Consider the following 115,343-nt stretch of genomic DNA (forward strand, 5'->3'; position numbering starts at 1 on the left):
CCTTCGCCAGCGCCCCCCGCGCCGCCGACGTGACTATTACCGTTAACGGCAAAGTGGTGGCTAAACCCTGCACGGTCTCCACCGCTAACGCCACCGTCGATCTCGGCGATCTTTATACCTTTAGCCTGGTCTCCGCCGGCTCTTCCTCACCCTGGCACAGCGTGGCGCTTAACCTCAGCAACTGTCCGGTCGGCACCTCGCGGGTCACCGCCAGCTTTAGCGGCACGGCGGACGCCACCGGCTACTACAAAAACCAGGGTACCGCCGGCAACATCCAGCTTGAGCTGCAGGACAATGGCGGCACCACGCTGAACACCGGCGCGAGAAAAGAGGTCCAGGTGGATGACGCCACCCAGTCCGCCAGCTTCCCGCTACAGGTCAGAGCGCTAACGGTCAACGGCGGCGCTACCCAGGGAACGATTCAGGCGGTGATTAACGTCACCTATACCTACGCCTGAGCCAGGAGAACAGAGTAATGAAAAAGATAATCCCCCTTCTGATGACGCTGCTGCTGGCGAGCTGGTCGTTTAACGCCTGGTCTTTCGCCTGTAAAACCGCGGCGGGCGTGACCATTCCCATCGGCGGCGGCTCGGCGAACGTGTACGTAAACCTTGCGCCGGCGGTCAGCGTCGGGCAGAACCTGGTCGTGGATCTTTCGACACAGATTTTTTGTCATAACGATTTTCCGGAAACCATGACCGATTACGTGACCCTCCAGCGCGGATCGGCCTATGGCGGCGTGCTGTCGAGCTTTTCCGGTACCGTCAGGTATAACGGCACCAGCTACCCGTTCCCCACCACCAGCGAAACGGCGCGGATGACCTACAACTCGATAGTCGATAGACCCTGGCCTACCGTTCTCTATCTGACGCCCGTCAGCAGCGCAGGTGGGGTCGCCATTTCCGCCGGTTCGCTAATCGCTGTCCTGATCCTGCGCCAGACCAATAACAAGGATAACGACGACTTCCAGTTCGTGTGGAACATATACGCCAACAACGATGTCGTGGTGCCAACCGGCGGCTGCGACGTTTCTGCTCGCGATGTGACGGTGACGCTGCCGGAATATCCCGCTTCGGCCGCCATTCCGCTAACGGTTTACTGCGCGCAAAACCAGAACCTGGGCTACTACCTCTCCGGTACTACGGAGAACGCGGCCAATTCGATATTTACCAATACCGCATCGGCCTCTCCGGCCCTGGGGGTTGGCGTTCAGCTGACTCGCAACGGCAGCGTCGTTCCCGCGAATACCACGGTGTCGTTAGGCAACGTGGGAACCTCGGCGGTCAGCCTTGGCTTAACCGCCAACTATGCGCGCACCAGCGGACAGGTGACCGCGGGTAACGTGCAGTCAATTATCGGGGTGACTTTTGTTTACGAATAACCTCCCGGAGAATGACGGCATCCTGTCGCCCTGTTCGCTGGTCACAGAGGGCCTGGTGCGGTTGATGGAAGACGGGGGCGCCCGGCCCGTGGTGTTAACTTCAGCGTCACCGACGCTGCCCCCTGACGTACGCCGTCTGGTGGTGTTTCTCCCTGAATCTCCTGTTCGGCTACTCTCAACCCTGAAGCGGGCCGCTATGCTGCTGGAACAGTCCGCAACGCCGCTACCGATGCTGTTTCTCAGCCGCAGCCCGGCCAGTTGGCTATGGTCCACCCTGCTACACCAGGTCGCAGAGCGGCGTCAGCTTTCCGCGGTGCGGGCGGCCGCCTCCGACCTCCCGGTCCCCTGTCTGGCGGCGCTACTGCGCGACGTCATACCCGAGGGATATCCTTCCCTTGAACAGCTGGCAGATGAAGAAGCGCGGGCATTGGGTAAGCGCCCTGCCGGGCTAACCCGACCGGAGCTGAACGCCATCCTCGGTTTGCTCTGCGGATACCGCGCCAGCGATCAGGCCAAACGCCGCGGCATCAGCCACAAGACGCTCTACAATCAAAGAACCGCAGGATTGAAAAAAATGGTGGAACACCACCCGCAGATGGCCGCCCGCTTTCCCGGCAGCCAGATAAGAGAACAGAAAAGTGAGCCCATCGCCGCCCTTTGCGCTTTCGAGCGTGAATTTGTCCATGCAATCCATAGCCGACAAATTTTCCCGGTTTTCCAGCCCATAACCGATGAACATCGTCAGCTAAGGGGGATGGAGATCCTTGTCCGCTGGCGCCGGAACGGCAGCGTTTTGTTTCCCGCTGATTTTTTACCGCAGCTACGCTCGGAATATGCGTGGCTGGTGCTCACCGCGTTTGTGCTGCAGGAAGCCGTGCAGAATATCAATCTGTACAGTGGTGAATTTTATTTCGCGGTGAATATTCCCGCGGCTGTCGCCAGCAATGAAAACCTGATCCGCATGATGGAAACCGCGCGCCAGCAGCTGCGTCAGCCGCAAATATCGCCGCGGCTGGTGCTGGAGCTTGCCGAAAATGCCGACCTCAGCCGCCACGGGAAAATAGCCGGAAATATGGCCCGGCTACAGCAGCGCGGCTTCCGAGTTATGCTTGATGACTGCTTCTCGCAAAGCAGCGTGCTGTTCCCGGTGCGGGTGTTGACGTTCAGCGCCTACAAGCTGGATATGGGCATCATCAATGATATGCAGCGCGATGCGCACGCCCTGGCGCTGATTAAAAGCCTCATCTACTACTGCCGGCTGATCGGCAGCCGCTGTATTGCCGAAGGCGTAGATAGCCTGGAGAAATTCAACAAACTGAAAGCGCTGGGAGTCGACCATTTTCAGGGAAACGCCATCTCGGCGCCGGTTGGCAGAGAAAACGTGGCGGAGATCATACAGCAACTCTCCGGCGAAGCGGAGTATCCATCCGGCATCGCAGTGTAGGTAACGCCCGATGAAATACATCGGGCGTTAGCGGCACTTTAGCTCAGCTCCGGCCAGTAACCACGATTGGCCTCGATCAGTTCATCGAGAATAGCTTTCGCAACCGACGCGCTCGGAACCGTTTTGGACAAGGTCAACGCCTGCCAGAGCTTTTGGTAGCTTCCTTCAACCCAGGCGTCGACAACCAGTTTTTCCACCGCGACCTGCTGCTCCATCAGCCCCTTTTGAAACAGCGGTATTTTCCCCATCGCCAGCGGTTCGGGACCGTTAACGCCGACCAGGCAAGGCACTTCAACCATCGCGGTCTCGTCAAAATTCGCGATAGCGCCGTTGTTCTCTACAATCAACAGCATTCTTTCCTGGGTATTAAAGGCGATGGCGCAGGCGAGATCGACAATAAAGGTGGCATGCGCCCCGGCATGGAAATGCGCCGCTTTGGCGCTCCGCCGGGCGACAATGTCTTTCGCCATATCGAATACCTCTTTCTCTCTCCCGGCCATCACCTCATTCGCGCGCGTAAAGTTCGGGTCCGAGTGGGCTACCTCGTAGTCGGCATAAAAATAGTATTTTAGGTAGGTATTGGGCAACGTGTCGGTATCCAGCGCAAAGACGTCCTTCACCTTTTTGAAGGTCTCAATCCAGCTTGGCGCTTTGTGCTGAAAATCCTCTTTCGGACTGCAATACCCCAGCTCAGACACATACTTTTTTAACGTCGGCATTAAATCATTACCGGCCTTATCGGTAATGCTGGTCCACCAGCCGAAATGGTTGAGGCCGAAATAACGCACGTTCATCTCTTTACGTGATTTCAGACCAAGAATATCGGCGAATAATCCTTCAATTGCCACCGGCATATCGCAGATATTAATAATTTTAGCCGCTGGCCGTAATCGACGAGTGGCCTCGGCAACGATCGCCGCCGGATTGGAATAGTTGAGCATCCACGCGCCGGGGGAGTACGTTTCCATATAGTCAACCAGTTCAAGTACCCCGGCAATGGAACGCATACCATAAGCGATACCGCCAGGGCCACAGGTTTCCTGGCCAATCACGCCATGCTTAAGCGGTATTTTCTCGTCCTTTTCGCGCATCTCATAGAGGCCGACGCGAATATGGGCCATCACAAAATCAACGCCGGTAAAAGCTTCCTGCGGATCGGTGGTGTAGCTAAAAGCCACTTGCGGATAACGTTCAGCCACCAGAATCGCGCAGGCTTCACCGATCACGCGCTGGCGATCGTGATGATTATCATAGAGACGAATTTCGCTCAGCGGAAATCTGTCCATATTTTCCAGCAGCATCATAATAATCCCTGGAGTATAAGTACTGCCGCCGCCAGCTATCGTAACAACAAATTTATTTTGCATCTTCCACCTCATTATTCATGTACATCTAAATAGCGATCCACAGCATTACGGATTTTATTCACCCCTAAACCATAAATAACCTGAACGTGATTACCTTTGATAATGACGCTGGTACCGCCGCTGGTTTTCAGAATATGTTCCTGAATTAATGCCGGGTCCCGCACGTCAACCCGAAGTCGGGTAAAACAATTGCCGACAGAACACACATTGTCTTTCCCGCCAAGCCCCAGAATGACCTGTTCACCGGAAGCCTTAGCTGGGACGCTTGCGCTCGCCGCTCGGCTTAGCGCCTCATCCTGTTGTTCCTGGCCTGGCGTGCGCATCCTGAAACGCAGAATCAGGAATTTACCGATAAAATACATCGCCGCTGTTTCCGCTAACCCCAGCGCGACAAAAACAGGCCAGCGCGTCAGATGGGCTCCCGCCGGTATGTTATAAACAATAAAATCGATAATGCCGTTGGTTGCGCAGACCCGAACATCGAGCAGCCACGCCAGCATCTGGAAAAAGCCATCCACTAACGAATAAACCAGCCATAACACCGGTGCGGTGAAGATAAATAAAAACTCAAAAGGTTCGGTTATCCCGACGAGGAAGGAGGTCACAATCAGCGGGATAAGCGTGACTTTCAACTTTTGTTTATTTTCAGGTTTCGCCGTCTTATAAAAGGCCAGGGCCATTCCGGCCGTGCCAAACATTTTGACCATTCCATAAGTCAGGAATCGCGCCGAGTCGCTTAACGCTCCCCCGGTGTTATCGGCAATTTCAGCGAGGAAAATGGGCTTTGCCCCGACTATCGTCTGCCCATCAATTAACAGCTGTCCGCCAATAGAGGTAAAAACGAAGGGTGACCAAATGAGATGATGTAAACCGGTCGGGATAAGAAAACGATTGAGAAAACCATACAGAAAAACGCCGGCGGCGCCGAAAGTTTTCATGACGCCGGTCAGCGCCGATATACCGTGTTCAACAATTGGCCAGAAAAAGACCGTGGCGATGGCAAACACGCCGACCAGCGGGATCATTACGATCAGAACCAGCTTACTGTTGCCATAAATTGAGAATGCGCCGCGAAACTCGATATCGACAAAGCGGTTATGAATGAAAGCCACCGCGCAGCCCAGAATGATGCCAAGAAACACGCCCATATCGATGACCTGGAAACCGAAAATAAAGGTTTGCCCGCTGCCGTAAAGCTGCGCGTTGCTGCTCCCCTCAACAAGCCGCCTGGTCAGAGTAAGCCAGCTATTGTTGGCCGCCAGGTACATAAACCAGGTCATTGCGGCGACAAACGCGGCTTCCGCTTTGCGAGTTTTTGCCAGCCCGCTCGCCAGACCGAGGCAAAAGAAGAAGCCAAGATTGTTCATGATTGCCCAGAGCATACTGGAAGCATATTTCCCCAGCAGGAAAAGCGAGCTGTCTTCTGCCACCCATAATTTATTGGTGGTCATACTGAGCAACGCAATCAACAGACCCACAACCGGCAGATATAAAACCGGCCCAATCATCGCCCTGGAAAAATCTTGTAATTTTTTTACCCCGATCATCCTCTTCCCCTCTCCTGCTTATCGACTGCCAGCGCTCAGAACTTGCGAATCAGCCTATGCGCCAGAGGGGATTAATCAGAGGAGATAAAGTGTCATTTGTGATGAAAGTCATATATCTTCGGAAGTAATAGATATATAAATAAAAACAAATAACTAGATGACCAGTTTATGAACACCTTGCGAATGAAAATATTTAATCTAAAAATCATATAGTTACATTTATTCGCCAACAATTCACTTCGCCATGAGACATCTATAAGTGATATACAAATCCATTGCCGAACGGCTGAAAAATCGCATCAACAGCGATGAGTTTGAAGTCGGAGATGCGTTACCGAGCGAGAAAGCGTTAGCCAGCGAGCTACAGGTATCAGTGATGACCATCCGCAAAGCGCTAACGCTGCTGGAAAGGGAAAAATTGATCGTCAAACGCCACGGCAGCGGTTCATACGTTGCGCGAAAGAGCAATTATCACGGCGGGGGGCTTGATGGGTTCAACTATCAGATGCATATCGTTGGCGAGACTAACTATCGCAACAAGGTCATCGAGTTCACTATGCTCGATGCGCCTCTGGCCATCGCACAACAGTTAAAAATTGAGCCCGGAGAAAAAGTCTATTATGTCAGGCGCATTCGGATGATTGATGACGTGCCCATTCTGATAGAAAACAGCTATATACCTGTAGCGATTTTCCCATGGCTTAGCATCGGAAATCTGGAAAGGTCAAAATTTAACTACTTTAAGAAGGAGTGCAACATCACCATTCTGGAAAGCCACCGTAGCTATTCCCCGGTTCTGGCCACCCGCGAACAAGCGGAACTCCTGCAGGTTGCGCAAAACAGCCTACTGCTACGCGTGCAATCGATCAGCTATGCGCAGAATAATCTCATCGTCGATTTATCCGATATTTACCAAAATACCAATAAATACAATGTAAAACATATCACTCGCCGTTGAAGGATAGTTAAGCCCGGAGTTTCGGCTTCTCCAGCGGCGCGTCTCTCAGCCGTGATGCCCGCCAGCAGGTCTGCGGCAAGGTTGCGAAGCGGCAGCTGGCGGTTCGGCTCCGTTACGCTTACCAGCCGCAGACGTTAGTCTCTTCGTCGGACTCGTAGCCGCGCACGATATTAATCAGATCTTTTACCGCATCGGCAGCCGTCTGCGGATCCTGCAATTCAGCCAAAGTTGCAAATTCACTGTCGACCGACACGCCATTATTATTGTTGGTTACCGTTACGATAAATCCCTTATCCCCGGCGTTATCGACTGAGAGATCGGAAATAAGCTCAGCGATGGCCTGCGCTGCGATATCAGGCACGTACAGAGCCATGGGCTTAAGATACACTTTTTCTTTTTTATCTTTATTATTGCCGTTGATTACCGCTAACGCATAACCTTTATTTTCACTGTTCATATTATCCCTCGATAAGAATTTTAGGATCAACGTAAAAGTCGACGTTAAATACGGTGTCTTCCGTTAACGCCTCAATGCAGTGCCATTTTTCGGGTGGGAAAACGCCAAACTCCCCTTCAGCAATGGTCAGGGTTTCGACCGGATCCGGGCTGGTCTCATCAGCGTAGCCCAGATAGCGTATCGCGCCGCGCATCACCGACAGTCGTGGGTAGACGCCCTGCCGGGTGCCCGCGTCCAGATGCCGCTTCCAGATCGACGCTGGCGCCGTCTCTTTTGTCCACAGCGGGGTGCTACGGGTATGCACATAGTGGGTCGGGATGATGATTCGCTGCATGATTCTGCCTCTCTTTACGCCCGCGGCACGGGGCCGAAAACAGGAAAATATGTTGCATATCATATACCCCTTTTAATCACTGAGGGTATTATTTTTTATCAAAATCGTTTCCCCCCTCTATTTCTACCCATTAGGGATTAGACCACTTACTAAAATAAATACGGGCGAATTCAGCTACGCTAAAGTCGCCCGCAAATAAACACAAATGACTTATTTCCCTGCTGAAGTAAGCGGCCCCGGTTTACCGATCAAATAGCCCTGAACCAGATCACAACCTAATTTTCGTAACGACTTCAGCTGTTCTTCCGTTTCGACGCCTTCTGCCACAATTCGCATATGCAGGCTTTTACCCATGCTGATGATCAGGCGCACGATATCCAGATCGTCTTGCTGATGGGGTATATTAATAACAAATGATCGATCGATTTTTATCTTATCAAACGGGAAATAGCTTAAACGCGAGAGCGACGAATAGCCGGTACCAAAGTCGTCAATAGAGATCTGCACGCCAAGCTCACGCAGCTGACTCAGGATCTCTAACGAGCGGGTATTTTCATTAAATACGTCAGACTCGGTAATTTCCAAATCCAGCCGATACGGATCCAGCCCGGTTGTTCTTAAGATAGTTACCACGGTATCGGTCAGTGAACTGTTCATTAACTGAACCGGCGACACGTTAACCGACACCTTGAGCGGCGACGACCAGCTGGCGGCCGCTTCACAGGCGGTTTTCAATACCCACTCGCCTAACGCATTAATCAGGCCGATTTTCTCCGCCACCGGGATAAATTCCGTCGGCGGAACGCTGCCGCGTAGCGGATGAAACCATCGAACCAGCGCTTCATAGCCGTAGATTTCACCATTCATGGCATCGGCAATCGGCTGATAGTAAACCCTGAACTCCCCTCTCTCGAGCGCCTGCATCAGGTCATCTTCGAAAGATTTATTCTCCTGCTGGCGCTGAAGCATACCGGGGCGGAATATCTGGACGTAACCGGAGCCCTCTTTTTTCGCTTCATACAGCGCCAGGTCGGCGCATTTGTATAAATAGTCGGTGCGACTTTCTCCGTCAGAGATGACAATCCCGATACAGGCGCCGATCTGAATCTGCGAGTCGTAAATCTGATACGGCTGGCTAATCTTTTCCCGGATCACCGTTGCCCGCTCCAGCGCCATCTCTTCGCTAAGATCGTGGGTCACCAGAGCAAATTCGTCTCCCCCCAGTCGGTACAGCGTTTCTGACGTTTTACGAAAAAATGAGAGACGGCTGGCCAAATCCTGCAATAGCTTATCTCCGGCGTCATGACCCTGCGTGTCGTTGACGTCCTTGAAATTATCCAGATCGAACAACATAACCACCGCCGAGCCGTGATAGGGCCGCACCTGGTTAACCACCTCCTGCAGGCGTTGCCAGAAAGAGAGCCGGTTGGGCATCCCGGTCAGCGAATCATGATAGGCATCGTACTGCAGCCGACGGTTTTGCACCTGTAGCTTTTCTTTGGAAGCCTGCAGATCGGTAGCCAGTAATTTCATCCGCACGTGAGCGCGACGCAGGGTGTTATTCTGCTTCAGCATCAACATCCCGAGCGTGATACAGAGAATAATCAGCAGAATAGAAATGGCCGAATAGATGTAATAGAGGTTCTGTATTTTATCGTGGGTGAGATTAACCAGATTAAAATCCTGGGCGAGAGAGGTGGACGCGAGCGAGGTCAACGGCCCGTCCAGGGTGCTCATCTCTTGTAACATCAGCTTCAGCTGTGCTGTCGTCATGGTATCCAGCTGCTTATCCAGCCGGTCCAGAAGAGTAATCAGGCTGTCAACTATCGCCTTACGATGAGGATCTTTGCCGATAAACTTTCCCAAATCACCCTGCTGCAGCAGCGCAATCTGGCTCATCATGATTTCCAGACGCAGGCGCACCTCATCGTGGTCGCTTCCCTTTACCTCCAGTCCCATCGCACTCAGTCGCGCCTCAAGACGCATGTACTCGGAGACTATCTGGGAAACGGACCACGAATCAGTATAACGGGTTAATTTTTGCAGCTCACTTTGCCGCTCATGGACCAGATAAGTAATGTAACCGGTCACAATGAAGAGCGACAAAATAATGGCAGTGAGTATTCGATTCAAGATCAAACCCTTACTCAATTATAATCTTCGAAACCTGCCATGCCGAACGGGAATAATAAATCTGATTCTGCAATTCCGGGCTACTGTCGTAGGGATAAACAATAAATAAAGGCCCTTTATCACGAATGCGCATATATTCGCCGTTCATTTTTAAAGCCAAAATTACGGGAAATTTATGAAAGTCATCGATGGGAACAATGGTGGTGTAATCGTTCAGCGCCAGCACCCGCGCCGACTTGCCTTTGGCACCGACTAAATCCATGAGTTTACTGAGGGAAACGCCGTCAAAGCGAACCTTTCCCGAATACCACGGGGTGGTTGTTACGATCGTTTCCATGCCCAGTTTTTCCAGTGCCGCCACATCAAAAACGGCGGTATCACCCTCATTCGTATTAGTAATCAGGCCGGAAATAGTTAAAACGGGTTTACCCACGGGCGCCGGCAGTTTTTCTGCAAAAGCGGAAGGCAAAACCATGACACAAAATAAAGCTGCAAAAATTAAACGCATTTAACTCACCCTTCCGAAATTGGAGACTTGTTAATTGTAAACCATTTAAGTCATTTCTTAAAAGGTGTCCTCAACGGGTACAAAAATTTAAATTAAACACAATAAGCCAAGTCCTAAGCTCGCATTCCTGTCGGCCCAGCCGGGCTGCACCCGGCCGGTCAGGCAAACGCTTAATGCCTTTAAACACGCAGAGCAGGTAAAAATCTTTTCACTTGCCCTTCTGCGCGGTAGTCTCAGGACAGGCGCGAATTCGGAAAGCGTCTCATTCCAATAATTAGAAACTCAGCAACAGACAGGACAGGTATGGAATCAACGTTAATTTCTCAGGGCCCCGGCAAGGAGGCATGTTCTCTCAACCGCGCCCGCAGAGCGGCCTGGGGCAGCTTCGCCGGGGCCGTGGTCGACTGGTACGACTTTCTTCTCTATGGCATCACCGCCGCGCTGGTATTTAACCGGGAGTTTTTCCCGCAAATCAGCCCGGCAATGGGTACCCTCGCCGCGTTTGCCACCTTCGGCGTCGGTTTCCTCTTTCGCCCGCTGGGCGGCATTATCTTCGGTCATTTCGGCGATCGCCTCGGGCGCAAACGCATGCTGATGATGACGGTGTGGATGATGGGGATCGCTACCGCCTGCATCGGTCTCCTGCCCTCGTTCAACCAGATAGGCTGGTGGGCGCCAGTTCTGCTGGTTCTGCTGCGCGCCGTACAGGGTTTTGCGGTGGGCGGAGAGTGGGGCGGCGCGGCGCTGCTGGCGGTTGAGAGCGCGCCGAAAAATAAGAAAGCGTTCTACAGCAGTGGCGTGCAGGTGGGTTATGGCGTCGGATTGCTGCTCTCAACGGGGCTGGTGTCGCTGATAAGCGCCTGTACCACCGATGCGCAGTTCCTTAGCTGGGGCTGGCGTCTGCCGTTCTTGTTTAGCGTCGTGCTGGTGCTGGCGGCGCTCTGGATCCGCAACGGCATGGCGGAATCTGCCGAATTTGAACAGCAGCAGCGCGAACAGCAGCAACAGCCGCAGAAAAAGCGTCTGCCGGTGGTAGAAGCGCTGTTCCGCCATCCGAGCGCGTTCTTAATGATTATCGGTCTGCGCCTGTGCGAACTGCTGACAATGTATATCGTCACCGCCTTCGCGCTTAACTACTCCACGCAGAATCTCGGCCTGCCGCGCGAGCTGTTTCTTAACATTGGCCTGCTTGTCGGGGCTATCAGCTGTCTGACGATCCCCTGCTTCGCCTGGCTGGCGGACCGCTTTGGCCGACGCCGCGTCTATATCACCGGAGCGCTGATCGGCACCCTCAGCGGTTTCCCGTTCTTTATGGCGCTAGAAAGCCAGTCATACTTCTGGATCCTGTTTTTCGCGCTCATGCTGGCGAATATTGCGCACGACATGGTGGTTTGCGTCCAGCAGCCGATGTTTACCGAAATGTTCGGCGCCAGCTATCGCTACAGCGGGGCCGGAGTGGGATATCAGGTCGCCAGCGTCGTCGGCGGCGGTTTTACGCCGTTTATTGCCGCCGCTCTGGTCACCCTATCCGGAGGCTCCTGGCATAGCGTTGCGATCTATTTGACCGTAGGTTGCCTGCTATCTGCCCTTACGGCGATGCTGATCAAACCTTGTCGCCACGGCGATGAACCGCTTTAAGGAGTTACCATGATTCAGGAGCCCTGCTGGCCGCAGCGCTTTCATCACCAGCAGCTGCCGCTTCACTACTGCGCCGATCCGACGCTTGCCGAGCAGCCGCTGTTTGACCGGGCACGCGACGGGGAAGCGGTGGCCCAGCTCTGGCAGGCCCCGCAGGGATTTGTGGTGCCGGGAAGCTATCGCAAATTTGCCGAACTCCCGGCGGTAAGCGATCAGTTTGCCAGCCGGGGATGGCCGGTCTGGCAGCGCCGCTCCGGCGGCGGCCTGGTCCCGCAGGGGCCGGGAATTGTCAATCTCAGCCTGGCCTGGCCGGTTTATCACTCGCTGGGCGAAGCCGCAGAGCCGATTTATCTTTTCCTCTGCGGCCTGTTGCAGCGTACGCTTTCAACCTTTGGCGTAGCCAGCCACTTTCAGGCAGTCAGCGGTTCATTTTGCGATGGTCGCTATAATCTGGCCTGCGGCGAAGGCGGGCAGGTGCGAAAAATAGCCGGCACGGCCCAGTACTGGCGCCCCATGCCGGCAGGACGGGGCCATGTGGTCCTCGCGCACGCGGTGATCCTGCTGGACGTCGAGCTGCAGGCTGCCCATCGGGCGGCCAATGATTTCGAAGCCCGGCTCGGCAGCGGACGGGTATACCGCGCCGAGAAAACCGTGACGCTTGCCGAACTTGTGACACAACCAGCCGATTTGCTCCCCCGCTTTCGCGAGGCGCTGGTGCAGGAGTTACAGAATATTAGCTGAAGGTCGTCTTCAGATAGCGGCTAAAGGTCTCTACTGCCCGCGATACGCGCGGCGCATAGGGGCGAATAACGTAGAGACTTTCCGCAAACACATCCACCGGCCGCCATTCCGGCAAGAGCTCCTGTACCAGCCCGCGGCCAATCGCCTCCCTGGCGCTAAAATCCGGCAGTAAGGCAATTCCCAGCCCCGCCAGCACCGCATCGCGCAGGGATTCGCTGTTATTGGTGGCGAAGGGTCCCTGCACCTTAACGCTCACCCGCTCATCGTTGCGCTCGAAGGTCCAGTGCGGGCTTTGCGGCCCGCGCGGGTAGGTCAGGCATTGATGCTGACGCAACGCGTCAGGCGAATCGGGGCGACCAAAGCGGCGAATATAGTCCGCCGAGGCGACCACCAGGGTTGCCGTACGGCACAGCGGCCAGGCTACGTGGGTCTCCGGCAGCAGCTCGCGACGACAGTGGCGAATGGCAATATCAAACCCTTCGCTGGCGAGCGACACCAGCCGATCGGTCACCTCCAGCTGCAGATGAAGCTGCGGGTGCTGATGCAGAAAAGGCGTGATGGCCGGAACCAGCTGCTGTCGAGAGAACGCCACCGGCGCGGTAAGGCGCAGCGTTCCGCGCAGCGGGCCGCCCTCATCGTCGCAGGTGCCGGTAAAAATCTCGCGGATCTGCCCAAACGGTTCGTTTAGTTCCGCCACCAGCCGCTGGCCATCTTCGCTTAGGGTCACGCTGCGGGTGGTGCGGTGCACCAGCGTCTTGCCGGTGACTCGCTCCAGTTCGCTTATTTTCTGGCTAATGGCGGACTTGCTGACCGCCAGCTTTTCCGCGGCGCGAGTATAGCTTTTTTGCTCCTCCAGTACCGTCAGCCAGTACAGGTGGGTCCAGTAAATGTCCGGGCGGATTTCGCTCATCATGATTGTTCACAGAGAAAAACAATGAGTTCAAATATAGCGGTTTTTACCGACTTCAGCACGAGGTAGCATCTCTTTCACCGAGGTAAATCCGACAATAAGGACCATCTGCTATGCCATTACTGACGTTTGATATCATTGAAGGACGCAGCGAAAACGAGATCAAAACCCTGCTGGATGCGGCACATCGCGCCGTTGTGCAGGCGTTCAAGGTGCCAGAGCGTGACCGCTACCAGATTGTTCACGAAAACAAAGCTCACCATATGATTATTGAGGATACCGGGCTGGGGCTGACGCGAAGCCGGGACGTAGTGGTGGTGCGGGTTTATACCAGCCCGCGCAGCGAAGCGCAGAAGCAGCTTTTTTATGCCACTCTGCAGGCTGAGCTTGAGGAGCACTGCGGTCTGAGCGGCGAGGATCTCATGATCTCGGTAATCAGCAACCACAAAGGGGACTGGAGTTTTGCTCACGGCGTAGCGCAGTATATTACCGGCGACCTTTAGCCCTGCCGACGATGCGACTGGCGCACGATGGGTTCCCCGGTGCGCCACGTCGCCGTCGGCCCTTCAGCAGCATCAATGAGCCGATTCAACGCCTCTTCCACCAGCCGCTCCCGTCGCTGATCGTAGGTCGTTAGCTGCCATTCCGGCGCCGCCGCCTCATCGATATTATCGAAACCGACAATACCCATCGTTAAATCGCGCTCGCGCAGCGCCTGAAGCGCGCCTATCGCCAGAATATCGTTTTCACAAAACAGGGCATCTACTCTTTCGCCTGCGGGCGTCGCGTCCAGATAGTCACTCATCGCCGCATATCCCCGGGTACGTAAATACTGGCCGGCAACCAGCAGAGTATCAAGCCGGCAGCCTGCCTGCTCCAGCGCCGCTTCGTATCCTTCCATCCTCATTAAATGGTGGGAAGCGGTATCCGGACCCTTCATATAGCCAAAAGTGCGATGCCCCTGCGCCAGTAGCAGTTCAGCAAGCTGCTTTCCGGCAAGCCGACCATCGATATTGACCACCTGGATTTCCGGATGATCGGTATTACGGCCAATCTGCACCAGCGGAACGCGATGAATTTCAGTGGCAATCGCGATAAGTTCCGGTGTCAGCACCGTGGCCATAAACAAGATACCGTCAACCTGGAGCTGGTAAGCCAGCGCCATCGCTGTGCGGGTATTTTCTTCATCGGTGACGTTAATCACCAGCGCCATGTAGCCACGATTCTGCAGCTGGCGAGTCACTTCGTTAAGCAGCAGCACCATGTTGGGATTGCGTAACTCGTCGACCGCCACGCCAATAATATGCGTTTGCTTTTGCGTCAGGCTACGCGCCAGTAAATTTGGTCGATATCCCAGAATATTAGCGGCTTTCATCACCTCTTCCCGGGTTTTGGGCTGGATGGAGGCCCCGGGGGTAAATGCCCGGGAAACCGTCCATTTGGAGACGCCAGCCAGTAACGCAACGTCGCTGGCGGTCGCTTTTTGTCGTTTTGGGGCGCTCATACTCGGTTTTAACGTTCCTGATAAAAAACATCCAATAGAACGTAAAATACAGCAAGATAGAATCCGCTCAACAAAAAACGCGCCGCGTTCTCCCGCCCCCCGGAGGGAAAACGCGGCCCGTTGTCACTGACTTAATGTGGCGTTGAGGGCATCAATCGACGTCCGTAGCCCTGCTTCAACGCTCATCGTCAGGTCCTCCATCTCCAGCGACACATAACCGTTATATCCGGTCATGCGCAGCACCGAGAAGAACTCTTTCCACCACTTCAAATCCTGTCCACAGCCAACCGCCACGTAGTTCCAGGTGCGGGTTTTGGTCTGCGTGACCGGCTGGTATTCCAGTAAGCCGTCGACATCCGCCAGCCCGCGTTCAATACGCGCGTCTTTACCGTGGACGTGATAAATCACCCCTTCAAGCTTACGGGCTGCGGCAATCGGGTCTGCCCCCATGGCGATCAGATGCGACGGATCGAGATTCATGCCGATTATGTCGCCAACCGCCTCACGCAGGCGCAGCAGCGTGCTCGGGTTGTAAACCAGCTGGCTGGGGAATTCCTCGAGAGCAATCTGTTCGATGCCGTGTTCAGCCGCATGGCGGGTAAAAGCCTGCCACCAGGGAATAGCAACCTCGTTCCACTGGTAATCGATCACGCCTGGCATATAGTCCGGCCAGGAAACCGTCGAGGTGATCCAGTTAGGTATTTTATCGTCCGGCCCGCCGCCCGGCAGGCCGCTCATCATGACAATTTTTTTCACCCCCAGCTTTGCCGCCAGCTCGACGGTACGATAGCTGCTGGCGGTATGCTTCTCACCCAGCGCGCCGGGGGCCAGCGGGTTACCCGAACAGTTCAGCGCAACGATCTCCATTCCGCGCTTTTCCAGTTCTCCGCGAAACGCCGCCAGCGCTGCCGAAGAAGCCAGCAATTCTTCAGTTTTAACATGTGGACAAGGCGACCAACCGCCTGCGGTCATCTCCACGCCCGTAATGCCGTACTGCTTGACGCGATCGAGCATTTCCGGGAACGCCAGGCCGGCGAGAACATCGGTACAGAGTGCCAGTTTCATATTCTATCCTTCTTAAATGAGTGTCCTTCGAGGATCTGCATAAACGCGTCTTTGCTGTCGGCGCTGGCCAGCAGCGTGGTTTTCACTTCGTCATCAAGCAGGTCTGCCAGATCCGCTATAACATCAATGTGTTCATTATTTTTTGCCGCCACGGCGACCACAAGGAAAGCCACTTTCCCCTCCCCCCAGCCCACGCCATCCGGGAACTGAAACAGCTGGAAACCGGTTTGCCGCACGAGGTCGATCCCCTCTTTGCTACAGTGGGGCATCGCCACTCCCGCCCCGAGCCAGGTAGAGAGCGCCTTTTCGCGATCCACCATCGATTCAAAAAAACCCTCGCTGACGTAGCCGCTGGCCTGCAGGGAATCCGCGGCAATACGCAGCGCCTTTTTCTTTGAATTCGCCCGACAGCCAATAAAAATATCTTCTGGTTTCAGCGTTAACATGCGCCTCTCCCTTCGTTAATGGGTCAGCGGTAGAGCGCCGGACACTCCGGCAGAGAGACCGCGTGCTTTTCGCCATCCTTCAGCGATGCCAGGCCAGCATCGCATACCATCGCCACGACAAATCCGTCCCACGATGATGGCCCGCTCATCTCCGCCCCCAGGTTTACCCGGTCAACGAAATTCTGCACCTCGCGATCGTAGGCGGTGGCGAAACGTTCCATACAGGTTTTGGGGATAGCGCGGCTATAACCCTGTGCCGAACGGACGGTGGTGAGAGCCTGTTCGGTCAATGCGCTAATGGCATTTTCGCCAATCACTTCACAGCGAATGTCGTAACCATAATCGCAGTTAACAAACAGCTCATCATCAATACGTACGCCGGATTCGGTTTCAAAAATCACAATCAACGGATCCTGCAGATGCGCGCAGGCTCTGCGCGTTTTCTTCTGTGGTTTATCGACGCGTACCGAAACGATATTTTCGTTAAGCAGATAGCGGATAATATCGATCTCGTGGGTCGCCGAATCGTTAATCGCCATCTCCAGGGTGTAGCTTTCTGGCACGGAGGCGTTGCGATGTGCGCAATGGATGAGCAATATTTCCCCCAGTTCACCGCTATCCAGAGTCGCTTTAAGCTGGTTGTACCCTGGGTCGAAACGGCGCATAAAACCCAGCTGCAGCATACGTTTGCCGTAGGCCACTTCAGCATCAATAATCGCTTTGGCTTCATCCGCGGTTGGGGTCAGCGGCTTTTCGCAAAACACCGGTTTACCTGCCTTGATGGCCGCCAGAATTTGTTCTTTATGGACCGGACCAATAGAGCAAATAAAGATCGCATCCACGTCGTCCGATTGAATCATTTCGACCGCATCGTAATAGGGTTGAGCGCCATATTCGCGGGCAATAGTGTCGGTAACATTACGATTGATATCGCAGACGGCGCTGACCCTGGCGTTCTGAATCACCGTCTGAAAACGCTGGAGATGATCGCGCCCAATCATACCTAAACCAATTAAACCGATATTAACTGTCATATATTCCTCCATGTCGCTAAATCAGAATCTGAATTTTTGTTCAATTTGTTCAAGGGTTAAGCCACGGGTTTCCGGCAAGAACTTCACCAGCAGAATCAGCATTATGACGTTGGTTACCGCGAAGAAACCGAAGGTCATTCCGCCGCCGTAGCTGTTGAGTAAAATCGGGAAAACAGACTGAATGATGAAGTCAAATATCCATAAACCGAATACCGCAAAACCCATACCCAGACCGCGCATCCGCAGCGGGTAAATTTCCGCGAGCATCAGCCAGAACACCGGTGCGATCCAACCCTGCATAAAGGTCAGAAACATCAGCATCAGGGCAAGGATGATGTAGCTGGCGCCGGTAAAGTTGGCATGCAAGCCGCTGACGCCATCAACGGTTTCCATATGGAAGAAGAGCTTGAACGAGAGGCCAATCAACACCAGGCTAAGGGTGACGCCGATCTGTCCGGTAAAGAACATTTTCCGTCGGGAATGCCTGCCAATTAACAGCATCCCTAGTAGCGTGGCCAGAATAGACACGACGCCATTAGCCACGGCGCCGGTCACCGCCGCCGCATCGCCAAGTCCGGTGGCTTTCAGCACCGTCGGCGCGTAGTACATAATGGTATTCACGCCGGTTACGCGCGTTGCCAGCACAATCATCAGCCCGATCAAAATCAGCTGCAGCACCCATTTTTTCTTCAGCTCGTCAACAAATCGGCCATGGTTGATGCCAATCTGACTCACCTGCTGGATATCGCGGATCTCCTGCTCCACCTCTTCAGGCCGACGAATCGTTTTCAGCACCGCAACCGCTTTGTCTATTTGCCCCTTACGCACGAAGAAGCGCGGAGACTCCGGCATTACCAGCATTCCAATCCACAGCAGCGCGCCGGGCAGCGCCGGAATAGCCAGCATCAGCCGCCAGTTGTGCGACATGTCGGGATAGAAATTGACGATGGAAGCGTTGACGGAGTAAGCGAGAAACTGCCCGGTGACGATCATCAGTTCGTTGACCGTCACCAGCCGTTCACGCTGCGCGGGCCGCGCCAGCTCTGAAATATAAATCGGCACCGTCACTGACGCACAACCAACCGCCAGGCCGAGGATAAAGCGGGCGATTATCATCGACGACATATCCCACGCGACGGCGGTACCGAGGGCGCCAAAGATAAAAATCACCGCTACCCACAGAATATTTTTCCGCCGCCCCTGGCGGTCGGACAGCCAGCCGCCGCCAACGGAGCCGATTGCCGCGCCGAATAATAAAAACGATGTCACCAGCCCTTCCTGCAGAGGAGTGAGGCCAAGATCGTTCTTCATGAATATCAGCGCGCCGGAAATAACCCCGGTGTCATAGCCAAAGCACAGCCCACCAATGGTTGAGACGAGGGTTATTAATCTGATTTTCTTATCATTATCTGTTTTACGACTTTCAGTTATCACATGATCGGTCATTTTGTTGTCCTGTCAGGGATGAGCGTTCTATCGTTTTGTTTTTATGAATAAAAAGATCACATTGCCGATCCAGATACGGCAGGTTCTGGCATCAGGAATACATTTGCACCTTTTTGCACCCGGGTGCATTATTTAACAACTTGTTATACTCTCACGGATTAAAAAATCCATAACAAGTTATTTTGAAATATTCATTTCGTTAAGGGCGTCAACTTTTTGCTCATTGAATGGCCAATTTTGTCGATCGCAGTCACGATCCGCAGAGCTTGTCGCTTTCGGGGGGAGCAAAATGCGTGGTTCAGGCTAATGGCTGGGGAGGAAGGCTATACGAAGGGGAACCCGTGGATTAATCCGCGTTCCCCAGAGAGCCAGGGACGTCAGGATCGCTGGGCGCTGGCGATACGCTGTCTGGCTTTTTGTTCAATATTTTCCAGCAGCTCCTGCACGTCGTCTTCATCAATGTCGAGAAACTGACCGTCCAGCAGGGCCGCATGAATATCTTCGCGCGTCACGGATATGCCCAGCGGCACCGCCTCCGCTTTCGCCTTCACTTCCTCCGCCGCCAGCGGATGCGGGTAGCGCCGTCCGACCAGGTTATTAAAAACAATGGCCAGCATCGCCAGCATCAGTGAGTTGAGTAACACCGGGGTCAGAACAAAGTGATAGCCTTCGCTCTGTATCCCCGCCCCGCCGAGGATCGCCGTTAACGCCACCGCTCCGCCCGGCGGATGCAGGCAGCGCAGGAAATACATGCCGGCGATCGCCAACCCTGCCGCCACGCCGCAGGCCAGGGCCAGGTTCGGGATGGCGATTCCCACGGTCACGCCAATCAGCGCTGAAAGGACATTACCGCCGACTATCGACCACGGCTGGGCCAGTGGACTGCTCGGCACGCCAAATAGCAGCACCGCCGACGCGCCCATCGGGGCGATAAACCAGATATTGACCTCGCCTAATAGCCAGTGGCTAAACATACTGGTGACCGCCAGCCCCGTCCCGGCGCCTATTGACGCCAGAACGATATGTTTTCTGGCGACCGGTAACGCGTGCGGCTTAAGGCGGCCAAGGAAAATGCGAATCCGTGAAAAGAGCGATCCGGGTAAAACGCTTAACATCGTGCAGCTCGCTTACATCATAATAAGAACTTATGTTTCATTTTCTTTTTTTAACCTTGTTTTAACAACCACGCCTTTATCGTGGCTTTTCGTTATTCATTTTGTGAATGTAAAAAAGGCGCGCGCTACGCTAGAATCGCCCTTACGTCTGGGTATCAGTACTCTATGGATTGAAGGTCAAATACGTTGAATAACAAGATAAAATTAGAGAAAGAAATCGCATGGGCCAGCCAGAATATGCCGCGTACGCTGCGCCAGGTCGCCGCCCTGCCCGACCTCAGCCAGGTTCGTCTGGCCTGCTGTATGCACCTGGATATGAAAATGATCCCACTGGTGCAGGGAATTCTGGAAAAAGGGGCGAAGGTTTTCCTGACCACCTGTAACCCAACCACGGTGCAGGATGATGTGGTCGCCTGGCTGGTGGAGCGCGGCGCTGAGGCTTGCGCATGGCGTGATATGAGCGATGCCGACTGGCAGCAATCGTGGGAAAAAGCGATTGCCTGGCAGCCGACGCATCTGTGCGAAATGGGCGCGGATATAACAACCCTACTGCATCAGCGTGGGGAGTTCGGCAATGTTGTCGCCGGGCTTGAAGCGACAGGCTCTGGCGTTAGCCGCCTCGGCGATATTCGGCCCGGCTATCCGATTTTTAACTGGGATGATTTGCCGGTTAAGGAAGGTCTGCATAACCGTCATATGGTCGGCCTGACCGCGTGGCATACCTTCTTCCAGACGACCCACCTGACCCTGCATGAGAAAAAAGTACTGGTCATCGGCTATGGTCTGGTCGGCCAGGGGGTTGCGGCGGCGGCGAAGGCCTTCGGCGGCCAGGTCATGGTGGCGGAAATCGACCCGGCACGGAGATTACAGGCTGCCTACGACGGCTGGCACGTTGTTGAATTACAGGAGGCGATAGCTTCGGCGGACGTGGTGGCCACGGCTACCGGCGGCAAAAAAGTCGTTAACAGCCAGGCGCTTGATAAATGCAAAGATGGAGTGTTTATCCTCAACGTGGGTCACGTGGCGGAAGAGATTGATTGCGAGTACCTGCGCCAGTTCAGCCAGGAAGAGGTCATGCCCTATATCAACGCTTACCGGATGGGCCAGAAAACGATCTATCTGATGGCGAACGGTTCAATGCTCAACCTGACCGCGGGTTTTGGCGATAGCCTGAACGCCTTTGACGTCACCCTGGCGGTGATGGCCAGCGGCATCCAGCATATTGTGACCGACGGCATGACGGCGCCGGCAGACGTTTATCTGCTGCCGCAAAGCGTATGGCAAAAAGCGCTGTAACCACATGCGCTGAATAATTTTCCCGGAGGCGGCGCGATGCGCCTTGTCCGGGTTACCGGCCCGCAGACAGCGGTGGACTTGTAGCCCGGCTAAGCGCAGCGCCACCGGGAAGAAAGCAAACTTACAGCAGGGCCAGCAAAAATATGACTTCACCGAGCTCAATCGCCGCGCCTAAGGTGTCGCCGGTTTGCCCGCCCAGAGTACGCTTCAGCGCCTGGCCTAGCGCCCAGACCAGCACCAGCGTGATAAGCGCTGCGCGCAGACCGTTAACGCCGAGCAGCAGCGTCGCCAGCGCCAGAGCTATCCCCATGGCGATCAGCGTCTGTTGCAGCGAGATTTTACCGATAAACAGATTGCCCAGCCCCTCTTCGCGCGCATAGCGCTGACGGTACATCAGCAGCACCGCCATACCGCGGGCCACGGCGCAGGCGGCCGCCAGGGCGGCAACCGCAGACGTACCGCGCAGCGTGACCTCGCTGACCACCAGCACTTTTGCAATCAGCACAAAAATCAGCGCCAGCCCGCCGTGAGTGCCCAACCGGCTGTCGCGCATAATCTCCAGCATCCGCTCGCGGCGGCGGGCAGAGAAAATGCCATCACAGGTATCCGCCAGCCCATCCAGATGGAAGCCGCCGGTCAACAGCGCCAGCGCCAGCACGCCGAGCAGCGCGGCAAGCGGGCCGCCGCACCAGGGCTGGAGCAGTATCACGACAACCCCCGCGATCGCCCCCAGCAGCAGGCCAACAAAGGGAAAAGTAACGATACTGCGTTGATATTGTTCAATTTCCAGCCCCTGAGACAAACGCGCCGGGACCGGCAGGCGGCTGATAAACGATAATGCGGCAAAAAATGACTTAATCATGGAAAGATGACTCCTGTCGTTAAACCTTGCGACCAGCGGTTATTCACCGCCGCCGCCGACCGTAACCTGACTTATCTGCGTAGCTGCTGCGTGGACGCTCTTCCAGCCGCCAGTGAGCCAGCCGGGTATCGCGGTGATGTTGAATGCGTGCAGCTATTTGGTTATCGGATATCCGGGAGGTAGCGATATAGATCGCCGAAACGAAAGAGTTGAGTAGAGATTGGGCATCACGGCGTAGGCCGCTAAGCGCGTCGCCGGTCATCAGTACCATCGCGGCGGCACCTGTTGCAGGGACAGCATGAGATAAAACCTTCCGATATCAATATGTTTACGGCGGAAGTATATCAAATTCCTGGGGAAAGGTTCAGCGTTACAGAAGCTGTTTTGCTAAGGAATGCGAGATGACGCAAGAGGAGGAATCACTCCGGCAGCGAGAGCCGCCGGAGCACGCAAACGGGATTACTCGGCAGATTTATCTTCTACTTTCGCTTCGCCCATTGCTTTCAGCTTTTTAGAGATATCGCGACGTTCTTTGGAGATCTCGGCGTTTTTAATGATGTAGTCGTCAACGCGATCTTCGTAATCGCTCTTCATGCTGGCAATGATGCCCTGGATAGCTTCAACGCTCATGCCCGGCTTGATGTAGTCGCTCAGGTTGTCCAGCAGCAGTACGCGCTTCTGGTTATCACGGATCTTTTTCTCAACGTCCTGAATTTCACGCTGCAGTTTATTCTTACGACGATACAGGCGAACAAACTCCAGTACGTCCTGGAAAGAAGGCTTAGTTGTTTCCATTTTTACACCCCTAATATTTGAGATTCGGATTCGCTAAAGCGACTGCTACATAGGGCTAACATAACTGTTAGCAGCCGCTGATGACAATGTTTTTTCCTTTGCCTTTATCATAACCCTAAACGCTGCTGAATCGAAGCAAGCGATGGGCAAACCGCGCGTATCTGGTCTTTATTTACGCAACGCCCGGCAGATTAAATGCGACAGCAGCTCAAGCTGCCGCGCCAGTTCGATGGTTAGCCAGACATAACCATGGATTGGCGTTTCAGAGAAATTGTCGTCCTGCTGCTCTTTGATGAGCTGGCGCAGCTCGGCCACAATTTCGTTGAGCTTTTCATTGTTAGCAAGAATCGGCTGCGGATTGCCCTCATACAATGCATGGGCGATAGTCAGCAACGTCTGCTGGGTCATTTGCTGCGTTTCGCGCAGCGTATGGGCATTCAGCATAACAAAATGGCCGGGACGCGATGCCCAGTAGGCGTTGATTTGCAGCTCCAGCATGCACACCAGATTCCGGCTAACGGTCTGGATCGCTTCAAAGATGGCCTTCTGGATATGCGTCTCTTTGCTGGCGGGCGTAATTAATCCGCGCATTTTGACCACATCGTTAAGCACCTTCTGCATATGCTTTTCCAGACGCGGACGCTCGACGAGGTTCGGCGAGAAACCCGCCTGATACAGACGGTTGAAGGCGGTGACGTAGCTGGCCATCTGGATGCGCCAGTGCAGGAAAGCCCGCTGCGGCCAGATACCGGTAAACAGCATAGCCAGCAGGGAGCCAAAGATAACGTCGCCGCTTCGCCATAGCGCGGTCGTCATATCGCCCGGCGGCGCGCCGACCACCACCGCCAGCGTGATGCCGATCAACAGCGCCTGGTAGGGCTTTTTACCCAACGCCAGCCAGCCGCAGAGGAACATCGCCACCGCGCACCACAGCAGCATAATGGGCAGAGAGATAAGTTCCAGCTTGAGCGCCACCAGCCCGAGCGCCGAGCCGAGGATCGTGCCGCCGATACGCTCAAACGCGCGCGGGACGACGTTTCCCCAGAAGGAGATAGGCCCCATCACCACCACCAGGGTGATGAGAGGCCAGGTACCTTCCGGCACGTTAAGCAGGCGCACCAGCACAAAGGTGAGCACAAAGGCCAATGCTATTCGCACGCCATGGACGATGCGGTAATGGCGATACAGCCGAATTTCAAATGGCTTAAGTGATTTATCCGCGCGCACAACCGACTCCGACACAACGAAAAGGGCAATTGTAACTGCTTTTTCGCCGCAAGCATCACGCGAATGTAAGAAACCTTGTCAATTAAAGGGATAAGTTCACTTCACTACGGGTTCAACCGCGATATACATATCAATGTCCCAGTAGCCGTCCTGGTTACCATCGTTAAGGTAGACTTCAAAACAGGGCTTCATCGCCATCTGATGCTCTGTGCTTTGCATCAGACTTTCGAAAAACTGATACCACGGAGTCGCAAAATCGAAATTCTCGACTCTGGCGCGGGCAACGGCATACTCGCCGCCGGCGATTTCGGTCATCATCACGCCTTCACTTCCTTCAGGGATCTGATAGTCTTCCGCCACCGTGACGGCGGTGTCGCAGCGCAGCTTTTCCGCCGGGACTTCGTCTGGATTGTCGTAGTAAACGGCCACCCACTCCTGCGCCGGAACCTGGCTGTTGTCGACCCACATCATCAGCTGTTCAAACCCCTGTTTAACCGTCTGTTCCCAGGGGCCGACCAGATGAAAACCGGCAATTTTCTTCTTGCCTACGGATTTAACGTTATAGTCCATGTTGCCTCCACTGTTGATAAAACACTGTATGTATATACATACAATCTAACAGTACAATCACCCATAGTATGTGCGGTAATTCACAAATCCGCGCGGCAAGAAGATTAAAAAAACGCCACCTGCGGGTTATAAACTGAACGGCAGTTCAATGCCGATGCTGGCCCCAACATCGTCGCTAGCGCTGTGGTTTGCATCGGTGTACCACATGGAGGTATTCAGGCGAACCGTCGGCATGACATCGCCGCTCCAGCCCAGCTGTACGCCCTTCAGCGTGTCGGCGTGCGGGAAGGCTTTATTGATTCGTTGGTTCTTCGGATTGACTTCCGCGTAGACCAGGCGCGCGCTCCAGCGCTGATTTTCTTCGGTGACCAGCTCCACCTTACCGGCATACAGGCGTCCATCGCCGCCCATCGCATCGCCCAGCGGGTAGCCCTGCTGATAGTAGCCATCTTTATAGATAAAGTGGTTATAGATATAGTTGGTGCGTCCCATATTCGAGCGGGTATCGTGGGCTTCCAGATACCAGTTAACCGCATTGCTGTTCCACTGATGGTGCCCTTCCACGCCGCCAAGGTAGAGGTGCGCCGAGGGCAAGTATCCGGCTTCATCCTCGCCGATCATCTGGCCGTAAATGCTCACCGGCCAGCCCAAGGTTGGCGCCAGCTTCAGCTTGAAATCAAAACCGGCCAGCTGATTGCCGGGATCGTCGGCCGATTCACCGGTGTTATCATTGCCGGTCAGGCCGTCCCAGAAGCTGCTGAATGATGAAGGTCGCCCTTCGCCGCCCCACTGCATAACGCGCGAAGCGCCCAGTTCCAGCGAGGAGATGGGCGAAAACGTCAGGCGACCGCCGAAGATTTTGGTATGCGGTACGGCGGCGTACTGGTTCATCTGGCTGGCGGAAAGTTGATACTGCCACGGGCCAATCCAGCTTAGCCATGAGGTTTCCGGCGCCCGCTGTTCTGCACGCTGCAGCAGAAAACCGGTCATGGGACGCGCGGCATCGGAGCGAATCAAACTCCCTTCATAACCCGGTCCCCACCACTGCGGGATTTGCCCGAACGCCAGCCACTGGTTCCACAGTTTTACCGCGCCGTATGCGCCGTTGGCGTTTACGCTGGAGCCGTTGTCGATGCGTTTGTCGCCTTCAACATTGCCCTGTAGATGCAGATCCCACCATTCACCGCTGTTGTTCAGGGCGAGAGAAAGCGACTGGTCAGCGGGATAAGACTGGGCAAACCCCTGCGGAGTTCCCGGCTTATCAGTGGAACTGTAACCGGTAACGCGCACGTCGGCTTTGAGCGCCCTTAAACGCTGATTTACCCGACTCAGAACCACCCGCTCGGCGGATGTTGTCGGATGGGCATTGGCCAGCGCACGGTTAATCTCTTCTTCGCTCAAAGGCCAGGTGGACAAACTTAAAGAGAGGGTTCCGCGGTCGGATAACCAGGCTAAATCATTGCGGAATTCGTTATCGGCCAGAACAAGGCCAGAGGCAAAACCAAAGGTGCTAAAAACGGCGAAAAGTCCCAGAGAAAGCGCACTACGCGCAAAGTATTTCATCTTCCCAGCTCCATTTTGGGCGCACAAGCGCCAGGGGATTTCCTGAATGGTGACCGGGTAAGGTAAGGGATGGACACTAAACAAAGCGCCAACCGAAGCAGCATAATAATCAAACAGCTACGAGATGCCGCTCCAGGCGGAGCGGCGGAGAAGTTACAGTTTTTGATGCAGATAATCGCTAAAGCGCGACAGCATGCCGCCCTTGCCGACGCTTTCCAGCGTCACCAGCGGCCAGTGGGCGACGACTTTATCGCCATCATAAAGCGAGATTTCACCGACCCGCTGGTGGGCGGCAATCGGCGCTTCCAGCGCTTTTTTATCCAGCACATATTTCGCCTTAATGCGCGAGACTTCCGATTTCGGCAGCGCTAACCAGAAGTCCTGATCGGTCCCCAGCCTAATCTGCTCTTTATCGCCATACCAGATACGCTCAACGCCGACCTGCTTGCCGTCCTGCAGGACCTGGACGGTATCGAAGTTTTGCTGGCCCCAGTGCAGCAGCTTCGCCGCCTGCTGTTCACGCCCTTTCGGGCTGTCGGCCCCCATGACTACCGCAATCAGCCGGCGCTGGCCGTCCACCGCGGAGGCAATCAGATTGAAGCCGGCGCCGGAGGTATGGCCGGTTTTCAGACCATCAACGTTCATAGTTTTATCCCACAGCAGGCCGTTGCGGTTCTGCTGGGTAATGCCGTTCCACGTCAGACTCTTCTGGCTGTACATATGATAAACGTCCGGCTCGCCGTGAATAATCGCCCGCGAGAGTACCGCCAGATCGTAGGCTGAGCTGTGCTGCCCCGGCGCGTCGAGGCCGTGAACGGTTTCAAAATGGGTATCCTGTAAATGCAGTTTGTCCACATAGCTGTTCATCAGCGCGACAAACTGCGGCTGGCCGCCGGCAACATAATCCGCCAGCGCCACGCAGGCATCGTTGCCGGAGTCAACGATGAGCCCGCGGCTCAAGTCGCGTACGCTAACCCGATCGCCGGGCTTAAGAAACATCAGGGAAGATCCCTTAAAGACCGGATTGCCCTGCGCCCAGGCGTCTTTACCGACGGTGACGATGTCGTCAAAGGTGATGCGGTGGCTGTCGATGGCGCGATCGACCACATAGCCGGTCATCAGTTTGGTCAGGCTGGCGGGATTGCGCTGCTGATGCTCGTTACCGGCGGTAAGGACCTGGCCGGTGGTGTAATCCATCAGCACCCAGGAACCGGCCTGAATGGAAGGCGGCGTCACGTTGACGGGAAATTCATTGGCGGCAAATGCGCAGGAAACGCTCGCAGCGAGCAAAGATACAGCAATAAACAAACGGCCTTTCAACGGCATATCCTCTAAATTGACAGATTCGCCGTCCTTTTTACGGAACTTCTCGTTTCATATCAGGGTTTAATTGCAAGAAAATATGACACTGGCGGTGTCAGGTAAGGCCGATACCCTTCTGATGGCCCGGCAAATCGTTTACCATGATGGCTGCTCGCCACCAGGGATAATGAACAGATTATGCAAGATAGCGCCAACCAGCCCGGATTTTTGTTTCACGATTACGAGACCTTCGGCACCAGCCCTTCGCTCGACCGGCCGTCGCAGTTTGCCGCCATCCGTACCGATGAAGACCTGAATGTCGTCGGCGAACCTGAAGTGTTCTACTGCAGGCTCGCCGACGACTATCTGCCGCAGCCGCAGGCGGTAATGGTCACCGGGATAACGCCGCAGGAGGCCAATGCCAAAGGCGACAACGAAGCCGCGTTTGCCCGCCGCGTTCACGATCTGTTCACGGTGCCGAAAACCTGCATCGTCGGCTACAACAACGTGCGCTTCGATGATGAAGTCACGCGCAATATCTTCTATCGCAATTTTTACGATCCTTACGCCTGGAGCTGGCAGCATGACAACTCCCGCTGGGATCTGCTGGACGTGATGCGCGCCTGCTATGCGCTGCGCCCCGAGGGGATCAACTGGCCGGAAAATGATGAGGGCTTACCGAGCTTCCGGCTGGAGCATCTGACCGTCGCTAACGGCATCGAACACAGCAACGCCCACGACGCGATGGCCGACGTTTACGCCACTATCGCGATGGCAAAGCTGGTGAAGACTCAGCAGCCGCGCCTGTTCGACTATCTTTACGCCCACCGCAACAAGCGCAAGCTGGCGACGCTGATTGACGTGCCGCAAATCAAGCCGCTGGTGCATGTTTCCGGTATGTTCGGCGCGGCACGCGGCAACACCAGCCTGGTCGCCCCGCTGGCGTGGCACCCGGATAACCGTAACGCGGTGATTATGGTCGACCTGGCCGGTGATATCGCCCCTCTGCTGGATCTGGATGCCGATGCCCTGCGCGAACGGCTGTATACGCCGAAAAGCGAGTTGGGCGATCTGGCTGCGGTGCCGATCAAGCTGGTCCACCTCAATAAGTGTCCGGTGCTGGCGCAGCAAAATACCCTGCGCCCGCAGGATGCTGACCGATTGGGCATCAATATCCAGCGCTGTCTGGAGAACGCCCAGCGGCTGCGGGCTAATCCACAGGTGCGCGAGAAAGCGGTGGCGATTTTTGCCGAAGCGGAGCCGTTTGTGCCGTCCGATAACGTCGATACGCAGCTGTATAACGGCTTTTTCAGCGATGCCGACCGCGCTGCGATGAAAATCGTACTCGAGACGGAGCCGCGCAATCTGCCGGCGCTGGACATTACCTTTGCTGATAAGCGTATTGAGCGTCTACTATTCAACTATCGCGCGCGCAATTACCCGGGCACGCTGGATGAAGCCGAGCAGCAGCGCTGGTTGGATCACCGTCGCCAGGTGTTTACGCCAGAGTTTTTGCAGGCCTACGCCGATGAGCTACAGATGCTGTATCAGCAATATGCGGATGATAAAGAGAAGCTGGCGCAGCTGAAGGCGCTGTGGCAGTACGCGCAGGATATTGTTTGACTGGAAGAAATTCCCGGGTTGCGGCTAACGCCTTACCCGGGCTAGAAACGGTGGCAGGACTCGTATCCCGGGTAAGACGCCTCGCGTCGCACCCGGGAACGTAGTTTAGCCTTTGGCGCGGCTGGCGATAATCGCCTCTGCCACGTTGCGCGGGGCTTCCGCGTAGTGGTGGAACTCCATGCTGTAGGTCGCCCGGCCCTGGGACATTGAACGCAGCGTAGTGGAATAGCCAAACATCTCGGCCAGCGGCACGTCGGCGCGAATAATCTGGCTGCCGAACCGCTCCTCCATTCCCTGCACCATCCCGCGCCGGGAAGAGAGATCGCCCATAATATTGCCGGCGTACTCTTCCGGGGTCTCCACTTCCACATGCATCACCGGCTCAAGGATGACCGGGTCGGCCCTGCGGGCGCCCTCCTTGAAGCCGAATATCGCCGCCATCCGGAAAGCCATCTCCGAGGAGTCGACGTCGTGATACGAACCAAACGTCAGGGTCGCCTTAATATCCACCACCGGATATCCCGCCAGCACGCCGGTGCCCATCGCTTCGCGCAGCCCTTTTTCGACTGAAGGGATGTACTCGCGCGGCACCACGCCGCCTTTGGTCGCGTCCTCAAACACGAAACCGCTTCCCGGCGCCAGCGGTTCAAGGCTCAGCACCACGTGACCGTACTGCCCTTTACCGCCGGACTGGCGAACAAACTTGCCTTCCACCTCTTTGACCGTTTTGCGGATCGTCTCGCGATAGGTCACCTGCGGACGCCCGATATTCGCCTCGACGCCAAACTCGCGCTTCATGCGGTCAACGATAATCTCCAGATGCAGTTCACCCATCCCGGAAATGATCGTCTGGCCGGACTCCTCGTCAGTATGCAGACGAAACGACGGATCTTCCGCCGCCAATCGCTGCAGGGCGATGCCCATTTTCTCCTGATCGGCTTTGGTTTTCGGTTCAATCGCCAGCGAAATCACCGGCTCCGGGAACTCCATCCGTTCAAGGGTAATCACCGCATCAGGGTCGCACAGCGTGTCGCCGGTGGTGACATCCTTCAGGCCGACGCAGGCGGCAATATCTCCGGCGTGCAGTTCGTCCACTTCATGGCGATCGTTGGCCTGCATCAGCACGATGCGGCCGATGCGCTCTTTCTTGCCTTTCACCGGATTCCACACCGCATCGCCTTTTTTCAGCGTCCCGGAATAGACGCGGATAAAGGTCAATTGGCCGACGTAGGGGTCGGTCATCAGTTTAAATGCCAGCGCCGAGAACGGTTCGTCGTCGCTCGGGTGACGTTCAGCGGGCTGCCCTTTCTCATCCACGCCCTGAATCGCCGGAATATCCAGCGGCGACGGCATCAGCTCAACCACCGCATCAAGCATCCGCTGCACGCCTTTGTTTTTAAACGCGCTGCCGCACAGCACTGCCTGGATTTCCCCCTTCACCGTGCGCTGACGCAGTCCGGCGACGATTTCCGCCTCGCTCAACTCGCCGGTTTCGAGATAGTTATCCATCAGTTCGTCGCTGGCTTCCGCCGCCGCCGAAACCATTTTTTCCCGCCACAACCGGGCGGTTTCCAGCAGTTCGTCGGGCACCGGCGCATAGCTGAAGGTCATTCCCTGGGTGGCGTCATCCCACAAAATGGCGCGCATTTTGATGAGATCCACCACGCCGGTGAAGTGCTCTTCGGCGCCCACCGGGATCACAATCGGTACCGGGTTCGCCTTCAGGCGATCGGTCATCATCTGCACCACGCGGAAAAAATCCGCGCCGGGTCGGTCCATCTTGTTGACGAAGGCCAGGCGCGGGACGTGGTATTTGTTCGCCTGGCGCCAGACGGTTTCCGACTGCGGCTGCACGCCGCCCACGGAGTCGTAAACCATGACCGCACCGTCCAGTACGCGCATAGAGCGCTCGACTTCAATGGTGAAATCCACGTGCCCGGGGGTATCGATGATATTAATCCTGTGTGGCTCAAAGCTGCGGTCCATACCGGGCCAGAAGCAGCTCACCGCCGCGGACGTAATGGTGATCCCACGCTCCTGCTCCTGCGCCATCCAGTCGGTAGTTGCCGCGCCATCGTGTACTTCCCCCAGCTTGTGGCTCATCCCGGTGTAAAACAGGATGCGCTCGGTGGTGGTGGTTTTGCCGGCATCGATATGCGCGGAGATACCGATGTTGCGATAACGTTCGAGGGGGATGGGTCGGGGCATGATGCGTCCTTAGTCATTTTGACTGTCAGTCAGCGGCCGGAATGAGCCGCCGTTCATTTAACGGCTTTCATCATAGTACAACTGTACGAGTATATTCGAACTATTTTTGCTATCGTTACGATTGGTATGGCTGCGACGACGCGCGTGGCTTTAGAAAAAGAGTTTGGGTATATTACCGGCCAGCCGCCGATAACGGCTGCTGCTCGCGGATCTGCGCCGCCGCCGACACAGGAATATTATGATCGCCAATCACCCCGAACGTGAACAAATTCGCCTCGAAAATGTGCTTTTCGCCCTCGGTAATCCGCTGCGGCTGGAGATTATCCGGATCCTTGCCGACGGCAGCGAGCAGAGCTGTAACGCTCTGCGTCATGAAGATGTGGCGAAGTCGACCATGACTCACCACTGGCGCGTCCTGCGCGACAGCGGGGTGATCTGGCAGCGGCCTCAGGGGCGGGAGAATTTGATTTCGCTGCGCCGGGAAGATTTAGACGCGCGCTTTCCCGGCCTGCTGGATACGCTGCTTAAGGTGATGCAGCAGGAGAAGTAAATCGCCCACATTTCTGCCGAATCTACCGGAGGCGATGCTGCGCCTCTATCCGGGCAACCACCCCGCAAAACCACACGAACTCGTGCCCGGGAATCCCGGGTTGCGGCGTACACGCCTTACCCGGGCTACCAGACCGTGGGCAGCGGTGAATCTGTAGCCCGGCTAAGCGTAGCGCGAGCCGGAAAGATCGACATCCGCCAGAAACAAAAAAGCCGGAGGTTTCCCTCCGGCTTTCTCATCACAAACGCGATCAGGCAACGTCTTCGTACTGCGGTACCGGGTTGCGGAAGCTTTTGGTCACGCAGGCCAGGTAGACCAGACCAATACCGCCCCAGATCAGGCCGAGAACCATGGAGCTCTCTTCCAGGTTGATCCACAGCGCGCCGACGGTCAGCGCGCCGCACACCGGCAGAACCAGATAGTTGAAGTGGTCTTTCAGCGTCTTGTTGCGTTTTTCACGGATCCAGAACTGCGAGATCACCGACAGGTTAACGAAGGTGAACGCCACCAGCGCACCGAAGTTAATCAGCGCCGTTGCCGTCACGAGGTCGAATTTAATCGCCAGCAGCGCAATGGCGCCAACCAGCAGTACGTTCCACGCCGGAGTCCGCCATTTCGGATGCACGTAACCAAAGAAACGCGTCGGGAACACGCCGTCGCGGCCCATCACGTACATCAGACGGGAAACGCCCGCGTGCGCGGCCATGCCGGACGCCAGTACGGTGACGCTGGAGAAAATCAGCACGCCCCACTGGAAGGTTTTGCCCGCAACGTACAGCATGATTTCAGGCTGCGATGCGTCCGGATCCTTAAAGCGCGAGATATCCGGGAAGTACAGCTGCAGGAAGTAGGAAGCCCCAATAAAGATCAGGCCGCCAATCAGCGCCGTCAGGAAGATAGCCTTCGGGATCACGCGCTCTGCGTCTTTGGTTTCTTCAGACAGCGAAGAGATACCGTCGAAGCCGAGAAACGAGAAGCAGAGAATGGTCGCACCGGTAATCATCGGCACCACGTGCGCGCCTTCAGACCAGAACGGACGGGTGCTGGTCAGCGTGCCCGCGCCTTCGCCGTGCATAACGCCGTAGATAATCAGGCCAACAATCACCGCTACGATACCCATCTGCAGGATAACGATCAGGGTGTTGAAGTTCGCCACGGTCTTAATGCTGCGCAGGTTGGAGATGGTCATAAAGGCCACCAGCGCAACAACAAAGATCCACGACGGAATGGAAGGCACCAGCGCTTCAAAGTAAATTTTTGCCAGCAGAATGTTGATCATCGGCATGAACAGATAGTCCAGCAGCGATGACCAGCCAACCATAAAGCCAACGGCCGGGCTAATGGATTTCTGTGCGTAGGTATAAGCGGAACCCGCCGACGGAAAACGGCGAACCAGTTTACCGTAGCTCAGCGCCGTGAAGAGAATGGCGATCAGCGCGAAGGCGTAAGCCGTCGCAACGTGACCATCAGTCAATCCAGAGACGATACCAAACGTATCGAACAGCGTCATTGGCTGCATATAGGCAAGGCCCATCATTACAACCGGAATCAACGTAAGCGTTTTACGTAATTCCACGCGAGAGGTTTTTGGAGTAGCGTTATGCGACATAGTTATCCCCTTTTACGGTGAACGCCAGCGCGTAAGCAAAAAATTGCCCCATTTCTTTGTATTCCTCAGCGACAACCACTGTCGGTTTTTAGTAAATATCTATCCGGTACGAAGCCCGGCCTCTTGGTATTGAATGATGTGTCTTTCAACCAAAAAAATAACCGACACTTTAAAAAAGCGTCGGCCAGTTTCTGATTTTCAGGACGCGTATTTTGCAACAACTACTGGCACGATGACAAGATGTTGCAAGGCTTAATAATTACAGCCAATCTCTAACAGATTAATATTCATACGATTTTAGTATTATAGACCTGATGGATAGCACTATTTGCTAATATCTCTGCTCGCCACCACTCGCCCGCCAGACCACCGCCCTCTTCATGCCAGCCAATCCACGCGCGATTTACCGGCGCAACCATCCTGGTTTGAATTATTCGCAGCTCGCCGCGCGCTAATAAAGGCTGCACCTGAAATAGCGGCAAATAGCCCCACCCCAGCCCGGCGCAAAGCAGCGTCAGCTGGCCGGAAAGATCGAATACCGTCAGGCTGTCCTGATTTTCTGCCTGCGGCAACGAACCGCAGTTGGCAATCGCGCGATAACGGCGCAAAGTGCGCCAGCTCAGCGGTTCGGTAATTTGCGCCAGCGGATGCTGGGGCGAAACGACAAATACCTGCGTCAGTTCACCGAGAAGCAGACAACCGTAGCCGCTTAGCGCCGGCGGGTCGCTCTGAACCCCGAGCAGCAGATCCGCCCGCCCTTCCGCCAGGGTCTGCCAGCCTGCTGCGAGGGTATCGCGGCGAAATTCCAGACGGGTGGCGTGATGCTGGCGATAAAACGCCGTTATCAGCGGCGCCAACAGGTGAAACGGGAAACCGCTATCAACGTTCAGCACCAGCCTGTCTTCCCAGCCCTGATGCAGCCTGACGGCCTGCTTTTCCAGCTCGCGGGCGGTATGCAGCACGTCGCGCCCTTTTTCCAGCAGCATCTGACCGGTACGGGTAAAGCGCGCCCGGTGGCCGCTGCGATCGAGTAGTTGAATATTGAGGTCGCTTTCCAGCTTATGAATGGTATAGCTCAGCGCGGAGGGTGTTTTATAGAGCTTTGCCGAGGCGGCGGCAAAACTGCCCTCTTTGTCGAGGGCATCAAGAATGACGAGCACATCCAGCAGTGGTTTCATCGCTACCCCCTTACGGTACGCGATTCACCGCTGGCGGATCACTCCATCGGCATCACCAGCGGGTCGGGGTATTGGTATTCAAACCCCAGTTCGTTGCAAATACGGCTGCCATCCACGATCTTGCCGCTACCGTTTTCCGGGTTATCAGAGAAGACGGGAACGGGAAGCCCAAGCTCCCGGGCCATCAGCGGATAAAAGACGCCGCGCGCGGGATGCTTAGGCGCACATATATTATAGATGCGTCCGCCTTTCGGGGACTGCAATAACAGCTCGATCGCGGCGATCGCATCCTGGAGATGCACCAGGTTCACGCCGTGCTGGCCGTCTGGCGCGGATTTTCCGGCAAAGAAGCGCCCCGGGTGACGAGACGGCCCCACCAGCCCGGAAAGGCGCAGAATGTCCACCGAGGTGCCAGGAAGATTGTGCAGCCAGTCCTCCAGCTCTTTCAGCACTTGTCCGCTGGCGGTTTGCGGATTACGGGGCGAGCTCTCTTTCAGCGTGCCGCTGGCGTTGCCGTAGACGGAAGTCGAGCTGGTAAACAGGATGCGCGGCACGTGATGCGCGAGCGCGGTATCAACGATTTCCTGTACCGCCTGACGATAGAAGTCGTCTCCCGGCCCGGTCCGGCGCGCCGGCAGGGTAATCACCAGCGCGTCGACGTTCATTAATGCATCCAGATCCTCAGCGTCGCAGACCAGCTGCGGCTCCAGACGCAGCGGGTAGCTGTCGATACCGCACATCCGCGCCGCCTCTACGCCATCCTGAGTGGTATTACTGCCGGTGACCTGCCATCCCCGCGACATCAACGACAGCGCAAGCGGCATACCCAGCCATCCTAATCCTACAATTGCGACCTTCTTCATCCCCTTGCTCCTGAATTTTCGCTGTGCTGACTTAAGGCTACGCCAGCCGGCGGCAACTGACAATTTCTTCGGTCAATATGAAATGAATTAATGATAGAAAAAAGCCCTTGCTTTATGCGAGTGAAGTGGTTTAGGTTAAAAGGCATCAAATGCATAGTCATTCACAGAGAATTTTATGAACAGCGTTCAATTTAAAAACCACCATCATCACCATCATCCTGACTAGTCTTTCAGGCGATGTGTGCTGGAAGACATTTGGATCTTCCAGTGGTGCATGAACGCAAAGAGAGCCCCCGGAAGATTCACTTCCGGGGGCTTTTTTTTGGACCGCATTCGGACAGATTCAGACAGGGTTACAGAGGAAAATAACAATGTTAGACAACAGCCGTTTACGCATAGCTATTCAGAAATCAGGGCGTTTAAGCGAAGATTCACGCGAATTACTCAGCCGCTGCGGCATCAAAGTGAATCTGCACACCCAGCGCCTGATCGCGATGGCGGAAAATATGCCGATCGATATTCTGCGCGTGCGTGATGACGATATTCCTGGCCTTATCATGGACGGCGTGGTCGATTTGGGGATTATCGGTGAAAACGTGCTGGAAGAAGAGCTGCTGAGCCGCCGCGCCCAGGGCGAAGATCCGCGCTACTTTACCCTGCGCCGTCTCGACTTCGGCGGCTGCCGCCTGTCGCTGGCGACCCCGGCGGATGAACCCTGGGACGGCCCTGCGGCACTGGACGGCAAACGCATCGCGACCTCTTACCCGCACCTGCTGAAGCGCTACCTTGACCAGAAAGGCATCTCCTTTAAATCCTGCCTGCTGAACGGCTCGGTTGAAGTGGCCCCGCGCGCTGGCCTGGCCGACGCGATTTGCGACCTGGTCTCTACCGGCGCGACTCTCGAAGCGAACGGCCTGCGCGAAGTGGAAGTCATGTTCCGCTCCAAAGCCTGCCTGATCCAGCGCGACGGTGAGATGGTGGATAGCAAACAGCAGCTTATCGACCGCCTGCTGACCCGTATTCAGGGCGTGATTCAGGCTCGCGAATCGAAATACATCATGATGCACGCGCCCACCGAGCGCCTGGAAGAGGTTGTCGCCCTGCTGCCCGGCGCCGAGCGTCCGACCATCCTGCCGCTGGCGGGGGACAAGCAGCGCGTCGCCATGCACATGGTCAGCAGCGAAACCCTGTTCTGGGAAACCATGGAAAAACTGAAAGCGCTGGGCGCCAGCTCCATTCTGGTTCTGCCGATTGAGAAGATGATGGAGTAATCCGGCGGGTCGGTCACGGGACAAACAGGGGAAACAATCATGAGCTTCAACACAATTATCGACTGGAACGGCTGTCGCGCAGAACAACAGCAACAACTTTTAATGCGTCCGGCCATTTCCGCCTCCGAGAGCATCAGCAAAACGGTGGCGGAGATCCTGAATAATGTTAAAGACAACGGCGATGCGGCCCTGCGTGAATACGGCGCAAAGTTCGACAAAACCGAGGTCACAGCGCTGAAAGTTAGCGAAGAAGAGATTGCCGCCGCCGGTGCGCGCCTGAGCGACGAGCTCAAGCAGGCGATGGCCGTAGCGGTTAAAAATATCGAAACCTTTCACAACGCGCAGCGGCTGCAGGCCGTAGATGTGGAAACCCTGCCGGGCGTGCGCTGCCAGCAGGTGACCCGCCCTATCGCCTCCGTTGGCTTATATATTCCCGGCGGCTCGGCGCCGCTGTTCTCAACGGTCCTGATGCTCGCCACGCCGGCGCGCATCGCGGGCTGCCAGCAGGTAGTGCTGTGCTCGCCGCCGCCGATTGCCGATGAAATTCTCTATGCCGCCCAGCTATGCGGCGTGCGCAATATCTTTAACGTCGGCGGCGCGCAGGCAATTGCCGCCCTCGCCTTCGGCACGGAGTCGGTGACGAAAGTCGATAAAATCTTTGGCCCGGGCAACGCCTTCGTTACCGAAGCCAAGCGCCAGGTGAGCCAGCGTCTTGACGGCGCGGCTATCGATATGCCCGCCGGGCCATCGGAAGTGCTGGTGATCGCCGACAGCGGCGCAACCCCTGATTTCGTCGCCTCTGACCTGCTTTCCCAGGCGGAGCACGGCCCGGATTCGCAGGTGATCCTGCTGACGCCGGATAGCGCGATGGCCACCCGCGTCGCCGAAGCCGTTGAGCGCCAGCTGTCCGCGCTGCCGCGTGCGGAAACCGCCCGTGAGGCGCTCTCCGCCAGCCGGATCATCGTGGCCCGCGATATCGCCCAGTGCGTGGAAATATCCAACCAGTACGGCCCTGAACACCTGATTATTCAGACCCGCAACGCCCGCGAACTGGTCGATGGCATCACCAGCGCCGGCTCGGTGTTCCTCGGCGACTGGTCGCCGGAATCCGCCGGGGATTATGCCTCCGGAACCAACCACGTGCTGCCGACCTACGGCTACACCGCGACCTGCTCCAGCCTCGGCCTGGCGGACTTTCAGAAACGCATGACCGTGCAGGAGCTGTCCCGCGACGGGTTCGCCGCCCTCGCTTCCACCATTGAGATACTGGCCGCCGCCGAGCGCCTGGACGCCCACAAAAACGCCGTTACGCTGCGCGTTGCAGCCCTTAAGGAGCAAGCATGAGCATCGAAGATTTAGCCCGCGCCAGCGTCCGCGCGCTGACGCCGTATCAGTCTGCTCGCCGTCTGGGCGGTAAGGGCGACGTCTGGCTGAACGCCAATGAATTCCCCACCGCGGTTGCGTTCCAGCTGACCGAACAGACGCTGAACCGCTATCCGGAACCGCAGCCGAAAGCCGTCATTGAACGTTATGCGCAGTATGCTGGCGTTAAGCCGGAGCAGGTGCTGGTCAGCCGCGGCGCCGACGAAGGCATTGAACTACTGATCCGCGCCTTCTGCGAGCCGGGCCAGGACGCGGTGCTCTACTGCCCGCCGACCTACGGCATGTACAGCGTCAGCGCCGAAACCATCGGCGTGACCTGTCGTACGGTGCCGACGCTCGCCGACTGGCAGCTGGATCTGCCGGGCATCGCAGCCAATCTTGACGGCGTGAAAGTGATTTTCGTCTGCAGCCCGAATAACCCGACCGGACAGATTATCAACCCGAAAGATTTCCGCACCCTGCTGGAGATGGCGCGCGGTAAAGCCATCGTGGTCGCGGATGAAGCCTATATTGAGTTCTGCCCGCAGGCGACGCTGGCAACCTGGCTGAACGAGTATCCGCATCTGGTGGTTCTGCGCACGCTGTCCAAGGCGTTTGCCCTGGCTGGACTGCGCTGCGGCTTTACCCTCGCCAACGTCGAGGTCATTAACGTACTGCTGAAAGTTATCGCGCCCTATCCGCTCTCGACGCCGGTCGCCGATATTGCCGCTCAGGCGCTGAGTGCGGAAGGGATTGCCGCTATGCGCGAGCGCGTGGCGCAGATCCTCAACGAACGCGATTATCTGGTCAGCCAGCTGCGCAGCATTGCCTGCGTGGAAGAGGTGTTCGCTTCCGAGACCAACTACGTACTGGCGCGGATCACCGCGTCCAGCGCGGTGTTTAAATCTTTGTGGGATCAGGGCATTATCTTACGTGACCAGAATAAACAACCTTCATTAAGCGGCTGTTTGCGTATCACTATCGGTACCCGTGCAGAGAGCCAGCGCGTCATTGACGCTTTGACTGCGGAGAATGTATGACCCAGAAGTTTCTCTTTATTGACCGTGACGGTACGCTGATTTCCGAGCCACCGGTTGATTTTCAGGTAGACCGCTTCGATAAGCTGGCGTTTGAGCCGCAGGTGATCCCGGCCCTGCTCAAGCTGCAGCAGGAAGGGTATAAGCTGGTGATGATCACCAATCAGGACGGACTGGGAACCGCCAGCCTGCCGCAGGACGAGTTCGACGGCCCGCACAACCTGATGATGCAGATCTTCTCCTCACAGGGCGTCAACTTTGACGAGGTGCTGATTTGCCCGCATCTCCCGGCGGATAATTGCGACTGCCGCAAGCCGAAAACCAGGCTGGTGCTGCCGTGGCTGGAGCAAGGGGTGATGGACACCGCCAATAGCTACGTGATTGGCGACCGGGCCACCGACATTCAGCTGGCGGATAACATGGGCATTACCGGACTGCGCTACGATCGCGAAACGCTTGACTGGCCGACCATTTGCGAACAGCTGACCCGTCGCGATCGCTACGCCCACGTTGAGCGCATCACTAAAGAGACCCAGGTGGATGTCAAAGTGTGGCTCGATCGCGAAGGCGGCAGCAAAATCTCCACCGGCGTCGGCTTCTTCGATCATATGCTTGACCAAATTGCCACCCACGGCGGCTTCCGTCTGGAGGTCAAGGTCGGCGGCGACCTCTATATTGACGATCACCACACCGTGGAAGACACTGGCCTTGCGCTGGGCGAAGCGCTGAAGCTGGCGCTCGGCGACAAGCGCGGCATCGCCCGTTTCGGCTTTGTGCTGCCGATGGACGAATGCCTGGCCCGCTGCGCGCTGGATATTTCTGGCCGCCCGCACCTTGAATACAAAGCTGATTTTACCTATCAGCGCGTTGGCGATCTGAGCACCGAGATGGTCGAGCACTTCTTCCGCTCGCTCTCCTATACCATGGCGGTCACTCTGCACCTGAAAACCAAGGGCAAAAACGACCACCACCGCGTTGAGAGCCTGTTTAAGGCCTTCGGTCGCACGCTACGCCAGGCCATCCGCGTCCAGGGCGACACGCTGCCATCTTCGAAAGGGGTACTCTGATGAACGTGGTGATCCTCGATACCGGCTGCGCCAACCTCAATTCGGTGAAATCTGCGGTGAGCCGCCACGGCTACGAGCCGCAGGTCAGCCGCGACCCGGACGTGGTGCTGCGCGCCGATAAGCTGTTTCTGCCGGGTGTAGGGACGGCTCAGGCGGCAATGGACCAGCTGCGCGAACGGGATTTAATCGATCTGATTAAAGCCTGCACCCAACCGGTGCTGGGCATTTGTCTCGGTATGCAGCTGCTGGGAAAACGCAGCGAAGAGAATAACGGCGTCGACCTGCTGGGTATTATCGACCAGGACGTGCCAAAAATGACCGACCACGGCCTGCCGCTGCCGCATATGGGCTGGAACCGGGTATATGCTAAAGCGGGCGATCGTCTGTTTCGCGGCATTGAAGACGGGGCGTATTTTTACTTCGTCCACAGCTACGCGATGCCGGTCAACGTTAACACCATCGCTCAGTGCAGCTACGGCGAGGCCTTCACCGCGGCGGTACAGAAAGATAACTTCTTTGGCGTCCAGTTCCACCCTGAACGCTCCGGCAGCGCCGGGGCGCAGCTGCTGAAAAACTTCCTGGAGATGTGATGATCATTCCTGCTTTAGATTTAATTGACGGTACGGTCGTCCGTCTCCATCAGGGCGATTATGGCCAGCAGCGCGACTACGGCAACGATCCGCTGCCGCGCCTGCAATCCTATGCCGCGCAAGGGGCCGAAGTACTGCATCTCGTCGATCTGACCGGGGCGAAAGATCCGGCGAAGCGCCAGATCCCGCTGCTGAAAACGCTGGTGGCTGGCGTGAACGTGCCGGTGCAGGTCGGCGGCGGCGTGCGCACGGAAGAAGACGTGGCCGCCCTGCTTGACGCGGGCGTGGCGCGCGTGGTGGTGGGCTCGACGGCGGTGAAGTCGCCGGAAGTGGTGAAAGGCTGGTTTAAGCGTTTTGGCCCGCAGCATCTGGTGCTGGCGCTGGACGTACGGATCGATGCGCAAGGCAGCAAGCAGGTGGCCGTTAGCGGCTGGCAGGAGAATTCCGGCGTAACCCTGGAGGAGCTGGTGGAGAGCTATCAGTCCGTCGGCCTGCAGCACGTGCTATGTACCGATATTTCCCGCGACGGGACGCTGGCCGGGTCTAACGTCTCGCTGTATGAAGAAGTCTGCGCCCGCTATCCGCAGGTGGCGTTTCAGTCCTCCGGCGGCATTGGCGATCTGCATGATATCGCCGCGCTGCGCGGAACAGGGGTGCGCGGGGTGATTGTCGGCCGGGCGCTGCTGGAAGGTAAATTTAACGTAACGGAGGCCATTCAATGCTGGCAAAACGGATAATCCCCTGTCTTGACGTTCGCGACGGCCAGGTAGTGAAAGGCGTGCAGTTCCGTAATCACGAAATCATCGGCGATATTGTCCCGCTGGCAAAACGCTATGCCGACGAAGGCGCGGATGAGCTGGTGTTCTACGATATCACCGCCTCGAGCGACGGTCGCGTGGTGGATAAAAGCTGGGTATCGCGCGTTGCGGAAGTGATCGACATTCCCTTCTGCGTCGCCGGCGGCATTAAGTCGCTGGAAGAGGCGGCGCAAATCCTCTCCTTTGGCGCGGATAAAATCTCCATCAACTCCCCTGCCCTGGCGGACCCGACGCTGATTACTCGCCTGGCCGATCGGTTCGGGGTGCAGTGTATTGTCGTGGGTATCGATACCTGGTTTGACGCCGAAAGCGGGAAGTATCACGTCAATCAATATACCGGCGATGAGAGCCGTACGCGGGTGACGCAGTGGGAAACGCTGGACTGGGTGCAGGAAGTACAAAAGCGCGGGGCCGGCGAGATCGTCCTCAATATGATGAATCAGGACGGCGTGCGTAACGGCTACGATCTGCAGCAGTTAAGCAAGGTACGCGCCGTGTGCCACGTGCCGCTGATTGCATCCGGCGGTGCCGGGACTATGGAGCACTTCCTGGAAGCCTTCCGCGACGCCAACGTCGACGGCGCGCTGGCCGCATCGGTGTTCCACAAGCAAATTATCAATATTGGTGAACTGAAAACGTACCTGGCAGCACAGGGCGTGGAGATTAGGGTATGTTAAGTGAACAGCTGGATTGGCAAAAAACCGACGGTCTGATGCCGGTCATCGTGCAGCACGCCGTTTCCGGGGAAGTGCTGATGCTGGGCTATATGAATCAGGATGCGCTGGCGAAAACCGAAGAGACCGGTAAAGTGACCTTTTATTCACGGACCAAACAGCGTCTGTGGACCAAGGGGGAAACGTCGGGTAATTTTCTCAACGTGGTGAGCATCACCCCGGATTGCGATAACGACACCCTGCTGGCGCTGGTAAATCCGATTGGCCCAACCTGTCATAAAGGCACATCGAGCTGCTTCGGCGAAACCGGCCACCAGTGGCTGTTTCTCTACCAGCTGGAGCAACTGTTGGCCGAACGCAAGCACGCTGACCCGGAGAGCTCTTACACCGCGAAGCTGTACGCTAGCGGCACCAAGCGCATTGCCCAGAAGGTGGGAGAAGAAGGCGTTGAGACCGCGCTGGCCGCCACGGTGCATGACCAGTTCGAGCTGAAGAATGAAGCGTCGGATTTGATGTATCACCTGCTGGTGCTGCTGCAGGATCAGGGGCTGAATTTAACGGACGTGATTAACAATCTTAAGAGCCGTCACTGATGCCTTGCGCCCCCGCGCTGGCGGGGGCGATTTGCGGCCTATCCGGGTTTCTGCTCCAGCAGCGTGCTGTAGAGATTCACGTAGGCATCAATCATATGTTCGGCGGTAAACATCTCCTCAAAGCGGCGACGTGAATTTGCGCCATAGCGCGCTGCCGTTTCATCACTGTGCCACAGTTCGTTCATCGCTTCGACCAACGCTGCGCTGTTATCCGGCGGGATCACGCAACCATTGACCTTATCCTGGTTGATAAACGAGGTTCCGGTGCCAATTTCACACGAGATCAGCGGCCGGGCGAACCGCGCCCCTTCCAGTAAGGTAATGCCAAACGCCTCTGAGCGCAGGTGCGAGGGAAAGACCACCCCGCGGCACAGATGAAAGAGAATATATTTATCCTCATCGTTCAGCATGCCGGTGAATATCACGTTATTCAGGCCGCGCTGTTCAGCCTCACGGCGAACTTCCGATTCCAGCGGGCCGCCGCCGACAATAACGATCGGCAGTCGACTGCGCTCTGCGGCATCCAGCAGAATATGCAATCCCTTATAGTAACGAAATGCGCCGACAAAAAGGAAAAAGCGCTCGCCGACTTTCTCTCGCCAGTAAGCCAGGCGCTGCGGATTATGCTGCACATCCTTTTGCTCGAGGCCGAAGGGAATGACCACCGTTTTATCGAGGTATTTTTGCAGCGTCTGGCTGGAGGCTACGTAGTTTGGCGATGAGGCCACAATGCAGTCAACGCTGGAAAGAAATTGCTCCTGCAGCGGTTGATATAATTTCATTAGCCGCTTTTGTTTCACAATATCGGAATGATAGGTGACAACGGTTTTCGCTTTAGGATGCGCCATCAGATGTAGCATATCCATAAAGGGAAACGGGAAATGATAGTTAATAATATCGTAGTTATCTTTAATTTTATTAAATCGCTTTAACGCGCCGAGTGAGAATGGCGTCGAGGCGATTTCAATTAATTGCTTATTATAGATAACCTGATGCTGTTCGTAAGCCACTGGCCCGGTATTTTTATCCGGGGAAAAGGTGAAGACGTCGGCCGCGATCCCCCGACGAGCGCAGCCCTGGCACAACTGATAAATGACCTGTTCAATACCACCGTAGGTATTCGGATAATAGGTCTTATAGACGTGTAAAACTCTCAACTTGCACCCTTAGAGTAATTTATAGGCATCGATCGTCTGGGCCGTACAGGTTTCCCACGAAAACTGTTGTGCCTGAATAAAACCGCGCGCTACTGCTATCTCCCGCCAGTATTCATCCTGCAGACTTTGCAATATATGAGCGCTTATCGCGTCTACATCGTTAGGATCGGATAACAACCCCGCATCCCCTGCCACTTCAGGTAATGATGTGACATTGGAGCATACTACTGGAATACCGCAAGACATTGCTTCAAGAATAGGTAATCCGAATCCTTCATAAAACGAAGGATAAATAAAGGTTCTGGCTGCCGCATATAAATACGGAAGATCGCCATCCGGGACATAACCCAGATAACGGATCCATCCTTCACGAGTCCCGCGTTCAACGATCTGCCACAGCGCATCATCTTCCCACCCACGGTAACCGCTGAGGATCAGCGGGTAGCGCATGCGCGTCTCCATCGGCAGAAGCTGGTACGCCTGCAACAGGCCTCGAATATTTTTCCGCGGCTCCATCGTGCCGATGTAAAGCGCGTAGCGCTGCCACTCCAGCTGATATTTCTGCAGAACCGGTAGACATTCATCCGGGCTGCGCGGAATATAGTCGCCGCTGCAGGCAAGATGGGTCGTTACGATCCGATCGGCAGGATAGTTAAACAGCCGGATAATTTCGCTGCGGGAAAAGTCAGATACCGTCAAAATAAGCTTTGCCGTGTCCAGACTTTCGCGCAGTGACTTTTCCATATAACGCACCCGGTCCTTTGGATGAAATTCCGGACAGGTGAATATGGAGATATCATGAAATGTGGTTACGGCACGTTCCAGACGATGCGGCAGATAAAAGTTAGGCCCATGATAGATATAATCTTTATAATCGCGCAGCGCCCACGCCTGGCGACGCGGATGCAACACGCGATAGGCTTCAATCAATAACGGCTGACGGCGTAAAAAAGCCGCCAGCTTACCGTGATTGCTGGCTCGGGTATCCGCTTTATTTTCAATCTGGGGAATGCTGTCAATAAATGAAGAGCCGTGAAATAATTTTAGCTCTTCAATTTCGCTGGCCACCGCCAATCGTTTTACCAGTTCGAGGGAATAACGACCGATACCCGTTAATGGATATTTGATTGGCTCAGTTGCAAATATAATTTTCATAACGAACTCATCACAAGGGCCACCGGAGTAGCCCTGTTGATAGCGATTATTGCTTCGCGGCTGGCGCGATAATCGGCAGGTTTTTCAGGAGAAATTCCGCGCTCTGCTTCCAGGTTAACCAGTTGATATTTTCAGAACGAGGATGCGCGTTTTGCTCGTACAGGGCTAACCAGTCTTCTACCGCCTTCGCAATGTCGGACGGCGCTTCACCGGAGAAATACCAGGCATGCTCCTGAGCAATCTCTTTAAACACCGGAATGTCGCGGATAATGACCGGCAGCTTTTTCTGCGCCGCTTCAATCAACGGCAGGCCAAAGCCCTCCCCCTGCGAGGCAAAAATCAGCGCGCGTGAACGAGCGTATAGCTCGGCCAAAAACTCATCGCTGATATTCTGCAGCCAGAACAGCTTTTTGTTCAGCTGCGGATGATGGCGTAATTTTTCGCACAGGCTGTCAACGTTCCAGCCCTGTTTGCCGACAATGAACAAGTTGTATTCTTTGCCCTGGCGCCACAGTTCCTCGAAGGCGGCCAGCGTCTGGGCATGGCCTTTGCGCGGCTCCATGGTTCCCACCATGATAAATGACGGGGCTGCAGCCATAGCTGATAACAGCTCCTCGGCATTATCAGGCATGCCGGTAGAGGGCACACTGGCGTCAAGATCAGCTCCCAGATGGAAGTTGCTGACGGTCAGCAGCGGGTTCGGCTTCACCCAATGGCTATTTTCCGCAATCCACGCTTTGACATCCTCGGCAACGCTGGCAGAGACGCAGATCAGCCTGTCGGCATGCTCTGCGAGGCAGGACAGCCAGATCGGGAATTCACGCTGAATGCCTTCGATACTCCACTCCGGGCGGCGTAATGGCAAAATATCATGCACCACGAAGCAGGCGAACGCTCCGGCGGCGCGCATATTGTCAATTTGCGTCACCACCTCCGGGAAGAGATGCGCGGTCAGATCGGTGGCGATAAGCACATCGTCTTTACTGAACAGCACCGGTTCGTCAGCACCAAATTCGCCCGGGAAATTATTGGACAGATACTGGTTCGCGTATCGATAACACTCGCCAGGGGTATAGTAGACGGCGGAAACCTCGTAACCCGGCACTCCAGATTTCAGTAATTCGCTGAGGATACTGCGTGAGACGCGCTGGATCCCGGTCTTCGCGTCATGTTTCGCCAGAACCGAAATGTCCACCAGTAGCTTGCGGGTATGGCGCTTAAAGCTATTGCGCGCAACCGCCCATGCCAGACCAAGACGGTCGACTTCGCTCAGCTCATCGATTTCCTGCATCGTCTGGATACGGGAGGCGGTCACGCTTTCCGCCTGCCCGGCATGCGCCTCTTTGGACGACTGCAGCAGGCGAGTGAAACCATCGATCGCCAGATGGGCGGTATTGGCCCATGAGAATTTGGCCGACTGAGCGAGGGCATGCGCTTTAAGCTCACGATAAAACGCCTCATCGGTCAGCGCCTTTTCCATGACCCGGCGAATGTCCTGCACATCATGCGGATTGAACATGGCATCTTCCCAGCCAATGACTTCCGGCAGGCTGGTAATGTTTGAACCTAACGTCGCCGCCCCGCAGCGCATCGCTTCCAGCGGCGGCAGACCGAATCCCTCATGCAGCGACGGGAATACAAACAGTTTGCACAGGTTGTACAGGGCAATCAGATCGTCGTCGGTGAGGAAGCCGGTAAAGATAAGCTGGCTGCGGGAGAGGCCATAGCTTTCCGCCAGACGCAGAATACGTTCCAAATCTTCCGGGTGCACCTTATACGCCAGCACCATCGGATAGCGCTGCTGTAGCTCGGTAGGCAGCATGCTGTAAGCATGAATAAGCGCTTCGATGTTTTTCCGCGGTTCGATCATCGCCAGCGTTAGGATAAACTCATCCGGCAGGCTGTATTTGTCTTTTAAAGACTGAATACGCTCGGCGGAATAATCAATCACCGCAAACTCTTCCCCCACCGCCGAAGAGATGTTCAGCACTCGATCGCTGGCAACGTCAGTATATTCGATCACTTCCTGCGCCGCAGACTGCGAGATAGCGAAGATAGCATCCGCTCGCTCAAATTCCGCCAGCTTATTCATATAAAACTCGCGGAAATTCGGGTCGCCGAGGTAACGCTCTTTATTTAACAGCGGGATCAGATCGTGGCATACGCACACCGTCCTCCAGAAAACATTATCCGCCGGAATAGACACGGTATAACTATCCCCATGGCCTTCGAAGAAACTAATAACATAAACAATATCAGGTGCAATGTTTGCAATCGCGATATCGCGGGCCGCCTGGGCTGCCTTGCTACGACTGTGGTTTTCGATATTGCAATAGGCCGTAGGTGCGACAGCTGAAAAGATGAACATATCTTCATCCGTCAGCAGGTCCCGATAGGCCATTTTGACATCATTTATATTTTCAATGGGATACATACCATTGATCAGAATACTGACGCGATGCTCACCGGCATTTTCAATAATGGCGCGGCTCATGGCCAGGGTACTGCGACCGATACCACGGAATTTACTTTCCGACTGGTAACCCTGGACATCAATCAAAATATGCAAGTTAATCTCCTTATTTATTTTTTGTTAGTTTGAGATAAATTTCATAAACTTCAGGAGGTAAAAGCTCCGGATGCATCACTTGCAGTTCAGTCTGCGATAAAATCTGCGCATCAGCCTGATACTGGCTGTGCGGCAGTGGATTCATACGACGATACAAACGATAGGCTGGTTGATAAAGGCCTAGCTTATGTAAACCATTTACCGCCGTATGTTTTACCTGCGGATGTTTTCTCATAAATGAGAAAACAAACCGCAGGACACGCTTAATAAAATGTTTACAACGCTGCACGAAACCATACTGTCTCAGCAAATGGATCTGCAGGCCCAGATAACGATAACCCTTGGTCATTCTCCAGGAACGGCTGCGATGGATTTTTTCAATTTCCTGGCGAAGCTGTTGGTTTTCGTTGCTTAAATGGTGGATCTCCCGGTTAGCGGCTTCCAGTCGCTGCAGTAGCTCAGCGGTTTCAGGGGGCAGCTCGGGCTGAATGTCAGCCTGTGAGTGAGCTTTTACCGACTGCAACAGCGCCGCCAGTTGCTCCATATTCTCACCAAGCCAGGTGAGTTCATGGCTGACTTCCACTGGCTGTTGAGCTTTCTCGGCCAACGCATCCTGTGCGGCCTGCAGCTGAGTCATCTGCTGCTGCAGAGTGTGGATTTGGCCGTGCAACGCCTCCGAGCCGGCACTTTCATGACGTACCCGGGACTGGAGTTCCAGCAGCACTGTCTCCTGAGCGATGATCCACTGTTCCATCGCCCCACGCTGCTGTTCGGCTGACGGCAGTTTCGCTTTCTTGTCGAACAGCGCCAACAGCAGGGCAAAGTTCCAGCTTTCAACCGGCTCCTGCCAGACCGCATACAGCCAGTTAGACCACGGCTGAGGCAGATTAAACGGATGAACAGGAGCCGAACGCCAGAAACCAGTCCAGCTTTTGTTTTCAGCAAACAGCTCATTAACAAACACGAAGAACGACTGGACAAGGTTTGTCGGCCAGCTGCAGTCCTGCGGCGTGGTGACAATAGAGCCGAAGTCGATTAAGCGGGCATGCTGCCGGGCATCGACCATCACGTTCCACGGGCGTACATCGTCATGCCAAAAACCTTGTTTCTCCAGCGCCGCTAAGGAACGGAGCAAGCTGCCAAGGATTTTTTCACGATCGATCTCCTCCCCGGCTGCCAGCATATCGCTCAGCAACCGACCCGGGAGTTTTTCCATCACCAGCCAGCCAGACTGGGCGTTTTCGCCATGGGCCAATACTGCCGGCGCGTCAAAGCTCGCTGGCGGTTGCGCCAGGAACTTTATTTCATTATGCAGTTCATGTTTATTACGCTGGCTCTCTTCGGCCGTCAGGATGCCGTGGGGCATGTCATAATAGAAAAACTTGCATACATAATCTTCGCCAAAGAAGTAGCGACGGCTGCGCTTATGCGCCAGGCCGGCACCGGCATAGGGCTGATTCTGCCAGTGCTGGAACGGGTTATTAAAATCATTGATCAGCACCCGGTGGTTGCTGACCAGGTACATCGGGCGCGGTACGGGGGATAAATGGGTGTCAAACTCACCAATCAGGCGATAAAACGCGCACTGCTCAATCAGTTCGCGAGGATCGTCCGGCTGAGAAACGCCCCAGTAAAGCGGTTCTTCTTTCACCGCCAGCTCAAGGATCACCGCCTGGGTAACATCGGCCAGGCGCGAGAGCAGACGTTTAACTTCATCGATACCATGAAGGTGAACAATATGGTGAAACACGCTTAAGCCAATGGCCAGATCAAACTCGCCCTCTTCCAGTGCGGCGATCACCTCTTCAATTCTGCCTACCCGGAACTCGGCGGCAAAATCGGGGTTCTCTTCGGCCAGCGCGCGGCATACATTAATATTTTCCTGCTGGAAATCGATACCAACGATAGTCGCGCCTTTGCTTGCCAGACTCAGGCTAAAAAAGCCCTGAGCGCAGCCCAGATCGAGAACTTTAAGCGGACGCCCCAGCGCATGGGATAAGTTATCGTACTGTTCGGTAATCAAATCGAGGCGTTGATTACAATCACGAGCGGCGTCGCCATCCCATTCGGGATGGCCAAAAATAGTTTGATAAATCTCAGGTAATTCGCTAACCAGCGTGTTTAAGTTTTTAGTCATGGAATCGTTTTTCTCAACGTCATTGGTAGCTAGTAAAGGACGACTTAAGATCGATGACACCCCAGAAATCCATGCTCTTGGTCACATGTAAAATAATGGAGTCATAACGTCTGTCCAGAGGCGTCATATCCGTCTGCGGGTTGCCGGCAGAGATACCAAATGACAGCAGGTAATCGCCACTGTTTAGATCAACCGGAAGGCTAAATTTAAAGACCCGGACATCGCCGCGGGAAACCGAAATATTCTCCCGCCCTTCAGAGGCGAGGAAAGAGTTGGTTCCGTAGAGGAATAAACCATCGAGGGTCTTAATCAGGATGCCAGGCACCACGCAATCAAAATCGTATTCAAACACAACTTTCATCATAAAATCGGTCTGCTGATTGCCCGTCAATGAGGGAGGAAAATCAACCCCGGCGCTCTGGATATGATAATCGACGATTTTAGCGCCCCCCTGCCCCCAGCGATATTCTTCCGGACGGTAGCCTGGGCGCGTATGGTACACATCTTTAATCTCATCAAGAGACATCTGGCTTACGCCACTGGCTGACGAGGTAGCCGTTTCGCTTTTCGCCGCGCTGGCTTTATCAGGTTTGCCAAACAGCTCATCCAGGTAACGGTTGGTCACGTCACGAGCGGTGCCGTCCATACAAATGTCACCATTTTTGAGGAAAATGGCGCGGTCACAGTGCTTGACGATATCCCCGGCGCTGTGGGAAACCAGCAGCAGCGTGGTACCCTGCTTTTTGAAGTCCGCGATGCGAGCATAGCATTTCGCCTGAAAACGAGAGTCACCCACGGAGAGCGCTTCATCGACGATCAGAATATCCGGCCGGGAGGCCGTGGCGACAGCGAACGCCAGGCGCATTTGCATGCCGCTGGAATAGATGCGCACGGGTTCTTCAATGTAGTCGCCGATATCGGCGAAGGCTTCGATCTCCGGCATTAAGCGCTCGATCTCTTCCCGACCGAGGCCCATCATCAGCCCGGACATATATACGTTCTGCCGGCCGGTAAAGTCGGGATGGAATCCCATTCCCAGTTCCAGCAGCGCGGCGACACGCCCCTGAATTTCAATGCTGCCTTTGGTGGGCTGAGTGGTGCCGGTCAGCAGCTTCAGCAACGTACTTTTACCTGCGCCGTTCACTCCAACAATGCCGACTGCTTCACCGGGTTCAATGCTGAAATTGATATCTTTCAATACCCATTTCTTGCTGTGCCGCGGCTTATCGCCCGGCAGTAGTTTCTCAATGACCCGGTTCCATTTGGATGGATAATATTTATACGCCTTGCCGACGTGCTGAACTTTGATACTCATGATTAAATCTCGTCCACAATATCAGCGGCATGTTTTTTAAATAAACGCCAGGCAAATAAAAACAGAATGACGGACACCACCGTGACCGGAAGCAACGCCAGCCAGTTAGGGCTCTGATGATAGAGCATCACGTTCTGGTATGAACCGATAATGGTCGCCATCGGGTTATACGCCAGCAGACCTGATACCCACTCCGGCAACGTTTTGGACACGTAAACAATAGGCGTAAACCAGAACCAAAACTGCAGCAGGATATTGACGAACTGCCCGACGTCGCGGACAAAAACGTTCAGCACCCCGAGGATAATACCCAGGCCAAGAGTAAATAGCATCTGGACGATCAGTACCGGAATGATTTCAAAGAAAATCATTCCCGGGAAATTGCCCGTGACGATCAGAAACAGTACAAACAGACCAAAAATGATCAGAAAGTTAATGAATGCCGAGGCGGTGACGATGATCGGTAAACAGATCCGCGGAAAGCTCAGTTTCTTGAGGATATTGGCATTGGTCAGAAAAACGTTGACCAGATTGCTGAGCGTCTCCGTAAACAACCCCCAGGTTAACACCCCGGAACAGAGGTAGATACTGTAGGCAAAAGGACCATCCATGCCCGCCAGGCGCGCACGCATTAACTCTGAAAAAATTAATGTATAGACGGAAATCATGGCGATCGGCTGTAAAATCAGCCATGCGGCCCCCAAAAAACTCGTTTGATAACGAGACTGGAAGTCTCGTTTAACGCTGTCAATGATAAAACCACGATAGCGATAGATCGCTGAAAACATCGGACTCAAAGCGATTCCTCTTTTAACATATTGAGCAACTCGGCAGTTTTCTCCTTCATCAACGCGGTATCAGCTTTTGACTCCACGTTGAGACGCACTACCGGCTCGGTGTTCGAGCTGCGCAGGTTAAAACGCCACTCCGGATATTCAATACTGATGCCGTCTGTGGTGTCCACGTTGACGGCATCCGGTTCATAGCGTTCACGGATGCGCGCTATTGCCGCCGCCGCATTCTCCAGCTTGCGGTTTATTTCCCCCGACGCCGGGAACGCCGCCTGCCGATCCGCCACCAGCGCCTTCAGCGGGCTGTTCTTCAGGCACAGCAGCTCCGCCACCAGCAGCCACGGGATCATCCCGCTGTCGCAGTAGGCGAAATCGCGGAAATAGTGGTGTGCGCTCATCTCCCCGCCGTAAATCGCATCTTCCTGACGCATCCGCTCTTTAATGAACGCATGCCCGGTCTTCGACATCACCGGCGTGCCGCCGCTGCGGGTCACCATATCCACCGTATTCCACGTCAGACGCGGGTCGTGAATAATCCGGGCGCCCGGCTGCTTCTGCAGGAACGCTTCCGCCAGCAGGCCAACAATATAATAGCCTTCGATAAATTCTGCATCGTTATCAAACATAAAGCAGCGGTCGAAGTCACCGTCAAAGGCGATACCCATGTCCGCGCCGTGCTCGCGCACCGCATCCGCGGTGTCCTGCCGGCACTCCGGCAGCAGCGGGTTCGGGATACCGTTCGGGAAGTGGCCGTCCGGCTGGTGATGCACCTTGATAAAGGTCACCGGCACGCCTGCCGCCACAAAACGTTTCTCCACTTCATCAATCACGTGACCGGCTGCGCCGTTGCCGGAGTTCACCACCAGCTTCAGCGGACGGGTGAAGCTGGCCAGGTTAACGTAGCCCATCAGGTGGTCCACGTACTCCTGCAGCACCGATATCTGTCGCAGGATGCCGCGACGGGACGCGTCCACCGGCGCAAACTGATTCTCTTCCGCCAGGCGCTGGATATCGCGCAGCCCGGTGTCACCGCTGATGGGCTTCGCGTTTTCACGCACCAGCTTCATGCCGTTGTAGTTCATCGGGTTATGGCTGGCCGTCACTTCTATCCCGCCGTCCACGCCCAGGTGGAAGGTGGCGAAGTAAATCTCTTCGGTCCCGCTCAGACCAATATCCAGCACGTCCGTTCCCGCATCCATCAGGCCTCTGGCCAGCGCCAGCTTCAGCGACTCGCTGGTCAGACGCACATCGCCACCCACCACGATCGTTTTCGGCTTCAGAAATTCACCGTAGGCGCGTCCGATACGGTAGGCGATCTCTTCGTTTAATTCTTCGCCCAGTTCACCGCGGATATCGTAGGCTTTAAAACAAGTTAGCTGTGTCATTCGGAATCAATGTCCTGCAAAAGTTAGCAACGACCATACTGGTCTTTAATACGGATAATATCGTCTTCACCCAGATAGGAGCCGGACTGGATCTCCAGCACTTCCAGCGGGATACGTCCCGGGTTCTCGAGGCAGTGCTCGGCACCAATGGGAATAAAGGTCGACTGATTTTCAGTCAGCAGGAACTGCTTGCCGTTGACCGTTATCTGCCCCGTCCCGGCAAGGATCACCCAGTGCTCGGCGCGGTGGTGGTGCATCTGCATGGAGAACGCCCCTCCCGGCTTGACGGTGATACGGTTAACGTTGAAGCGCGGCGTCTGGACCACCACGTCACAGCGGCCCCACGGACGGTAGATTTCGCGGTGTCGTTTGTATTCGCTGCGCTGGTTGGCCTTCAGGTACTCCACGACCTTTTTCACGTCCTGGGCGCGGTTTTTATTCATCACCAGCACCGCATCCTTGGTGCTGACGATCACCAGGTCCTCAACGCCAATAGCCGCCACCAGCTTTTCGTCGCTGTTGATGTAGCAGTTCTGGCTGTTGTGCACCCAGGCATCGCCGGTCAGCACGTTGCCCAGCTCATCTTTCGGGCTGACGTCCCACAGGGCAGACCAGGAGCCGACGTCGCTCCAGTCTGCGTCCAGCCCCACCACCACCGCATCGGCGGTCTTTTCCATCACCGCATAGTCAACGGATTCGTCGGGACAGGTGCTGAACACCTCATGCGGGATGCTGATAAAGTCGCTGCCGCTGTCGGCGGCGCGGACCGCAGCCGTGCAGACTTCGAGAATATCCGGGCGGAATTTTGCCAGTTCGGAGAGATACTTTTTCGCCCGGAACATGAACATGCCGCTGTTCCAGTAATATTCTCCGGAGGCCAGATAGGCCTGCGCACGCTCCAGGTCCGGCTTCTCGACAAAGCGGGCGACCTGATAAGGCGTGTGTTCCCCTTCCCCCAGCGCATTGCCGCGCTGGATATAGCCGTAGCCGGTTTCGGGGGTGTTCGGAACGATACCGAAGGTGACCAGATGGTCAGCCTGCGCATACTGCTCCGCGACGCGAATGGCGTCGTGGAAGACCTGCTGATTATTGATGATATGGTCCGCTGCCAGGACAAGCATCAGCGGGTCATCGCCATTCTGCGTGGCCTGCAGCGCCGCGAGGGCGATGGCCGGTGCCGTGTTGCGGCCCACCGGCTCAAGGATGATATTTTTCGACAGTTTACCGAGCTGTCTCAGCTGTTCAGCCACCAGGAAGCGGTGCTCTTCATTACAGATAACCATAGGCTCATGGGTATCCAGACCGGAGAGGCGCGAGATGGTTTCCTGCAACATGGAGTTCTGCCCGTACAGTCGGAGAAACTGTTTTGGATAGAGTTCACGGGACATCGGCCACAGGCGGCTACCGGTGCCACCCGCCATAATCACAGGAAGTAACATGATAAAATCCTTAAATAAATAATCATTTTGTTTACTATCAATCAACGGCACACGTTTGGCTTCAGGCTGGATTTTGCGCACGCTACCGCCCTTGGCTTTCGCTACCAAATTGCGTCGGGCCTTATTGTTGTACCCACTCTCTTACGGCGTTAATGCAGTAGCTGCGTTAGCGCCAGGTGAGTCGTTCCCCAGACCGGCTAAGCACTTCGGCGCTTAACGATCTGCCTGAGAGCTTAATCATTCTAAAAACAGAGATATGTTGGCGAACATATCTCTGTTTTCATCCGTAATCGCACCATCACACGCGCAAAAAACGCAGAGTACTTTCGCCGTTTCCGTAAGGGCTATCCATCAGGACTTTCTCATTTAGTAAGGATAGAACACTGCCGCTGTCGGCAGACGCATTGGCGGAAAGAGATGCTTTGCAGGCGTAGAGAGAAGCGAGAGAAATACGCTGAATGGCGATGTTAACGGCAGCGCTGCGGGAGAAAGCCAGAACACTCTGGATACCAGTGGAGGCTGAGCAGAACGGATTGACTCTCTTTTTTAGCATTACGCTCACGATATGTTCCAGAAGATGGGATGGGTGGTTCATATCTCGACAACACATACACCATACAAACGAATTATCTGCGAAGTATACGCGTTGGCCTAAAAGAATAAAAATGAAAAAGCTCAATGAAAAATAAATTCAACAGATGAACTTCAGGCCTGGCTTTTTTCCACCCTCACTCAGATGCTTAAGAAATAAAAATAAAATCAACAACTTAAAAACCGATTCGAATTTTAGCTTGGTTTTTCCGAATGATCGTGCATGAAACGTAAGCAAATTCATAAATCACGACAATATGAATTCAACTTATTTCATCTCGAAAAAAAGATCACATTGTGAACAGAGAAATCATTACCAGCCATAAAGACCACAGAGTTATTATTTGCCAGCTAAGCTAAATACATGATAATCATTATTATTTACGCCATTCTCTGGCGGTCAAGGCTCTTATGAAATGCTTCTCTCAAGCTTTTGCTGGCGACAACTTAACCGCTAACGGTAAAGCAGGTGATCCCTACAGCAAGCCAGTGTAAAATCGGCAATTATATATAGCGGGGCAAAGTGAACCCGGAGGATAAATATGAAGTTTTTAGTGACTGGAGCCGCAGGATTCATCGGTTTTCATGCGTGCAAACGCCTTCTGCAGGCGGGTCATGAGGTTGTCGGACTCGACAACATGAACGATTACTATGATGTCAATCTGAAGCAGGCCCGGCTGGATTTGCTGCAATCCCCCCTGTTCAGTTTCCATAAAATCGATCTGGCGGATCGTGAAGGTATTGCCCAACTTTTTGCTCATGAGAAATTTAACCGGGTAATCCACCTTGCTGCCCAGGCCGGCGTTCGCTACTCGCTGGAAAATCCGTTCGCTTATGCTGATTCCAATCTGATTGGTTATCTGAACATTCTTGAAGGCTGCCGACATAATCACGTTGAGCATTTGCTGTATGCTTCATCAAGCTCGGTTTATGGTTTAAACCGCAAGATGCCATTCTCAACCGACGATTCGGTTGACCATCCGGTTTCTCTGTACGCCGCGACGAAGAAAGCAAATGAGCTGATGGCGCACACCTACTCTCACCTTTATGGTATTCCGACCACCGGATTGCGATTCTTTACCGTTTATGGCCCCTGGGGCCGTCCGGACATGGCGCTGTTCAAGTTCACAAAAGCCATGCTGGAAGGAAAGAGTATTGATGTCTACAACTACGGCAAGATGAAGCGCGACTTCACCTACATCGATGATATCGTCGAGGCGATTGTACGGATGCAGGACATTATCCCGCAGCCCAATCCTGCATGGACCGTTGAGACAGGTTCCCCGGCTGACAGCTCTGCGCCCTATCGTGTGTATAACATCGGGAACAGCTCACCGGTTGAGCTGATGGATTACATCACTGCGCTGGAAGAAGCGCTGGGTATGGTCGCGGAAAAGAATATGATGCCTATTCAGCCAGGCGATGTGCTTGAAACCAGCGCGGATACAAAGCCGCTGTATGATATGGTGGGATTCAGACCGCAAACAACGGTCAGTCAGGGGGTGAAGAACTTCGTTGACTGGTATAAGGCATATTATAAGGTGTAATGCCCCCGGGCAATGCGCATGCTATTAAGCCGCAGCGGCACCCCGCTGCGGCTTTTCTGTTTGGTAGGCCATGTTGAGCAATCTTACGATTCTGTCGGTAACAGAGCATGCTGGGTAAAGTGGCGCGGAACAGCCCATACCGTACATTAACGAGACCTGAATCTGGTAAAAAAAAATATCACCAGAAGCCGAATACAGCCCTTCCCTTACGCTATCTGAAGAGCATTAGCTTAGACAGATTATCATCCCCAGATGGTCTGGCTGGCATTTAAGTCTGTTACAGATCGTTTATTCATAGCAGAAGCGATAAAAAAGATTTATTCACTTTCCTGTAAAAAAGCCACAACCTCCATATAGGAATTTTCTTAATTCCAGGATATGTTAAGCATCTCAGGGCGGACTTTGTCAAAAGTATTAGTTCGCAAGCAAATGGATTTATCACATTCCTTTCATTCTGGTACGAATTATGGCAAACATAATTTTCTTAGCAGTTGCTGCCATCCTGTTGATTGTTTCCGTTTATTTTCTGATTTCTTATATTAAGGACCAGAAAAAAACCAAGCTGACTTTTAACAAGCGAAAGTGGTGAAAAGAAAACTTAATATAATTATAATACTGGCATAGGAAATAATAATATAAAATACTGCCAGCAGTGGAGATACGTTCCGTCTTTACAGCTGGCGCTGGAAGCTATTTTATAAAAGTTATTAGAATCGGAAACAACATCCCAGACATCAGGATGATTTTTTATACCCACGGCTAACTCATGTATACTATACCCCCCCTGAACGATCCCGAAGCATCGGTTTAAACTGGAATCTGAATCTCATCGTATTCCAGGGCAGGATGCTGTACACCGGCAGGAACTTATAAACAACAAAAGCCTGCAAGCAGGCTCTGTTTTACCTTCCGGCGCTTATCTCCAGCGTCTACATCTCAGTGACGGTAGCTCTTCACAAGGTGAATTTAACATATCCGACCTCAATGATTGCGACAAGATGAACAATTGAAGAATTTAAGCGGGGTCACGTTTTTTAAGGGGATATGGTTTGGGTGAAGGAACGGTGAGACTGGCAAGAGAAATGCGTAATCATTTAGAGGGGGAGGAAAGCGGTGGCCGGCAGCTGCTGCTCCCGGCCAGAAGACAGATTAGTCACTGCCAAATAAATCGCGGGTATATACCTTATCAGCAACATCCGACAGCTCTTCAGCCATACGGTTAGAGACAATCACATCAGCTTCTTGTTTGAACGCTTCAAAATCGCGAACTACGCGGGAATTGAAGAATTCATCTTCCTGCATAACCGGTTCATAGATAATAACCGGAATACCTTTAGCCTTAATACGCTTCATGATGCCCTGAATTGAGGAAGCGCGGAAGTTATCAGAACCACTCTTCATGATCAGGCGATAAATCCCAACGACCTTAGGCTTACGCGCCAGGATGGAGTCAGCAACGAAATCTTTACGCGTTCGGTTTGCGTCCACGATGGCGCCAATAATGTTATTGGGTACAGATTCGTAGTTCGCAAGCAGCTGCTTGGTATCTTTCGGCAGGCAGTAACCACCGTAGCCAAAGGACGGGTTGTTATAGTGGTTACCAATACGCGGGTCGAGGCACACGCCTTCGATAATCTGCTTACTGTTCAGGCCCTGGCTCTCAGCGTAGCTATCCAGTTCATTGAAGTAAGCCACGCGCAGCGCCAGATAGGTATTGGCAAATAATTTGATTGCTTCAGCTTCGGTAGAATCAGTAAACAGCGTCGGGATATCCTGCTTGATCGCTCCTTCTTTCAGGAGGTTAGCAAAACGTTCCGCGCGTTCTGAACGCTCGCCAATAACGATACGAGACGGGTGCAGGTTGTCATAGAGCGCGCGGCCTTCACGGAGGAACTCTGGAGAGAAAATAACATTATCAATGCCCAGGCGCTCTTTAATATCACGAGTAAAACCAACGGGGATGGTTGATTTAATGATCATGACCGCATCAGGGTTAATCTCAGTAACATCGCGAATAACGGCTTCAACGGTCGACGTATTGAAGTAGTTCGTTTTCGGATCGTAGTCAGTCGGCGTGGCGATAATGACATAATCTGCATTGCGATAAGCATCATGCTTGTCAGTTGTTGCGCGAAAATTCAACGGTTTTTCCGCCAGGTATTCCTGGATCTCCTTATCGACAATCGGAGAAATCTTTTGGTTAATCATATCAACTTTGGATTGAATGATATCCAGCGCCACCACTTCGTGGTTTTGCGCAATCAGGATGCCATTCGATAAACCGACATAACCGGTACCGGAAATAGTAATTTTCATTCGATCACACTTTAATCAGTTAACTGGACGGCGGCGAGTAGCCGCTAATTAATCAAAACTGTTGATGTTTCTACTCTTAGAAAGAATGTAAGTCAAGTAATACATGAAAATGAATAGCTGTCATTAAATATTTTCTGAAATTATGGATAGGCCCTTATAAAGGCCTATCCAGTTTTGAAGAAATATTTAATGATTATTTATATACTTCTGCAGTCGCTAAGGTATGAGCCTGCAAATCTTTATCAGACAAAGAGAGTGAGCAGTCAGCAAGGTCAGGCCATTCGATGTTAATCTGAGGATCATTCCATATAATACTGCGCTCAGATTGAGGTGCGTAGTAATTAGTTGCTTTATATACAAACTGCACCGTTTCGCTCAACGCCATGAAGCCATGGGCAAATCCTTCTGGGATCCACAGTTGACGCTTATTATTCGCGCTCAGTACAGCCCCTACCCATTTACCAAAAGTTGGGGAAGAGCGACGGATATCAACCGCCACGTCAAAAACCTCTCCTTCAATACAGCGAACCAGTTTACCTTGAGCATGCGGGTCAAGCTGGTAATGTAGACCGCGCAGGACGCCCTTCTGCGACTGAGAATGGTTATCCTGGACAAACTCAACTTTCCGTCCAACAGCCTCATCAAAGAATTTACTGCTGAAGCTTTCAAAGAAAAAACCGCGCGCATCGCCGAAGACGCGTGGCTCGAAAATTAGAACTTCAGGGATATCTGTCTTAATAATATTCATAATTATCTGCCTGTTTACTTACCCAGAACTTCAGTTACCACTCGTGCGACACCCTGGCGCCAGTCCGGTAACGTCACACTAAATACGCGTTGGAATTTCTCGTTTGACAGGCGCGAATTCAGCGGACGTTTCGCAGGCGTTGGATAGGCAGAGGTCGGAATACCGTTCACCTCTTTAACAACCAACTCAACTCCCTGTGCACGAGCCACTTCAAAGACATACTTAGCGTAGTCATACCAGCTTGTTTCACCGCTGGCTACCAGATGATATGTTCCAGCTACCGAACGGTTACGCTGCTCTTCACGTATAGCGATTGCCGTACAGTCAGCCAGCATCTCTGCGCCAGTTGGCGCTCCATGCTGATCATTTATTATCGACAATGTCTCTTTCTCGCCAGCCAGACGCAGCATCGTTTTAGCGAAGTTCGCTCCACGAGTGGCATATACCCAGCTGGTACGGAAGATAAGATGTCGTGGATTCGCTTGCTCCAACGCTTTTTCGCCGGCCCGCTTAGTTTCACCATATACATTTAGCGGTCCAGTAGCCTCATCCTCAGAACGATAATGAACCCCCTGACCATCAAATACATAATCCGTTGAATAGTGAACCATGAGAGCGCCGAGCTTTGCTGACTCAGTAGCCAGGACAGCTACGCCTCGTTCATTCAGCAAGTCAGACAGTTCGCGCTCGCTTTCTGCCTTATCCACTGCCGTATGCGCTGCCGCATTCACTACCACATCAGGTTTAACCGAGCGGACTGTTTGAGCTATCCCTTCCAGATTAGTCAGATCACCGCACAAATCTGTATCAAAAAAGTCTACAGCAACCACTTCGCCCAATGTTGAAAGCGCGCGCTGCAGTTCCCAGCCTACCTGACCATTTTTACCAATAAGTAAAATCTTCATACATCAGTATCCTAATTATGACCGGCAGCCATTAATGGTCATTAAGCAGACGTTTCAGGTAAGCACCGTACTCTGTTTTCTTCAGGCGTTCGGCCTGAGCCGCCACACCTTCAGCGCTGAGCCACTCATTGCGATACGCAATTTCTTCCAGACAAGCAACTTTCATTCCCTGACGTTTTTCAATGGTATGAATAAATTGCGAGGCTTCGATCAGGCTGTCGTGTGTACCGGTATCAAGCCAGGCGAAACCACGGCCAAGTAGTTCCACCTGGAGATCACCACGATCCAGATACATCTGGTTCAGCGTGGTGATTTCAAGCTCCCCACGCGCGGATGGCTTAACTTCCTTCGCCATTGCCACTACATCGGTGTCGTAAAAATACAGTCCGGTCACTGCCCAATCGGATTTTGGCTTCAACGGTTTCTCTTCAATCGATAGAGCTTTAAAGTTCTCATCAAACTCCACCACGCCAAAACGTTCCGGATCAAGAACCTGGTATCCGAAGACTGTTGCACCTGATGTTTTGCTGGCGGCGGCATCCAGTTTCCGGCCAAAGCTTTGGCCAAAGTAGATGTTATCGCCGAGTACTAACGCACAGGCATCATTACCGATAAACTTCTCACCGATAATAAAGGCTTGTGCCAGGCCATCTGGAGAAGGCTGAACTGCATATGAGAAATTCACGCCAAATTGAGAACCATCTCCCAGCAGACGCTGGAATGCGGGCATATCCTCCGGCGTGGTGATAATCAGGATATCCCTAATTCCCGCCAGCATCAGAACGGAAACCGGATAATAAATCATCGGTTTGTCATAGATGGGCAGCAGTTGCTTAGAAACACCTTGGGTAATTGGATATAGGCGTGTGCCGGAGCCACCGGCGAGTACAATTCCTTTCATTCTCTTTTCCTTGTTAGTTGTTCAGGCCAAGACGCTCACCGGCATAGGAGCCATCGAGCACACGTTGCCACCAGGTCTGGTTATTCAGATACCAATGGACTGTTTTCTCAATCCCACTTTCGAATGTCTCTTCTGGCACCCAACCGAGATCGCGCTGAATTTTCGCCGCATCGATGGCATAGCGGAGATCATGACCCGGGCGGTCTTTCACAAACGTAATTAGATCAGCAAACTGGTTTATATTACCTGGCTTCTGTTCAACGACTTTATCGAGAATGGCGCAGATAGTGCGAACAACATCAATGTTTTTACGCTCGTTGTGTCCGCCGATGTTATATGTCTCACCACTGTGGCCTTCAGTCGCCACTTTGTACAACGCACGAGCATGATCTTCAACGTACAACCAGTCACGGATTTGCTCGCCGTTTCCATAAACAGGAAGCGGTTTACCAGCTAACGCATTGAGTATTGTCAACGGAATGAGTTTTTCCGGGAAGTGGTACGGGCCATAGTTGTTGGAGCAGTTGGTCACCACCACCGGCAAGCCGTAGGTGCGGTTCCAGGCACGAACCAGGTGGTCGCTGCCAGCCTTGGAGGCCGAGTAGGGACTGCTCGGCGCATACGGAGTCTCTTCTGTGAAGAGATCATCAGTACCATGCAGATCGCCATAGACTTCATCAGTAGAAATATGGTGGAAGCGGAAAGCTTGCTTATGTTCCGGGTCCAGAGCTGACCAGTAATGACGGGCAGCCTCCAGCAACGTGAAGGTCCCAATCAGGTTGGTCTGAATAAAGGCAGCAGGCCCGTCGATGGAACGATCTACATGGCTCTCTGCGGCCAGGTGCATCACAATATCCGGGCGGAAATCGCTGAACTGCTCTGCGACAGATTTAGCATCAGTGATATCTGTCTGGGAAAACGAGTAGCGCTCATTACCAGAGACCGGAGCCAAGGATTCAAGATTACCAGCGTATGTAAGACAATCAATTACCCGAACTTCGTCGGAAGTATTCTCGATAATATGACGAACAACGGCAGAACCAATAAATCCTGCGCCACCAGTGACAATGATCTTCATATTTTATTTACCTTTAATTGCCAAATATATAAATATAAAACTTTACATTAAAATAAGAATATCTTCCCCGAAATAGATTCAAGAAACATATTCATATATATAAGGAACAAATTTGCGACAAGGCAATACAGCTCTGAGGAAAGTTTTGAGGTATCTAACAGCCCGAGAGTTACTCGGGCTAATAATCATGAAAAAAACTAATCCATCCACTCAGTATGGAATATACCTTCTTTATCAGTACGCTTATATGTATGCGCGCCGAAATAGTCACGCTGCGCCTGAATCAGGTTAGCAGGCAGTACAGCGGAACGATAGCTATCGTAGTAGGCAATAGCCGCAGAGAAGGTGGGAACCGGAATACCATTCTGCACAGCGTATGCAACCACATCGCGCAGCGCTTGCTGATAATCATCGGCGATCTGCTTGAAGTAAGGCGCCAGCAGCAGGTTGGCAATACCCGCATTCTGCTCATAGGCATCAGTGATCTTTTGCAGGAATTGAGCACGGATGATGCAGCCTGCACGGAAGATTTTAGCAATTTCGCCGTAGTTCAGATCCCAGTGGTATTCATCAGACGCAGCACGGAGCTGGGAGAAACCTTGAGCGTAAGAGACGATTTTGCCCAGATAGAGAGCGCGACGAACTTTCTCAATGAACTCTGCTTTATCACCAGCAGTCTTCGCGTGCGGCCCGGTAAGAACTTTAGAAGCAGCAACACGCTGGTCTTTCAGGGAGGAGATATAGCGAGCAAAGACTGACTCAGTGATAAGCGATAGCGGTTCGCCCAGATCCAGAGAACTCTGGCTGGTCCATTTACCGGTACCTTTGTTTGCTGCTTCATCAAGGATCACGTCAACCAGGTATTTACCCTCTTCATCCTTTTTGGTGAAGATGTCTTTGGTGATGTCGATCAGATAGCTGCTCAGCTCACCTTCATTCCATTCAGTGAAAGTTTGCGCAAGCTCTTCATTAGAAAGCGCCAGGCCACCTTTCAGTAAAGCGTAGGCTTCAGCGATCAGCTGCATATCGCCGTATTCAATACCGTTGTGAACCATTTTGACATAATGACCAGCACCATCCGCACCGATATAGGTTACGCACGGCTCACCGTCTTCTGCAACTGCGGCAATCTGCTTGAGAATTGGCGCAACCAGTTCATAAGCTTCTTTCTGACCACCAGGCATGATAGAAGGGCCTTTAAGCGCGCCCTCTTCACCGCCGGACACACCGGTGCCAATGAAGTTAAAGCCTTCCGCAGAAAGTTCGCGATTGCGACGAATAGTATCCTGGAAGAAGGTGTTACCACCATCAATGATGATGTCACCCTTATCCAGGTAAGGCTTCAGAGAGTCGATGGCACTGTCAGTGCCTGCACCCGCCTTCACCATTAACAGGATACGGCGCGGAGTCTCGAGTGATTCAACAAACTCTTGCACTGTATAATGTGGGACCAGCTTCTTGCCGGGATTCTCGGCAATCACTTCTTCGGTCTTTTCACGGGAGCGGTTGAAAACGGAGACGGTATAACCACGGCTCTCGATGTTGAGCGCAAGGTTACGCCCCATCACTGCCATACCGACAACCCCGATCTGTTGCTTGGACATTACATACTCCTGTTATATTTGATTACATAAATACAATTTTAATATCGCATACTACAATACTAACTCAGTTTCGTTGAAAAGAAAGGTTAATAAAAGTAGAATGAAAACATTAAATATATATAAACAAAATCATAACACGGACACATTATTAAATAAAGTCAAATATCATTTAATTATCACCGTTTTTTCATCCACAAAACGTGCATTATTACGATTCAAGGAGAATTTAAAATCACTGTGTTTTTGTGTAATATAATTATAGCTAACATTGATATTACGAATTTTTTCTCCTGCAAATGAAGACAATGTACTTTTATTATCACCTACAAATATTAAATTATTAATTACCTGTATCCCAGAAGTATTCCCTTTACCTCCACCAAAGGAAAAGAAGGAATTAGAGACTTCATAAATCTTATTGTTTTTCACTAGAATATTCTTCATATCTCCAGTAAAAAAAACACCGGAAGTAGAATTAACTATTTGATTATTTTCGATGATAATATTACTCGGCAATCCATGAATTCGATTGATATGAACTCCAGACTCTTTCATATATTCAATTTTATTACCGTAGACTTTACCGTTTGACACGGTTTCTGGAAAAATGCCATTAAGGCAAAATGAAACTTTATTATTAAATATTGAAAAGTGATTCCCATTTGTTATGTTTGGGAAAGTGCCACCCAAATCACCATAAATATCTATGCCATTATCGTTGCAATGTGAGACGATGTTATTATAAATTTTCAAACCATTAAACTGACTTACCTGAATACCAATCTTCTTACAATTAGTAACAAAACAATCATTAATACACACATCTGCTACTGGCTGATTTTGTAATGCTTCCCCTTTAATAAGAATACCATTACCATTTGCATTTATACTACGAACATTAGCAATAGTAATATTAGCTTTACACTCTAATAGAATATTACTTGCTTGAAATCCATCGGTCTGAAATGATGAGTTACCATCAAATGTAATGTCCCGAATATCAGAATTTTCTATTTTATCATTTTTTTCGCTTGCGAGAATCCTAAAATATGCGCCTTTACCATATTGGTTTGGTAATAATTTTAATACACCTTCACCTTTAAGAATTATATTACTTCGCATTAAGAGACAATACGCCCCTATAGTTGAATTACTCTTTGAATTTGAAGCCGTAGCAGATAAATAATATGTTCCTTCAGGAATATGAATCACCATTCGAGAATTATTCTTTAGACTTAATTGAGCACATGTATCAATTATATATTGTAAAATCGCTCTGTTGTCAAAGTAACTATGGTGACTGTGGCTACGACATCCATAATCATCAATGTTCACGACACATGTATTATCTTCTTGAGAAGCAGAGAAACACCTATAATTACTAAAAGAAACTTTTGAAAGCGGCAGAGTTGCACTAATTACAAGTGCTCTTTTGGCAAAAAGACGACGATTCATTTAGCATCCTCAAGGATAACACTTGTTGTGTAGAGTACTTAAAGCAAGCCCTGTCAATTCAACTTACTTCATCTTAAGAATATTTTTGAGATTGAATGCACCTAAGTGCATTTTCAAGATAATACCGTTATGAAAAAAATAATTCATAATAGTAAGTGAAATAGTTTCGATAAACAGGACACTATAGGCAGCACCATAAATACCAAAGTAGTAAACCATTAATGTCGATACAGGAACACTAAAAAGTAAAATCAATACGGTTTTTTTCGATAGGTAACTGTAACCAGATAACTTAACAATATAGCGATTTGAGACAAAACCTAATGACGTTACTACAGTTGAAAAACACAAAATGATAAGCAAATTATATGCTTGAAGATATTGCTCCCCATATAATAAAAAAATAATTTTCTTGCCGAATAAAAAGAAGAAAAGAGGAAAGGTAGAAAGCATTATAAAAATACAAGCTGATAAGCCTGATGCCTTATTTAGAGCAACATCATCATCTTTTTCAGCATAAATCTTCGATAAAAAAGAAATAGCTAGCGCATTTCCTATAAACACCCAAGCTGTGCCAAGTGTTAAAGCTACTGAATAGATCCCAAGATCATAATCTCCTTTAAAATAGGACAAGGTAAATTGATTAATTCTTGAGTAAATAGTCATAGACACAGTAGAGATAACTAGTGGAATGCCAGTTATGATTAAATATTTATTATAGCGAATTTTATTCTGACTTTTTATAAATGGTATTGATGGAGAGTAATACATCCTTATTAAAAAGGGAATGAGTGTAGTCAAAACGATTGGTATAGACAGATAAAACATAGATAATTCAAAGTAAGCAATAAGATATCGCAATGCTAGACCAATTATAAGCCCCACAACATTGGCGATTGTGTTAAATTTTGAATTTAATGTTGCATCGTTGTAAATTACAAAAACATCGAGAGATGTAAAAAGACAAGCCAGACATACAGATATAAGAAAAACAAGATTTACAAAATCGGATTTAGGAATGAAATATAATAAAACAAATGTAGACAGTACAAGATATATAGACCCTCGTACCAGGAATGTTGAATATATTAATTTTATGCCCGAAGTTACTTTCTGTGACACACGTTTGAATATAATATTATCACAACCCATTTGTGCCATAACTTGGACAACTTGGAAAATAGCAATTGCAAGGGCAAGCTGTCCGAATCTATAAGGACCAATATATTTCGCAACAAAAGAAGTTACAAAGAAAAGACCGAATAGTGTTACCAGTTTTTCTGACATCATCCATAGAGCATTAATGACACTTCTATTTTTCATTATCATCCTTTTATGATGTTGGTTTGATATACTGAATTCGCTTTTTCAGAAAAATTTTAAGGATCTTAACCCAATTCCATCAGAGAAGAAGATAGCGATTGATATGACTTCTCCCATGATAGATTTTTTGAAATAAAATCATATTGCTCTGGCAATGATGAAGTTCGGTAATATAGCTCTTGCATAATATCAGTGATATTATCTAAATTTTTTGGGTCAAGATAGATCGCATTATCAGCTAGATAACTATTAGTATGTCCATTAACTGAAGAAACTACATGGCATCCGTACGCATATGCTTCAAGATCTACAAGTGATGCAACTTCAAACCAACTCCCTGATAAATGGATCTTGCTCCTTAAATAGATATCCGACATTTCTTCAGGAGTGACACGTCCTAGATAAGTCATGTTTTTACATGAATTGATTAATGAGAGAAATGATCTACCATACTCTTTATCATTAGTATTAATAGCACCAACGAATGTTATGTTGTATGGACTATTTATGAAATGCTGCGCTATTGCCAGACTATTTTTCCTAGACTCTATTCTACCGCAAACTAATACATCTATATCTCTATTGATTTCATGAATATCAGCTAATTGCTTTTTTAGGTCTACCCCATTTTTTACGACAAAGTAATTGTTCACTGTTGTTTTAAAATCTATCTCAATTATTTGCTTTTCTCCTTCTGCAATTAAAATTAAACATTTAACATCTTTAATAATCTCATTGATTTTTTTATTATAATCACAAAACATTTGGAGAATAACAGGCCTAATTAATTTTTTATATTTAAAAACTCTAGCTACGTTCTTTATTTTCTCACGACGATGAAACGAGGATATTTTTCTCAAAAGTATACCTAACTTTCCTTGCCTAATGTTTTTTTCAAAGAAATTAATTGCATCGTAAGAGTGATGTATACTTAAAAGCAACGTATGATCTAACTTCTGTAGTTTTTTAAGTTTTTGAAAATATGTAATTAACTCAAGAGGCCTGTCTATGTTAAGCAATATATAATAATCACATCCATCTGGAATTGTTAAATCGTTAATGATTATGGCGATATGTCCATTTGCTTCAAAATATTTTTTATACATTTGAATTTGGTAAGTATCCCCACCATTTTTATCAAATGCGTCTACTCTAGTAAGAAATGCAACCTTCACAATTAAGCCTCTTTAGTGTTTATTTTTTGATGATTATAAATATAGTAGCCATAGAAAAACCAGAAGAAAAACATAGCTTTGAATGTTACAAATATATCGATAAAAAGAGCCGTAACCATCAGAATCCAAACATAATTAGTCAGCAACTTTTGTTTTATATTCTTCAAGCAACTTAGCAAAAATAATAGATATGTAATTAACCCAACAAGCCCTGTTTCAACAAATATTCTAACATAGTTGCCATCAACAGCTTTACCTGCATAGGATGGCCCAAGTCCAATTAATAAAGTTATAATGTTATTGCTGGTCGTTTTAACTAGCGTGACCCATCTAGTAAACCTTACAAAGGCACTTGCATCGCCTTCACCTGAGTTTGTCAATATATCATTTAGCCCTTCACCATACGTTTTGTTAAAATAATCTTGCCTGTTACTTGCAGCTTTAGTGGTAACCAGAATTTCATTCAGCGTTGTTAAAGTATCATTGCTGCCAAAAGTTTCGAATCGGGCAGTAACACCGCTATTAGATGCTTTTTGATGCGAAATATAATCCGATGCAGTAAAGGAGTATAAAGCCCAGATTGACAATAATGAAGTGAATATACATATGCTAAGTACGACTATTTTCTTTCTGATAATTTTAATAACACTATTCAGGTTACCAAACAAGAAAACTAGTATAGAGGCAACTAATGTAATACGTGATTGCGTAAGTATCAGCATAAATGATGAAAAAGCAGTGAACGTAGCATTTTTCGACATAATGAAATACGACATTAGAAATGCTGCAACAGCTGCTAGTTCCCAAGGGCCACCAGTATTTGCAATTGCTCTATCGAAGGAAAAATTACTAACCCCTCCAATGATTCCTAGTGTCTGACCCGCTATAAGTGCAAAACAATAGATGACATAAAATTTTAATGTCAAGTCTGGAGAAAATTTTGACTTTGCAAGTTCATAACCCAAAGCTATATAAATATAATATTCTAATGGCCGAAGAGTGAATAATAAGCTAGCCACAAAATCAACTTCACCAAAAGATGAATTATATACAGTAGAAACAAGCGAAACAAAAGTATATAAAAGGAAACAAAGAATGGGTTTTTTACTTAAAAAAATACTACCAGTCTTTCCTTTCAATATATAAATCAAAACAAAAAAAACAATTATGACATCATCTATTCTTATGGAGGATAATATGTTTCCGCTTTGTTCATCACCCGTACGACCTAACAAAGATAGCTTAAAGCCAAAAACAGTATAAATAAAAATAAAAATCATAATTTTTTTATACATATGGCGTTCTCAATGCCTCTCTTTTAATATTCTGGCAGGATTACCTACAACTACTGAATTCGCCGGAATATCTTTTGTAACTACAGCGCCAGCGCCAACGACCACACCATCACCAATATTAACACCGTCCAGAATAATGACATTATTTCCGATCCAACAATCGTTCCCAACACTGATGCCCTTTCTTGTTACACCTTGCTCATATATAGATGAACCACCACTAAAACTATGGTTTTCAGCTATAAAACTTACACCAGCCCCTATCTGGCATTTTTCACCTATGATTAATAGAGCTGCGGCCCCTAAATTGCATCTTGGTCCGATGTAGGTATCGTTACCGATAATAATACCTTCTCCTAGGTTATTGGTATCACTAGTTATTTGTAACCATGCAAATTCTCTAATTGTTACTCTTTCTCCAAGTTTTACACCTTGTTTACTTAAGCAATTAATATATGAAAAATCACCAATATAACAAAATCGACCTGTCACAAGATGGTTAGAGTGTATAATCCTAGTACCTTTACCTTTAAAAAATGGGGCTTTAATTTTATTAAATCTAAAAATACTAATGAACACTCCACGGATAAATGGGGTGAGACCTTTCCTTGATAAAAAAATAAGATAATCTTTTAAAGTTAACTTATTTGTAAGAAGCTTATTTTTAATCTTATTAAAACTCATCAAAAACCTCTTTATAAATATCAAGATAAGCATGAGCTGAATAATTTATAGTAAATTTGTTTAAATCAATTTTTTCATCTCTAATCTGAGATTCATCTTTATATAATTCAATAATATTTTTCATAGAAGAGTAGTAATCATCATCTTTACATACAGTACCAACAACCCCCGGAACTATTTGTTCAGGCAAGCCTCCTCGCTCAGCAACTATTACACTTTTCCCCATAAAAATAGCTTCCATAGCCACACGGCCAAATGGTTCATTATATCTTGAAGGCACCACAACACAGTCTACTTGGCTATAAAAATCGATATTTTCACAAAAGCCAACAAATCTTATATCCTTCCTATCTTTGATGGAACTCTCATACTGAGGATATATTTCCAAAAAGTCATCTGCGGTTGCACCAGCGATTATTAACTGATACTCCCCCTCATTAAACTTTAAAAAACCATCAATTAATAGATCTAGCCCTTTTTCTTTCGATACGCGACCAATAAATCCAAACACATTGATTTTATTCGGCTTTGAGCTAATATCCTTATTCGTATATATTAGAGGGTCAAAGCCATTATATACAACTTGACATTTTGTCCCCTCAAAAAAACCGCAAGCCTGATGATATTTCAACATATACTCACTGTTATAAACAACATAATCCACTGGTTTCGAAAAGATTCTTTTGATATACCTTTTGGCGTTTAGTTTATATGTTTTATGTTCTGCATTGATATTTCTATACCAAGAACCATCATCCAATAAATAATAATCTCTTGTTGTATGCACTATTTTAAAACCAAACAGCTTAAGAATTATGAAAATTAGAGGAGAGGCGCCCTTGATATTATTAGTGTGTACAATGTTTACTCCCTGTTTTTTCAAAAACAAAGAAATCATTACGCACATTGGCAAGTTTGCTATATCAATTACATTCCATACTATTTTTTTGAGGAAACTTTTTTTCCTCTTTTCAGTTGGCCAGTATATATTTAAAAGGGGTAGTTTTAATATATTTACATTATCATATTGAAAATTGCTAAATCCATTCTTAAATGGATTTAGCGTTACGACTTTAACATCCTCGCCCAAATTTATTAATTCTTTTGCTAATTCTAAACAGGATCGCTCACTGCCTCCTGACATCTCCGGATATGTATTCAAATTATATATTGCAATTTTTCGTTTTGTCATAGAACCTTCTAAAAAACTTATATCCTGTGTTAAATAATTAATTTTATTCTTAAATACAAATCTCATTCATTATAAAGTAACACTTACTCAACTCATTATTTTGATTATCCATACATCAACATATCTATGCACTACACACGAATATTATGAATATACATTTTACATTGTGTTAAGCACTGTTCCTATTTCATAAACATCTCAGAATATGCAAAAGAAATATTTAATTATCTATAATTTAAAAATTATAAAACGATAGAGCTTTAAGCTGCTCTTAACTCTAAACTTCAGAAAGCGGACAGGAACCATAACTAGTTACTCGAAGATATAAAATAAATTCATGTCAATCCCAGAAAAATAATAAATTTACAATGTGAATAATGCCATGCATCTATCTGATATTGGCTCTTAACGTACTGAGTAACGATACTAATACATTAGCTTTTCCAATAACGTTTGTGCATACTTAATGATTTAACTAAACCGCGTGGAAGATTTTTATATTTTTGTCCAAGTTTGTAACCGGCTATTTTCATTAAATTATTAAGTAAAGCCAAAGGAATATAATGTATTCCATGCTTGATGAGAAAACGAAGCTCCGATTTTAGAAATTTTATGCCTTCTCCCCCAGCGCCACCGAATGTTTCTCGAATCCATGGCTGTTCGCAATGAAATACTCCAATATCAAAATATCTTCGAAATTCTTCCAAAGGTAGGTAATTATGTGAATGGCGTACAACTGCATCCGAAACATAAGCAACCTTGTACCCTGCTAATACAGCTTTAGCAGTAAAATACATATCTTCGCATAAAATAGTATTCGATGGAAAACCGCCAAGCTCTTGAAAAACTTTAATCCTATAAGCTGAAAAAGAGTTTGACATAAATACTGTTTTCAAGCCAAGCTTAGAACTATCATGCATACTACAGATATGGCCCTCGCATGGGTAATTAAAATATCTCGCATGTTGAGCAATAGGGTTCGCATCATTATGAGGCAATTGACGGCCCCATGCGCATGCAACCAAAGGATCTTCAAATGCCGCAATAATTTTAGTAACAAATTCAGGCTCAGGGATTGCATCTTGAGTTAAAAAAATAACTACGTCATTTAATTCAGCATGTTCATACACAGCAAGATTTCTTGTCCCTCCATGATTAAAATCACTGCTATCTATAGTTTTTATAGAAAATCCAGCTTTTCGCGCTATATTTAATGTTTCATCTTTACTGCTTGAATCAATTACTTGAACTAATGACTTTCCTGGAGCATATTGCTGAATATTATACACAGCATCTTTCCAGATTTTTCCACCATTATAGGTAGGTATTGCAATAAAAAATTTCATAACAACCTTTTTTAGTTAAATACAAATTAATATGCCCCATCTTTTTTTAACACAACGCTAATTGTCTTAAATAAAATAGCAATGTCATTCCACATAGACCAATTTTTTACATACCACGCATCTAAGTAAACCCTCGTCTCATAATCAACATCGCTACGACCACTAACTTGCCATAACCCTGTCATTCCGGGCTTACTAAGTAAGTAATAATCAACCTCGTCATTGTAACGCTCAAGCTCCGCCGTAATTATCGGTCGCGGACCCACTAAACTCATTTCTCCACGCAATACATTAAATAACTGAGGCAACTCGTCGAGGCTTGTTCGTCTAAGGAATCTACCGATCTTAGTAATGCGGGGATCGTTCTTTAATTTAAAAGTTGCATCCCATTCTTCTTTTGCAGATGGATCATTTTCAAGAAGTTGCTCTAAAACCTCCTTAGAATTAATAACCATAGAGCGAAATTTTAAACATTTAAAGGAGCAACCATTTTTCCCAATACGCTCATGTCCATATATTGCAGGACCACCATCTTTCTTAACCTTCTGACTAATATAGATTAATATCGGGGAAAGTACGATAATAATTGTCAGTGATCCAATAATATCAAAAAGTCGTTTAAGTACCCTTGATGACCATTTAGCAAGATTTTGCTGTACGCGGAAAATCATCACTTCATGGCTAAAAATAAATGACATATCGGTACTATCCAATGGCATCCCTCGTAATGTAGGGATTACAGAAACATAACGATACCCTTTGATCATAAAATTACGAAGCCAAGTGTTCCGTACTTCACTTTGATGTGATTCGACAGCAACAATGAACTGTGTGTTCCTATCAATAGTGTTCAACCAATCTAAATCGTTTTCTAATACTGGGATACCATTAATACACGCCCCGGCAGGAACTCCACCTTTGCTATGAATAAAGCCAACAATTACAAGCCCAAGATTATGCTCGCTACTTATTGCTTTGTAAGCCTCTTGCGCATTATCACCACTACCGATGATCCATGTATCTCGCTGCCAATAATCAAAATAATTGAGTAATCGTTTCATTCCCATTCTTAATATTGGTACAAGAATGAAAATGAACACCCACGTTAAAATCCATAATAGACGAGGGAATGACCAAGTAGTGAATGCCATAACAGCAATTTCAATTATTGCAAAAATGAATAACGTACGCAGTATTTCCTTTAACTCGAACCAAAACGTTTTACGGTAAAAATAATGGCGCAATCTAATTGAATACCATGCTATACAGCATATTGCTAACAGCCAATGTAATGCAATCCATCCTTCAAGATTACTTGTTTTAATAATATTAGCATAGTCGTTAGTTACTAATTCGAGCACTCCTATTGCCAAGTATATTGATAATGTAAAACCTAGAAAATCAGATAATGCCAATGCACAACTGACAAGAATGTTCCTGCCGAAAAGCGTCATAGTCCCCTCTCATTTAATGTAGGGCATAATTAATAATTCATGGATATATAAAGAGCTGTATAAAAACCGAGGCAAATATAGCCTCGGTTAAATATGATTAGTTATTTATCATTGCTATATGAATATCCATAATGATTATAGCCATATCCATAATGACTACTTGCTTTCTTAACAATTCCATTTAGGATACATCCTTTAACCGAAACTCCACTTTGTTCGAAACGTTTAAAGCTTACCTCTAGTTCTTTGACTGTATTTTCTTCAAAGCGAGCAACAAGTAATGTGGTTCCAGCATAATGACCAATAATTGCAGCATCAGTTACAGCCAGTATAGGTGGTGTATCTAATACTACGATATCATAATTCTGACTGGCCCATGAAATTAGTTCTCCAAAGCGACGATGCATTAGGAGTTCCGCCGGATTAGGTGGCGCCATCCCCCTAGATATAAAATCAAAGCCTATCGCATCAACTTTTTTAACAACTTTTCCCATTTCAGTCTTGCCAGATAAAAAATCTGAAAGTCCATTTTCATTTGATACGTTAAATAATTTATGTGTATAGCCTTTCCGCATATCTGTATCAACAAGCAGGACTTTTTTCCCTGTCTGTGCTATTATTGTTGCAAGATTCGTGCTTACAAATGTCTTACCTGCATTTGGGCTCGCCCCAGAAATCATCAGGACATTGTTTCTTGCTTCCATCATAGCAAAATGGAGACTTGTTCGTAATCCCCTAATGGCCTCAATCGCAATATCGGCTGGATTTTCGATAGCAAGGAACCCTTGAATTTCATCCTTTTCTTTCCTCAGCCAGTTATTTTTTTGTAATGTTTTCTGAGAAAAAGCCTCTGCCACTGGGATGCTTGCATAAACATTTATGCCTATCTCCTCAAGTTGTTCAGGACTTTCTATACCACGACGCAATAGCACTCTAAGCAAAACTAACCCAATAGAAAACATGCTGCCAAATATGATACCTAATAAAACTATAATGACTTTTTTTGGTTTCACTGGTTGAGGCAAAGTTATGGCATTATCAATAATACGAACATTTCCTATTGCGCTCGATTTAGAGATGCTTAATTCTTGTTGGCGATTAAGCATTTGCATATATACAGCTCGCCCTGACTCAACGTCTCTACTCAAGCGTAATATTTCTTGCTGTGTTTCAGGCATACCTGAAACGCGTTTATTTAGTTTTGCTTTCTCATCAACTAAAGTTTTGCGTTTTTCAAGCAGTGCTTTATACGTTGGGTGCTCTTTTGTATAAAGCTGCGAGATTTCTGATTCACGAAATGTAAGTTCATTTAACTGATTATCGACGTTAACAATTTGGTCTAATACGGATTTAGCTTCCAAAGATAAATCTACCGAATCATTTTGCCGTCTATAAGTATTTAACTTATTCTCAGCCGTATCTAATTCTGCCCTTACTTTGGGTAGCTGCTGATTCAAAAACTCTAGGCTTTTCTGATCTTGGGCAGCTTGACGTGCTATATTTTGGGCTAGGTAGTTTCCACTGATGCTATCAAGTATTTTTTCAATTAAAGAAGGATCATCTCCAGTGACTGTCAAAGTAAGCATTCCAGTGTTTTTACCTTGATCGCTTACAGAAAGCATTTTTTGAAGATCTGTAATAGCTTTAAGTCGCGGCACTAAATAAATATCAAATGAGGTACCCGCAGGAGCATTAATTTCATCAATCTTTATCGCTATACCATGTTCATTTATCAACTCACCAACAGTTCCATTTAATTCGAAACCATTGCTTAACAGTAAATAATGTGTGCTATCTATGACTTTAACTTTTGCTTTAACAATATCACTATCGTAATCACCACTATTCTTGATATAAAATCTCGAAACTGAAAGTGTATGTTGCTTATCACCCATGATTCTAGACCATCCTGCCCCAAAGAGAGGAAAGTGACTCTGTACTACCCTCGTCTGTAGATTTAGATCGTCTACGGTTTTACCTAAGATCATGCGAGATTGTATTAAAGCAATTTCAGGCGCTGACTGAGGTTGGCTGTCAGGCAGCATTTGACTCAAATTACTTAAGATAGAATTAGCCTGCCTCTCTTCAACTTGTATCATGGCATCTGCCTGATAAATCGGCGTAGCAAATAGAGCATAAGCAAGGGAAAAGAGAGTAAACAATGCTGTAACAGATATAATCAATTTCCGATGATCTATTAATTCTCCTACTAAACGGCCTAAATCAATCTCATCAGAATCTTTTTCTGCGTTTTTCCTAGTCACTAACATGCATTCATTCCTAATTATTTAGCACTAAGCTTCTCGACCCAGAGTTTTCCGGCTTGTTCAATCAAGTCATACACCGAAGCAAATGCTTCTTCACTTTTACGATAAGGGTCGGGGATATTTTTCTGATTTATCCAATGTCCAAAAAGCATAGTTTTGCCTCTTGCTTCAGGGGCAATATGGCCTATCTGGTCAATATGTGATTTCTCCATTACCAATATCAAGTCATATTGTCTTCCCATAGTGGAAGTGAATTGTTGCCCTTTATGACCTTCTAGTGAGAGATTATTTTTAGATGCGATTTTAATAGCACTACTATCTGCTCCATGGCCGACTAAAGCACCTGTGCCGGCAGAATCAATTTTTTTATCAGGCAGAGCTTTACGCAAAAAGCGTTCTCCTATAGGAGAACGACAAATATTACCGGTACAAACAACAAGAATTGAATTAAACATTAGTTTGGCCATCTCTTGATATATCTTACAGTCTCTGTCATATCATGCACACCGGTAATTGTTGGAACCAATTGAGATATGACTCTATTCCAACGCACCAAAGGAGCGGTAGTTACATATACAATATCATATGGCTGTAGTTGAAATTCTGTCCCTAGGACCATGGCGGAAGCATCTTGAGCATTTAGTTGATAGATATTAGCAATCTTACCTTTATTATCACCCTTCAGTTGACGAACTACAAATATGCCCGTTGCATCACTCATCGACTGTGAAATACCCTCAGCATTACCTAATGCTTCCGCAAGAGTCATGCCACTACGATCCATTTTAAGCGTGCTCTGCTTACCTACTTCCCCCATAACAAACACTTTTAGGTCATCGTTTCGAGGAATAAAGAGTATATCGCCTGGGAATAATAAATGATTCTGTGTAAGGTCACCTTTTTGCATAAGCGCATAAAGTGAAATCTTTGTATCCTTCCCATTATGAGTTAAGACTACATTTCTCCAGTCCGCGTCCTCAGCAAGACCACCCGCAGCATTGATAGCATCCATAACTGTTAAAGGAATATTCGTTATAGCCTGTTTACCGGAATTTGTAACTTCCCCGGTCACATAAACCTTTTGCGAACGAAAAGCAGCTATGCTGACATCAACCTGTGGGCTTTCAATATATGTAGTGAGGCGGTTTGCGATTTCTTGCCTTACTTGAGTTAATGTCTTACCCGCAACCAGCACTTTGCCAATATACGGATAAAATATCGTTCCATCTGAATTCACCCAGTTACCCGTATCACTGGCGCTACGATATTGACCAGCTGGAGTCGTCAATTCCGGGTGATCCCATACCGTAACCATGAGTACGTCGCCCACCCCAATGCGATATTCATAGCTTTTTAAGAGGCTATCTAACTGAGGATTTGAACGGGCAATCACAGGTTCAGGCCGAAGTTGATCTATCAAGCCTGGCGTCATGGGATAGACATTCACCAATTTATCCAAATCGTAGTCGCTATCCGGTAACTCAACGACGTTCTTACGCAGACTGTTTAACCCCTGTCCCGGCAAAATGGTACAGCCTGATAAAAAACCAATTGCTATTGCCAATGCCGAAAATCTAACAATTTTTTTCTTCATAATGTCACATCATCAATAAACCAAAAGTTTCTAATCCCCAAACAACAGCCTATTTCCAGAAGCTGTGTTAAGGCTATAAATTAAAGGGAATTTCAATCCCGGCGCTTGCGCCTACATCATCGCTATCATTATGGTTCGCATCGGTATACCAAAGAGAGGTGTTCAGTCGTACCGATTTGTACACATCGCCACTCCAGCCCAGCTGCACACCTTTTAATGTATCCGAGCGAGGAAACGCCTTGTTGATTGACTGATTTTCTGGGTTAACTTTCGCATACGCTAAACGCGCGCTCCAGCGCTGATTATCCTCTGTTACCAGTTCAACTTTACCCGCAAAAAGTTGACCATCGCCTCCCATAGCATCTCCGAGTGAATAACCTTGCTGGTAGTAGCCATCTTTATAGATATGATGCCTATAACTATAGTTGGTTCTGCTCATATTCGATCGAGTATCGTGGGCTTCCAGATACCAGTTGATGGCATCTTTGCCCCAACCGTGGTGTCCTTCCACTCCGCCAAGGAACATATTCGCTGACGGTAAAAAGCCGGACTCATCTTCACCAATCATTTGGCCATAAAAACTTACTGGTAAACCAAGAGTCGGCTCTAGCTTAAATTTAAAGTCAAACCCGGCTAGCTGATTACCCGGTTCATTTGGGTCGTTTGCAGTAGTGTTATCTTTACCCGTCAAACCATCCCAGAAGCTGCTAAACGACTCGGGTCTTCCCTCCCCTCCCCACTGCATAATGCGCGATGCGCCAAGCTCAAGTGACTGGAAGGGGGAAAAAGTCAGACGACCACCGATAATCTTGGTATGCGGTACGGCGGTATATTGATTCATCTGGCTGGCGGAGATCTGATACTGCCATGGGCCGATCCAGCGCAGCCACCAGGTTTCTGGCGCGGCCTGTTCAGCACGCTGCATCAAAAAGCCGGTCATCGGTCGGGCAGCATCACCGCGAATCAGGCTGCCTTCGTAACCTGGCCCCCACCACTGCGGCATCTGTCCAAAGGAAAGCCACTGGTTCCAGAACTTAACCGCCCCGTAGGCGCCGTTAGCATTAAAACGTGAACCATTGCTGATGCGTTCGTCGCCCTCAACGTTTCCCTGCAGGTGAACATCCCACCACTCGCCGCTGTTATTGAAGGCTAACGATAAAGAGCTGTCAGCAGGCTGATTCTGACCAAATCCCTGCGGGGTGCCGGGCTTATCCGTTGAGGTATAGCCGCTGACCCGAAAATCAGCTTTCAAAGAGTCGAGGCGCTGGTTGATTCGCGCCAGAACCACCTGTTCGGATGAATAAGAGGGTTTTGCTTTCTTTAGTGCCCGATTAATCTCTTCCTGACTTAACGGCCAGGTCGACAGGCTGAGATGAATAACGCCGCGGTCGGAGAGCCACGCCAGATCGTTGCGCAGTTCGTTGTCGTTCATTACCAACCCGGAGGCATAGGCAAGTGAGCTGGCAGAAGTAAGCAGCCCTAGTGCGAGTGCGATTCGCGCGATTTTTATCATTGTACAAGATCCATTTTAAGCCCCGTTTCCGCAAGCTGGCGCGACAAGGGGAACACTGATAGATGCAGCGCCCTCTGACGCCAACCTTTGGTATGTTCGGTCTGCAGATTTTGTCCGGAGAAAACGAAAGCATGTGTTATGAATCACATACCAACAGACGTTTTCATCATACGGCTCTACCTGCAGTACTCAATGTATGCGAAATTGTTATTGAAGGCCATTCCATCGCGCATCATACCCGCAGTTTCCTCTTGCCAGCCCTGCAGAACCTTCTCTGAGGTGGCGACAAACTCGCAATTATATACAGGTTATGAAGATAATCACCTGGATGAAGGCCACTTTAGGAATTTCGGTCGCATGAAATGAGATGTGATATGCAGAAAATGCCAGCCCGCAGGTACGCTACCGCCCTTGGCTTAACAGCTACCAATGCACTGTACTTCTTTCCATATAATTTCAACCGCCGGATTCAGGTGAATCGGCGATTAATCCATCAAAGCAATCAATTTCGCGGCCATAAGTTTACGAGATTCTGCCCTCAATTGGGAGTCTAATCTCGAATTATTAGCGACGTCGCGAACGGCATGAACCATAACGACGATAACGTTATTGTTTGACACTAAACGTCTAAAACGGCGATCGGCACCAGACAGCAACTTAATCTCAACATCATGATTTCATTAGCTTTTTACCACAAAAACAGTGTTGGTTTAGTTTCGAGTTAATTATGGTTAGTCAACTACAAAATTTAATAGTAAAAAGAATTATGCCAGTGTGTTGTTATCATTAATAAATTCGATATTTAGCCAGAGAACTTATTTAGGAAACATCCTGGCTGATTATCATTGTGCTAATTATTGCGCAGAATGCCGTATCACCAATTTATTTCATGAATATGAAATAGTGCTTATGAAGGCTTTTTCACCCCATCATTTCACACTGACTATATTGTGAACACATCACACGCCTGTCTGAATTCATGATCTTTCCCGATCGCCTCTGCGTCAGTAAAAGCGCTTGTGCAGATCGGCCCGGGTAAAAGGTTTCTCCAGCGGACCAAGCTTCACTGCGATCTCACCCAGAAGCGATTGCGTTGGCGCCTTAGCGCCGGTATTCAACAGCAGAGCCGGGATGATAACCACGCTTGCCAGCCCTCCCCATGATAACTGCGCTGTATGAGTGCCGCGGGTGCGCGACTGCAGCAGCAGAAACAATGCGCTGCCTGCGGTTCCCAGCAGTAAACCGGCAATCACTTCAGACGTTGAATGAGCGTGGATCACCAGGCGGGAATAGCCGACCAAACCGGCTAATGCATAACCAAATACGACAGAAGCAATACGAAGAGCTGGTGTAGCACGCGCGCACAGCAGCCATAAGAGAATTGGCCAGAAAGCTGAAGATAATGCGGTGTGCCCGCTAAAGCCGGTGAAGTCCAGCTCGCGAATCCCAATACCCCAACCCATAAATGCCAGTTTTGATGCGCAGACAATGGCGCCAGTGATGCCGAACAGCAGCGCCCAGTGCCAGGCGACCTGCTTTGAATCTTTGCGCAGAAAAAGAACGATAAACAACACGGCCGCACTGGGTAACAGTACGGTGCTATCGCCAAAAAAAGTGACAACCTGCCAGTTCATTTACCTTTCATCCTTTGACGATCTCTCCAGTCCGTAACGTCATTTCCGCGACATTTATGTGGGCATACACAATCAGTCACTTCACATTTATATGCATGCATGACCGTTGTTTAATGCGCAAACATGATCTCAGTCAAGTTTTATTTTAGTCTGACAACTTGACTCAGGGCTATTTACATAAGAAAAATCTTAGTAAGTAATTATCAGCAAAGATGAAATTTTGCTAGTCCGACCATTTCACCATGCGACATGTTATTCGACTACCAGAAGTCTCCGAACCTTTACCGCACTTTTCAACGATACAATATAACAAAGCAAAATCTAACCCTTTGTTTTTCTACACAACGCCTCAAAGCGTGACGTATTGTATTAAAAAGAGTAAACGGTCCCGAATCCCTGAGTTCATCATCAGATCATGCGAACCGCTTACCCTCGTACGCTTAGGTTGCTGATGGCAAAATTACGCTAACAGCTTCTTAATGCTCTCGCGGAATTTTGCGCCTTCTTTATGGTTACGCAGACCATAATTAACAAAGGCCTGCATATAGCCCATTTTTTTCCCGCAGTCGTAGCTCTCGCCAGTCATCAACATCGCATCAACCGACTGCTTTTTCGCCAGTTCAGCAATGGCGTCGGTTAACTGAATACGGCCCCATGCGCCGGGTTCAGTACGCTCCAGCTCCGGCCAGATATCAGCAGAAAGCACATAGCGCCCTACTGCCATCAGGTCTGAATCCAGCGTTTGCGGTTCATCAGGTTTTTCGATGAACTCGACGATGCGCGCCACCTGACCCGCCGTTTCCAGCGCGTCTTTGGTCTGAATGACCGAGTACTCGGAAAGATCGCCTTCCATACGTTTTGCCAGAACCTGACTACGACCCGTTTCATTGAAACGCGCGACCATAGCGGCAAGGTTATAACGCAGCGGATCGGCGCTGGCATCATCAAGGATGATATCCGGCAGCACCACCACAAACGGGTTATCGCCAATCAGCGGGCGCGCGCAAAGAATGGAGTGACCTAAACCCAGCTGCTGACCCTGGCGCACGTTCATAATCGTTACGCCTGGCGGGCAAATAGCCTGTACCTCGGCCAGAAGCTGACGTTTGACGCGCTGCTCCAGCAGCGCTTCCAGTTCATAGGAGGTGTCGAAATGGTTTTCTACCGCATTCTTGGATGAATGGGTAACCAGCACAATTTCCTTGATGCCAGCAGCTACAATTTCATCAACAATGTACTGCACCATAGGCTTGTCGACGATCGGCAGCATCTCTTTCGGAATGGCCTTGGTGGCGGGCAACATGTGCATCCCTAGTCCTGCTACCGGTATAACTGCTTTCAAACTCACCATTTTCATATCCACCCGTATGGTTATTAATCTTTAGTTCCTGTCAGATTGTATGTATCACTGGCATTTATCCATGATGATACACGCTTGATACCTGCCATACTGTCCGTCAAATTCTGAAATTACACGCTGAATTTAAGAATACACGTAAAATCTACAGACCAATAGGTCGATTTAAGAAAATTCTCAAACGCAACTTTACAGACATTATTACTCATACTTACAAAGACTTATGCCAGCTATCTATTAGCTATTAACCATAAGACGGCGTAATGACATTCATCGCTGGTCCATCATTTCCCATTTGATACCTTGTTATCTTTCAACAAGAGTTGACACAGAACAAGTGACTGCAAAAAATCATAAAATTAGCCAAAATAATCGCTTATATTGAATATAAAATTATTTCGCACACAAAAACGGCTAAATTTCAGCGAAACAGGCCATATCCTTGACTTCAACCTCAGTGGCGGCCATCCCCATATAGATCCAGCCTATGCTGCAGGCGATTAATAGTCTTCACTATGGCTTTTTTTGTTCTGCATCACATATAACCCTCACAATATCGTCCAGCAAAAATTGATCTGCCGCAAGCCACGACATTAAGTAGTATAAAAATCTAAATTCCAGGAAAGCGCTGTTATATACATCAAATCTATTGATAGAGTTTTCCATTGCCCGTGTGCTCAATCCAGGTTTTCTGCGCCGATATTCTGCGCGGCCGCTTCGCTTACATCCATAAAACCTGGCTTTTCATCCGGCAGATGCTGGCGGTTGTTATTGATGAAAATTCGCACCAGAGCAAATAAGTAGAACCCTATAAGCTTATGGTTAAATAAGGTTATATTCTGAACAACTGATTATATTAATAGCAGGACTCATCGGCGCGCGGATTTTGACCGCGGGCAAATCGCCGCAGAAAATATTGCATTTTAACTATAGCTTATCCATGATCTGTACATGGCACTCTTAGGTTGTAAAGGTTTTAACTAAATATGGAATGGATTGCCGACCCCTCGATCTGGGCCGGGCTCATAACGCTTGTCGTTATTGAGCTGGTACTTGGTATTGATAATCTGGTCTTTATCGCCATTCTCGCGGAAAAACTTCCTCCCGCTCAGCGAGACCGCGCGCGCGTCACCGGCCTGCTGCTGGCAATGGTAATGCGTCTGCTGCTGCTGGCGTCAATCTCCTGGCTGGTGACGCTCACCAAACCGCTGATTACCTGGCACGATCTGAGTTTTAGCGCTCGCGATCTGATCATGCTGTTTGGCGGTTTATTCCTGCTTTTCAAAGCCACCGTTGAGCTTAATGAACGGCTGGAGGGGAAGGACAGCAATAATCCCACTCAGCGCAAAGGCGCGAAATTCTGGGGAGTGGTCGCGCAAATCGTGGTGCTGGACGCCATCTTCTCCCTCGACTCGGTTATTACCGCGGTCGGCATGGTTGACCATCTGGCGGTGATGATGGCGGCGGTAATTATTGCCATTAGCCTGATGCTGATGGCCAGTAAAGCCCTGACCCGCTTCGTTAACAGTCATCCAACCATCGTCATTCTCTGTCTCAGCTTCCTGCTGATGATTGGTTTTAGCCTGATTGCCGAAGGCTTCGGCTTCCCTATTCCGAAAGGCTACCTGTACGCAGCGATTGGCTTCTCGGTCATGATCGAGTCCTTTAATCAGCTGGCGATTTTTAACCGCCATCGTTTTCTTTCGGCCAACCTGACGCTGCGTCAGAGAACCACTGAAGCGGTGATGAGCCTGTTGAGCGGCCGCAAGGACAATAGCGAGCTGGATAGCGATACTGCCTCGCTGGTTGCCGACCGTGACGATAACCCGCTGTTTAATCCTCAGGAACGGCGGATGATTGAGCGGGTTCTCAATCTCAATCAGCGCACCGTCAGCAGCATAATGACCTCGCGCCATGATATTGAACATATTGACCTCAGCGCTCCGGAAGAAGAGATTCGCGCCTTACTCGACAAAAATCAGCATACCCGCCTGGTGGTAACCGGCGGCAATGATGACGAAGATATGCTCGGCGTCGTGCACGTGATCGATCTTCTGCAACAATCGCTGCGTAATGAACCGCTCGATCTGCAGGCCCTGATCCGTCAGCCGCTGGTGTTCCCGGAAACGCTGCCGCTGCTTCCTGCGCTGGAGCAGTTCCGTAAAGCCCGAACCCATTTTGCCTTTGTGGTCGATGAGTTCGGTTCCGTAGAGGGGATAGTAACGCTCAGCGACGTGATGGAGACCATCGCCGGTAATCTGCCTAATGAGGTGGAAGAGATAGACGCTCGCCATGATATTCACAAAAACAGTGACGATAGCTGGACGGTTAATGGACATATGCCGCTGGAAGATTTGGTCCAGTACGTGCCCCTGCCGCTGGATGACAAGCGGGAATACCATACCGTCGCCGGTCTGCTGATGGAGTATCTGCAGCATGTTCCGCAGGAAGGTGAAGAGGTGAATATTGACGGTTACGTTCTGCGCACGCTGCAGGTAGAGAGCCATCGCGTGCAAAAAGTGTTGATTGTGCCGCCGGCGCAGGAAGAAGATGAACTGGACTATGAAGTGTAGCGCCTTCATATGTGAAGTTTAAAAAGCCGGGCGAAAGGTAACGTAACAAAACGGTGGCTGATAGTGCGCTGAAATTAAAGCCGGGTGGCGGCTGACGCTTAACCCGGCCGACAAAGGGCCATCAGCTTTCGCAGGCTGGCGCACCGGAGTGTAGCCCGGCAATTTCATAATGCAGATGATGCTTTAATAAGGCGCCCCAGTTTATGCCGGGCGGCTGCTGGCGCCTTACCCGCCCGATAAAGAGTGATACCTTTCCCGAACTTGACGCGAATCCTCAATACCCCGTGACCGCTGCCAGACTCAGAGTTTGTCGAGCAGCTTTTTCACATCCTTACCATCCTGGGTATCTCTATTGCGTTCGACCCATTCATTAAGCCGCTTTTTAGCTTCATCCTGCAGCTGCTTACGCAGTATCTGATCCACCTGCAGGCTGTAGCTCAGCGTCTGCCAGTTGCCATAAATACGCAGAGGGATCGCGGTCTGTTTGAGACGGTCAATGAGCTTGCTCTCACCCTTCCAGCCGCCCAGAACCCGAACGTTGAAGCGCATATCGCACTCTTCTTTCAGCAGGTTAAGCTCGCCCTGACCGGTCAATGCCATGAGTTCAGACTGCCCTTGCAGACCCTTTAAGGTAACCAGTCCGTTATTCAGCTGCAGCTCGGTACTGACGTCGTCGAGTCGGGTCGCGTTATCGTAATTTTCCTGGGCTTGAACGTTAGTACTGCGCTCGACGGCCTGCTGCACCAGCTGCTGGAAGTTAAGTCCTTCCGTGCGCGTATCCTTCATCTGAATTTGCGCCTGCCCCTGCCAGCTGCGGCGGAATTCATCAGCATCAATCTTGTCGCCGGAAAATTCGCCGGTCAGCGAAAGCTTGCCGGTGAGGTTAATCGAGTAATCAAACGCTTGCAGAATCGTGCCTATCTCAACGTTGTCGAGCTGAGGCTTAAACGAGGCATGCGGCGTCTCGCCGCGCGCGTCCAGCGAGCCGGGAAGCGAAAGCTGTCCGCCGTCCAGGTTCCCCTGCATTTGGTTAATGGTCAACAGCCCCTGCTGGTTGCTGATATCGCTTTTAACCTGAGTAAAATTCATGCCCCGCCACTGCAGCTGGTCCGCCGCCAGGGTCATCCGCGCGTTAAAACCGCGCAGTGAGCTGTAATCCCGCTGAAAATCGTTATCGGCAATCACCGGGCGGAACTGCCGGGTCTGGCTTTGGCCTTGCTGGTTGACGCCATTATTGCTGGCTGCAGCGCCACGCGAAAGCAGGTTATCAAGATTCAGCGTGCCCGCATGAAGGTTAAGCGTCCAGTCAGGCCGATCGCCCAGCACAACGCTGCCGCTGCCGGTAATCGTGCTGCCGTTTGCCGTTACGTTCAGGTTATCGAAGCTGAGCTTTTTGGCATCTTCCAGCCAGCTCGCCTGCAGGCTGGCCTGGCCGCTCATCCCTTCCGGCGGGAGTTCTGCCCCGCGAAGCTGCCAGTTGAGCTGTGAAAAATCAGCCTTCAAAGAGTGAGGATAGTCGCCGCCCTGCACCCGGGCGGAGAAGGAGAGCGCCAAATCCCGCTGGTCGCGGTTCACCCGACCAGAAAAATCGACCGTCGCGCGATGGCTGTCATCCTGCTCCATCTGCAGACGGATATCGCGCACCGTAACCTGTTCGCCATCTTCATGCTGGAAGAAGAGCACGCTGTCGGCAATCTGCAGTTTTTCGACATCATATGACCAGCCGCGATCCTCCGGCACCTGAGGCAGCGTGTTGTCGTGCGGGACAACCGGTGCGCTCTGGCTACGTACGGCTTCGGTTTTTGAGGTCAGTTGGATCACCGCGCCTTTCAGCATCACCTGCTTGACCTGCAGCTGATGAGAAAGCAGCGGCAGCAGCCCGACGTCGAGGCGCATGTTATCCGCGCGGATAACCGGCTCCTCCGCGCCCGGCGCGGTCAGCTTCATGCGGCCTGAAAGAATGCTGAGCTGCGGCCAGACGTGCCAGCGCAGCGGACCATCGAGTTCGAGCTGATAGCCGCTGCGATCCGCTACCTCTTTCACCATATAGGCGCGAAAATCGTTGGGGTTGACCAGCAATACCAGCGCGGTAAGACCGGCGACAACAACCGCCAGTAAGATCATCAGCGTGGTCAGAATTCGTCTCATGGCATCCTCAGCAAACCGCTAAAATTATCAATCCTTGTCGATTCGACTCGCTACCGCGCCCTGCTGATCGCGATATTTCGCGTCTTCGCGGCGGTTATAAGGGCGTAGAGCCGGCCCGGATAAAGGCTCAAAGCTTAACGCCCCGATAAGCATCCCTGGACGCAGCGCCAGCGGCAGCTTACCTGAATTATAGAACTCAAGAACGATACAGCCGGACCAGCCCGGATCGATACGGTGTGCGGTCACGTGCACCATCAAGCCCAGACGCGCCAGCGAAGAGCGCCCGTCAAGCCAGCCGACCAGATCCGGCGGCAGAGTGACTGATTCATAGGTTACCGCCAGCGCCAGTTCGCCCGGATGCAAAAAGAACGCTTCGCCATCCGGCAGAACAATCTCTTCACTCATCACCCGGTCCAGGGCCGCGCTGACTTCCGCCTTGGGGCCGCTCAGGTCAATAAATCCCGCCGTGTGGCCGCGGAAAGTGCGAAACTTATTTCCCAGCCGAACATCGACCGTCGCGCCGTTAATACGCTCAATGGGCGGGCGCGGATTAATGGCCAGCCGGCCCTCATCCAACCAGGCTTCTATATCTCGATCGCACAGACGCATGAACGTTCTCCTTTAAGGCATTGCGCCCCTACGCCTTCCGGGGGTAAGGGCAAATTGGCTTCTCTTTGCACGTTACACAATTCGTTGGTGTTATTCAAAGAACTGACTGATTTTGGCCTTCAGTATATCGATGGCGATACGGTTCTTACCGCCGCGAGGCACAATAATATCGGCATACTGTTTGGAAGGATCGATAAATTGCAGGAACATCGGGCGCACCGTTTTCTGGTACTGCGCCATCACCGAATCCATTGACCGCCCGCGCTCGTTAACGTCGCGCTTGATGCGGCGCATCAGGCAGATATCCAGCGGGGTATCGACGAATATGGAGAAGCTGAGTTCGTTGCGCAGGCGGGCATCGGTCAGCAGCAGAATCCCTTCCAGAATGATGACTTTCTTCGGTTCAATGTGAATGGTTTCCGGCATACGGGTATGCTCAACGTAGCTATACACCGGCAGCTCTATCGGCTGGCCGTTTCTTAACATCTGTAAATGCTGAAACAGCAGACTATGATCCATGGAGCTCGGATGGTCATAGTTGGTTTTTACCCGCTCTTCCATCGACAGATGACCTTGATCCTTGTAATAGCTGTCTTCCGGAATAACGCCGATATGTTCATCGCCGACCTGTTCACGTAATTCACGATAAAGCGTACTGGCGATAAGGCTTTTGCCCGAAGCCGATGCGCCGGCGATGCCTATAATGACGCACTGATGAGACGTATCAGTCATAAATTTTTGCGACCTGATTAACCTGGGAATGTAGGAAGGGTGGCGGTTGACCGCCAAACGCCGCAATTATAGGGATTTCAGCGCGTCGATACCAGTGCTAAGCGCCGCTCGGGTCTATTCCGGCTCCGGCGACCAGCCTTCCGTATACCATATATGGAGTAAAGCGTAAGAGCGCCAGGGGTGCCAACGGCTGGCATAGCGCGCAATACGGGTCGGCGTCATACCAGGGAAACGCTGTTTAATCAGATAATCATCCGGCAGAAAGATATCCGGCGCCTGCCAGCCGCGCAGCGCGAAATAGTTGGCCGTCCAGCGGCCTATGCCGGGCAGCGTCTGCAGCTGCTTCATGCCGGCGTCGATATTATCCGGCGCCACCAGCGGGAGATCGCCGCTGATGGCCGCCCGCGCCAGGTGTACCAGCGCCTCCGCGCGCCGCAGGGGCATGCCCAGCGCCTTTAGCGCCAGCGGGTCGGCCTGCGCCAGCCGCTGCGCGCCGGGAAACAGGTAAAAACCCGGCGCGTCGGCCAGCGGTTCTCCGAAGGCGGCCACCACTTTCCCGGTGAGCTTTGCCGCCATCGCCACGCTGACCAGTTGACCCAGCACCGCGCGTACCGCTTGCTCAAACGGGTCGAGAGAGCCCGGCAAACGCAGCCCCGGCCTCGGCCGCGCGAGCGCCCCCAGCGTCAGGGCAACCTGCTGCGGGTCACAGGATAAGTCCAACAATCTCCCCACCCGCATCAGGCACTCGTCCACCACCGGCTGCAGTCCGGCGGAAAGCGTCACCCGCATGCCCTGCGCGGCCTCATCCGGCATCACCGTAATCAGCCCGGCGCAGCCATTAAGGGCAAAGCTGCGGCGATAGCCATCGTCGCCGAAGGTTTCAATCCCCTGCACCGCACGAGCGCCAAGAAAGCTGAACATCCAATGCCAGTCGTAGGGGGGATTCCAGGGTAGCAGCGTCATCATTTCTCCTTTTTAGCGTTTCAATCATAGCGGCTCCGCGCCGGACGCGCCTTGCTTTTAAATTCCAGTTGTCGCAGTGCCGTCGATCCGCTAAAGTCGCCCCCCTTCTTCACCGGCATGGGGATTTTGCAGGCTATGTATATTGGTTTTGACTACGGTACCGCTAACTGTTCGGTCGCGGTGATGCGCGAAAATACACCGCAGCTGCTGACGCTGGAAAACGGCAGTTCACTGCTGCCGTCCATGCTTTGCGCGCCGACCCGCGAAGCGGTCAGCGAGTGGCTCTACCGCCATCATGACGTCCCGCCCAACGGTGATGAAAACCAGGCGCTGCTGCGCCGCGCGATAAGCTTCAATCGTGAGGAAGATATCGATGTACTCAGCAACAGCGTGCAGTTTGGCCTCGCTTCGCTGCATCAGTACGTTGACGATCCGGAAGAAGTTTACTTCGTGAAGTCGCCGAAATCGTTCCTCGGCGCCAGCGGGCTCAAGCCGCAGCAGGTTGCGCTGTTTGAAGATTTAGTCTGCGCCATGATGCTGCACATCAAACTCCAGGCGCAAACGCAGCTGCCGGACGCCATCGACCAGGCGGTTATCGGACGGCCGATTAACTTCCAGGGGCTGGGCGGCGATGACGCCAACGCCCAGGCGCAGGGAATTCTTGAGCGAGCGGCAAAGCGCGCGGGCTTTCGCGACGTCGTATTTCAGTTTGAGCCGGTCGCCGCCGGTCTGGATTTCGAAGCGACGCTGAGCGAAGAAAAACGCGTGCTGGTCGTCGATATCGGCGGCGGGACCACCGACTGTTCACTGCTGTTGATGGGGCCGCAGTGGCGGGAAAAAGCCGATCGCCAGCAAAGCCTGCTCGGCCATAGCGGCTGCCGCGTCGGCGGTAACGATCTGGATATCGCCCTGGCCTTTAAATGCCTGATGCCGCTGCTGGGGATGGGCGGCGATACGGAAAAAGGCATCGCGCTGCCGATTCTGCCGTGGTGGAATGCGGTGGCGATTAACGACGTTCCGGCGCAGACCGATTTTTACAGCGCCGCCAATGGTCGTCTGCTTAACGATTTGCTGCGCAGCGCCCGCGATAGCGAGAAGGTCGCGCTGCTGCTGAAGGTGTGGCGTCAGCGTCTTAGCTACCGTCTGGTGCGTAGCGCGGAAGAGAGTAAAATCGCCCTTTCCGCGCAGCCGACCGTGACAACCGATCTGCCGTTTATCAGCGACGAGCTGGCCACGGCTATCAGCCAGCAGGGGCTGGAAGCCGCGCTGGATCAGCCGTTAACCCGCATTATGGAGCAGGTTCAGCTGGCGCTGGATAACAGCAATGAGCAGCCGGATGTGATTTACCTGACCGGCGGCAGCGCTCGCTCGCCGTTGATTAAAAAAGCGCTGGCAGCCCATCTGCCGGGTATTCCGGTTGCCGGCGGCGATGATTTTGGCTCGGTCACCGCCGGTCTGGCCCGCTGGGCGCAGGTGGTATTTCGTTAACCATCCGTTCCCGGACTACGGGACGCAGTGAGTTTGTCGCCCGGCTTAGCGCAGCGCGAGCCGGGTTCACTCCCCCCGATTGCCGCCCCCTCTCAGCGCCCTTCACGCCGCGAAACGTAATCCCGCCTCTTTTCACCGGTATAAATCTGCCGCGGGCGATAAATATTCAGCGGCGCTTCGTGCATTTCGTTCCAGTGCGCCACCCAGCCGAGCGTTCTGCCAACGGCGGTGATCACCACAAACATGGATGAAGGCAGCCCCATCGCTTTGAGGATCACCGCTGTATAGAAATCAACGCTCGGCGACAGGCCATTTTCCACGAAGTACGGGTCGGTCAGCGCCACCTCTTCGAGGGCCATCGCTACCTGCAATGGCATATCGCACATCCCCAGTTCCTCCAGCACCCGGTGACAGGTTTCGCGCAAAATGGCGGCTCGCGGGTCGAGGTTACGGTAGCGAGAGTTACCGAATCCGAGACGACGTAACGCCTGCGGGTCGCGTTTCGCTTTGCTCAGGAACGCAGGGATTTGATCAACGGTTTTAATCTCCTCCAGCATCCGCATACTGGCTTCATTAGCCCCGCCGTGGGTCGGCCCCCACAGCGAAGCGAGCCCTGCGGCGATACAGGCAAACAGGTTCGCCCCGGAAGAGCCCGCCGCCCGAACGGTGGTGGTTGATGCGCACTGGCCGTGATCGGCGTGCAGCACCAGGATCTGGTTCATCGCCTGTTCAATCACCGGATTCAGCTGGTACGGTTCCGCCGGGATGGCAAACAGCATATGCAGGAAATTGCCCGCATAAGAGAGATCGTTGCGTGGATACTGCGCCGGTTGCTCAATAGAGAACTTGTAGCTCATCGCCGCCAGCGTCGGCATTTTCGACAGCAGACGGGTGGCGGCCAGAGCCCGGTGCTCCGGGTTTTCAACGTCCAGCACATCGTGATAAAACGCCGCCAGCGTGCCGACCAGGGCGCACATTAAGGCCATCGGATGCGAGTCGCGGCGGAAGCTGCCGCACATCCGCGCAATCTGCTCGTGCACCAGGCTATGGCGGGTAATCGTATTTTTGAACACCTGATAGCTGGCTTCATCAGGCGCATCGCCCTGCAGCAGAATCCAGGCCACTTCAAGAAAGTCACACTGGCGAGCCAGCTGATCGACCGGATAGCCGCGGTGCAGCAGAACGCTGTTCTCGGTATCGATCCAGGAGATAGCCGACGTGCAGCCGGCGGTATTAGCAAAGCCGGGGTCGAAACTGCACAGGCCTGAAGACGCCAGCGGACGGATATCCATGCCGAGGTGGCCCAGCGTTCCCGCCACCGTACCCAAAGGAATAGACTGCTGTTCATCCAAAGAAAGCGTTAGCGATTTCGTCGTCATCCTGTAAGGTCCCCTTCCACAACGAGTCAATGATTAACCTGGTCATTTCTCCAGGCGGAATAACCAACATAACCACAGTCGACCGCTGATTCTTTGATATAAATAACCAAAACATTGATAAACGACGGCTATTATTCATACTTAAGGAACGTCAGGGCGATTTTTCAACCGCATAAAATACGCATCTCATGAAATTAGCTGCATCTAAATTCTGACATTCCGCCTGTGAATCATATTTTTACTTCATCAATGAGCAATATATAACCAAATTTGTCTAATTTTTTGCGCCTGCAGGATTCGCGTCTCTAGACTTTGCGGCCCTGATTGCCTGAATGCGTTATTTATCACGGGTGCCCCGGCGGGCGTTGACGCCCCCGTGCGATCGCTGCCCCTCGGCTCTGGCGACAGGTTGGGTTTATTACCATCATTTCTCCCGACATTCATTAAAGCTTAATATAAGCACCTGCTTTTATATGCGCTGATTAAATAATCTATTGCTAATGGTATATAACTCCATGCACCTTCACGGCAGCACATCATAAATCCCTATGCGCTGTTTGAATTTTCCACTTGCTTATTATGACCCGCCCTCATACGTTAACATTGATTGCGAATCTTCTTACGGCAGGTCTGGCCAGTTACCCGGCTTGCAGATAACGCTGGAATAATATCTGCGGCACCAGCAGAATGCTGCGTTGTCCAGCCCTGTAATTTTATTTCCCGGATTCCGGAGAGTTGTCTGTGCCAGCCGCAGAGCCCCGGCGCGTTTATACCGTACGGATTGATTAGTCCATGCCGCAAGGGGGCGTAATTGAATCGTTTGTGCGCTTTTTTTGATGTTCTTCGCAGGCACCGTGGACCGCATTTCTGGGCATGGTGCAGCATCCTTATGGCCCTGCAGATGTGTACGCCGGCGCGCGCGGAAGTCCGTCAGCTGGGTATCGATATTCCCGTTGACTGGTACGCCGACGCCAGCGGCCAGATGTCCCTCGACGCCTTTCTTGCGCTACCACAAGAGGCGCTAAAAACGGCGTCGCTGATCCCGTCGTTTGGGTATTCAAAAAAAACTTTCTGGCTGCGCACGTCACTCCCGGCGGCTTATTTTTCCGGCGAGCAGCGCTGGCTGCAGCTTGGCCCACCGTTTATCGATCGTTTAACCGTCTATTATCGCCCCTACGGCAGCGATAGCCCGTGGAAACAAAAAGAGTTTGGCGACCATGCCCCAGCCCGCGATAGCGACCTCGACTACCGCGAAAGCGTGCTGATTTTAGCGCCCCCGCCCACGGCGGCAGGCTACGAGATGGTCTTCCGTCTGCAGAGCAGCAGCACCCTGATCCTGCTGGCGACGCTCTCATCGCCGCAGGAATTCGTTCGTTCGGCCACCCTCGATACCGCTTTCTGGAGTTTCTATTTCGGTCTGGCGGTCATTGCCAGCGGCATCGCCCTGTGGCTTGCCGTTGCGCTGCGCCGACGTCTGCTGTGGGGGATCTGCCTGTTTTCGCTGAACTATCCGCTCGTCGCGGCCCTGCATGGCTACCCGGAATGGTTATTCGGCGACGCCCTTCTGCCGGTTCAGGATTACATGATTAGCTGCCTGTCGCTGGTAAGCTATGCCACCGCGCTGTGGCTGCATAGCGAGGTCTTCGATCTGAAGAAGAACATGCCGCGGCTGCATCAACTGCTGCTGGCGGCGATCGGCTTAAACATTGCGCTGCAAATCAGCATCCCGCTGGGATTTTACGGCCGGGCAATGCAAATTGAAGCGGGGATATTTTTTATCGCCTCCCCGGTGCTGTTGATCACCTCATGGATGCTGTGGCGGCGTAAAGCGGTTGATATGAATACGCTGTTGCTCGGGCTACTGCCGCCGGTTTACGTGGTGTCAGCCGGGCTGGCCCTGCTCTCGGTACACGGCGTGATTCCGTTTCATACCAGGGTTTATTCCACCTGGCAGTATGCGCTGATCATCCATATCGTCACGGTCCTGATCATCGCCGTACTGCGGGTACGGGCGGAAAACCGTACCCTGATGCGCAAGCAGCAGCTGGCGAGAGAGTTACAAATTGAACGCGAGGCCAGTTTCCACCAGCGCCAGTTTATGGGGATGGTGGCGCATGAGTTCAGAACGCCGCTGGCCATCCTCGAGGCGGCGCTGGAAAATCTGCGCCTGTGCCCCACTGTGTCCACGCAGAGCGCGCGCCTCGATCGTATGCAGCGAGCGACCACCCGCCTGGTGCAGCTCACCGATAATTGCCTCGCCGATGCCCGGCTTTCCTCCAGAGACCTGCACGCCGACCGGCAGAATGCGGAGCTGCTGCCGGTTATCTATATCGCCGCCACGGTAGTGGATCTGTCGCTCAATCATTATTTACATGTCATCTGCGAAGGGCAAACTGTCGGGCCGCAATCGCCTTCGCCGGTGCTGTTTATTGATAGCGGGCTGCTGTGTATTGCGATCGCTAATCTGCTCGATAATTCAGTCAAATATTCGGCATCAGGTGAAATAAGAATCGAGATTTATCGCCTGCAAAAAGGGTTTGAAATACGCATTGGCGATCGCGGCCCCGGCATCGCGCCTGAACAGGTTGAGCATATTTTTGAGCGCTATCGACGCGGCGAAACCCATACGACCACGCCAGCCGGCACCGGCCTGGGTCTGTACGTCGCCCGACAAATTATACAGGCCCACGGGGGGGAGCTGTGCCTGGCGAAAAATACCGCTGACGGGTGCGAATTTGCGCTCACACTGCCGCTGGATGGACAGCAGAAGGACAAATCATGACATTACGCGTCGCTATCGTTGAAGATAGCGCTGATTTACTCGACGAACTGCTGGCCTTTTTACGCCATCGCGGCTTCGATGCATGGGGCGTGCGCAGCGCTGAAGCCTTCTGGCGGCAGCTGCATCGCGATCCGGTTGATATCGTGCTCATCGACATCGGTTTACCGGGAGAAGACGGATTTAGCGTGCTGGATTATCTGCATGGAATTGGCCATTTCGGACTGGTCGTCATCACCGCCAGAGGCCATGAGCAGGATCGCCTGCAGGCGTTGAACGCCGGCGCCGACCTGTATCTCATCAAGCCGGTCAACTTTTCCGACCTCGCGGAGAGCATTCACGCGCTTGGCGCCCGTCTCCGCCAGCAACCCGCGCCCCAGCCCACCGCGCCGACGATATCAGCGGAACGGTCAGCCTCTTCCACCTGGATATTACAAAGCGAACAGTTAATTGCGCCATCGGGGCTGATCCTGCCGCTAACGCAGCAGGAGTACCGTCTGCTGGAACTGTTAATGCGCAACCGCAATGAAGTGTGCAGCAAAGTTGACCTGCACGCCTCTCTGTTCACCGATGAAGGCGAACCGGAACTGCACCGGATCGATGTCGTCGTCAGCCGCTTGCGCCACAAGGCCCGCCTTCAGGGCATGGCCCTGCCGATTCGCGCTATTTTTGGCAAAGGTCTGGCGTTTCTTTCCTGATATTTGCCGACCCGGCCTCACCAGGCATTGCATCTTTGTGGCGGCGTCATGGCGGATAGTTTTTCATTCCTCCGCCTCTTGATCACTTTTTTTCAGTTTTTGAGAGGAATGAGAGAAATGAGACTGACAGCATATTAAGAATTTTCTTACATTGACATGGCATCGGGAGCGTACCGATTCAAAGCGTCCTCAGGCTAACCGGCTGTGGCCAGATTCAGCACAGCCTGAACGCTGGCCGCCCGCTGTACGCTGTCCGTTCGCCTGTGCCGGCACGGTTTAAAGAAGAGAATAAAAATATTCTCGTGCCTGGGATGTACATTTTTAACACCTGAAAATTTAATTAAAGGATATCCATCATGGCCATGCAAACATGGTTAGCCTTATTACTGTGCATATTTTGCCTCTGCGTTTCGGTATATAGCCTTATTTCTTATATCCGCGACAGGAGAAAACAGAAATTTCCGTTTTCAGCCAAGCACTCTTCGCGCAGAAAATAACTCAGGCGACACCAATAATAAATTATCTGCACAGTAACAATCACCGCATACGCCCGGAGGATTGATCGCAACATGGCGTTATGTTGATTTGCAGGGAACTAGCGCCATGAAAAAAATAAACATCGCAATCAATACCAGCAACACTTTTCTGCGGCAATCGCTGGCTTCCATGGTCAATGAGCTCACCCGCCGCGACGGTCATCTGCACGTCAGCTTTTCGTATAAGAAAAATGATTTTTTTGATAAGGATATTATTATCGCCGAGGTTCTCCCCGGTGAAATCTACCTGTGTAATACCAGTCTAAAAAATCGCAAATCAGATAGCTCAGTTATTATACTGCACAGCTACGACCAGCTCCCGGAGCAGGAACTGATTGTTAACTGCCTGAAAGGGGTTATTTTCGTGTCGATAAAATTAGTTAATATTGACAGGATGTTGGCCATCCTTGCTCAGGAGCTAAGAAAGTGCGAAGGTCTGGTTCTGGCCCGGCGGGCCGACTCGGCGATAGTCTGCAGCAACTGCCCGCACAAAATGCTGTCAAAATCGCAGGTTGCCGTCGCCTCCGGAATTATTCATGGCTTTGATATCAGTAAAATCTCCGCCCTGCACAAAGTCACGCCCAAAACCATCACCTGGCACAAAAGTAAAATCATGGAAAAATATCGCCTCAATAACCATTATGACTTTTTCCAGTTTATTAATTTGTTAAAAGAGCGCTGGTAAACCCGCGAATATGCCGGAACTGAGTAACACTATGCGCGATAAAATTAGGAATTTGACGGCTTGTAAGGGTCGGGAATCCGAAAAAATATCAGTGAGATGAAAAATATCTACTCTGGTGTTACGCGCAGCAGTAACATGATCCGGTTCCTTGATATGAAAATACCGTAGCGTGTTTTTAGCCATAAGAAAAACGTCTTTATCGAGGAATCTGTTACTTCGTCACATTGCCCCTTGCGTGCCTGTTAGGGGCCTCTTTTTTATGACGAAGCGCGCCCCCGTCAGAGAGGGCGCACGACGATCAGGCCTCGACCTGCTGAGCCGCAACTTCCTCTTCCGCGACCCCTTCCTGCAACAGACCTTCATTTTTTGACAGCATCGCCGTCGCGATCCCATTCCCCAGCACGTTAATCGCGGAACGCCCCATATCGAGAAAATGGTCAATACCCATCAGCAGCAAAATACCCGCCACCGGAATATTGAAGCTTGGGATGGTCGCGGCCAGCACCACCAGCGCCGAGCGCGGCACCCCGGCGATTCCCTTTGATGCCAGCATCAGGGTCAGCATCATCACGGTGATCTCGCTAAAGCTCAGATGAATATTGTAGGCCTGAGCGATAAACATCGCGGCAAACGAGCAGTACACCATCGAGCCGACGAGGTTAAAGGAGTAGCCGATGGGCAGCACGAACGACGCGATATTACGCGAGCAGCCGAACTCCACGAGGCGCTCAAGGGTCTTCGGATAGGCAGCTTCTGAGCTGCTGGTGGTAAACGCCACCAGTACCGGATCTTTCAGCATATTAAGCAGGCGAAAAACCTCTTTTTTCAGCACCATATATCCCACCGCCAGCAGCACCATGCTGGTCAGCAGCACTGCAACGTAGTAACCGCCGATGAACGAAGCATAGTTAAGCAGGATCCCCAGCCCCTGCGAGGCGATAACCGAAGAGATGGCGGCAAAAATCGCCAGCGGTGCCACGTACATCACGTACCCGGTGACCTTCAGCATAATATGGGAAACCACGTTCAGGGCCGCCACCAGCGGAGCGTTGAATTTTTCCCCCAGCGACGCTCCGGCAATGCCGAAGAACATTGAGAACACCACGATTTGCAGAATTTCGTTGTTGGCCATCGCTTCGGTAATGCTGGTCGGAATAGTATGCGTCAGAAAGCCTTTCAGGCTCATCCCGCTCACCGCCAGGCCGGTATCGACCGACTCTTTCGGAATTGCCAGATTCAACCCGGCGCCAGGGTGCTCAAGGGTAACAATCACCAGCCCAACCAGAATGGAGAGAATTGAAGAGGTAACAAACCATACCATGGCTTTACCGCCGACCCGCCCAATGGTAGCCGTTTCGCCAAGCCGCATAATGCCGACGGTGAGCGTACTGAAGACTAACGGCGCAATCACCATTTTAATCAGGCGAAGGAATACGTCGGTCAGCAGCGTAATATTTTCAGACCATGCGGTTATGGTCGTTTGCGCGGCGTATGCGTGAATGGCCGCGCCGGAGAGGATCCCCAACAGCATAAAGATAACGATGAACAGCGTGAGTTTGTTTGCACTTGCCACAAAAATTAACCCCTGATTTATTTAACGTGTTGTTATCAATGTGCATATATTTTATTTATTGGAGCACACCAAACATTCATCACATAAATTGAATAAAAGCAGACGGGGTTACAACTCTTTTTTTGGTTTTTATAGTAAAAGTTGATGTGCTCGTTGACGTGCATCAAGCAAGTTCATTCCGCCACGGCCGACGGCGGGCAAAAATACGCTCAGGGATGCTGTCCGCTTACATCGCCAGCCCGCCGCCGCCACTGAACGGCTGCTCGCCGGCGATTTTCATTATTTCCGCCCCCAGCGTGACAAACGGCGCCCGCCGGCTGGCATAAATCAGCCCGCCCGATGTCGGCCGCACCGCTTTGACCATATCGGTCAGCGGGTCGATGATTTCCGCGACAACATCGTCGGCGCTGACCCATTCGCCCGGCTGTTTTAGCGGCACCAGGATGCCGGTCGCCGGCGCGGTGACAATCTCCCCGGCAGCAAACGGCAGCATCACCGTTTCCTGCTGCGGCACCGCAGGCTTGTCGCCCGCCAGCACGCCGCGGTACTGCAGATAACGGTAAATACGTTCGGCGTCGTCGCAGGCGGTAGCGTGATTCACCTCGTGCTGGCCACGCAGCTCGACGGTCACCGCCATACAGCCGGGCTGCTGCGGGCCCCACGCCGGGTTTAGCGCGCTCAAACGCTGCCACGGCAGGCCGCAGGCCTCATCAAACGAGTTGCCCCCGCTCTCCTGGGACAGCAGCACGGCGCCAATACCGAGAAAAGCCGCCAGTACGTTCGCCTCGCGTTGCCAGGCCGGATCGGCGTAAAGGTGCAAAATCGCCTGGTCATCGCAATGGAGATCGAGCACCAGATCGGCATCGCAGGCGAGGCTCAGCAGATGTTGACGCAGGGCCTGAACCTCGCTTGCCACGGGAAGCGCCGCCAGCGCCTTCTGCATGGCATCGCGCACCTGCTGGAGATATTCGGCGCGCGTAGCGGGCGATTCCGCGGGTAGCCAGGGCTGCGCCAGCGCCGCCAGATCGGGAAAGTCGCGGTTGAAATTGCGCCCGCTCGCCAGATCGAAACGGCCAATGCCGCTGTTAAGCAGCAGCTGAGCCAGCCCCGGCGGATTGGCTACCGGCACCATAATAATTTCACCGCGCAGCTCGCCCCGTCGTTCCGCCTGGCTGAGTAATCTTTTAAGATAATGCAGAACCAGCATGCCCGGAATTTCATCGGCGTGCAGCCCCGCCTGCAGATAGACTTTCTCGCCGGCGCCGGGCGCGCCGAAATGAAAATGGCTTAATTGCCGCTGCCCACCGAGCGCATGTTGAGGTAATGTATCGTGTTTAATTTTCATTGGACGTCCCATCTGTGGAAAAGAAAACCCGGCTTGACCGTATCGATCATAAGATCCTTGAAATCCTGCGCCGGGATGGCCGCATTTCTTATCAGAAGCTCTCGGAGCAGGTAAATCTCACCGCGCGTCCATGTCTGGAACGCGTGCGCGGCCTCGAGCGTGACGGCATCATTCGCGGCTACAGCGCCATTATCGAACTGCCCGAGCCGGAGCATGCGTTTGTGGTGCAGGCGCAAATCGCCCTGGCCGACCACGGCCGCTCGCAGCCGGTGTTTGAACAGGAGATGCGCCAGACGCCCGAAGTGCTGGACTGCTGGCTGGTGAGCGGCAGCTTCGACTTTCTGGTACGCATCGGCTGTCGCAGCATGGCGCACTATTGCCAGCTGGCGGATAGCTGGCTGACCAGTAAAAAGTTTCACGTTGATAAAATCGTTACTCTGACCGAACTCCAGGCGATTAAGCGCTCCTGATTAGCCGCGGCGGATAAACGCCAGCCAGCGCCGTTCGGCGCGGGAAAAGGCGAAAATCAGCAGAAAGGTGCACAGGAGATAGAGCGCCGCGGCCATCAGAAACGGAATAAACGGCGACCAGGTCATGGCGTAGAACGCGCGGGCCACGCCGGTAATATCCAGCAGGGTTACCGTGCTGGCCAGCGAGGTGGCGTGGAGCAAAAAGACCATTTCATTATTCAGCGCCGGGATCCCGCGTCTGAGCGTCGCGGGCAGCACCAGACGACGAATAATCTGCCATTTCCCCATCCCATAGGCTTCTCCGGCAACCCACTCCTGACGGGGAAAGGTCAGCATCATCCCCGCCAGCAGCTCCGCAACGTAAGCGGAGGTGTTCAGCACCAGCGCCAGCGTGGCGCAGAAAGTCGCATCGCGAAACAGCAGCCAAAACGGCTGCTCGTTCATCCAACCCGTCTGCACGATATCGAACTGCGACAGGCCGTAGTAAATCAGCATCAGTTGCAGATAGAGCGGCGTGCTGCGGAAAAAATACGTAAAACCACGGATGGGCAGCGCCAGCGCGCGCGGGCCGTACACCTGCCCCACCGCCAACGCAATCGCCAGCGCCATCCCGGGAACGATGGAGAGCAAAAACAGCTCCGCCGTTATCGCCAGCCCGCTGGCGGCACCGTTGCCGTCGCTCCAGATAAAGCTCGGGATCGCATCGAGAAAGGTTTGCAGATTCATAGCGCGGCCCCCGCCGTGGAAGAACGCAGCGCATAACGCTTCGCCAGGCGGCTAAACAACCAGCTGGAGAGCGCGGTAATGACCATATAAATCAGGGAAACCAGGAAATAGAAGAGGAACGGTTTCTGCGTGGCGCGCCCGGCCTGCTCGGCCAGCCATACCATGTCCTCCAGGCCCAGGATCGACACCAGCGCCGACGCTTTCATCAGCCCCAGCCAGTTATTATTGATCCCGGGAATCGCGAAGCTCAGCATCTGCGGCAGCATCACCCGGCGAAATACCGTCCACGGGCGCATTCCGTAGGCCTGCGCGGCTTCGGTTTGCCCGCGATCGACGGTCAGAAATGCGCCGCGAAAGGTCTCGGTGTAATAGGCGCCGAACACAAAGCCAATCGCCAGCACGCCGGAAAAAAAGTATTGAAGCGCACCGGCCCCAGCCCCACCGCTGCCAGCAGCAGGTTAACCAGCATCTCGCCGCCGAAAAACAGCAGTAGCATAATCACCAGCTCGGGAATACCGCGTACCAGGGTAGTGTAGGCGGTGGAAAACAGGCGCAGCCACGGCGGGCCAAAGAGTTTAACCAGCGAGTTGATCAGGCCCAGCAGCAGCGCGACCAGCAATGAGCAGAGCATCACGCACAGCGAAAGCGCCGCGCCGCGTAACAGTAAGGGTAAATAGTCTGCGACCATGTTCAGCCTTCCACGGGTGCCGTAAAGGGGCGCAAGCCAGCGCCTGCGCCCTCGCCTTCACGGCTTATTTGCCATAAATATCAAAGCTAAAGTATTTTTTCTGGATAGCGTCGTAGGTGCCATCGGCGCGAATAGCCTTGATAGCGCCGTTCAGGGCATCCCGCAGCGCCGGATTATCTTTATTCACCGCAATCCCCACATCGGAAGAGATGCCGCCGTCCTGAATGACCGGACCGGCAAAAGCGAATTTCTGCCCGCGCGGGGTATCAATAAAGCCGGTCGCCGCCTGGATATTATCCTGCAAGGCGGCGTCAATACGTCCGGAGAGCAGGTCAAGGTAGACGTTATCCTGATTCGCGTAGCTGACGATCTTCACGCCGTGGTTGGCCCAGTTAGCCTTCGCAAACGCTTCATGGGTGGAACCGGTCTGGACGCCGACGGACTTGCCTTTCAGGCTGGCGACCTCAGGCAGCAGCGGGCTACCTTTGCGCGCCACCAGCTGCGCTGCGCTGCGGTAGTAGCGGTCGGTGAAGTCCACTTCCTTTTTACGCGCATCGGTCATATTGAGCGAAGCGATAATGGCATCGAACTTATGCGCATTGAGAGCGGCAATCATGCTTTCGAACGGCTGCTTAACGAAAACGCATTTGGCTTTTAGCTGGGTGCACAGCGCGTTGGCGATATCAATATCAAAACCGGTAATTTCACCGCTGGGGGCCAGTACGTCAAACGGCGGATAGCCGCCATCGACGCCAAAGCTGATGGTATCAAACTGCTGGGCGGCCAGCGGCGCGCTGAGCGCCATGCAGGCCAGTAGTGCGGCAAGGCGTAGTTTCATTTCGATCTCCCCGGTGTCGGCGCAAAAATTAAAAACGCAGTGAGAGGCAGGTCAGGCCGCCATCCATTTTCTTAAATTCGCTGGTGTCGAGCTGCACGACAGGCATTCCCAGCTTGCTGATTTCGCCCAGGGTACAGGGGTAGCCCTGCGGCGTAATTAAGGTATCGTTGATCCACAGCGTATTTCCGGCGTAGGCCTCTTCCTCCGGGATCACGATACGGTTGAAGCCGCTAAACGCCGGATGGTTAACGTAGCCTTCCGTCAGCAGCAGCGTATTGCGGCCCACATAGTTGACGATCGATTTCAGATGCAGACCGGCGCTCACGTCAATCGCCGTCACCGTGTAGCCGTGCGGCTCAACGGCGGCGGCAAATTCGCGGATCCCCTGCTCATCGGTACGCGCCGTCAGGCCGATAAAAAATCGTTTGCCCACCAGCAGCACGTCGCCGCCGTCCATATGTCCGCTTTCGCTCATCTGCACCAGTGGACGAAACCCCGCCAGCACCGGCGCAATGGTATCGACTTCGCCCTGACGGCTCGGCGCGCCCGGATGAGTAATCACCGCCAGTTCCGGCATGACCACCGCGGTATCTTCAACAAAGTGCGCATCGGGATATTCCGCCGCGGCAGGAAGCACGGTGACCTTCAGGCCGAGCTGCAGAAGGGTCTCTACATAGGCGAGAAACTGGCGCGTGGTGGCAGCGATATCCGGCGCGCCCAGTTGGGCGGTAGTTTGTCCTGCGCCGCAGGTGGCGGCCGGTAGACGGGCGATAGCTTGGGTAAAATGCATAAAGAACCCTCTGATAGTGGTCGCATTGCTTAAAGCAAAATCTTGAGTGAATTTGATTATTAAACAGATGCGCCTGCCAATCAGGCTGAATCACGCCCCGGGGCCGCTTATTCACGCTGTATATCAGCCTGGCTGCGACGCATTCCGCTGTGACCCTTAAGAAACAGCGAATGACCGGCGATAATTCACCGGGTTCCTCGCCCGGCTAAGCAAAATCGTTAAGCGAATTTTTCGCCTAACTATTCATCGTAACCGGCTCAAGGAAAAGCGTTTTTTCCAGACGTTTCTGGACAGTCTTTTCATAATTCCTCCATTTTTAAGCGGCGTTCGCTGACTAAACTAGTATCATTCCGTGAAACGTTTCAGGATGAGATAGCAAATTAATGAAAGGTAGCAATAAAAGCCGTTGGGCAGCCGTGCTGGTGGTAGCGATCGTCGCGGGCGCCGCGTACTGGTTCTGGCAGGGTCGCGAAGCGGCAAATAGCGGCGCGCCGACGGCGACAGGCGCGCGTCAGCAGGGCCCCGGAGGCGGACGGCCCGGTCGTTTTGGCGCAGCCCTCGCGCCGGTACAGGCGGCAACCGCGACCAGCGAAGCGGTGCCGCGCTACCTTTCCGGCCTCGGCACCGTGACGGCGGCGAATACCGTCACCGTGCGCAGCCGCGTCGACGGCCAGCTTCTGGCGATCCACTTTACCGAAGGCCAGCAGGTCAAAGCGGGCGATCTGCTCGCGGAAATCGATCCCAGCCAGTTTAAAGTCGCCCTCGCCCAGGCCGAGGGGCAACTGGCCAAAGATCGGGCGACCCTCGCCAACGCCCGCCGCGATCTGGCGCGCTACCAGCAGCTGGTGAAAACCAATCTGGTGTCGCGCCAGGAGCTGGATACCCAGCAGTCGCTGGTCAGCGAAACCCAGGGCACGATTAAGGCGGACGAAGCCGCTGTCGCCAGCGCCCAGCTCCAGCTGAACTGGAGCCGCATCACCGCGCCGATTGACGGCCGGGTCGGCTTAAAACAGGTGGATATCGGCAACCAGATCTCCAGCGGCGACACCACCGGCATTGTGGTACTGACGCAAACCCACCCTATTGATGTGGTCTTTACGCTGCCGGAAAACCAAATCGCCACCGTCATACAGGCGCAAAAGGCGGGGAAAAAGCTGGCGGTCGAAGCCTGGGACCGCACCAATAAACAGAAAATCAGCGAAGGCTCGCTGCTGAGCCTCGATAACCAGATTGACGCCACCACCGGCACCATCAAGCTGAAAGCGCGCTTTACAAACCTTGATGACGCCCTGTTCCCCAATCAATTCGTCAACGCCCGTATGCTGGTCGATACCGAGCAAAACGCGGTAGTGATCCCAACCGCCGCGCTGCAAATGGGTAACGAAGGTCATTTCGTCTGGGTACTGAACGACGAGAATAAGGTCAGCAAGCACACCGTCACGCCGGGTATTCAGGACAGTCTTAAAGTGGTGATCAACGCCGGTCTCTCCGCCGGCGATCGCGTGGTTACTGACGGGATCGATCGTCTGACGGAAGGCGCAAAAGTTGAGGTCGTCGAAGCCCACGATGCGGCAACCGCCGCCGAGCCGGAAAAAGCCACCAGCCGCGAATACGGTAAAAAAGGAGCGCGCTCCTGATGCAAGTGTTACCGCCGAGCAGTACGGGCGGCCCTTCCCGTCTGTTTATCATGCGCCCGGTCGCCACGACGCTGTTAATGGTGGCCATCATGCTGGCCGGGATTATCGGCTATCGATTCTTACCGGTTTCGGCGCTGCCGGAAGTGGACTACCCGACGATTCAGGTGGTAACCCTCTATCCCGGCGCCAGCCCGGACGTGATGACCTCATCCGTGACGGCCCCGCTGGAGCGCCAGTTTGGCCAGATGTCCGGCCTCAAGCAGATGTCTTCCCAGAGCTCCGGCGGCGCGTCAGTGGTCACGCTCCAGTTCCAGCTCACGCTGCCGCTGGACGTCGCGGAACAGGAAGTACAGGCGGCCATCAACGCTGCCACCAACCTGCTGCCTTCTGACCTGCCTAACCCGCCGGTCTACAGCAAAGTTAACCCCGCCGATCCGCCGATTATGACCCTCGCGGTCACCTCTTCCGCCGTGCCGATGACCCAGGTCGAGGATATGGTCGAGACCCGCGTGGCGCAGAAGATCTCCCAGGTTTCCGGCGTCGGGCTGGTCACCCTCGCGGGCGGCCAGCGCCCGGCGGTACGCGTCAAGCTCAACGCCCAGGCCATCGCCGCGCTCGGGCTGACCAGCGAAACGGTGCGCACCGCGATAACCAGCGCCAACGTCAACTCGGCGAAAGGGAGCCTTGACGGCCCGGCGCGGGCGGTGACCCTCTCCGCCAACGATCAGATGCAGTCGGCAGAAGATTATCGCCGCCTGATTATCGCCTGGCAGAACGGCGCACCGATTCGCCTCGGCGACGTCGCCACCGTGGAACAGGGCGCGGAAAACAGCTGGCTCGGAGCATGGGCGAACAATCAGCGGGCGATCGTCATGAACGTCCAGCGCCAGCCGGGGGCCAATATTATCTCTACCGCCGACAGCATCCGCCAGATGCTGCCGCAGCTGACCGAAAGTCTGCCGAAATCAGTCAAAGTACAGGTGCTTTCCGACCGCACTACCAACATCCGGGCGTCGGTTAGCGACACCCAGTTCGAGCTGATGCTGGCTATCGCCCTGGTGGTGATGATTATTTACGTCTTTCTGCGCAACGTCCCGGCGACGATTATTCCCGGCATCGCCGTGCCGCTATCGCTGGTCGGCACCTTTGCGGTAATGGTGTTTCTCGATTTTTCGATTAACAACCTGACGCTGATGGCCCTGACCATCGCCACCGGCTTTGTGGTCGATGACGCCATCGTGGTGATCGAAAACATCTCGCGCTATATCGAGAAAGGCGAAAAGCCGCTGGCCGCCGCCCTGAAAGGGGCCGGAGAGATTGGCTTTACCATTATCTCGTTGACCTTCTCGCTGATTGCGGTGCTGATCCCGCTGCTGTTTATGGGCGATATCGTTGGCCGCCTGTTCCGCGAGTTCGCCATTACCCTGGCGGTGGCGATCCTGATCTCCGCGGTGGTGTCGCTGACCCTGACGCCGATGATGTGCGCCCGCATGCTGAGCCACGAGTCGCTGCGCAAGCAGAACCGCTTCTCGCGCGCCAGCGAGCGTTTCTTTGAGCGGGTGATCGCCGTCTATGGCCGCTGGCTGAGCCGGGTATTGAATCATCCCTGGCTGACACTGAGCGTGGCCCTCGGTACCCTGGTGCTGTCGATTATGCTATGGGTGTTTATTCCGAAGGGCTTTTTCCCGATTCAGGACAACGGCATCATTCAGGGTACGCTGCAGGCGCCGCAGTCGGCGTCGTTCGCCAACATGGCCGAGCGCCAGCAGCAGGTGTCGGCGGCGATACTCAAAGATCCGGCGGTAGAAAGCCTGACCTCCTACGTCGGGGTTGACGGCACCAACCCGGCGCTCAACAGCGCCCGCCTGCAAATCAACCTTAAGCCGCTGGACGAGCGCGACGATCGCGTGCAGACGGTGATCGGCCGCCTGCAGAACGCGGTGAGCGGGATTCCCGGCATTGAGCTTTACCTTCAGCCCACGCAGGATCTGACCATTGACACCACCGTCAGCCGCACTCAGTACCAGTTCACCCTGCAGGCGAACTCGCTGGATGCGCTCAGCAACTGGGTCCCTCAGCTGCTGACCCGGCTGCAGGCGCTGCCGCAGCTCTCCGACGTCAGCAGCGACTGGCAGGACAAGGGCCTGGCGGCGTATATCAACGTTGACCGCGATAGCGCCAGCCGCCTCGGCATCAGTATGGCGGACGTCGATAATGCGCTGTATAACGCCTTCGGCCAGCGTTTAATCTCCACCATCTATACCCAGGCGAATCAGTACCGCGTGGTGCTGGAGCAGGATACCCAGGCCACGCCGGGGCTGGCGGCGCTGGATAATATTCGCCTGACCAGCAGCGACGGTGGGATTGTGCCGCTGAAATCCATCGCCAGCGTCGAGGAGCGTTTTGCCCCGCTATCCATAAACCATCTCGATCAGTTCCCGGTCACCACCATCTCGTTTAACGTGCCGGATAACTATTCGCTGGGCGATGCGGTCGATGCCATCCTTGGCGCCGAACAGGCGCTGGAATTCCCGAGCGATATCCGCACCCAGTTCCAGGGCAGCTCTCTGGCTTTCCAGTCGGCGCTGGGCAGCACCGTCTGGCTGGTGGTCGCTGCGGTAGTGGCGATGTATATCGTCCTCGGAGTACTGTATGAAAGCTTTATTCACCCGATAACGATTCTCTCCACCCTGCCGACGGCGGGCGTGGGCGCGCTGCTGGCGCTGTGGCTGGCGGGGAGCGAACTGGACGTTATCGCGATTATCGGCATCATACTGCTGATCGGCATCGTCAAGAAAAACGCCATCATGATGATCGACTTCGCGCTGGCCGCCGAACGCGAACAGGGCATGCCGCCGCGCGAGGCTATCTACCAGGCCTGTCTGCTGCGCTTTCGTCCCATCCTGATGACCACCCTCGCCGCCCTGCTCGGCGCGCTGCCGCTGATGCTCAGCACCGGCGTCGGCGCGGAGCTGCGCCGTCCGCTGGGGATTGGCATGGTCGGCGGTCTGATGCTCAGCCAGGTGCTGACCCTGTTCACTACCCCGGTGATCTATCTGCTGTTCGACCGACTGTCGCTGTATATGAAGAGCCGATTCCCGCGGCGTGAAGAGGAGGCGTAGGTGAAGTTTTTCGCGCTCTTCATTTACCGTCCGGTGGCGACGATTCTGATTTCGCTCGCCATTACTCTCTGCGGCATCCTCGGTTTTCGCCTGCTGCCGGTAGCGCCGCTGCCGCAGGTGGACTTCCCGGTTATCATGGTCAGCGCCTCGCTGCCCGGCGCGTCGCCGGAGACCATGGCCTCTTCGGTGGCGACGCCGCTGGAGCGCTCTTTGGGGCGGATTGCCGGGGTCAATGAGATGACCTCCTCCAGCTCGCTCGGCAGTACGCGCATCATTCTTGAGTTCAACTTTGACCGCGATATCAACGGCGCGGCCCGCGACGTGCAGGCGGCGATTAACGCCGCGCAAAGCCTGCTGCCGAGCGGTATGCCGAGCCGTCCGACCTATCGCAAAGCCAACCCGTCAGACGCGCCGATCATGATCCTCACCCTCACCTCGGATACCTGGTCCCAGGGTGAACTGTACGACTTCGCCTCAACCCAACTGGCGCAGACCATTGCCCAGATTGACGGCGTCGGCGACGTCGACGTCGGCGGCAGTTCGCTGCCCGCGGTGCGCGTCGACCTCAACCCACAGGCGCTGTTTAACCAGGGCGTGTCGCTCGACGCGGTGCGCACCGCCATCAGCAACGCCAACGTGCGTAAACCGCAGGGGGCGCTGGAAGATGCCACACACCGCTGGCAGGTGGCGACCAACGACGAGCTGAAAACCGCTGCCGAATACCAGCCGCTGATCGTGCACTACAACAACGGCGCGGCGGTGCGCCTCGGCGACGTCGCCAACGTCACCGATTCGGTGCAGGACGTGCGCAACGCCGGGATGACTAACGCCAAACCGGCGATTTTGCTGATGATCCGTAAGCTGCCGGAGGCCAATATCATTGAAACGGTGGACAGCATTCGCGCCCGTCTGCCGGAGCTACAGCGCACCATCCCGGCCTCTGTCGATCTGCAAATCGCCCAGGACCGTTCGCCGACCATCCGCGCCTCGCTGGAGGAAGTTGAGCAAACGCTGGTGATCTCGGTGGCGCTGGTGATCCTCGTGGTCTTCCTCTTCCTCCGCTCGGGGCGCGCGACGCTGATCCCGGCGGTGGCGGTTCCGGTTTCGCTGATCGGCACCTTCGCCGCCATGTACCTGTGCGGCTTCAGCCTTAACAACCTGTCGCTGATGGCGCTGACCATCGCTACCGGCTTCGTGGTTGATGACGCCATCGTGGTGCTGGAAAACATTTCCCGCCATCTCGAAGCGGGCATGAAGCCGCTGCAGGCGGCGCTGCAGGGGAGCCGGGAAGTCGGATTTACCGTTCTGTCGATGAGCCTGTCGCTGGTGGCGGTATTCCTGCCGCTGCTGCTGATGGGCGGCCTGCCGGGAAGGCTGCTGCGCGAATTCGCCGTTACTCTGTCGGTGGCGATCGGCATCTCGCTGGCGGTCTCCCTGACCCTGACGCCGATGATGTGCGGCTGGCTGCTGAAAAGCGGCAAGCCGCACGAGCCGACGCGCAAGCGCGGTGTTGGCCGCCTGCTGGTGGCGATTCAGGGCGGATACGGTAAGTCGCTGAAGTGGGTACTGAAGCATAGCCGCTTAACCGGCCTGGTGCTGCTTGGCACCATCGCGCTGAGCGTCTGGCTCTATATTTCGATTCCTAAAACCTTCTTCCCGGAGCAGGACACCGGGGTGCTGATGGGCGGGATCCAGGCCGATCAGAGCATCTCGTTCCAGGCGATGCGCGGCAAGCTGGAGGACTTTATGAAGATCATTCGTGAAGATCCGGCGGTGGACAACGTCACCGGTTTTACCGGCGGCTCGCGGGTCAACAGCGGGATGATGTTTATCACCCTGAAGTCGCGCGATGAGCGCCATGAAACGGCGCAGCAGATTATCGATCGGCTGCGGAAAAAGCTGGCCAAAGAGCCGGGGGCCAACCTGTTCCTGATGGCGGTACAGGATATCCGCGTCGGCGGCCGTCAGGCCAACGCCAGCTACCAGTACACGCTGCTGTCGGACGACCTTGCGGCGCTGCGGGAGTGGGAACCCAAAATCCGCAAAACGCTGGCGGCGCTGCCGGAGCTGGCGGACGTCAACTCCGACAGCCAGAATAACGGCGCCGAGATGGACCTGATCTACGACCGCGATACCATGTCGCGACTCGGCATCAGCGTGCAGGACGCCAATAATCTGCTAAATAACGCCTTCGGTCAGCGGCAGATCTCAACCATCTACCAGCCGCTGAACCAGTATAAAGTGGTGATGCAGGTCGACCCGGTCTACACCCAGGACGTCAGCGCCCTCGATAAAATGTTTGTGATCAACAGCGAAGACAAGCCGATCCCGCTATCCTATTTCGCCAAATGGCAGCCGGCCAACGCCCCGCTGTCGGTGAACCATCAGGGGCTGTCGGCGGCATCGACCGTGTCGTTTAACCTGCCTACCGGCAAATCGCTGTCAGAAGCCAGCGACGCCATTAACCGGGCGATGACCCAGCTTGGCGTACCGTCCAGCGTCCGCGGGTCGTTCGCCGGGACCGCGCAGGTGTTCCAGGAGACCATGAACTCGCAGGTGATCCTGATTCTGGCGGCTATCGCCACGGTCTATATCGTGCTGGGGATCCTCTATGAGAGCTACGTTCATCCGCTAACCATTCTGTCGACTATTCCGTCCGCGGGCGTCGGCGCGCTGCTGGCGCTGGAGCTTTTCGATGCCCCGTTCAGCCTAATCGCGCTTATCGGGATTATGCTATTAATTGGCATTGTGAAGAAAAACGCCATCATGATGGTCGACTTTGCCCTGGAAGCGCAGCGCAACGGCAACCTGCCGCCGGAAGAGGCAATCTTCCAGGCCTGTCTGCTGCGTTTCCGGCCGATAATGATGACCACCCTGGCAGCGCTGTTCGGCGCGCTGCCGCTGGTTATCTCTGGCGGCGATGGCGCCGAGCTGCGCCAGCCCTTGGGGATCACCATTGTCGGCGGTCTGGTAATGAGTCAGCTGTTGACCCTGTATACCACGCCGGTGGTCTATCTGTTCTTCGACCGTCTGCGGCTGCGTTTTTCGCGAAAAGTCCATCAACCGGTAAGCGAATAACATGACAGATCTTCCTTCCAGCGTACGCTGGCAGCTGTGGATAGTGGCCTTTGGCTTTTTTATGCAGGCGCTGGATACCACCATCGTTAACACCGCCCTCCCCTCAATGGCGCAAAGTCTTGGGGAGAGCCCGCTGCATATGCATATGGTTATCGTCTCCTACGTGCTGACGGTGGCGGTGATGCTGCCCGCCAGCGGCTGGCTGGCGGATCGTGTCGGAGTAAGAAATATCTTTTTTAGCGCCATCGTGCTGTTCACCGCCGGCTCCCTGTTCTGCGCGCAGGCCGCCACGCTCGATCAGCTGATTCTGGCCCGGGTGCTGCAGGGCGTCGGCGGCGCAATGATGGTTCCCGTAGGCCGCCTGACGGTAATGAAAATTGTCCCGCGCAGCCAATATATGGCGGCGATGACCTTCGTCACCCTGCCCGGCCAGGTGGGGCCGCTGCTCGGCCCGGCGCTCGGCGGGATGCTGGTGGAGTACGCCTCCTGGCACTGGATCTTTCTGATCAATATTCCGGTTGGCATCATCGGCGCCATCGCCACGCTGTGGCTGATGCCCAACTACACTCTGCAAACCCGGCGCTTTGATATCCTCGGCTTTATTTTGCTGGCCGCTGGCATGGCGACGCTCACCCTGGCGCTCGACGGCAAAAAGGGGCTCGGAATCTCCCCCCTGTGGCTGACGGCGCTGGTGGCCATCGGCGCGGCGTCAATTCTGTGCTATCTGTGGCACGCGCGCGGCAACCGCAACGCGCTGTTCAGCCTGAAGCTGTTTAACAACCGCACCTTTTCTCTCGGCCTTGGCGGCAGCTTCGCCGGGCGCATCGGCAGCGGTATGCTGCCGTTCATGACCCCGGTGTTTTTACAGATTGGCCTCGGCTTTTCGCCGTTCCACGCCGGGCTGATGATGATCCCGATGGTGCTTGGCAGCATGGGAATGAAGCGCATTGTGGTTCAGGTGGTCAACCGCTTCGGCTATCGTCGGGTGCTGGTGACTTCAACGATCGGCCTCGCGCTGGTCAGCCTGCTATTTATGGCCGTCGCGCTCGCGGGCTGGTACTGGCTGCTGCCGGTGGTCCTGTTTCTGCAGGGAATGATTAACTCCAGCCGCTTCTCCTCAATGAATACCCTGACCCTGAAGGACCTGCCCGACGATCTGGCCAGCAGCGGCAACAGCATGCTATCGATGGTCATGCAGCTGTCGATGAGTATCGGCGTCACTATCGCCGGGATGCTACTCGGTCTCTACGGCCAGCAGCATATCGGCGTCGATGCGGCGACCGCTCATCAGGTGTTTCTTTATACCTACTTAAGCATGGCGGTGGTTATTGCGCTGCCGGCACTCATTTTTTCCCGCGTACCGGACGACACCACGATGAATACCGTGCTTCGTCGCCGTAAAAGGAGTGAGTCTTGAAGTTCTGGCGTCCCGGCATTACCGGCAAGCTGTTTATCGCGATTCTTGCCACCTGCATCGTGCTGCTAATCAGCATGCACTGGGCGGTGCGTATTAGCTTTGAACGCGGCTTTATCGACTATATCAAGCGCGGCAACGAACAGCGCCTGACCATGCTCGGCGATGCCCTGAGCGAACAGTATGCCCAGCACGGCAGCTGGAAGTTCCTGCGCAACAACGACCGCTTTATTTTCCAGCTGCTGAAAACCTTTGAGCGCGACAATGACGATCGCTCGCCGCCGGGTCGCGGCATGGGTCCGATGGACGAACCGCGTCCGGGCCCCGGCCCCGGAGAGATGCCGCCGGATGCCGCGCCGGACCGCCCCCTTGAGGGCCCGCGCGGCGATCGTGGCGATCGCGGTCCCGGTCCTGATATGCCTCCGCACGGCTGGCGCACGATGTTCTGGGTGGTCGATCAGAAAGGGCGCGTACTAGTGGGCCCGCGCGAGCGCGTCCCGACAGACGGTACCCGGCGCAGCATTATGGTTAACGGCGTCGAGGTTGGCGCGGTCATTGCCTCGCCGGTTGAGCGCCTGACGCGCAACACCGATATCAACTTCGACCGTCAGCAGAAACGCACCAGCTGGCTGATTGTCGCCCTCGCTACGCTGCTGGCGGCGCTGGCCACCTTCCCGCTGGCGCGCGGTCTGCTCGCCCCGGTTAAACGGCTGGTTGAGGGGACTCATCGTCTGGCGGCCGGCGATTTCTCCACCCGGGTCACCGCCACCAGCAGCGATGAACTGGGGCGCCTGGCGAAAGATTTCAACCAGCTAGCCAGTACCCTTGAACGCAATCAGCAAATGCGCCGCGACCTGATGGCCGATATTTCTCATGAACTGCGCACGCCGCTGGCGGTGCTGCGCGGCGAGCTGGAGGCGATTCAGGATGGCATCAGGAAATTTACCCCGGATTCCATCGCCTCCCTACAGGCGGAGGTCGCCACCCTCACCAAACTGGTCGAGGATTTGCACCAGCTTTCCATGTCCGATGAAGGCGCCCTCACCTACCAGAAAAGCTCGGTGGATATTATTAATCTGCTGGAGGTCGCCGCCGGCGCGTTTCGCGAGCGCTTCGCCAGCCGTGGACTGTCGATTGGCGTTTCGCTGCCGGAAAGCGCGGCGATTTTCGGCGACCGGGATCGCCTGATGCAGCTGTTCAACAACCTGCTGGAAAACAGCCTGCGCTATACCGATAGCGGCGGCGGCCTGCAGATTAGCGCCAGCCAGAGCGGCCAGATGCTGATTCTCGACTTTGCCGATAGCGCGCCCGGCGTCACCGACGAACAGCTGGAGCGGCTGGTTGAGCGCTTTTATCGTACCGAAGGGTCGCGTAATCGTGCCAGCGGCGGCTCTGGTCTGGGGCTGGCGATTTGCCTTAACATCGTGGCTGCCCACGGCGGCACTTTACGTGCCGGCCATTCGCCTTTGGGCGGGGTTAGCATTAAAGTAGAGTTACCTCTGGAACGTAATTTATCGAGAGACGTATGACTGAATTACCTGTTGATGAAAACACGCCGCGCATTCTTATCGTGGAAGATGAGCCCAAACTGGGCCAATTGCTGATCGATTATCTTCAGGCGGCGGGTTACGCGCCGACGCTGATCAATCACGGCGATCGGGTTCTACCGTACGTTCGCCAGACGCCGCCGCATCTGATCCTGCTGGATCTGATGCTGCCCGGTACCGACGGACTCACTCTGTGCCGGGAAATCCGCCGTTTCTCTGAAGTTCCGGTGGTGATGGTAACCGCCAAAATCGAGGAGATCGACCGCCTGCTGGGGTTAGAAATCGGCGCCGATGACTATATCTGTAAGCCCTATAGCCCGCGTGAAGTGGTGGCCCGCGTGAAGACCATTCTTCGCCGCTGCAAGCCGCAGCGCGATCTGCAGGCGCTGGATGCCGAAAGCCCGCTGATTGTCGACGAGGGCCGCTTCCAGGCTTCCTGGCGCAACAAGCTGCTGGACCTCACGCCCGCCGAGTTCCGGCTGCTGAAGACCCTCTCTCAGGAGCCGGGTAAA

General features: G+C 52.5%; 98 protein-coding genes, 1 pseudogene and 1 other annotated feature (1 of these 100 only partly in view). Of the genes and pseudogenes, 34 read left to right on the forward strand and 65 right to left on the reverse strand.

Annotated features, from left to right (window positions below):
• Window positions 1-29: 29 nt before the first annotated feature.
• Genes HMPREF3178_RS24690 through HMPREF3178_RS24700 form a run of 3 tightly spaced genes read left to right on the forward strand, consistent with a single transcriptional unit; the run spans window position 30 to window position 2,825 of the window.
• Window positions 30-458, forward strand: coding sequence for a type 1 fimbrial minor subunit FimG (locus tag HMPREF3178_RS24690; RefSeq protein WP_416371863.1), 429 nt, complete (start codon window positions 30-32; stop codon window positions 456-458).
• A 17-nt stretch (window positions 459-475) separates the two neighbouring features.
• Window positions 476-1,381 (forward strand): fimbrial protein, encoded by a 906-nt coding sequence (locus HMPREF3178_RS24695; protein ID WP_004113894.1) that lies wholly within the window; start codon window positions 476-478, stop codon window positions 1,379-1,381.
• Window positions 1,368-2,825: an EAL domain-containing protein gene (locus HMPREF3178_RS24700; RefSeq protein WP_175438963.1), complete on the forward strand. Its 1,458-nt coding sequence runs from the start codon at window positions 1,368-1,370 to the stop codon at window positions 2,823-2,825. Before HMPREF3178_RS24695 ends, HMPREF3178_RS24700 begins: the two co-directional genes overlap by 14 nt.
• 38 nt (window positions 2,826-2,863) lie before the next feature.
• Here HMPREF3178_RS24700 and HMPREF3178_RS24705 read toward each other — a convergent pair whose 3' ends face one another.
• Window positions 2,864-4,192, reverse strand: a complete 1,329-nt coding sequence (locus HMPREF3178_RS24705) for a 6-phospho-alpha-glucosidase (RefSeq protein WP_032744800.1) — start codon at window positions 4,190-4,192, stop codon at window positions 2,864-2,866.
• Window positions 4,193-4,203: 11 nt separating this feature from the next.
• Entirely contained in the window at window positions 4,204-5,739 is a 1,536-nt protein-coding gene (locus HMPREF3178_RS24710) for a PTS transporter subunit EIIC (protein WP_070585544.1), read from the reverse strand.
• A 259-nt stretch (window positions 5,740-5,998) separates the two neighbouring features.
• On the opposite strand from HMPREF3178_RS24710, the gene HMPREF3178_RS24715 reads away from it, so the two are divergent.
• The gene (locus tag HMPREF3178_RS24715; protein ID WP_070585546.1) at window positions 5,999-6,697 is read left to right on the forward strand and encodes a GntR family transcriptional regulator; all 699 of its coding nucleotides are present in this window, start codon (window positions 5,999-6,001) and stop codon (window positions 6,695-6,697) included.
• A 118-nt stretch (window positions 6,698-6,815) separates the two neighbouring features.
• Here the strand turns inward: HMPREF3178_RS24715 and HMPREF3178_RS24720 are convergent, their stop codons facing one another.
• The 4 genes from HMPREF3178_RS24720 to HMPREF3178_RS24735 all read right to left on the reverse strand — a co-directional run bounded on the left by HMPREF3178_RS24720 (window position 6,816) and on the right by HMPREF3178_RS24735 (window position 10,129).
• Window positions 6,816-7,154: a DUF1869 domain-containing protein gene (locus tag HMPREF3178_RS24720; RefSeq protein ID WP_004113900.1), complete on the reverse strand. Its 339-nt coding sequence runs from the start codon at window positions 7,152-7,154 to the stop codon at window positions 6,816-6,818.
• A 1-nt stretch (window position 7,155) separates the two neighbouring features.
• Window positions 7,156-7,488, reverse strand: a complete 333-nt coding sequence (locus tag HMPREF3178_RS24725; protein WP_004103600.1) for a TehB family protein — start codon at window positions 7,486-7,488, stop codon at window positions 7,156-7,158.
• Between the two features lie 210 nt (window positions 7,489-7,698).
• Window positions 7,699-9,621: a putative bifunctional diguanylate cyclase/phosphodiesterase gene (locus HMPREF3178_RS24730; protein ID WP_004103601.1), complete on the reverse strand. Its 1,923-nt coding sequence runs from the start codon at window positions 9,619-9,621 to the stop codon at window positions 7,699-7,701.
• A gap of 10 nt (window positions 9,622-9,631) precedes the next feature.
• Window positions 9,632-10,129, reverse strand: a complete 498-nt coding sequence (locus HMPREF3178_RS24735) for a putative pterin-binding protein (protein WP_004103602.1) — start codon at window positions 10,127-10,129, stop codon at window positions 9,632-9,634.
• A 303-nt stretch (window positions 10,130-10,432) separates the two neighbouring features.
• On the opposite strand from HMPREF3178_RS24735, the gene shiA reads away from it, so the two are divergent.
• A complete protein-coding gene (gene shiA / locus HMPREF3178_RS24740; RefSeq protein WP_064370719.1) occupies window positions 10,433-11,767 on the forward strand; it encodes a shikimate transporter in 1,335 nt (444 codons plus the stop codon).
• Window positions 11,768-11,776: 9 nt separating this feature from the next.
• Window positions 11,777-12,508 (forward strand): lipoyl protein ligase domain-containing protein, encoded by a 732-nt coding sequence (locus HMPREF3178_RS24745; RefSeq protein WP_064370720.1) that lies wholly within the window; start codon window positions 11,777-11,779, stop codon window positions 12,506-12,508.
• On the opposite strand, the gene HMPREF3178_RS24750 is transcribed toward HMPREF3178_RS24745, so the two are convergent.
• Complete coding sequence (locus HMPREF3178_RS24750; protein WP_016809173.1) at window positions 12,501-13,418, reverse strand: LysR family transcriptional regulator; 918 nt, start codon at window positions 13,416-13,418, stop codon at window positions 12,501-12,503. The genes HMPREF3178_RS24745 and HMPREF3178_RS24750 overlap by 8 nt on opposite strands.
• Window positions 13,419-13,531: 113 nt before the next feature.
• Here HMPREF3178_RS24750 and HMPREF3178_RS24755 point away from each other — a divergent pair, with 113 nt between their 5' ends.
• Complete coding sequence (locus tag HMPREF3178_RS24755; protein ID WP_064370721.1) at window positions 13,532-13,921, forward strand: tautomerase family protein; 390 nt, start codon at window positions 13,532-13,534, stop codon at window positions 13,919-13,921.
• Here the strand turns inward: HMPREF3178_RS24755 and HMPREF3178_RS24760 are convergent.
• The 6 genes from HMPREF3178_RS24760 to HMPREF3178_RS24785 form a co-directional block, all read right to left on the reverse strand.
• Entirely contained in the window at window positions 13,918-14,922 is a 1,005-nt protein-coding gene (locus tag HMPREF3178_RS24760) for a LacI family DNA-binding transcriptional regulator (protein WP_032744789.1), read from the reverse strand. The genes HMPREF3178_RS24755 and HMPREF3178_RS24760 overlap by 4 nt on opposite strands.
• Window positions 14,923-15,045: 123 nt before the next feature.
• Complete coding sequence (locus HMPREF3178_RS24765; protein WP_004103608.1) at window positions 15,046-15,987, reverse strand: sugar phosphate isomerase/epimerase family protein; 942 nt, start codon at window positions 15,985-15,987, stop codon at window positions 15,046-15,048.
• The gene (locus HMPREF3178_RS24770; protein WP_004103610.1) at window positions 15,984-16,433 is read right to left on the reverse strand and encodes a PTS sugar transporter subunit IIA; all 450 of its coding nucleotides are present in this window, start codon (window positions 16,431-16,433) and stop codon (window positions 15,984-15,986) included. Before HMPREF3178_RS24770 ends, HMPREF3178_RS24765 begins: the two co-directional genes overlap by 4 nt.
• Before the next feature lie 23 nt (window positions 16,434-16,456).
• Window positions 16,457-17,467: a Gfo/Idh/MocA family protein gene (locus HMPREF3178_RS24775; protein ID WP_004113905.1), complete on the reverse strand. Its 1,011-nt coding sequence runs from the start codon at window positions 17,465-17,467 to the stop codon at window positions 16,457-16,459.
• A 21-nt stretch (window positions 17,468-17,488) separates the two neighbouring features.
• Complete coding sequence (locus tag HMPREF3178_RS24780) at window positions 17,489-18,913, reverse strand: sugar porter family MFS transporter (protein ID WP_049592974.1); 1,425 nt, start codon at window positions 18,911-18,913, stop codon at window positions 17,489-17,491.
• A 377-nt stretch (window positions 18,914-19,290) separates the two neighbouring features.
• Entirely contained in the window at window positions 19,291-20,028 is a 738-nt protein-coding gene (locus HMPREF3178_RS24785; RefSeq protein WP_004103617.1) for an HPP family protein, read from the reverse strand.
• 186 nt (window positions 20,029-20,214) lie between these two features.
• On the opposite strand from HMPREF3178_RS24785, the gene HMPREF3178_RS24790 reads away from it, so the two are divergent.
• Complete coding sequence (locus tag HMPREF3178_RS24790; RefSeq protein WP_004113907.1) at window positions 20,215-21,324, forward strand: adenosylhomocysteinase; 1,110 nt, start codon at window positions 20,215-20,217, stop codon at window positions 21,322-21,324.
• Window positions 21,325-21,445: 121 nt separating this feature from the next.
• Here the strand turns inward: HMPREF3178_RS24790 and cobS are convergent, their stop codons facing one another.
• From cobS to dacD, 7 genes are all read right to left on the reverse strand, one after another.
• Window positions 21,446-22,186 carry an adenosylcobinamide-GDP ribazoletransferase gene (cobS, locus tag HMPREF3178_RS24795; protein WP_016809180.1) on the reverse strand — a complete coding sequence of 247 codons (741 nt, stop codon included), beginning with the start codon at window positions 22,184-22,186 and terminating at the stop codon, window positions 21,446-21,448.
• Between the two features lie 43 nt (window positions 22,187-22,229).
• The gene (locus tag HMPREF3178_RS30445; RefSeq protein WP_139146039.1) at window positions 22,230-22,457 is read right to left on the reverse strand and encodes a bifunctional adenosylcobinamide kinase/adenosylcobinamide-phosphate guanylyltransferase; all 228 of its coding nucleotides are present in this window, start codon (window positions 22,455-22,457) and stop codon (window positions 22,230-22,232) included.
• A gap of 188 nt (window positions 22,458-22,645) precedes the next feature.
• Entirely contained in the window at window positions 22,646-22,981 is a 336-nt protein-coding gene (locus HMPREF3178_RS24800; protein ID WP_004103624.1) for a DUF496 family protein, read from the reverse strand.
• Window positions 22,982-23,149: 168 nt separating this feature from the next.
• On the reverse strand, window positions 23,150-24,208 hold the full coding sequence (locus tag HMPREF3178_RS24805) for an FUSC family protein (protein ID WP_004103626.1): 1,059 nt from the start codon (window positions 24,206-24,208) through the stop codon (window positions 23,150-23,152).
• Between the two features lie 96 nt (window positions 24,209-24,304).
• On the reverse strand, window positions 24,305-24,778 hold the full coding sequence (gene sbmC, locus HMPREF3178_RS24810; RefSeq protein WP_023321266.1) for a DNA gyrase inhibitor SbmC: 474 nt from the start codon (window positions 24,776-24,778) through the stop codon (window positions 24,305-24,307).
• A 126-nt stretch (window positions 24,779-24,904) separates the two neighbouring features.
• Window positions 24,905-26,341 (reverse strand): capsule assembly Wzi family protein, encoded by a 1,437-nt coding sequence (locus HMPREF3178_RS24815; RefSeq protein WP_070585547.1) that lies wholly within the window; start codon window positions 26,339-26,341, stop codon window positions 24,905-24,907.
• 153 nt (window positions 26,342-26,494) lie between these two features.
• Complete coding sequence (dacD, locus tag HMPREF3178_RS24820) at window positions 26,495-27,661, reverse strand: serine-type D-Ala-D-Ala carboxypeptidase DacD (RefSeq protein ID WP_070585607.1); 1,167 nt, start codon at window positions 27,659-27,661, stop codon at window positions 26,495-26,497.
• 180 nt (window positions 27,662-27,841) lie between these two features.
• Here dacD and sbcB point away from each other — a divergent pair, with 180 nt between their 5' ends.
• The gene (gene sbcB, locus HMPREF3178_RS24825) at window positions 27,842-29,266 is read left to right on the forward strand and encodes an exodeoxyribonuclease I (RefSeq protein ID WP_070585549.1); all 1,425 of its coding nucleotides are present in this window, start codon (window positions 27,842-27,844) and stop codon (window positions 29,264-29,266) included.
• 105 nt (window positions 29,267-29,371) lie between these two features.
• On the opposite strand, the gene fusA is transcribed toward sbcB, so the two are convergent.
• Complete coding sequence (gene fusA, locus HMPREF3178_RS24830) at window positions 29,372-31,474, reverse strand: elongation factor G (protein ID WP_032728444.1); 2,103 nt, start codon at window positions 31,472-31,474, stop codon at window positions 29,372-29,374.
• Between the two features lie 238 nt (window positions 31,475-31,712).
• Between fusA and HMPREF3178_RS24835 the strand changes: the two genes are divergently transcribed.
• Window positions 31,713-32,024 (forward strand): ArsR/SmtB family transcription factor, encoded by a 312-nt coding sequence (locus tag HMPREF3178_RS24835; RefSeq protein ID WP_004103633.1) that lies wholly within the window; start codon window positions 31,713-31,715, stop codon window positions 32,022-32,024.
• Window positions 32,025-32,274: 250 nt separating this feature from the next.
• Here the strand turns inward: HMPREF3178_RS24835 and HMPREF3178_RS24840 are convergent, their stop codons facing one another.
• From HMPREF3178_RS24840 to HMPREF3178_RS24850, 4 genes are all read right to left on the reverse strand, one after another.
• Window positions 32,275-33,633 carry an APC family permease gene (locus HMPREF3178_RS24840; RefSeq protein ID WP_004103635.1) on the reverse strand — a complete coding sequence of 453 codons (1,359 nt, stop codon included), beginning with the start codon at window positions 33,631-33,633 and terminating at the stop codon, window positions 32,275-32,277.
• Window positions 33,623-33,685 carry a membrane protein YoeI gene (gene yoeI / locus HMPREF3178_RS32230; RefSeq protein WP_096335043.1) on the reverse strand — a complete coding sequence of 21 codons (63 nt, stop codon included), beginning with the start codon at window positions 33,683-33,685 and terminating at the stop codon, window positions 33,623-33,625. Before yoeI ends, HMPREF3178_RS24840 begins: the two co-directional genes overlap by 11 nt.
• 235 nt (window positions 33,686-33,920) lie before the next feature.
• On the reverse strand, window positions 33,921-34,811 hold the full coding sequence (locus HMPREF3178_RS24845; RefSeq protein WP_023321271.1) for a LysR family transcriptional regulator: 891 nt from the start codon (window positions 34,809-34,811) through the stop codon (window positions 33,921-33,923).
• Between the two features lie 38 nt (window positions 34,812-34,849).
• Entirely contained in the window at window positions 34,850-35,674 is an 825-nt protein-coding gene (locus HMPREF3178_RS24850; protein WP_070585551.1) for an SDR family oxidoreductase, read from the reverse strand.
• Window positions 35,675-35,849: 175 nt separating this feature from the next.
• Here HMPREF3178_RS24850 and hisL point away from each other — a divergent pair, with 175 nt between their 5' ends.
• From hisL to hisIE, 9 genes are all read left to right on the forward strand, one after another.
• Window positions 35,850-35,900: a his operon leader peptide gene (hisL, locus tag HMPREF3178_RS31160; protein ID WP_009654477.1), complete on the forward strand. Its 51-nt coding sequence runs from the start codon at window positions 35,850-35,852 to the stop codon at window positions 35,898-35,900.
• Window positions 35,876-35,998, forward strand: a sequence feature (His leader region). Its footprint overlaps the gene before it by 25 nt.
• 47 nt (window positions 35,999-36,045) lie before the next feature.
• Window positions 36,046-36,945, forward strand: a complete 900-nt coding sequence (gene hisG / locus HMPREF3178_RS24855) for an ATP phosphoribosyltransferase (RefSeq protein ID WP_004103638.1) — start codon at window positions 36,046-36,048, stop codon at window positions 36,943-36,945.
• Between the two features lie 39 nt (window positions 36,946-36,984).
• Window positions 36,985-38,289: a histidinol dehydrogenase gene (gene hisD, locus HMPREF3178_RS24860; RefSeq protein WP_023329851.1), complete on the forward strand. Its 1,305-nt coding sequence runs from the start codon at window positions 36,985-36,987 to the stop codon at window positions 38,287-38,289.
• Window positions 38,286-39,347, forward strand: coding sequence for a histidinol-phosphate transaminase (gene hisC, locus HMPREF3178_RS24865; RefSeq protein ID WP_049121353.1), 1,062 nt, complete (start codon window positions 38,286-38,288; stop codon window positions 39,345-39,347). The genes hisD and hisC overlap by 4 nt, the downstream gene beginning before the upstream one ends.
• Window positions 39,344-40,411, forward strand: a complete 1,068-nt coding sequence (gene hisB, locus HMPREF3178_RS24870) for a bifunctional histidinol-phosphatase/imidazoleglycerol-phosphate dehydratase HisB (RefSeq protein ID WP_004103644.1) — start codon at window positions 39,344-39,346, stop codon at window positions 40,409-40,411. The genes hisC and hisB overlap by 4 nt, the downstream gene beginning before the upstream one ends.
• The gene (hisH, locus tag HMPREF3178_RS24875) at window positions 40,411-41,001 is read left to right on the forward strand and encodes an imidazole glycerol phosphate synthase subunit HisH (protein ID WP_004103646.1); all 591 of its coding nucleotides are present in this window, start codon (window positions 40,411-40,413) and stop codon (window positions 40,999-41,001) included. Before hisB ends, hisH begins: the two co-directional genes overlap by 1 nt.
• Complete coding sequence (gene hisA, locus HMPREF3178_RS24880; RefSeq protein WP_016809191.1) at window positions 41,001-41,738, forward strand: 1-(5-phosphoribosyl)-5-[(5-phosphoribosylamino)methylideneamino]imidazole-4-carboxamide isomerase; 738 nt, start codon at window positions 41,001-41,003, stop codon at window positions 41,736-41,738. The genes hisH and hisA overlap by 1 nt, the downstream gene beginning before the upstream one ends.
• Complete coding sequence (gene hisF / locus HMPREF3178_RS24885) at window positions 41,720-42,496, forward strand: imidazole glycerol phosphate synthase subunit HisF (RefSeq protein ID WP_004113932.1); 777 nt, start codon at window positions 41,720-41,722, stop codon at window positions 42,494-42,496. Before hisA ends, hisF begins: the two co-directional genes overlap by 19 nt.
• Entirely contained in the window at window positions 42,490-43,086 is a 597-nt protein-coding gene (gene hisIE, locus HMPREF3178_RS24890; protein ID WP_004103655.1) for a bifunctional phosphoribosyl-AMP cyclohydrolase/phosphoribosyl-ATP diphosphatase HisIE, read from the forward strand. The genes hisF and hisIE overlap by 7 nt, the downstream gene beginning before the upstream one ends.
• A gap of 38 nt (window positions 43,087-43,124) precedes the next feature.
• On the opposite strand, the gene HMPREF3178_RS24895 is transcribed toward hisIE, so the two are convergent.
• The 9 genes from HMPREF3178_RS24895 to HMPREF3178_RS31375 all read right to left on the reverse strand — a co-directional run bounded on the left by HMPREF3178_RS24895 (window position 43,125) and on the right by HMPREF3178_RS31375 (window position 55,596).
• Window positions 43,125-44,243, reverse strand: coding sequence for a glycosyltransferase family 4 protein (locus tag HMPREF3178_RS24895; RefSeq protein ID WP_070585553.1), 1,119 nt, complete (start codon window positions 44,241-44,243; stop codon window positions 43,125-43,127).
• A 9-nt stretch (window positions 44,244-44,252) separates the two neighbouring features.
• Window positions 44,253-45,398, reverse strand: a complete 1,146-nt coding sequence (locus HMPREF3178_RS24900; RefSeq protein ID WP_016809192.1) for a glycosyltransferase family 4 protein — start codon at window positions 45,396-45,398, stop codon at window positions 44,253-44,255.
• Between the two features lie 46 nt (window positions 45,399-45,444).
• Complete coding sequence (gene wbdA / locus HMPREF3178_RS24905) at window positions 45,445-47,967, reverse strand: polymannosyl GlcNAc-diphospho-ditrans,octacis-undecaprenol 2,3-alpha-mannosylpolymerase WbdA (protein ID WP_064356473.1); 2,523 nt, start codon at window positions 47,965-47,967, stop codon at window positions 45,445-45,447.
• 10 nt (window positions 47,968-47,977) lie between these two features.
• Window positions 47,978-50,104, reverse strand: a complete 2,127-nt coding sequence (locus tag HMPREF3178_RS24910) for a class I SAM-dependent methyltransferase (protein ID WP_064370730.1) — start codon at window positions 50,102-50,104, stop codon at window positions 47,978-47,980.
• A gap of 19 nt (window positions 50,105-50,123) precedes the next feature.
• A complete protein-coding gene (wzt, locus tag HMPREF3178_RS24915) occupies window positions 50,124-51,419 on the reverse strand; it encodes an O9 family O-antigen export ABC transporter ATP-binding subunit (protein ID WP_064370731.1) in 1,296 nt (431 codons plus the stop codon).
• 2 nt (window positions 51,420-51,421) lie between these two features.
• On the reverse strand, window positions 51,422-52,207 hold the full coding sequence (gene wzm, locus HMPREF3178_RS24920; protein WP_064356470.1) for an O9 family O-antigen export ABC transporter permease subunit: 786 nt from the start codon (window positions 52,205-52,207) through the stop codon (window positions 51,422-51,424).
• Between the two features lie 5 nt (window positions 52,208-52,212).
• Window positions 52,213-53,595 (reverse strand): O9 family phosphomannomutase RfbK, encoded by a 1,383-nt coding sequence (rfbK, locus tag HMPREF3178_RS24925; RefSeq protein ID WP_064370732.1) that lies wholly within the window; start codon window positions 53,593-53,595, stop codon window positions 52,213-52,215.
• 23 nt (window positions 53,596-53,618) lie between these two features.
• Window positions 53,619-55,034, reverse strand: a complete 1,416-nt coding sequence (locus tag HMPREF3178_RS24930; protein WP_004103671.1) for a mannose-1-phosphate guanylyltransferase/mannose-6-phosphate isomerase — start codon at window positions 55,032-55,034, stop codon at window positions 53,619-53,621.
• Window positions 55,035-55,332: 298 nt separating this feature from the next.
• Window positions 55,333-55,596, reverse strand: a complete 264-nt coding sequence (locus tag HMPREF3178_RS31375; protein ID WP_156529680.1) for a hypothetical protein — start codon at window positions 55,594-55,596, stop codon at window positions 55,333-55,335.
• Window positions 55,597-56,167: 571 nt separating this feature from the next.
• On the opposite strand from HMPREF3178_RS31375, the gene HMPREF3178_RS24935 reads away from it, so the two are divergent.
• Together HMPREF3178_RS24935 and HMPREF3178_RS31165 are read left to right on the forward strand one after the other, a co-directional pair.
• On the forward strand, window positions 56,168-57,172 hold the full coding sequence (locus HMPREF3178_RS24935) for an NAD-dependent epimerase (RefSeq protein WP_032745110.1): 1,005 nt from the start codon (window positions 56,168-56,170) through the stop codon (window positions 57,170-57,172).
• Between the two features lie 466 nt (window positions 57,173-57,638).
• Entirely contained in the window at window positions 57,639-57,761 is a 123-nt protein-coding gene (locus tag HMPREF3178_RS31165; RefSeq protein ID WP_004138729.1) for a small membrane protein, read from the forward strand.
• Between the two features lie 560 nt (window positions 57,762-58,321).
• On the opposite strand, the gene ugd is transcribed toward HMPREF3178_RS31165, so the two are convergent.
• From ugd to galF, 20 genes are all read right to left on the reverse strand, one after another.
• On the reverse strand, window positions 58,322-59,488 hold the full coding sequence (gene ugd, locus HMPREF3178_RS24940) for a UDP-glucose 6-dehydrogenase (RefSeq protein WP_004103677.1): 1,167 nt from the start codon (window positions 59,486-59,488) through the stop codon (window positions 58,322-58,324).
• Between the two features lie 193 nt (window positions 59,489-59,681).
• Window positions 59,682-60,236: a dTDP-4-dehydrorhamnose 3,5-epimerase gene (rfbC, locus tag HMPREF3178_RS24945; protein WP_004103680.1), complete on the reverse strand. Its 555-nt coding sequence runs from the start codon at window positions 60,234-60,236 to the stop codon at window positions 59,682-59,684.
• A 14-nt stretch (window positions 60,237-60,250) separates the two neighbouring features.
• On the reverse strand, window positions 60,251-61,141 hold the full coding sequence (gene rfbD, locus HMPREF3178_RS24950) for a dTDP-4-dehydrorhamnose reductase (RefSeq protein ID WP_004103682.1): 891 nt from the start codon (window positions 61,139-61,141) through the stop codon (window positions 60,251-60,253).
• A gap of 31 nt (window positions 61,142-61,172) precedes the next feature.
• Window positions 61,173-62,042 carry a glucose-1-phosphate thymidylyltransferase RfbA gene (rfbA, locus tag HMPREF3178_RS24955; RefSeq protein WP_004103684.1) on the reverse strand — a complete coding sequence of 290 codons (870 nt, stop codon included), beginning with the start codon at window positions 62,040-62,042 and terminating at the stop codon, window positions 61,173-61,175.
• A gap of 13 nt (window positions 62,043-62,055) precedes the next feature.
• On the reverse strand, window positions 62,056-63,120 hold the full coding sequence (gene rfbB, locus HMPREF3178_RS24960) for a dTDP-glucose 4,6-dehydratase (RefSeq protein WP_070585555.1): 1,065 nt from the start codon (window positions 63,118-63,120) through the stop codon (window positions 62,056-62,058).
• 197 nt (window positions 63,121-63,317) lie between these two features.
• Window positions 63,318-64,724 (reverse strand): NADP-dependent phosphogluconate dehydrogenase, encoded by a 1,407-nt coding sequence (gndA, locus tag HMPREF3178_RS24965; RefSeq protein WP_004103687.1) that lies wholly within the window; start codon window positions 64,722-64,724, stop codon window positions 63,318-63,320.
• A gap of 165 nt (window positions 64,725-64,889) precedes the next feature.
• Window positions 64,890-66,179, reverse strand: coding sequence for a right-handed parallel beta-helix repeat-containing protein (locus HMPREF3178_RS24970; protein ID WP_004103689.1), 1,290 nt, complete (start codon window positions 66,177-66,179; stop codon window positions 64,890-64,892).
• 63 nt (window positions 66,180-66,242) lie between these two features.
• Entirely contained in the window at window positions 66,243-67,502 is a 1,260-nt protein-coding gene (locus HMPREF3178_RS24975; protein ID WP_004103691.1) for an oligosaccharide flippase family protein, read from the reverse strand.
• A 65-nt stretch (window positions 67,503-67,567) separates the two neighbouring features.
• Window positions 67,568-68,677 (reverse strand): glycosyltransferase, encoded by a 1,110-nt coding sequence (locus HMPREF3178_RS24980; protein WP_004103693.1) that lies wholly within the window; start codon window positions 68,675-68,677, stop codon window positions 67,568-67,570.
• Window positions 68,678-68,679: 2 nt separating this feature from the next.
• Window positions 68,680-69,972, reverse strand: coding sequence for a hypothetical protein (locus HMPREF3178_RS24985; RefSeq protein WP_049592962.1), 1,293 nt, complete (start codon window positions 69,970-69,972; stop codon window positions 68,680-68,682).
• Window positions 69,973-69,981: 9 nt separating this feature from the next.
• Entirely contained in the window at window positions 69,982-70,656 is a 675-nt protein-coding gene (locus HMPREF3178_RS32135; RefSeq protein WP_004103695.1) for an acyltransferase, read from the reverse strand.
• Window positions 70,646-71,848 carry a glycosyltransferase gene (locus HMPREF3178_RS24995; protein ID WP_064370735.1) on the reverse strand — a complete coding sequence of 401 codons (1,203 nt, stop codon included), beginning with the start codon at window positions 71,846-71,848 and terminating at the stop codon, window positions 70,646-70,648. Before HMPREF3178_RS24995 ends, HMPREF3178_RS32135 begins: the two co-directional genes overlap by 11 nt.
• Before the next feature lie 434 nt (window positions 71,849-72,282).
• A complete protein-coding gene (locus tag HMPREF3178_RS30455) occupies window positions 72,283-73,194 on the reverse strand; it encodes a glycosyltransferase family 2 protein (RefSeq protein ID WP_004103697.1) in 912 nt (303 codons plus the stop codon).
• 26 nt (window positions 73,195-73,220) lie between these two features.
• Entirely contained in the window at window positions 73,221-74,648 is a 1,428-nt protein-coding gene (gene wbaP, locus HMPREF3178_RS25000) for an undecaprenyl-phosphate galactose phosphotransferase WbaP (protein WP_004103698.1), read from the reverse strand.
• Window positions 74,649-74,749: 101 nt separating this feature from the next.
• Window positions 74,750-76,918, reverse strand: a complete 2,169-nt coding sequence (locus tag HMPREF3178_RS25005; protein ID WP_004103699.1) for a polysaccharide biosynthesis tyrosine autokinase — start codon at window positions 76,916-76,918, stop codon at window positions 74,750-74,752.
• 14 nt (window positions 76,919-76,932) lie between these two features.
• A complete protein-coding gene (locus tag HMPREF3178_RS25010; RefSeq protein ID WP_032704706.1) occupies window positions 76,933-77,370 on the reverse strand; it encodes an arsenate reductase/protein-tyrosine-phosphatase family protein in 438 nt (145 codons plus the stop codon).
• Window positions 77,370-78,509: a polysaccharide export protein gene (locus tag HMPREF3178_RS25015; protein ID WP_004103701.1), complete on the reverse strand. Its 1,140-nt coding sequence runs from the start codon at window positions 78,507-78,509 to the stop codon at window positions 77,370-77,372. The genes HMPREF3178_RS25010 and HMPREF3178_RS25015 overlap by 1 nt, the downstream gene beginning before the upstream one ends.
• Before the next feature lie 73 nt (window positions 78,510-78,582).
• On the reverse strand, window positions 78,583-80,022 hold the full coding sequence (locus tag HMPREF3178_RS25020) for a capsule assembly Wzi family protein (RefSeq protein WP_004103702.1): 1,440 nt from the start codon (window positions 80,020-80,022) through the stop codon (window positions 78,583-78,585).
• 1,004 nt (window positions 80,023-81,026) lie between these two features.
• Window positions 81,027-81,656 (reverse strand): phosphatase PAP2 family protein, encoded by a 630-nt coding sequence (locus tag HMPREF3178_RS25025; RefSeq protein WP_004103706.1) that lies wholly within the window; start codon window positions 81,654-81,656, stop codon window positions 81,027-81,029.
• A 460-nt stretch (window positions 81,657-82,116) separates the two neighbouring features.
• Window positions 82,117-83,013 (reverse strand): UTP--glucose-1-phosphate uridylyltransferase GalF, encoded by an 897-nt coding sequence (gene galF / locus HMPREF3178_RS25030; protein WP_016809217.1) that lies wholly within the window; start codon window positions 83,011-83,013, stop codon window positions 82,117-82,119.
• A gap of 986 nt (window positions 83,014-83,999) precedes the next feature.
• On the opposite strand from galF, the gene HMPREF3178_RS25035 reads away from it, so the two are divergent.
• The gene (locus tag HMPREF3178_RS25035; protein ID WP_004103710.1) at window positions 84,000-85,586 is read left to right on the forward strand and encodes a TerC family protein; all 1,587 of its coding nucleotides are present in this window, start codon (window positions 84,000-84,002) and stop codon (window positions 85,584-85,586) included.
• A 300-nt stretch (window positions 85,587-85,886) separates the two neighbouring features.
• On the opposite strand, the gene asmA is transcribed toward HMPREF3178_RS25035, so the two are convergent.
• From asmA to alkA, 4 genes are all read right to left on the reverse strand, one after another.
• Window positions 85,887-87,734, reverse strand: a complete 1,848-nt coding sequence (gene asmA, locus HMPREF3178_RS25040; protein WP_070585557.1) for an outer membrane assembly protein AsmA — start codon at window positions 87,732-87,734, stop codon at window positions 85,887-85,889.
• Window positions 87,735-87,761: 27 nt separating this feature from the next.
• The gene (gene dcd, locus HMPREF3178_RS25045) at window positions 87,762-88,343 is read right to left on the reverse strand and encodes a dCTP deaminase (protein WP_004103714.1); all 582 of its coding nucleotides are present in this window, start codon (window positions 88,341-88,343) and stop codon (window positions 87,762-87,764) included.
• A 90-nt stretch (window positions 88,344-88,433) separates the two neighbouring features.
• A complete protein-coding gene (gene udk / locus HMPREF3178_RS25050) occupies window positions 88,434-89,075 on the reverse strand; it encodes a uridine kinase (protein ID WP_004103715.1) in 642 nt (213 codons plus the stop codon).
• Window positions 89,076-89,189: 114 nt separating this feature from the next.
• Complete coding sequence (gene alkA, locus HMPREF3178_RS25055) at window positions 89,190-90,038, reverse strand: DNA-3-methyladenine glycosylase 2 (protein WP_070585558.1); 849 nt, start codon at window positions 90,036-90,038, stop codon at window positions 89,190-89,192.
• A gap of 135 nt (window positions 90,039-90,173) precedes the next feature.
• Between alkA and yegD the strand changes: the two genes are divergently transcribed.
• The gene (gene yegD, locus HMPREF3178_RS25060; protein WP_024274463.1) at window positions 90,174-91,526 is read left to right on the forward strand and encodes a molecular chaperone; all 1,353 of its coding nucleotides are present in this window, start codon (window positions 90,174-90,176) and stop codon (window positions 91,524-91,526) included.
• Between the two features lie 92 nt (window positions 91,527-91,618).
• Here the strand turns inward: yegD and HMPREF3178_RS25065 are convergent, their stop codons facing one another.
• Complete coding sequence (locus HMPREF3178_RS25065; protein WP_004113987.1) at window positions 91,619-92,905, reverse strand: citrate synthase; 1,287 nt, start codon at window positions 92,903-92,905, stop codon at window positions 91,619-91,621.
• Between the two features lie 811 nt (window positions 92,906-93,716).
• Here HMPREF3178_RS25065 and HMPREF3178_RS25070 point away from each other — a divergent pair.
• From HMPREF3178_RS25070 to HMPREF3178_RS25080, 4 genes are all read left to right on the forward strand, one after another.
• Complete coding sequence (locus tag HMPREF3178_RS25070; protein ID WP_049127529.1) at window positions 93,717-95,687, forward strand: sensor histidine kinase; 1,971 nt, start codon at window positions 93,717-93,719, stop codon at window positions 95,685-95,687.
• Entirely contained in the window at window positions 95,684-96,382 is a 699-nt protein-coding gene (locus HMPREF3178_RS25075; protein WP_064356060.1) for a response regulator transcription factor, read from the forward strand. Before HMPREF3178_RS25070 ends, HMPREF3178_RS25075 begins: the two co-directional genes overlap by 4 nt.
• Before the next feature lie 356 nt (window positions 96,383-96,738).
• Complete coding sequence (locus HMPREF3178_RS31170) at window positions 96,739-96,879, forward strand: small membrane protein (RefSeq protein ID WP_004200439.1); 141 nt, start codon at window positions 96,739-96,741, stop codon at window positions 96,877-96,879.
• Window positions 96,880-96,985: 106 nt separating this feature from the next.
• A complete protein-coding gene (locus HMPREF3178_RS25080; protein ID WP_004103721.1) occupies window positions 96,986-97,603 on the forward strand; it encodes a helix-turn-helix transcriptional regulator in 618 nt (205 codons plus the stop codon).
• A gap of 298 nt (window positions 97,604-97,901) precedes the next feature.
• Here the strand turns inward: HMPREF3178_RS25080 and HMPREF3178_RS25085 are convergent, their stop codons facing one another.
• A complete protein-coding gene (locus HMPREF3178_RS25085; RefSeq protein WP_070585560.1) occupies window positions 97,902-99,176 on the reverse strand; it encodes a dicarboxylate/amino acid:cation symporter in 1,275 nt (424 codons plus the stop codon).
• A 226-nt stretch (window positions 99,177-99,402) separates the two neighbouring features.
• Window positions 99,403-100,521: a succinylglutamate desuccinylase/aspartoacylase family protein gene (locus HMPREF3178_RS25090; protein ID WP_016809223.1), complete on the reverse strand. Its 1,119-nt coding sequence runs from the start codon at window positions 100,519-100,521 to the stop codon at window positions 99,403-99,405.
• A 14-nt stretch (window positions 100,522-100,535) separates the two neighbouring features.
• On the opposite strand from HMPREF3178_RS25090, the gene HMPREF3178_RS25095 reads away from it, so the two are divergent.
• Window positions 100,536-100,991: an Lrp/AsnC family transcriptional regulator gene (locus tag HMPREF3178_RS25095; RefSeq protein ID WP_004103726.1), complete on the forward strand. Its 456-nt coding sequence runs from the start codon at window positions 100,536-100,538 to the stop codon at window positions 100,989-100,991.
• On the opposite strand, the gene HMPREF3178_RS25100 is transcribed toward HMPREF3178_RS25095, so the two are convergent.
• The 4 genes and pseudogenes from HMPREF3178_RS25100 to HMPREF3178_RS25115 all read right to left on the reverse strand — a co-directional run bounded on the left by HMPREF3178_RS25100 (window position 100,992) and on the right by HMPREF3178_RS25115 (window position 104,033).
• Complete coding sequence (locus HMPREF3178_RS25100) at window positions 100,992-101,717, reverse strand: ABC transporter permease (protein WP_004103727.1); 726 nt, start codon at window positions 101,715-101,717, stop codon at window positions 100,992-100,994. It abuts the gene before it with no gap.
• A pseudogene (locus HMPREF3178_RS25105) lies at window positions 101,714-102,405 on the reverse strand (ABC transporter permease). The gene HMPREF3178_RS25100 and the pseudogene HMPREF3178_RS25105 overlap by 4 nt, the downstream one beginning before the upstream one ends.
• Before the next feature lie 64 nt (window positions 102,406-102,469).
• Window positions 102,470-103,243 carry an ABC transporter substrate-binding protein gene (locus HMPREF3178_RS25110; RefSeq protein ID WP_070585562.1) on the reverse strand — a complete coding sequence of 258 codons (774 nt, stop codon included), beginning with the start codon at window positions 103,241-103,243 and terminating at the stop codon, window positions 102,470-102,472.
• 28 nt (window positions 103,244-103,271) lie between these two features.
• Window positions 103,272-104,033: a dimethylarginine dimethylaminohydrolase family protein gene (locus HMPREF3178_RS25115; RefSeq protein WP_004113999.1), complete on the reverse strand. Its 762-nt coding sequence runs from the start codon at window positions 104,031-104,033 to the stop codon at window positions 103,272-103,274.
• 383 nt (window positions 104,034-104,416) lie between these two features.
• On the opposite strand from HMPREF3178_RS25115, the gene HMPREF3178_RS25120 reads away from it, so the two are divergent.
• The 6 genes in view from HMPREF3178_RS25120 to baeR are tightly spaced (at most 1 nt apart) and all read left to right on the forward strand, a layout consistent with a single transcriptional unit that may run on beyond the window.
• Window positions 104,417-105,670, forward strand: coding sequence for an MdtA/MuxA family multidrug efflux RND transporter periplasmic adaptor subunit (locus HMPREF3178_RS25120; RefSeq protein WP_032745151.1), 1,254 nt, complete (start codon window positions 104,417-104,419; stop codon window positions 105,668-105,670).
• On the forward strand, window positions 105,670-108,792 hold the full coding sequence (locus HMPREF3178_RS25125; protein WP_070585564.1) for an MdtB/MuxB family multidrug efflux RND transporter permease subunit: 3,123 nt from the start codon (window positions 105,670-105,672) through the stop codon (window positions 108,790-108,792). The genes HMPREF3178_RS25120 and HMPREF3178_RS25125 overlap by 1 nt, the downstream gene beginning before the upstream one ends.
• Window positions 108,793-111,870, forward strand: coding sequence for a multidrug efflux RND transporter permease subunit MdtC (mdtC, locus tag HMPREF3178_RS25130; RefSeq protein ID WP_004114006.1), 3,078 nt, complete (start codon window positions 108,793-108,795; stop codon window positions 111,868-111,870).
• A 1-nt stretch (window position 111,871) separates the two neighbouring features.
• Window positions 111,872-113,287 (forward strand): MFS transporter, encoded by a 1,416-nt coding sequence (locus tag HMPREF3178_RS25135; protein WP_032728498.1) that lies wholly within the window; start codon window positions 111,872-111,874, stop codon window positions 113,285-113,287.
• A complete protein-coding gene (gene baeS, locus HMPREF3178_RS25140) occupies window positions 113,284-114,813 on the forward strand; it encodes an envelope stress sensor histidine kinase BaeS (RefSeq protein WP_032728501.1) in 1,530 nt (509 codons plus the stop codon). Before HMPREF3178_RS25135 ends, baeS begins: the two co-directional genes overlap by 4 nt.
• Window positions 114,810-115,343: the 5' portion of an envelope stress response regulator BaeR gene (baeR, locus tag HMPREF3178_RS25145; protein ID WP_004103744.1), read on the forward strand. Its footprint extends 189 nt past the window's final position; 534 of the gene's 723 nt are visible here — the first part of the coding sequence; it begins with the start codon at window positions 114,810-114,812; its stop codon lies beyond the right edge, outside the window. The genes baeS and baeR overlap by 4 nt, the downstream gene beginning before the upstream one ends.

Origin of the sequence: Klebsiella sp. HMSC09D12 (genome assembly GCF_001808475.1) — a bacterium.
GTDB classification, from domain to species: domain Bacteria; phylum Pseudomonadota; class Gammaproteobacteria; order Enterobacterales; family Enterobacteriaceae; genus Klebsiella; species Klebsiella oxytoca.

What these genes read in the sequence shown, in the direction of transcription:
- hisA (WP_016809191.1), top strand. Translation starts at nt 41,001, where the DNA reads ATGATCATTCCTGCTTTAGATTTAATTGACGGTACGGTCGTCCGTCTC.
- HMPREF3178_RS24815 (WP_070585547.1), bottom strand. Translation starts at nt 26,341, where the DNA reads ATGAAATACTTTGCGCGTAGTGCGCTTTCTCTGGGACTTTTCGCCGTT.
- HMPREF3178_RS24845 (WP_023321271.1), bottom strand. Translation starts at nt 34,811, where the DNA reads ATGAAACCACTGCTGGATGTGCTCGTCATTCTTGATGCCCTCGACAAA.
- HMPREF3178_RS24995 (WP_064370735.1), bottom strand. Translation starts at nt 71,848, where the DNA reads ATGACAAAACGAAAAATTGCAATATATAATTTGAATACATATCCGGAG.
- HMPREF3178_RS24745 (WP_064370720.1), top strand. Translation starts at nt 11,777, where the DNA reads ATGATTCAGGAGCCCTGCTGGCCGCAGCGCTTTCATCACCAGCAGCTG.
- HMPREF3178_RS24785 (WP_004103617.1), bottom strand. Translation starts at nt 20,028, where the DNA reads ATGTTAAGCGTTTTACCCGGATCGCTCTTTTCACGGATTCGCATTTTC.
- sbmC (WP_023321266.1), bottom strand. Translation starts at nt 24,778, where the DNA reads ATGGACTATAACGTTAAATCCGTAGGCAAGAAGAAAATTGCCGGTTTT.
- HMPREF3178_RS24765 (WP_004103608.1), bottom strand. Translation starts at nt 15,987, where the DNA reads ATGAAACTGGCACTCTGTACCGATGTTCTCGCCGGCCTGGCGTTCCCG.
- HMPREF3178_RS25075 (WP_064356060.1), top strand. Translation starts at nt 95,684, where the DNA reads ATGACATTACGCGTCGCTATCGTTGAAGATAGCGCTGATTTACTCGAC.
- HMPREF3178_RS24760 (WP_032744789.1), bottom strand. Translation starts at nt 14,922, where the DNA reads ATGAGCGCCCCAAAACGACAAAAAGCGACCGCCAGCGACGTTGCGTTA.
- hisB (WP_004103644.1), top strand. Translation starts at nt 39,344, where the DNA reads ATGACCCAGAAGTTTCTCTTTATTGACCGTGACGGTACGCTGATTTCC.
- HMPREF3178_RS24935 (WP_032745110.1), top strand. Translation starts at nt 56,168, where the DNA reads ATGAAGTTTTTAGTGACTGGAGCCGCAGGATTCATCGGTTTTCATGCG.
- HMPREF3178_RS24735 (WP_004103602.1), bottom strand. Translation starts at nt 10,129, where the DNA reads ATGCGTTTAATTTTTGCAGCTTTATTTTGTGTCATGGTTTTGCCTTCC.
- cobS (WP_016809180.1), bottom strand. Translation starts at nt 22,186, where the DNA reads ATGATTAAGTCATTTTTTGCCGCATTATCGTTTATCAGCCGCCTGCCG.
- HMPREF3178_RS25020 (WP_004103702.1), bottom strand. Translation starts at nt 80,022, where the DNA reads ATGATAAAAATCGCGCGAATCGCACTCGCACTAGGGCTGCTTACTTCT.
- wzt (WP_064370731.1), bottom strand. Translation starts at nt 51,419, where the DNA reads ATGAGTATCAAAGTTCAGCACGTCGGCAAGGCGTATAAATATTATCCA.
- hisIE (WP_004103655.1), top strand. Translation starts at nt 42,490, where the DNA reads ATGTTAAGTGAACAGCTGGATTGGCAAAAAACCGACGGTCTGATGCCG.
- HMPREF3178_RS24705 (WP_032744800.1), bottom strand. Translation starts at nt 4,192, where the DNA reads ATGCAAAATAAATTTGTTGTTACGATAGCTGGCGGCGGCAGTACTTAT.
- rfbC (WP_004103680.1), bottom strand. Translation starts at nt 60,236, where the DNA reads ATGAATATTATTAAGACAGATATCCCTGAAGTTCTAATTTTCGAGCCA.
- HMPREF3178_RS32135 (WP_004103695.1), bottom strand. Translation starts at nt 70,656, where the DNA reads ATGAGTTTTAATAAGATTAAAAATAAGCTTCTTACAAATAAGTTAACT.
- hisC (WP_049121353.1), top strand. Translation starts at nt 38,286, where the DNA reads ATGAGCATCGAAGATTTAGCCCGCGCCAGCGTCCGCGCGCTGACGCCG.
- HMPREF3178_RS25110 (WP_070585562.1), bottom strand. Translation starts at nt 103,243, where the DNA reads ATGAAACTACGCCTTGCCGCACTACTGGCCTGCATGGCGCTCAGCGCG.
- HMPREF3178_RS24750 (WP_016809173.1), bottom strand. Translation starts at nt 13,418, where the DNA reads ATGAGCGAAATCCGCCCGGACATTTACTGGACCCACCTGTACTGGCTG.
- HMPREF3178_RS25015 (WP_004103701.1), bottom strand. Translation starts at nt 78,509, where the DNA reads ATGAAGAAAAAAATTGTTAGATTTTCGGCATTGGCAATAGCAATTGGT.
- yegD (WP_024274463.1), top strand. Translation starts at nt 90,174, where the DNA reads ATGTATATTGGTTTTGACTACGGTACCGCTAACTGTTCGGTCGCGGTG.
- udk (WP_004103715.1), bottom strand. Translation starts at nt 89,075, where the DNA reads ATGACTGATACGTCTCATCAGTGCGTCATTATAGGCATCGCCGGCGCA.
- HMPREF3178_RS24850 (WP_070585551.1), bottom strand. Translation starts at nt 35,674, where the DNA reads ATGAAGAAGGTCGCAATTGTAGGATTAGGATGGCTGGGTATGCCGCTT.
- HMPREF3178_RS24975 (WP_004103691.1), bottom strand. Translation starts at nt 67,502, where the DNA reads ATGAAAAATAGAAGTGTCATTAATGCTCTATGGATGATGTCAGAAAAA.
- HMPREF3178_RS24780 (WP_049592974.1), bottom strand. Translation starts at nt 18,913, where the DNA reads ATGACCGATCATGTGATAACTGAAAGTCGTAAAACAGATAATGATAAG.
- HMPREF3178_RS24835 (WP_004103633.1), top strand. Translation starts at nt 31,713, where the DNA reads ATGATCGCCAATCACCCCGAACGTGAACAAATTCGCCTCGAAAATGTG.
- HMPREF3178_RS25065 (WP_004113987.1), bottom strand. Translation starts at nt 92,905, where the DNA reads ATGACGACGAAATCGCTAACGCTTTCTTTGGATGAACAGCAGTCTATT.
- HMPREF3178_RS30445 (WP_139146039.1), bottom strand. Translation starts at nt 22,457, where the DNA reads ATGGTACTGATGACCGGCGACGCGCTTAGCGGCCTACGCCGTGATGCC.
- HMPREF3178_RS24840 (WP_004103635.1), bottom strand. Translation starts at nt 33,633, where the DNA reads ATGTCGCATAACGCTACTCCAAAAACCTCTCGCGTGGAATTACGTAAA.
- hisD (WP_023329851.1), top strand. Translation starts at nt 36,985, where the DNA reads ATGAGCTTCAACACAATTATCGACTGGAACGGCTGTCGCGCAGAACAA.
- shiA (WP_064370719.1), top strand. Translation starts at nt 10,433, where the DNA reads ATGGAATCAACGTTAATTTCTCAGGGCCCCGGCAAGGAGGCATGTTCT.
- HMPREF3178_RS25100 (WP_004103727.1), bottom strand. Translation starts at nt 101,717, where the DNA reads ATGAATCTGCAAACCTTTCTCGATGCGATCCCGAGCTTTATCTGGAGC.
- HMPREF3178_RS25125 (WP_070585564.1), top strand. Translation starts at nt 105,670, where the DNA reads ATGCAAGTGTTACCGCCGAGCAGTACGGGCGGCCCTTCCCGTCTGTTT.
- galF (WP_016809217.1), bottom strand. Translation starts at nt 83,013, where the DNA reads ATGAAAATGGTGAGTTTGAAAGCAGTTATACCGGTAGCAGGACTAGGG.
- HMPREF3178_RS30455 (WP_004103697.1), bottom strand. Translation starts at nt 73,194, where the DNA reads ATGAAATTTTTTATTGCAATACCTACCTATAATGGTGGAAAAATCTGG.
- HMPREF3178_RS24970 (WP_004103689.1), bottom strand. Translation starts at nt 66,179, where the DNA reads ATGAATCGTCGTCTTTTTGCCAAAAGAGCACTTGTAATTAGTGCAACT.
- HMPREF3178_RS24720 (WP_004113900.1), bottom strand. Translation starts at nt 7,154, where the DNA reads ATGAACAGTGAAAATAAAGGTTATGCGTTAGCGGTAATCAACGGCAAT.
- HMPREF3178_RS25010 (WP_032704706.1), bottom strand. Translation starts at nt 77,370, where the DNA reads ATGTTTAATTCAATTCTTGTTGTTTGTACCGGTAATATTTGTCGTTCT.
- HMPREF3178_RS25090 (WP_016809223.1), bottom strand. Translation starts at nt 100,521, where the DNA reads ATGAAAATTAAACACGATACATTACCTCAACATGCGCTCGGTGGGCAG.
- hisF (WP_004113932.1), top strand. Translation starts at nt 41,720, where the DNA reads ATGCTGGCAAAACGGATAATCCCCTGTCTTGACGTTCGCGACGGCCAG.
- gndA (WP_004103687.1), bottom strand. Translation starts at nt 64,724, where the DNA reads ATGTCCAAGCAACAGATCGGGGTTGTCGGTATGGCAGTGATGGGGCGT.
- HMPREF3178_RS24900 (WP_016809192.1), bottom strand. Translation starts at nt 45,398, where the DNA reads ATGAAAATTATATTTGCAACTGAGCCAATCAAATATCCATTAACGGGT.
- HMPREF3178_RS24910 (WP_064370730.1), bottom strand. Translation starts at nt 50,104, where the DNA reads ATGACTAAAAACTTAAACACGCTGGTTAGCGAATTACCTGAGATTTAT.
- HMPREF3178_RS25080 (WP_004103721.1), top strand. Translation starts at nt 96,986, where the DNA reads ATGAAAAAAATAAACATCGCAATCAATACCAGCAACACTTTTCTGCGG.
- HMPREF3178_RS25120 (WP_032745151.1), top strand. Translation starts at nt 104,417, where the DNA reads ATGAAAGGTAGCAATAAAAGCCGTTGGGCAGCCGTGCTGGTGGTAGCG.
- hisG (WP_004103638.1), top strand. Translation starts at nt 36,046, where the DNA reads ATGTTAGACAACAGCCGTTTACGCATAGCTATTCAGAAATCAGGGCGT.
- rfbD (WP_004103682.1), bottom strand. Translation starts at nt 61,141, where the DNA reads ATGAAGATTTTACTTATTGGTAAAAATGGTCAGGTAGGCTGGGAACTG.
- HMPREF3178_RS25115 (WP_004113999.1), bottom strand. Translation starts at nt 104,033, where the DNA reads ATGCATTTTACCCAAGCTATCGCCCGTCTACCGGCCGCCACCTGCGGC.
- alkA (WP_070585558.1), bottom strand. Translation starts at nt 90,038, where the DNA reads ATGACGCTGCTACCCTGGAATCCCCCCTACGACTGGCATTGGATGTTC.
- ugd (WP_004103677.1), bottom strand. Translation starts at nt 59,488, where the DNA reads ATGAAAATTACTATTTCCGGTACCGGTTATGTCGGTTTATCGAATGGC.
- rfbA (WP_004103684.1), bottom strand. Translation starts at nt 62,042, where the DNA reads ATGAAAGGAATTGTACTCGCCGGTGGCTCCGGCACACGCCTATATCCA.
- HMPREF3178_RS25005 (WP_004103699.1), bottom strand. Translation starts at nt 76,918, where the DNA reads ATGTTAGTGACTAGGAAAAACGCAGAAAAAGATTCTGATGAGATTGAT.
- rfbB (WP_070585555.1), bottom strand. Translation starts at nt 63,120, where the DNA reads ATGAAGATCATTGTCACTGGTGGCGCAGGATTTATTGGTTCTGCCGTT.
- HMPREF3178_RS25135 (WP_032728498.1), top strand. Translation starts at nt 111,872, where the DNA reads ATGACAGATCTTCCTTCCAGCGTACGCTGGCAGCTGTGGATAGTGGCC.
- sbcB (WP_070585549.1), top strand. Translation starts at nt 27,842, where the DNA reads ATGCAAGATAGCGCCAACCAGCCCGGATTTTTGTTTCACGATTACGAG.
- HMPREF3178_RS24710 (WP_070585544.1), bottom strand. Translation starts at nt 5,739, where the DNA reads ATGATCGGGGTAAAAAAATTACAAGATTTTTCCAGGGCGATGATTGGG.
- HMPREF3178_RS24755 (WP_064370721.1), top strand. Translation starts at nt 13,532, where the DNA reads ATGCCATTACTGACGTTTGATATCATTGAAGGACGCAGCGAAAACGAG.
- HMPREF3178_RS31165 (WP_004138729.1), top strand. Translation starts at nt 57,639, where the DNA reads ATGGCAAACATAATTTTCTTAGCAGTTGCTGCCATCCTGTTGATTGTT.
- rfbK (WP_064370732.1), bottom strand. Translation starts at nt 53,595, where the DNA reads ATGACACAGCTAACTTGTTTTAAAGCCTACGATATCCGCGGTGAACTG.
- hisH (WP_004103646.1), top strand. Translation starts at nt 40,411, where the DNA reads ATGAACGTGGTGATCCTCGATACCGGCTGCGCCAACCTCAATTCGGTG.
- HMPREF3178_RS31170 (WP_004200439.1), top strand. Translation starts at nt 96,739, where the DNA reads ATGGCCATGCAAACATGGTTAGCCTTATTACTGTGCATATTTTGCCTC.
- HMPREF3178_RS24985 (WP_049592962.1), bottom strand. Translation starts at nt 69,972, where the DNA reads ATGTATAAAAAAATTATGATTTTTATTTTTATTTATACTGTTTTTGGC.
- HMPREF3178_RS25025 (WP_004103706.1), bottom strand. Translation starts at nt 81,656, where the DNA reads ATGAACTGGCAGGTTGTCACTTTTTTTGGCGATAGCACCGTACTGTTA.
- wbaP (WP_004103698.1), bottom strand. Translation starts at nt 74,648, where the DNA reads ATGACGCTTTTCGGCAGGAACATTCTTGTCAGTTGTGCATTGGCATTA.
- wzm (WP_064356470.1), bottom strand. Translation starts at nt 52,207, where the DNA reads ATGTTTTCAGCGATCTATCGCTATCGTGGTTTTATCATTGACAGCGTT.
- HMPREF3178_RS24775 (WP_004113905.1), bottom strand. Translation starts at nt 17,467, where the DNA reads ATGACAGTTAATATCGGTTTAATTGGTTTAGGTATGATTGGGCGCGAT.
- HMPREF3178_RS24930 (WP_004103671.1), bottom strand. Translation starts at nt 55,034, where the DNA reads ATGTTACTTCCTGTGATTATGGCGGGTGGCACCGGTAGCCGCCTGTGG.
- asmA (WP_070585557.1), bottom strand. Translation starts at nt 87,734, where the DNA reads ATGAGACGAATTCTGACCACGCTGATGATCTTACTGGCGGTTGTTGTC.
- HMPREF3178_RS24725 (WP_004103600.1), bottom strand. Translation starts at nt 7,488, where the DNA reads ATGCAGCGAATCATCATCCCGACCCACTATGTGCATACCCGTAGCACC.
- HMPREF3178_RS25035 (WP_004103710.1), top strand. Translation starts at nt 84,000, where the DNA reads ATGGAATGGATTGCCGACCCCTCGATCTGGGCCGGGCTCATAACGCTT.
- HMPREF3178_RS24800 (WP_004103624.1), bottom strand. Translation starts at nt 22,981, where the DNA reads ATGGAAACAACTAAGCCTTCTTTCCAGGACGTACTGGAGTTTGTTCGC.
- dcd (WP_004103714.1), bottom strand. Translation starts at nt 88,343, where the DNA reads ATGCGTCTGTGCGATCGAGATATAGAAGCCTGGTTGGATGAGGGCCGG.
- HMPREF3178_RS24695 (WP_004113894.1), top strand. Translation starts at nt 476, where the DNA reads ATGAAAAAGATAATCCCCCTTCTGATGACGCTGCTGCTGGCGAGCTGG.
- fusA (WP_032728444.1), bottom strand. Translation starts at nt 31,474, where the DNA reads ATGCCCCGACCCATCCCCCTCGAACGTTATCGCAACATCGGTATCTCC.
- HMPREF3178_RS24770 (WP_004103610.1), bottom strand. Translation starts at nt 16,433, where the DNA reads ATGTTAACGCTGAAACCAGAAGATATTTTTATTGGCTGTCGGGCGAAT.